This is a genomic window from Paenibacillus sp. FSL L8-0340 (genome assembly GCF_038593145.1).
Lineage (GTDB): Bacteria > Bacillota > Bacilli > Paenibacillales > Paenibacillaceae > Paenibacillus_AQ.
Genome location: NZ_CP151967.1, coordinates 4,893,180 through 5,008,522 on the forward strand (window position 1 = coordinate 4,893,180; position 115,343 = coordinate 5,008,522).

General features: G+C 50.3%; 117 protein-coding genes and 1 other annotated feature (1 of these 118 only partly in view). Of the genes, 16 read left to right on the forward strand and 101 right to left on the reverse strand.

Annotated elements, in window-relative coordinates; genetic code table 11:
- Positions 1–31 precede the first annotated feature (31 nt).
- Positions 32–634 (reverse strand): 3-isopropylmalate dehydratase small subunit, encoded by a 603-nt coding sequence (leuD, locus tag NST07_RS22295; protein WP_342480200.1) that lies wholly within the window; start codon positions 632–634, stop codon positions 32–34.
- Positions 635–664: 30 nt separating this feature from the next.
- Complete coding sequence (leuC, locus tag NST07_RS22300; RefSeq protein ID WP_341094431.1) at positions 665–2,089, reverse strand: 3-isopropylmalate dehydratase large subunit; 1,425 nt, start codon at positions 2,087–2,089, stop codon at positions 665–667.
- A 289-nt stretch (positions 2,090–2,378) separates the two neighbouring features.
- Here leuC and NST07_RS22305 point away from each other — a divergent pair, with 289 nt between their 5' ends.
- The 4 genes from NST07_RS22305 to proC all read left to right on the forward strand — a co-directional run bounded on the left by NST07_RS22305 (position 2,379) and on the right by proC (position 7,197).
- Positions 2,379–3,290 (forward strand): LysR family transcriptional regulator, encoded by a 912-nt coding sequence (locus NST07_RS22305; RefSeq protein ID WP_341094433.1) that lies wholly within the window; start codon positions 2,379–2,381, stop codon positions 3,288–3,290.
- Between the two features lie 555 nt (positions 3,291–3,845).
- On the forward strand, positions 3,846–4,949 hold the full coding sequence (gene proB, locus NST07_RS22310; protein WP_342480201.1) for a glutamate 5-kinase: 1,104 nt from the start codon (positions 3,846–3,848) through the stop codon (positions 4,947–4,949).
- A 106-nt stretch (positions 4,950–5,055) separates the two neighbouring features.
- Positions 5,056–6,303, forward strand: coding sequence for a glutamate-5-semialdehyde dehydrogenase (locus tag NST07_RS22315; RefSeq protein WP_341094436.1), 1,248 nt, complete (start codon positions 5,056–5,058; stop codon positions 6,301–6,303).
- 27 nt (positions 6,304–6,330) lie between these two features.
- Positions 6,331–7,197 (forward strand): pyrroline-5-carboxylate reductase, encoded by an 867-nt coding sequence (proC, locus tag NST07_RS22320; protein WP_342480202.1) that lies wholly within the window; start codon positions 6,331–6,333, stop codon positions 7,195–7,197.
- Positions 7,198–7,373: 176 nt separating this feature from the next.
- Here proC and NST07_RS22325 read toward each other — a convergent pair whose 3' ends face one another.
- From NST07_RS22325 to NST07_RS22435, 23 genes are all read right to left on the reverse strand, one after another.
- On the reverse strand, positions 7,374–8,138 hold the full coding sequence (locus tag NST07_RS22325) for a DnaD domain-containing protein (RefSeq protein ID WP_342480203.1): 765 nt from the start codon (positions 8,136–8,138) through the stop codon (positions 7,374–7,376).
- A gap of 21 nt (positions 8,139–8,159) precedes the next feature.
- Complete coding sequence (gene asnS, locus NST07_RS22330; protein ID WP_038594390.1) at positions 8,160–9,455, reverse strand: asparagine--tRNA ligase; 1,296 nt, start codon at positions 9,453–9,455, stop codon at positions 8,160–8,162.
- Between the two features lie 21 nt (positions 9,456–9,476).
- Positions 9,477–10,685: an acetate kinase gene (locus NST07_RS22335; RefSeq protein ID WP_341094441.1), complete on the reverse strand. Its 1,209-nt coding sequence runs from the start codon at positions 10,683–10,685 to the stop codon at positions 9,477–9,479.
- The gene (locus tag NST07_RS22340; RefSeq protein ID WP_341094443.1) at positions 10,682–11,554 is read right to left on the reverse strand and encodes a 3-hydroxyacyl-CoA dehydrogenase NAD-binding domain-containing protein; all 873 of its coding nucleotides are present in this window, start codon (positions 11,552–11,554) and stop codon (positions 10,682–10,684) included. The genes NST07_RS22335 and NST07_RS22340 overlap by 4 nt, the downstream gene beginning before the upstream one ends.
- A 132-nt stretch (positions 11,555–11,686) precedes the next feature.
- Positions 11,687–13,189: an AAA family ATPase gene (locus NST07_RS22345; RefSeq protein WP_341379129.1), complete on the reverse strand. Its 1,503-nt coding sequence runs from the start codon at positions 13,187–13,189 to the stop codon at positions 11,687–11,689.
- The gene (locus NST07_RS22350) at positions 13,182–13,724 is read right to left on the reverse strand and encodes a hypothetical protein (protein ID WP_341094447.1); all 543 of its coding nucleotides are present in this window, start codon (positions 13,722–13,724) and stop codon (positions 13,182–13,184) included. Before NST07_RS22350 ends, NST07_RS22345 begins: the two co-directional genes overlap by 8 nt.
- A gap of 333 nt (positions 13,725–14,057) precedes the next feature.
- The gene (locus NST07_RS22355) at positions 14,058–14,243 is read right to left on the reverse strand and encodes a hypothetical protein (protein ID WP_341094448.1); all 186 of its coding nucleotides are present in this window, start codon (positions 14,241–14,243) and stop codon (positions 14,058–14,060) included.
- 561 nt (positions 14,244–14,804) lie between these two features.
- Positions 14,805–15,323 (reverse strand): DUF5590 domain-containing protein, encoded by a 519-nt coding sequence (locus NST07_RS22360; RefSeq protein WP_341094451.1) that lies wholly within the window; start codon positions 15,321–15,323, stop codon positions 14,805–14,807.
- A 61-nt stretch (positions 15,324–15,384) separates the two neighbouring features.
- Positions 15,385–16,686 (reverse strand): amidohydrolase, encoded by a 1,302-nt coding sequence (locus NST07_RS22365; RefSeq protein WP_341094453.1) that lies wholly within the window; start codon positions 16,684–16,686, stop codon positions 15,385–15,387.
- Entirely contained in the window at positions 16,673–17,365 is a 693-nt protein-coding gene (locus tag NST07_RS22370) for a redox-sensing transcriptional repressor Rex (RefSeq protein ID WP_341097724.1), read from the reverse strand. Before NST07_RS22370 ends, NST07_RS22365 begins: the two co-directional genes overlap by 14 nt.
- An 89-nt stretch (positions 17,366–17,454) precedes the next feature.
- Entirely contained in the window at positions 17,455–20,316 is a 2,862-nt protein-coding gene (gene dinG / locus NST07_RS22375; RefSeq protein WP_342480204.1) for an ATP-dependent DNA helicase DinG, read from the reverse strand.
- Between the two features lie 116 nt (positions 20,317–20,432).
- The gene (locus NST07_RS22380) at positions 20,433–21,074 is read right to left on the reverse strand and encodes a hypothetical protein (RefSeq protein WP_341094456.1); all 642 of its coding nucleotides are present in this window, start codon (positions 21,072–21,074) and stop codon (positions 20,433–20,435) included.
- Between the two features lie 112 nt (positions 21,075–21,186).
- Entirely contained in the window at positions 21,187–21,570 is a 384-nt protein-coding gene (panD, locus tag NST07_RS22385) for an aspartate 1-decarboxylase (protein WP_038594422.1), read from the reverse strand.
- On the reverse strand, positions 21,563–22,453 hold the full coding sequence (panC, locus tag NST07_RS22390) for a pantoate--beta-alanine ligase (RefSeq protein ID WP_341094459.1): 891 nt from the start codon (positions 22,451–22,453) through the stop codon (positions 21,563–21,565). Before panC ends, panD begins: the two co-directional genes overlap by 8 nt.
- A gap of 1 nt (position 22,454) precedes the next feature.
- Positions 22,455–23,321: a 3-methyl-2-oxobutanoate hydroxymethyltransferase gene (panB, locus tag NST07_RS22395; RefSeq protein WP_341094461.1), complete on the reverse strand. Its 867-nt coding sequence runs from the start codon at positions 23,319–23,321 to the stop codon at positions 22,455–22,457.
- A 322-nt stretch (positions 23,322–23,643) separates the two neighbouring features.
- The gene (locus NST07_RS22400) at positions 23,644–24,447 is read right to left on the reverse strand and encodes a biotin--[acetyl-CoA-carboxylase] ligase (RefSeq protein ID WP_342480205.1); all 804 of its coding nucleotides are present in this window, start codon (positions 24,445–24,447) and stop codon (positions 23,644–23,646) included.
- Positions 24,440–25,873: a CCA tRNA nucleotidyltransferase gene (locus NST07_RS22405; protein WP_342480206.1), complete on the reverse strand. Its 1,434-nt coding sequence runs from the start codon at positions 25,871–25,873 to the stop codon at positions 24,440–24,442. Before NST07_RS22405 ends, NST07_RS22400 begins: the two co-directional genes overlap by 8 nt.
- A 10-nt stretch (positions 25,874–25,883) precedes the next feature.
- Entirely contained in the window at positions 25,884–27,041 is a 1,158-nt protein-coding gene (bshA, locus tag NST07_RS22410; protein WP_342480207.1) for an N-acetyl-alpha-D-glucosaminyl L-malate synthase BshA, read from the reverse strand.
- A 97-nt stretch (positions 27,042–27,138) separates the two neighbouring features.
- Complete coding sequence (gene bshB1 / locus NST07_RS22415; RefSeq protein ID WP_341094468.1) at positions 27,139–27,843, reverse strand: bacillithiol biosynthesis deacetylase BshB1; 705 nt, start codon at positions 27,841–27,843, stop codon at positions 27,139–27,141.
- The gene (gene mgsA / locus NST07_RS22420; protein ID WP_341094470.1) at positions 27,843–28,265 is read right to left on the reverse strand and encodes a methylglyoxal synthase; all 423 of its coding nucleotides are present in this window, start codon (positions 28,263–28,265) and stop codon (positions 27,843–27,845) included. Before mgsA ends, bshB1 begins: the two co-directional genes overlap by 1 nt.
- A 17-nt stretch (positions 28,266–28,282) precedes the next feature.
- A complete protein-coding gene (gene dapB / locus NST07_RS22425; RefSeq protein ID WP_341094472.1) occupies positions 28,283–29,086 on the reverse strand; it encodes a 4-hydroxy-tetrahydrodipicolinate reductase in 804 nt (267 codons plus the stop codon).
- A gap of 34 nt (positions 29,087–29,120) precedes the next feature.
- Positions 29,121–29,642 carry a tetratricopeptide repeat protein gene (locus NST07_RS22430; RefSeq protein WP_340897447.1) on the reverse strand — a complete coding sequence of 174 codons (522 nt, stop codon included), beginning with the start codon at positions 29,640–29,642 and terminating at the stop codon, positions 29,121–29,123.
- Between the two features lie 59 nt (positions 29,643–29,701).
- On the reverse strand, positions 29,702–30,031 hold the full coding sequence (locus tag NST07_RS22435; RefSeq protein WP_038594447.1) for a nucleotide pyrophosphohydrolase: 330 nt from the start codon (positions 30,029–30,031) through the stop codon (positions 29,702–29,704).
- Positions 30,032–30,190: 159 nt separating this feature from the next.
- Between NST07_RS22435 and NST07_RS22440 the strand changes: the two genes are divergently transcribed.
- Positions 30,191–31,060: a YitT family protein gene (locus NST07_RS22440; protein WP_341094473.1), complete on the forward strand. Its 870-nt coding sequence runs from the start codon at positions 30,191–30,193 to the stop codon at positions 31,058–31,060.
- 182 nt (positions 31,061–31,242) lie between these two features.
- On the opposite strand, the gene NST07_RS22445 is transcribed toward NST07_RS22440, so the two are convergent.
- The 53 genes from NST07_RS22445 to NST07_RS22705 all read right to left on the reverse strand — a co-directional run bounded on the left by NST07_RS22445 (position 31,243) and on the right by NST07_RS22705 (position 75,749).
- Positions 31,243–32,142 carry a sporulation protein YpjB gene (locus NST07_RS22445; protein ID WP_341094475.1) on the reverse strand — a complete coding sequence of 300 codons (900 nt, stop codon included), beginning with the start codon at positions 32,140–32,142 and terminating at the stop codon, positions 31,243–31,245.
- Between the two features lie 56 nt (positions 32,143–32,198).
- Complete coding sequence (locus NST07_RS22450; protein WP_341094477.1) at positions 32,199–32,837, reverse strand: DUF1405 domain-containing protein; 639 nt, start codon at positions 32,835–32,837, stop codon at positions 32,199–32,201.
- Positions 32,838–32,931: 94 nt separating this feature from the next.
- Complete coding sequence (locus NST07_RS22455) at positions 32,932–33,813, reverse strand: menaquinol-cytochrome c reductase cytochrome b/c subunit (protein ID WP_038594451.1); 882 nt, start codon at positions 33,811–33,813, stop codon at positions 32,932–32,934.
- Between the two features lie 28 nt (positions 33,814–33,841).
- Entirely contained in the window at positions 33,842–34,513 is a 672-nt protein-coding gene (locus NST07_RS22460; RefSeq protein ID WP_038594453.1) for a cytochrome b6, read from the reverse strand.
- Between the two features lie 5 nt (positions 34,514–34,518).
- On the reverse strand, positions 34,519–35,073 hold the full coding sequence (locus tag NST07_RS22465) for a ubiquinol-cytochrome c reductase iron-sulfur subunit (protein WP_076109842.1): 555 nt from the start codon (positions 35,071–35,073) through the stop codon (positions 34,519–34,521).
- A 221-nt stretch (positions 35,074–35,294) separates the two neighbouring features.
- Positions 35,295–35,720: a DUF2487 family protein gene (locus NST07_RS22470; protein WP_341094482.1), complete on the reverse strand. Its 426-nt coding sequence runs from the start codon at positions 35,718–35,720 to the stop codon at positions 35,295–35,297.
- 129 nt (positions 35,721–35,849) lie between these two features.
- Positions 35,850–36,029, reverse strand: coding sequence for an IDEAL domain-containing protein (locus NST07_RS22475; RefSeq protein ID WP_341094484.1), 180 nt, complete (start codon positions 36,027–36,029; stop codon positions 35,850–35,852).
- A gap of 18 nt (positions 36,030–36,047) precedes the next feature.
- Entirely contained in the window at positions 36,048–36,554 is a 507-nt protein-coding gene (locus NST07_RS22480; protein ID WP_341094486.1) for a gamma carbonic anhydrase family protein, read from the reverse strand.
- Positions 36,555–36,565: 11 nt separating this feature from the next.
- Positions 36,566–37,654, reverse strand: a complete 1,089-nt coding sequence (locus NST07_RS22485) for a hypothetical protein (RefSeq protein ID WP_341094489.1) — start codon at positions 37,652–37,654, stop codon at positions 36,566–36,568.
- A gap of 90 nt (positions 37,655–37,744) precedes the next feature.
- Positions 37,745–38,332: a histidine phosphatase family protein gene (locus NST07_RS22490; RefSeq protein ID WP_341097725.1), complete on the reverse strand. Its 588-nt coding sequence runs from the start codon at positions 38,330–38,332 to the stop codon at positions 37,745–37,747.
- A 157-nt stretch (positions 38,333–38,489) separates the two neighbouring features.
- Entirely contained in the window at positions 38,490–39,083 is a 594-nt protein-coding gene (locus tag NST07_RS22495) for a zf-HC2 domain-containing protein (protein ID WP_341094491.1), read from the reverse strand.
- A gap of 5 nt (positions 39,084–39,088) precedes the next feature.
- Positions 39,089–39,676, reverse strand: a complete 588-nt coding sequence (locus NST07_RS22500; protein WP_038594474.1) for a sigma-70 family RNA polymerase sigma factor — start codon at positions 39,674–39,676, stop codon at positions 39,089–39,091.
- Positions 39,677–40,433: 757 nt separating this feature from the next.
- Positions 40,434–41,528, reverse strand: a complete 1,095-nt coding sequence (locus tag NST07_RS22505; protein ID WP_341094493.1) for a prephenate dehydrogenase — start codon at positions 41,526–41,528, stop codon at positions 40,434–40,436.
- A gap of 49 nt (positions 41,529–41,577) precedes the next feature.
- The gene (gene hisC, locus NST07_RS22510; RefSeq protein ID WP_341379138.1) at positions 41,578–42,675 is read right to left on the reverse strand and encodes a histidinol-phosphate transaminase; all 1,098 of its coding nucleotides are present in this window, start codon (positions 42,673–42,675) and stop codon (positions 41,578–41,580) included.
- A gap of 57 nt (positions 42,676–42,732) precedes the next feature.
- Entirely contained in the window at positions 42,733–43,554 is an 822-nt protein-coding gene (gene trpA, locus NST07_RS22515; protein ID WP_341094498.1) for a tryptophan synthase subunit alpha, read from the reverse strand.
- Positions 43,551–44,750, reverse strand: coding sequence for a tryptophan synthase subunit beta (gene trpB / locus NST07_RS22520; protein ID WP_341094499.1), 1,200 nt, complete (start codon positions 44,748–44,750; stop codon positions 43,551–43,553). The genes trpA and trpB overlap by 4 nt, the downstream gene beginning before the upstream one ends.
- Positions 44,747–45,424: a phosphoribosylanthranilate isomerase gene (locus tag NST07_RS22525; protein WP_342480208.1), complete on the reverse strand. Its 678-nt coding sequence runs from the start codon at positions 45,422–45,424 to the stop codon at positions 44,747–44,749. Before NST07_RS22525 ends, trpB begins: the two co-directional genes overlap by 4 nt.
- The gene (trpC, locus tag NST07_RS22530; RefSeq protein WP_342480209.1) at positions 45,417–46,247 is read right to left on the reverse strand and encodes an indole-3-glycerol phosphate synthase TrpC; all 831 of its coding nucleotides are present in this window, start codon (positions 46,245–46,247) and stop codon (positions 45,417–45,419) included. The genes NST07_RS22525 and trpC overlap by 8 nt, the downstream gene beginning before the upstream one ends.
- Positions 46,237–47,277: an anthranilate phosphoribosyltransferase gene (gene trpD / locus NST07_RS22535; protein ID WP_341094505.1), complete on the reverse strand. Its 1,041-nt coding sequence runs from the start codon at positions 47,275–47,277 to the stop codon at positions 46,237–46,239. Before trpD ends, trpC begins: the two co-directional genes overlap by 11 nt.
- A 65-nt stretch (positions 47,278–47,342) precedes the next feature.
- On the reverse strand, positions 47,343–48,896 hold the full coding sequence (trpE, locus tag NST07_RS22540) for an anthranilate synthase component I (RefSeq protein ID WP_341094507.1): 1,554 nt from the start codon (positions 48,894–48,896) through the stop codon (positions 47,343–47,345).
- A 342-nt stretch (positions 48,897–49,238) separates the two neighbouring features.
- A complete protein-coding gene (gene aroH / locus NST07_RS22545) occupies positions 49,239–49,610 on the reverse strand; it encodes a chorismate mutase (protein ID WP_341094509.1) in 372 nt (123 codons plus the stop codon).
- Entirely contained in the window at positions 49,604–50,707 is a 1,104-nt protein-coding gene (aroB, locus tag NST07_RS22550) for a 3-dehydroquinate synthase (protein ID WP_341094511.1), read from the reverse strand. Before aroB ends, aroH begins: the two co-directional genes overlap by 7 nt.
- 2 nt (positions 50,708–50,709) lie before the next feature.
- Positions 50,710–51,879 carry a chorismate synthase gene (gene aroC / locus NST07_RS22555; RefSeq protein ID WP_038594501.1) on the reverse strand — a complete coding sequence of 390 codons (1,170 nt, stop codon included), beginning with the start codon at positions 51,877–51,879 and terminating at the stop codon, positions 50,710–50,712.
- Between the two features lie 198 nt (positions 51,880–52,077).
- The gene (locus NST07_RS22560) at positions 52,078–52,239 is read right to left on the reverse strand and encodes a hypothetical protein (protein WP_342480210.1); all 162 of its coding nucleotides are present in this window, start codon (positions 52,237–52,239) and stop codon (positions 52,078–52,080) included.
- 98 nt (positions 52,240–52,337) lie between these two features.
- A complete protein-coding gene (locus NST07_RS22565) occupies positions 52,338–53,138 on the reverse strand; it encodes a protein-glutamate O-methyltransferase CheR (RefSeq protein ID WP_341094513.1) in 801 nt (266 codons plus the stop codon).
- 27 nt (positions 53,139–53,165) lie between these two features.
- Positions 53,166–53,609, reverse strand: a complete 444-nt coding sequence (gene ndk, locus NST07_RS22570) for a nucleoside-diphosphate kinase (protein WP_076109858.1) — start codon at positions 53,607–53,609, stop codon at positions 53,166–53,168.
- A gap of 122 nt (positions 53,610–53,731) precedes the next feature.
- Positions 53,732–54,700 (reverse strand): polyprenyl synthetase family protein, encoded by a 969-nt coding sequence (locus NST07_RS22575; protein WP_341094515.1) that lies wholly within the window; start codon positions 54,698–54,700, stop codon positions 53,732–53,734.
- Positions 54,697–55,557: a menaquinone biosynthesis protein gene (locus tag NST07_RS22580; RefSeq protein WP_341094517.1), complete on the reverse strand. Its 861-nt coding sequence runs from the start codon at positions 55,555–55,557 to the stop codon at positions 54,697–54,699. Before NST07_RS22580 ends, NST07_RS22575 begins: the two co-directional genes overlap by 4 nt.
- 3 nt (positions 55,558–55,560) lie before the next feature.
- Positions 55,561–56,163, reverse strand: a complete 603-nt coding sequence (locus NST07_RS22585; RefSeq protein WP_341094518.1) for a flavin prenyltransferase UbiX — start codon at positions 56,161–56,163, stop codon at positions 55,561–55,563.
- Positions 56,160–57,035 (reverse strand): UbiA-like polyprenyltransferase, encoded by an 876-nt coding sequence (locus NST07_RS22590; protein ID WP_341094520.1) that lies wholly within the window; start codon positions 57,033–57,035, stop codon positions 56,160–56,162. Before NST07_RS22590 ends, NST07_RS22585 begins: the two co-directional genes overlap by 4 nt.
- Positions 57,028–57,780: a demethylmenaquinone methyltransferase gene (locus NST07_RS22595; RefSeq protein ID WP_341094522.1), complete on the reverse strand. Its 753-nt coding sequence runs from the start codon at positions 57,778–57,780 to the stop codon at positions 57,028–57,030. Before NST07_RS22595 ends, NST07_RS22590 begins: the two co-directional genes overlap by 8 nt.
- A gap of 3 nt (positions 57,781–57,783) precedes the next feature.
- Positions 57,784–58,758, reverse strand: a complete 975-nt coding sequence (locus NST07_RS22600; protein ID WP_341094525.1) for a heptaprenyl diphosphate synthase component 1 — start codon at positions 58,756–58,758, stop codon at positions 57,784–57,786.
- 9 nt (positions 58,759–58,767) lie between these two features.
- Positions 58,768–59,307, reverse strand: coding sequence for a hypothetical protein (locus NST07_RS22605; protein WP_341094527.1), 540 nt, complete (start codon positions 59,305–59,307; stop codon positions 58,768–58,770).
- A 107-nt stretch (positions 59,308–59,414) separates the two neighbouring features.
- Positions 59,415–59,663, reverse strand: a complete 249-nt coding sequence (gene mtrB / locus NST07_RS22610) for a trp RNA-binding attenuation protein MtrB (RefSeq protein ID WP_038594522.1) — start codon at positions 59,661–59,663, stop codon at positions 59,415–59,417.
- A gap of 270 nt (positions 59,664–59,933) precedes the next feature.
- On the reverse strand, positions 59,934–60,206 hold the full coding sequence (locus NST07_RS22615) for an HU family DNA-binding protein (protein WP_019909963.1): 273 nt from the start codon (positions 60,204–60,206) through the stop codon (positions 59,934–59,936).
- A gap of 377 nt (positions 60,207–60,583) precedes the next feature.
- Positions 60,584–62,062 carry a stage IV sporulation protein A gene (gene spoIVA, locus NST07_RS22620; RefSeq protein ID WP_038594524.1) on the reverse strand — a complete coding sequence of 493 codons (1,479 nt, stop codon included), beginning with the start codon at positions 62,060–62,062 and terminating at the stop codon, positions 60,584–60,586.
- Positions 62,063–62,506: 444 nt separating this feature from the next.
- On the reverse strand, positions 62,507–63,286 hold the full coding sequence (locus NST07_RS22625; RefSeq protein WP_341094530.1) for a hypothetical protein: 780 nt from the start codon (positions 63,284–63,286) through the stop codon (positions 62,507–62,509).
- 23 nt (positions 63,287–63,309) lie between these two features.
- Positions 63,310–63,678 (reverse strand): 2Fe-2S iron-sulfur cluster-binding protein, encoded by a 369-nt coding sequence (locus NST07_RS22630; RefSeq protein WP_341094531.1) that lies wholly within the window; start codon positions 63,676–63,678, stop codon positions 63,310–63,312.
- A gap of 27 nt (positions 63,679–63,705) precedes the next feature.
- Complete coding sequence (locus tag NST07_RS22635) at positions 63,706–64,326, reverse strand: hypothetical protein (RefSeq protein ID WP_341094533.1); 621 nt, start codon at positions 64,324–64,326, stop codon at positions 63,706–63,708.
- Between the two features lie 76 nt (positions 64,327–64,402).
- On the reverse strand, positions 64,403–64,582 hold the full coding sequence (locus NST07_RS22640; protein WP_341094534.1) for a DUF2768 family protein: 180 nt from the start codon (positions 64,580–64,582) through the stop codon (positions 64,403–64,405).
- A 161-nt stretch (positions 64,583–64,743) separates the two neighbouring features.
- Positions 64,744–65,019: a stage VI sporulation protein F gene (locus NST07_RS22645; protein ID WP_038594530.1), complete on the reverse strand. Its 276-nt coding sequence runs from the start codon at positions 65,017–65,019 to the stop codon at positions 64,744–64,746.
- 66 nt (positions 65,020–65,085) lie between these two features.
- Positions 65,086–66,126, reverse strand: a complete 1,041-nt coding sequence (locus NST07_RS22650; RefSeq protein WP_341094536.1) for an NAD(P)H-dependent glycerol-3-phosphate dehydrogenase — start codon at positions 66,124–66,126, stop codon at positions 65,086–65,088.
- Positions 66,119–66,736, reverse strand: coding sequence for a glycerol-3-phosphate 1-O-acyltransferase PlsY (gene plsY / locus NST07_RS22655; RefSeq protein WP_341094539.1), 618 nt, complete (start codon positions 66,734–66,736; stop codon positions 66,119–66,121). Before plsY ends, NST07_RS22650 begins: the two co-directional genes overlap by 8 nt.
- A 12-nt stretch (positions 66,737–66,748) precedes the next feature.
- On the reverse strand, positions 66,749–68,074 hold the full coding sequence (gene der, locus NST07_RS22660) for a ribosome biogenesis GTPase Der (RefSeq protein WP_341094541.1): 1,326 nt from the start codon (positions 68,072–68,074) through the stop codon (positions 66,749–66,751).
- 171 nt (positions 68,075–68,245) lie between these two features.
- A complete protein-coding gene (rpsA, locus tag NST07_RS22665) occupies positions 68,246–69,559 on the reverse strand; it encodes a 30S ribosomal protein S1 (protein WP_341094542.1) in 1,314 nt (437 codons plus the stop codon).
- A 169-nt stretch (positions 69,560–69,728) separates the two neighbouring features.
- A complete protein-coding gene (locus NST07_RS22670) occupies positions 69,729–70,316 on the reverse strand; it encodes a lysophospholipid acyltransferase family protein (protein ID WP_341094544.1) in 588 nt (195 codons plus the stop codon).
- Positions 70,313–71,023 carry a (d)CMP kinase gene (gene cmk, locus NST07_RS22675; protein ID WP_341094547.1) on the reverse strand — a complete coding sequence of 237 codons (711 nt, stop codon included), beginning with the start codon at positions 71,021–71,023 and terminating at the stop codon, positions 70,313–70,315. The genes NST07_RS22670 and cmk overlap by 4 nt, the downstream gene beginning before the upstream one ends.
- Before the next feature lie 212 nt (positions 71,024–71,235).
- Positions 71,236–71,889, reverse strand: coding sequence for a flagellar brake domain-containing protein (locus NST07_RS22680; protein WP_341094549.1), 654 nt, complete (start codon positions 71,887–71,889; stop codon positions 71,236–71,238).
- Between the two features lie 162 nt (positions 71,890–72,051).
- Positions 72,052–73,410 (reverse strand): germination protein YpeB, encoded by a 1,359-nt coding sequence (gene ypeB, locus NST07_RS22685; protein ID WP_341094551.1) that lies wholly within the window; start codon positions 73,408–73,410, stop codon positions 72,052–72,054.
- Positions 73,411–73,521: 111 nt separating this feature from the next.
- Positions 73,522–73,668, reverse strand: a complete 147-nt coding sequence (locus tag NST07_RS22690; RefSeq protein ID WP_341094552.1) for a hypothetical protein — start codon at positions 73,666–73,668, stop codon at positions 73,522–73,524.
- A gap of 77 nt (positions 73,669–73,745) precedes the next feature.
- Entirely contained in the window at positions 73,746–74,441 is a 696-nt protein-coding gene (prsW, locus tag NST07_RS22695) for a glutamic-type intramembrane protease PrsW (protein ID WP_038594548.1), read from the reverse strand.
- Between the two features lie 100 nt (positions 74,442–74,541).
- Positions 74,542–75,156, reverse strand: coding sequence for a genetic competence negative regulator (locus NST07_RS22700; RefSeq protein ID WP_038594550.1), 615 nt, complete (start codon positions 75,154–75,156; stop codon positions 74,542–74,544).
- Positions 75,157–75,377: 221 nt separating this feature from the next.
- Positions 75,378–75,749: a hypothetical protein gene (locus NST07_RS22705; RefSeq protein ID WP_341094554.1), complete on the reverse strand. Its 372-nt coding sequence runs from the start codon at positions 75,747–75,749 to the stop codon at positions 75,378–75,380.
- An 85-nt stretch (positions 75,750–75,834) separates the two neighbouring features.
- Between NST07_RS22705 and NST07_RS22710 the strand changes: the two genes are divergently transcribed.
- Positions 75,835–76,746: a polysaccharide deacetylase family protein gene (locus NST07_RS22710; protein WP_341094556.1), complete on the forward strand. Its 912-nt coding sequence runs from the start codon at positions 75,835–75,837 to the stop codon at positions 76,744–76,746.
- A gap of 121 nt (positions 76,747–76,867) precedes the next feature.
- Here NST07_RS22710 and NST07_RS22715 read toward each other — a convergent pair whose 3' ends face one another.
- From NST07_RS22715 to NST07_RS22725, 3 genes are read right to left on the reverse strand one after another with little or no spacing between them, the layout of a single operon-like run.
- Entirely contained in the window at positions 76,868–77,695 is an 828-nt protein-coding gene (locus NST07_RS22715; RefSeq protein ID WP_342480211.1) for a metallophosphoesterase, read from the reverse strand.
- A gap of 20 nt (positions 77,696–77,715) precedes the next feature.
- A complete protein-coding gene (locus tag NST07_RS22720; protein WP_341094559.1) occupies positions 77,716–78,090 on the reverse strand; it encodes a hypothetical protein in 375 nt (124 codons plus the stop codon).
- Positions 78,087–78,680, reverse strand: a complete 594-nt coding sequence (locus NST07_RS22725; RefSeq protein WP_341094561.1) for a type II CAAX endopeptidase family protein — start codon at positions 78,678–78,680, stop codon at positions 78,087–78,089. Before NST07_RS22725 ends, NST07_RS22720 begins: the two co-directional genes overlap by 4 nt.
- Positions 78,681–78,745: 65 nt before the next feature.
- Between NST07_RS22725 and NST07_RS22730 the strand changes: the two genes are divergently transcribed.
- Both NST07_RS22730 and serA read left to right on the forward strand, forming a co-directional pair.
- The gene (locus NST07_RS22730; RefSeq protein ID WP_341094563.1) at positions 78,746–79,654 is read left to right on the forward strand and encodes a hypothetical protein; all 909 of its coding nucleotides are present in this window, start codon (positions 78,746–78,748) and stop codon (positions 79,652–79,654) included.
- Positions 79,655–79,768: 114 nt separating this feature from the next.
- Positions 79,769–79,995: a binding site (T-box leader), on the forward strand.
- Between the two features lie 238 nt (positions 79,996–80,233).
- Positions 80,234–81,826, forward strand: a complete 1,593-nt coding sequence (serA, locus tag NST07_RS22735) for a phosphoglycerate dehydrogenase (RefSeq protein ID WP_341094566.1) — start codon at positions 80,234–80,236, stop codon at positions 81,824–81,826.
- 109 nt (positions 81,827–81,935) lie between these two features.
- On the opposite strand, the gene NST07_RS22740 is transcribed toward serA, so the two are convergent.
- Entirely contained in the window at positions 81,936–82,781 is an 846-nt protein-coding gene (locus NST07_RS22740; protein ID WP_341094567.1) for an SDR family NAD(P)-dependent oxidoreductase, read from the reverse strand.
- 155 nt (positions 82,782–82,936) lie between these two features.
- Between NST07_RS22740 and NST07_RS22745 the strand changes: the two genes are divergently transcribed.
- The gene (locus tag NST07_RS22745) at positions 82,937–83,941 is read left to right on the forward strand and encodes a WYL domain-containing protein (protein ID WP_342480212.1); all 1,005 of its coding nucleotides are present in this window, start codon (positions 82,937–82,939) and stop codon (positions 83,939–83,941) included.
- Here the strand turns inward: NST07_RS22745 and NST07_RS22750 are convergent.
- Positions 83,912–85,237 carry an extracellular solute-binding protein gene (locus NST07_RS22750; RefSeq protein ID WP_342480213.1) on the reverse strand — a complete coding sequence of 442 codons (1,326 nt, stop codon included), beginning with the start codon at positions 85,235–85,237 and terminating at the stop codon, positions 83,912–83,914. The two genes, NST07_RS22745 and NST07_RS22750, sit on opposite strands and share 30 nt — an antisense overlap.
- Positions 85,238–85,365: 128 nt before the next feature.
- Here NST07_RS22750 and NST07_RS22755 point away from each other — a divergent pair, with 128 nt between their 5' ends.
- Both NST07_RS22755 and NST07_RS22760 read left to right on the forward strand, forming a co-directional pair.
- Entirely contained in the window at positions 85,366–87,144 is a 1,779-nt protein-coding gene (locus NST07_RS22755) for a sensor histidine kinase (RefSeq protein ID WP_341094573.1), read from the forward strand.
- A gap of 3 nt (positions 87,145–87,147) precedes the next feature.
- Complete coding sequence (locus NST07_RS22760) at positions 87,148–88,788, forward strand: helix-turn-helix domain-containing protein (protein WP_341094575.1); 1,641 nt, start codon at positions 87,148–87,150, stop codon at positions 88,786–88,788.
- Positions 88,789–88,876: 88 nt separating this feature from the next.
- On the opposite strand, the gene NST07_RS22765 is transcribed toward NST07_RS22760, so the two are convergent.
- Positions 88,877–95,524, reverse strand: a complete 6,648-nt coding sequence (locus NST07_RS22765) for a glycoside hydrolase family 3 N-terminal domain-containing protein (RefSeq protein ID WP_342480214.1) — start codon at positions 95,522–95,524, stop codon at positions 88,877–88,879.
- Positions 95,525–95,811: 287 nt separating this feature from the next.
- On the opposite strand from NST07_RS22765, the gene NST07_RS22770 reads away from it, so the two are divergent.
- The 4 genes from NST07_RS22770 (at position 95,812) to NST07_RS22785 (ending at position 98,048) form a co-directional block, all read left to right on the forward strand.
- Positions 95,812–97,062: a methyl-accepting chemotaxis protein gene (locus tag NST07_RS22770; RefSeq protein WP_076108999.1), complete on the forward strand. Its 1,251-nt coding sequence runs from the start codon at positions 95,812–95,814 to the stop codon at positions 97,060–97,062.
- A gap of 232 nt (positions 97,063–97,294) precedes the next feature.
- Positions 97,295–97,645 carry a hypothetical protein gene (locus tag NST07_RS22775; RefSeq protein ID WP_342480215.1) on the forward strand — a complete coding sequence of 117 codons (351 nt, stop codon included), beginning with the start codon at positions 97,295–97,297 and terminating at the stop codon, positions 97,643–97,645.
- Between the two features lie 32 nt (positions 97,646–97,677).
- Complete coding sequence (locus NST07_RS22780) at positions 97,678–97,848, forward strand: hypothetical protein (RefSeq protein WP_342480216.1); 171 nt, start codon at positions 97,678–97,680, stop codon at positions 97,846–97,848.
- A complete protein-coding gene (locus tag NST07_RS22785) occupies positions 97,848–98,048 on the forward strand; it encodes a hypothetical protein (protein ID WP_342480217.1) in 201 nt (66 codons plus the stop codon). Before NST07_RS22780 ends, NST07_RS22785 begins: the two co-directional genes overlap by 1 nt.
- Here NST07_RS22785 and glpK read toward each other — a convergent pair.
- From glpK to NST07_RS22825, 8 genes are all read right to left on the reverse strand, one after another.
- Entirely contained in the window at positions 98,042–99,535 is a 1,494-nt protein-coding gene (glpK, locus tag NST07_RS22790; protein ID WP_341379148.1) for a glycerol kinase GlpK, read from the reverse strand. The genes NST07_RS22785 and glpK overlap by 7 nt on opposite strands.
- 114 nt (positions 99,536–99,649) lie before the next feature.
- The gene (locus tag NST07_RS22795; RefSeq protein WP_341094580.1) at positions 99,650–101,089 is read right to left on the reverse strand and encodes an ATP-binding protein; all 1,440 of its coding nucleotides are present in this window, start codon (positions 101,087–101,089) and stop codon (positions 99,650–99,652) included.
- Positions 101,090–101,806 carry a response regulator transcription factor gene (locus tag NST07_RS22800; protein ID WP_020427515.1) on the reverse strand — a complete coding sequence of 239 codons (717 nt, stop codon included), beginning with the start codon at positions 101,804–101,806 and terminating at the stop codon, positions 101,090–101,092. It abuts the gene before it with no gap.
- Positions 101,807–101,881: 75 nt separating this feature from the next.
- Positions 101,882–103,144, reverse strand: coding sequence for a cytochrome c biogenesis protein CcsA (gene ccsA, locus NST07_RS22805; protein ID WP_341094582.1), 1,263 nt, complete (start codon positions 103,142–103,144; stop codon positions 101,882–101,884).
- Entirely contained in the window at positions 103,141–104,829 is a 1,689-nt protein-coding gene (locus NST07_RS22810; RefSeq protein WP_341379150.1) for a cytochrome c biogenesis protein ResB, read from the reverse strand. Before NST07_RS22810 ends, ccsA begins: the two co-directional genes overlap by 4 nt.
- Positions 104,826–105,350: a thiol-disulfide oxidoreductase ResA gene (gene resA, locus NST07_RS22815; protein ID WP_038594589.1), complete on the reverse strand. Its 525-nt coding sequence runs from the start codon at positions 105,348–105,350 to the stop codon at positions 104,826–104,828. Before resA ends, NST07_RS22810 begins: the two co-directional genes overlap by 4 nt.
- Positions 105,351–105,460: 110 nt before the next feature.
- On the reverse strand, positions 105,461–106,219 hold the full coding sequence (locus tag NST07_RS22820) for a pseudouridine synthase (RefSeq protein WP_038594591.1): 759 nt from the start codon (positions 106,217–106,219) through the stop codon (positions 105,461–105,463).
- A 20-nt stretch (positions 106,220–106,239) separates the two neighbouring features.
- On the reverse strand, positions 106,240–106,584 hold the full coding sequence (locus NST07_RS22825; RefSeq protein ID WP_341094586.1) for an N-acetylmuramoyl-L-alanine amidase: 345 nt from the start codon (positions 106,582–106,584) through the stop codon (positions 106,240–106,242).
- Positions 106,585–106,825: 241 nt separating this feature from the next.
- Here NST07_RS22825 and NST07_RS22830 point away from each other — a divergent pair, with 241 nt between their 5' ends.
- Complete coding sequence (locus NST07_RS22830; protein WP_341094588.1) at positions 106,826–108,187, forward strand: erythromycin esterase family protein; 1,362 nt, start codon at positions 106,826–106,828, stop codon at positions 108,185–108,187.
- 28 nt (positions 108,188–108,215) lie between these two features.
- Here the strand turns inward: NST07_RS22830 and NST07_RS22835 are convergent, their stop codons facing one another.
- From NST07_RS22835 to NST07_RS22875, 9 genes are all read right to left on the reverse strand, one after another.
- A complete protein-coding gene (locus NST07_RS22835) occupies positions 108,216–108,749 on the reverse strand; it encodes a spore maturation protein (RefSeq protein ID WP_340897403.1) in 534 nt (177 codons plus the stop codon).
- A 6-nt stretch (positions 108,750–108,755) separates the two neighbouring features.
- Entirely contained in the window at positions 108,756–109,421 is a 666-nt protein-coding gene (locus NST07_RS22840) for a nucleoside recognition domain-containing protein (protein WP_341094589.1), read from the reverse strand.
- Between the two features lie 55 nt (positions 109,422–109,476).
- Complete coding sequence (locus tag NST07_RS22845) at positions 109,477–110,676, reverse strand: D-alanyl-D-alanine carboxypeptidase family protein (protein ID WP_341094590.1); 1,200 nt, start codon at positions 110,674–110,676, stop codon at positions 109,477–109,479.
- 196 nt (positions 110,677–110,872) lie between these two features.
- A complete protein-coding gene (gene ytfJ, locus NST07_RS22850; RefSeq protein ID WP_341094591.1) occupies positions 110,873–111,367 on the reverse strand; it encodes a GerW family sporulation protein in 495 nt (164 codons plus the stop codon).
- Between the two features lie 117 nt (positions 111,368–111,484).
- Positions 111,485–112,171 (reverse strand): DUF2953 domain-containing protein, encoded by a 687-nt coding sequence (locus NST07_RS22855; protein ID WP_341379152.1) that lies wholly within the window; start codon positions 112,169–112,171, stop codon positions 111,485–111,487.
- Positions 112,172–112,332: 161 nt separating this feature from the next.
- Entirely contained in the window at positions 112,333–112,950 is a 618-nt protein-coding gene (scpB, locus tag NST07_RS22860) for an SMC-Scp complex subunit ScpB (RefSeq protein ID WP_076108985.1), read from the reverse strand.
- Entirely contained in the window at positions 112,919–113,710 is a 792-nt protein-coding gene (locus NST07_RS22865; RefSeq protein WP_038594609.1) for a segregation/condensation protein A, read from the reverse strand. The genes scpB and NST07_RS22865 overlap by 32 nt, the downstream gene beginning before the upstream one ends.
- 141 nt (positions 113,711–113,851) lie before the next feature.
- Positions 113,852–114,319, reverse strand: a complete 468-nt coding sequence (gene ribE, locus NST07_RS22870; protein ID WP_054941407.1) for a 6,7-dimethyl-8-ribityllumazine synthase — start codon at positions 114,317–114,319, stop codon at positions 113,852–113,854.
- Between the two features lie 33 nt (positions 114,320–114,352).
- A protein-coding gene (locus tag NST07_RS22875; RefSeq protein WP_341094597.1) for a bifunctional 3,4-dihydroxy-2-butanone-4-phosphate synthase/GTP cyclohydrolase II crosses the window boundary here: on the reverse strand, positions 114,353–115,343 show its 3' portion. The gene runs 263 nt beyond the window's last position; the window shows 991 of its 1,254 coding nt (coding positions 264–1,254); the start codon falls outside the window, past its right edge; its stop codon occupies positions 114,353–114,355.

Below are 115,343 nucleotides of genomic sequence, written 5' to 3' on the forward strand. Positions count from 1 at the left end.
CCCCTGTGACTGGACGTGCTCTTTACATCGCTTACGAAAACAGCTTTGCCGCGTGGCGCTCCTCGTAGGCGGCGATTTCATCCGCATGCTGAAGTGTCAGCCCGATATCATCGAGCCCCTGCAGCAGGAACTGGCGGCGGTGCTCATCCAGCTCAAAGCTGATCACCAGTCCGTATTCATCGCTGAGCGTGTTGTTCTCAAGGTCAACCGTCAGGTTGTAGCCTTCATAGGCTGCCGTACGGCTGAACAGCTCATCGACCTGCGATTCCGACAGTTTGATCGGAAGAATCCCGTTCTTGAAGCAGTTGTTGTAAAAAATATCTGCATAAGATGGGGCAATTACTACTTTGAAGCCATAGTCCATAATCGCCCACGGCGCATGCTCCCGGGAGGAGCCGCAGCCGAAGTTGGCCCGCGAAATCAATACAGATGCGCCTTTATAGCGCTGTTTATTCATCTCAAAAGCGGCATTGTCATTGCCCGCTTCGTCAAAACGCCATTCATAAAAAAGAAATTGTCCAAATCCAGTCCGTTCAATCCGTTTCAAAAACTGCTTCGGAATAATAGCATCCGTATCTACATTTACCCGGTCAACCGGGGCAACGATTCCTGTTAATTTCTTAAAAGCTTCCATTGTTGTATCCTCCCGCTCTCTCTACGATTTCTATGAATTGACGGCTTCCGTCTTGTAGTTCCAGTCGCGGACGTCGGTGAAACGCCCCTTGATTGCAGCCGCTGCGGCCATTGCCGGGGATACGAGATGCGTGCGTCCACCGCGGCCCTGGCGTCCTTCAAAGTTGCGGTTCGAGGTCGATGCGCAGCGTTGTCCAGGCTGAAGTACATCCGGGTTCATCGCCAGGCACATGCTGCAGCCCGCTTCGCGCCATTCAAAACCTGCTTCCGTAAACACTACATCGAGACCTTCCTTCTCCGCCTGCAGCTTCACACGTCCGGAGCCCGGTACAACAATTGCCGTAACCTTGTCGGATACCTTGTGTCCTTTAGCTACTTCGGCTGCAGCACGCAAATCCTCAATCCGGCCATTCGTGCAGGAACCGATAAAGACATAATCAATCGGAATTTCCGAAATAGGTGTGCCTGGTGCCAGATCCATATATTCAAGCGCTTTTTCAGCGGCTTTACGTTCATTTTCAGTCGGGAAATCAGCAGGGTTCGGCACACTGGAATTGATGTCTGTGCCCATGCCCGGGCTAGTTCCCCAGGTCACTTGCGGAATCAAAGATTCCACATCAAACTCAACAATTGTGTCATATTCTGCACCTTCATCGCTTACAAGGCCTTTCCAAGTTTCAACGGCAGCATCATAAGCGGCACCCTGAGGGACATATTGGCGATCACGCAGGTAGTTGAAGGTAGTTTCATCTGGAGCGATCAGCCCCGCTCTTGCCCCGCCTTCGATTGACATATTGCAGACGGTCATGCGTTCCTCCATCGACAGCTCACGGATGGATTCGCCCGTGTATTCAATAACATAGCCTGTTGCAAAATCAGTGCCGTATTTGGCAATGACACCGAGAATCATATCCTTGGCAGTCACTCCAGGATTACGGTTGCCGATGAAGCGGACTTCCATCGTTTTGGCTTTGGATTGCTGCAAGCACTGGGTAGCCAGAACATGCTCAACTTCACTTGTGCCAATACCAAAGGCCAGTGCGCCGAATGCTCCGTGCGTGGAAGTATGGCTGTCGCCGCAGACAATGGTTTTGCCGGGATGTGTCAGGCCGATTTCCGGGCCCATAACATGCACGACACCTTGATCGATATCATTCAGGTCGAACAATCTGACTCCGAAATCACGGCAATTCTGCGACAGCGTGTCAATCTGCTGTTTGGAGATCGGATCTGTAATGTTGTAACGGTCTTTCGTAGGGACGTTATGATCCATGGTAGCAAAAGTAAGGCCGGGACGGCGGACTTGGCGTCCGCTGAGACGGAGACCTTCGAAGGCCTGTGGAGAGGTAACTTCATGAACCAGATGCAAATCAATATAAATAATGCTAGGCTTACCTTCCTCTTGATGGATTACGTGATTATCCCAAATCTTCTCAAACATTGTCTTCTTGCTCATGTCTTCACCTCATATAGTAGAATCGTTCAATGGAAGAGAGTGTGGAGTCCCTCTTGAATGATCTAAATATAACATCGCCCCGTTTATAATTCCAAGATATGATTTCTATAGAACTGATAGGGTAGGCCTATAAGCTAATGGTTTGACCGGACTAGGAAATAGCACATCATGTACTTTCGCGGAGTATTGTAGAATACACCATCTTCTGGCCAGGTCACCCAACCTATATTAAACTGACTTACTATAGGTTATACTTATAAGCAATGATGTTCATTCAAGGAGCTTACTAATGGAACTAAGACAATTACAGTATGCACTGCAAATCGCGGCGGAACGGAACTTCTCCCGTGCTGCGGATAAACTGCATATCGCCCAGCCCTCGCTCAGCCAGCAGCTGTCCAAGCTGGAGAAAGAGCTTGGGGTCATGCTGTTTCAGCGCAATACTAGCTCGGTAGAGCTTACCCATGCCGGGCACAAGTTTGTGGAACAGGCAGGAGCGATTATCGACGCTGTGGAGCTGCTGCGCCAGGAAATGTCTGATATTTCCCAGCTTCGTACGGGAAGTGTGGTGGTAGGCAGCATGCCGATCACCGGAGCACATCTGCTGCCCCATGTACTCCCAGTGTTCAAGCGGAAATATACCGATGTGGAAATTACACTGCTTGAGGATTCTTCAATGAATCTCGAGAAACTGACTGCAAGCGGCCAGACTGATCTCAGCCTGCTTTCGCTCCCGCTGGAAATCCCCACTCTTGCTTACGAGGTGCTTGGTGAAGAACGGATTGATCTGGCCGTGCCGCCGGAGCATCCTTTGGCTTCCCGGAGCACAAAGGGTACACGCACCTCTCTTGAAGAATTAAAGGATGAGCCGTTCATCGTGCTTAAAGAAGGCCAAGGGTTCCGCAAAATGACGGTGGAGCTATGCCGCGAAGCCGGATTTGAGCCGCGCATCGTGTTTGAAAGCAACAATATGGAGACGGTTCAATCCCTCGTAGCTACCGGAATGGGCGTTACACTCGTGCCACACTTTATCGCCCGTGCCCCGCGCAGCGAGTTTGTTCCCGTCTATCTGCCGCTGGCCGAACCAGTGCCAAGCCGAACCCTGGTGATTGCGTACCGCAGGGGCCGCTATTTGTCCAAAGCCGCAGAAGCCTTCATCGGCACTTTCAAAGCAACCGTTGCCGGTCTGGCAGATGAGTAGCACAGAACAAAATGATTATTGTGTCGCCTTAAAAATGCCCTTTCGGCTCCGGCAATGGAAACGAAAGGGCATTTTTTTGTATTCAAGCGGTCCCTTTGTTCCGGAATCACCGGCTTTCTCCTCTACAAACTCCCGAATGGCCTGATTCTAAAATTCTCCCGGAGAATAAACATAATATTGGAAACTCCCGCTATTCCCAAAAAATATTAGTTCGTTCTCCCTTTGCAAACCACACTTTACCGTGGTATTCTAAATGTCAAATAGTGAAACGTGCAGACGGGACCAGTAAGAAAATGTCTCTATCCGCGAGCAGAGAGTAAATTCCGGCAGGCTGAGAGGATTTACCGCGGTTATCATTTCTGAATCCTACCCCCGAGCGGCCTGCCCCTGCAGGACGGAAACTCCCGTTATGAGAATGAAGTCGGATGAACCCTCATCAATGAAGGTGGTACCGCGGAAGTAATCAATGCTTTCGTCCTTTGCTAAGTCTTAGGATGGGGGCTTTTTGTCGTTTTCTGGGTTATCTTTATTATTTTAAGAAGGAAGTGAAGAACAATGACGACACGAATCGTAGTCAAAATCGGCAGCAGCTCACTTACCGGTCCGGAGGGCGGGTTAAACCGTTCCGCCGTGGCCTTCTTCGCTGCCGAGATTGCCGTACTCCGCCAGGCTGGCTGCGAGGTCCTGCTAGTAACCTCCGGCGCTGTAGCGGCCGGATTCCGCGGCATCGGCTACCCGTCCCGTCCGAAGCTTCTGCATGAGAAGCAGGCAGCGGCGGCGGTTGGACAGGTCCTGCTGATGCAGGCGTACCAGGAAGCGTTCGCGCAGCATGGAATACCCACTGCACAGATCCTGCTGACCCGCACCGATTTCTGCAGCAGGCGGGCGATGAACAACGCCGTAATGACGGTGGAAGAACTGCTCCGCCAGGGTGCCGTACCGGTATTTAACGAGAACGACACCGTATCTGTCGACGAGCTGAAATTCGGCGACAACGACACTCTCTCCGCTCTGGTTGCCAACCTGCTGAAGGCAACGCGTCTGCTCGTCCTCACGGATATGGACGGATTATACAGTGGAGACCCGCGCAAGCATCCCGATGCCGTTCGTTACCGGCAAGTGGAGGAAATTACACCGGAGATTTATGCAATCGCCGGCGGTGCAGGCTCCAGCGTAGGGACAGGCGGCATGCGCTCCAAGATTGATGCCGCGAAGATTGCAACCCGTGGCGGAGTGCCGGTATTTATCGGCAGAGCCACCGAACCCGGCGATCTGGAGCTGGCGGCAACAGGCGACGGCAAAGGCACGTATTTTGCCACCACACTCTCTTCTCTCCCCGTCAAAAAACAGTGGCTCGGTTTCATGTCCACGCCGCTTGGTTCCCTCTATGTGGACGACGGAGCCGTTGAAGCACTGCTCCACGGGGGCCATAGTCTGCTCCCCGTAGGGGTCAAGCGGATCGAAGGAAGCTTCCACTCCGGCGACGTTGTAGAAGTACTCGGTCCAGACGCCAAGCTGCTGGGAAGGGGCATTGTGAATTATGATGACGCCCAGCTCCGCAGCATTCAGGGGCTTCCCAGCCGTGAGATTGTGCCGAAGCTGGGCGAAGTACACCGGCTTGAGGTCATCCACCGTGATGAATGGATTACTTTACGGTAACGTCCGGGTTGATGATTGACCCTAAGTAAGTCAACAATATGTTGATTCAGACATAATAAAAGACGTTTCTGAACGCTTGGCTAATAAAACTTTAGGAGGAACGGATATGAGTGAAGTCGTGAATAAAGCCACATTGGCCAAAGAAACAACCGGTGTACTGGCAAGCCTGACTACCGGTCAAAAAAATGAAGCGCTGCTAGTAATGGCGGAGGCCCTGCGCCGCGAAGCTCAAGCCATCATTGCCGCTAACGGCGAAGATCTGGAACGCGGCCGGCTGGCCGGCACTCCAGAGTCGATGCTAGACCGGCTCGCCCTTGATGTCGGACGGATCAACAGCATCGCAGAAGGTCTGCAGCAAATCGCCGTACTGCCCGACCCTATCGGCGACACGCTGGAAACCATCAACCGTCCGAACGGTCTCTCCATTGAGAAAATCCGCGTACCCCTTGGCGTGATCGGGATTATATACGAAGCCCGTCCCAATGTTACCGTGGATGCGGCCGGTCTCTGCCTTAAGACAGGCAATGCCGTAGTTCTGCGGGGAGGCTCTTCTGCCCTGTCCTCGAACCGCAAAATTGTTGAAGTGCTGCATGCCGCCTTGGCCCAAACCGCGGTGCCGCCTGGTGCACTGCAGCTGATTGAGGACCCAAACCGTTCCTCCGTCGATGAGATGCTCAAACTTAACGGGCTGCTGGATGTCATTATCCCGCGCGGCGGAAGTTCCTTGATCCAGAATGTTGTGCTCAACGCTACTGTTCCGGTAATTGAAACAGGTGCGGGTATATGCCATACTTATCTCGACGCAAGTGCCCGTCCTGATATGGCAGAGCAAATCAGCCTGAACGCCAAAGCCCAGCGCCCGTCCGTATGCAATTCCATGGAGACGCTACTCGTTCATCGCGACTTTGCCATACAATATTTACCTTCCCTTGCGGAATCCTTCCGCACAGCTTCTGTAGAATTACGCGGTTGTCCGGAAACGGTTGCCCTTGTACCTTGGGCACTGCCGGTTACTGCGGAGGATTATGCGACAGAATACAATGATTATATTCTTAACGTCCGGATAGTCAGCGGACTGGAAGAAGCGCTGCGGCATATTGCCGAGTCCAGTACCAAACATTCCGAGTGTATTGTAACCGAAGATACTGAACATGCAGCCCGTTTCCTGCAGGAAGTGGATGCAGCAGCTGTATACCATAATGCTTCGACCCGTTTCACAGACGGCTTTGAATTTGGATTCGGCGCCGAAATCGGAATTAGCACCCAGAAGCTGCACGCCCGCGGCCCGATGGGCCTGCCCGCGCTCACTTCATGCAAATATAAAATATATGGCTCCGGCCAAATCCGGAGTTAGTACAAAGAACAAGGGGGACTTTTAGCCATGTGTCAGCAACCCGCAATTCCACTGATCAATCATAAAATTGTTTTTTATGGCGCAGGCTCAATGTCAGAAGCAATTGTACGGGGCATGATTGCCCGAAATGTCATTGATTCCAACAATATCGTTATGCTGAACCGCAGCAGCAACGAGCGTTTGGCTGAGCTGCGCAGCCGTTATGGCGTGCTTGGCTGCAATGATCCGGAACAAAAAATTGAACATCTGCGGACGGCTCCAGTCATTGTCCTGGCGATGAAGCCCAAGGACGCTGCCGAAGCGCTGCGCGTATTAGGATCTGTGCTCTCACCGGATCAGCTGGTGATCTCCGTAATAGCCGGTCTGACCGTCCGCACGATTCATGGCCTGTTGGGCACCTCTCAGCCTGTTGTGCGTACGATGCCCAACACTTCCAGTTCCATCGGCCTTGGAGCTACAGGAATTGTGTATTCCAAAGAAGTTAATGAAGAAGGACGCCGTACGGCGCTCAACATCTTTGAATCCGTTGGTATTACAGCTGTGATTGAGGAAGAACGAATGGAGACCTTAACCGGAATTTCCGGCAGCGGTCCGGCTTATATCTACTACATGATGGAAGCGATGATCGCTGCCGGCATCCGCGGCGGACTTCCACCGCAGCAAAGCACCGAGCTGACCGTGCAGACTGTCCTCGGCGCTGCGCGTATGGTGCAGCAGACGGGTGAGGAACCGGCAGCACTGCGCAAGAAGGTCACTTCGCCAAACGGCTCAACGCAAGCAGCCATTGAGGTGCTTGAAAAGGCCGACTTCTTCGAATCGGTCATAGCCGCAGTTAACCGCTGTGCAGAACGCTCACGCGAGATGGGTGTTGCACTGGAGAAGGAACTGTCCTAAACTCCAGCCCATGCAACTCAGGATCGCACAGAAGCCCGCAGCCACTTTCCTCACGGAATGGCGCGGGCTTCTTATTATTCAGCTTTTTTAACCTCATCCTCACTTCGATTGTTGCAAACAACAAAAAAGAACCCTGTTGCTTTATTCCCAGCAACAGGGTTCTTCCGTTTGTGCCGCTATCTTCCACCACTGCGGAACTTCTGTGTGTAGTTCTTAACATCCTCGGCGTTTTTCACCCGGTTGCGGGCCCATTCCAGCAAGATGCGGTCAATATAGCGGAAATGAACCTTCCCGGCGAATACCGATTCTTTTAAGGCAAGCAGAATCAGCTCTTCCGGGTACCGGTCCTGATCCACCCAGCCGGAGATTGTTTCACATTCCATCGGAGACAGTGGACGGCCGAATTCCTTCTCGAAGATACTGAACAGACTGCGGCTCTCATCAGCGGCCTTGCCGGGTACAGCGACAGCCGTTCTGCCGTATCCCCCGTCCAGAACGGGAAAACCGGTAGTAAAGCGGGCTGCCTCGCGTGAAGGAGCCGTTCCAGCGTTCTTATCCTCTGAAGCCTCTTTCGCAGCTTCAGCCAGATAAGCACCTAGCTTTGTATACATTCCAGAGAAGTTGTAGCGCTCATAATGGATATCTCTCAGCTCATCATTATCTTCGTCGATGCTGATAAACCCTTCCTTCATGAGCTTCTGCAGTTCTCCCGCTATGACAGCGATACTTCGGCCTGTTACAGCCTGCAGTTCCTCCAGCGAAGGAAAGTCGATGCCCTCTACCTGCCGGAACGACAGAAGGTGAATCAGCAGCATCGCCTCACTGCCGCTGAGATTCAGCTTCCGGTAATGCTTCAAGAGTGCATAAGGAATGATGGCCATTCCGTTCTGAAGACCAGCAGCCATTCCTTCGCCCCATGTACTCCATCCTTTGCCGTCCATGCACCAGCCCCCTTTATGCCCTTACGGGTAGAGACGGTACAGCGTACGAGGGAACGGTATCGTTTCTCGCACATGATCCAGACCACAAATCCAGGCCACTGTGCGTTCGAGTCCAAGACCGAAGCCGGAGTGCGGCACTGAACCGTAGGTGCGCAGATCCATGTACCATTTATAGCTATCCATCGAAAGATTATGTTCTTTGAAACGTTCCTCCAGCAATGCCGGATCGTCGATCCGCTGCGATCCGCCGATAATCTCCCCGTAACCTTCCGGAGCAATCATATCCGCACAGAGTACAACTTCAGGACGCTCAGGATGCGGCTTCATGTAGAAAGCCTTGAACGAAGCCGGATAATGCGTAATAAAGACAGGTTTGTCATTGGCTTCAGCAATTGCGGTTTCATGCGGCGCACCAAAATCGTCGCCCCAGGCAATTTCATGACCATTATCGTTCAGGAACTTAATCGCATCATCATAAGTAATACGCGGGAACGGCGCTTTGATATTCTCCAGCTTGGAGACATCGCGGCCTACCGCTTCCAGCTCAGCACGACAGTTGGTCAGTACCGATTGTACGATAAAGCTGATGAATTCTTCCTGAACTTTCAGACTTTCTTCGTGATCCGTGAAAGCCATCTCCGGCTCGATCATCCAGAACTCGATCAAGTGGCGGCGGGTCTTTGATTTCTCAGCACGGAAAGTAGGACCGAAGGAATACACGCGGCCCAGCGCCATTGCTGCAGCTTCCATATAAAGCTGGCCACTCTGCGTCAAATAAGCATCCTCATCAAAATATTTCGTGTGGAAGAGGTTGGTAGTGCCCTCAGCCGATGTCGGTGTCAGGATCGGCGGATCCACCTTTGTGAACCCGTTCTGATTAAAGAACTGCTGAATAGCGCGGATAATCTCTGCACGGATCACCAGTACGGCCCGCTGCTTCGCGGAGCGGAGCCAGAGATGACGATGATCCATCAGGAAATCGATGCCATGCTCCTTCGGTGTGATCGGGTAGTTCTCGGTAAGATGCAGAACCTCGATGCCCGTCACGGTCATCTCATATCCCGATTGAGCACGCGGCTCTTCGCGGATAATGCCGGTCACATACAAGGAACTTTCCTGGGTAAGGCTTTTGGCATCATCCCAGACCTGCTCAGGCACTTCGGATTTTACAACAACCCCCTGGATATAGCCTGTACCATCCCGGAGCTGCAGGAATTGAATTTTACCGCTGGAGCGCTTGTTGTTTACCCAACAGCCGATAACAACACTCTCTCCGACATGTTCATTAACGCGTTTAATTACACTCTTGTTTGCCATGCCTACGATCTCTCCTCTAGTTTAGCCGTTAACCCCTTGCACAATACGATAGGTATCGCGTGCAATAACAAGCTCTTCGTTCGTCGGTACTATAAGCACCTGCACCTTGGAATCAACTGTAGAGATGCGGCGCGGATCACCGGAACGAACCTTATTGGCTTCTGTATCCAGTTCGATTCCGAGGAACGTAAGCTGATTCAACACTCTTTCGCGCAACAGGGATGCATTCTCACCCACGCCGGCAGTGAACACGATAACATCCACACCGTTCATAGCTGCTGCGTAAGAACCGATGTATTTGCGCAGACGGTATTCATACATTTCAAAAGCAAGCGTAGAGTTAGGCTCGCCTTTTTCTGCACCATCAATAATATCACGCATGTCACTGCTGATGCCAGAAATAGCCAGCAATCCACTATGTTTGTTGAGCATGGAATTCACTTCGCCTACGGACAGCTCTTCCTTGTTCATCACATAAGGAACGATTGCCGGGTCAAGATCACCGCTGCGTGTTCCCATCATCAGACCTTCCAGTGGTGTCATCCCCATGGAAGTATCAATAGATACTCCGCCTTTAACCGCAGTAACACTGGCACCATTACCGATGTGACAAGTAATAATCTTCAGATCCTCGAGCGGACGGTCAAGATATTCCGCTGCAGCTTTGCTGACAAAATCATGCGAGGTGCCGTGTGCTCCGTAGCGGCGGACTTTGTATTTGTTGTAGAGCACTCTTGGGATAGCGTACATATAAGCCTTCTCAGGCATCGTTTGGTGGAAGGCTGTATCAAACACAACAACCTGCGGAACGCCGGGCATATTCTTTTCTGTAGCCGTAATCCCCATCACAGCAGCCGGGTTATGCAGTGGAGCAAGGTCGAACAATTGACGGATCTTCGACTTGGCATCGCCATCAACCAATGAGGATTCCTTGAAGAATTCTCCCCCGTGAACTACACGGTGGCCTACGGCATTAATTTCTTCGATCGAACTGATTACGCCATGCTCGCTGTCTGTCAGGCAAGCCAGAACCTTGCGGATGGCGGTATTGTGTTCCAGAATTTCACTGACTTCAGTGACTTCCGGTTTGCCTGTTGGCTTATGGTTCAGAATGGAAGAATCCATCCCGATGCGTTCTACCAGCCCTTTGGCCAATACAGATTCATCTGTCATATTATACAACTGATATTTCAAAGAAGAACTTCCTGAGTTAATTACTAATACGTTCATACACGGTCACCATCCTTGTCATACTTGAAGAAGCCTTCGCCCGATTTCATGCCCAGTTGTCCCGCACGCACCATCTTCTTAAGAATAGTCGATGGACGGTATTTCAGTTCCCCATACTCACGGAACATGTTATCCAGTGCGGCAAGAATCGAATCCAGACCGAAACGGTCAGCCATTTCAAGCGGTCCATACTGGAACTGATAACCGATGCGCATTGCGTCGTCAATATCCTCTGGGGAAGCGACACCTTCCTGCAGAACATGCATAGCTTCGTTAATGAACAAGCAAATAAGGCGCGAACTAACAAATCCTGGGGATTCATAAATCATTACGCCTTTTTTCTCAACGACCTCGTCAACAAAAGCTTTGGTGTCTTCGAAGGTACTGTCAGATGTCTTCAGTCCACGTACAATCTCCACAAGATCCACCTTACCTACCGGATGTATGAAATGCATGCCGATTACGCGTTCCGGGTACATTGTAGAGCTGGCAAGCTCCGTCAAGCTGAGCGTTGACGTGTTGCTGGCAAGAATAATGTGGCTCGGGCACACTTGGTCGAGCTGATTAAATACTTTTTGCTTAGCTTCCAGGTCTTCCGTAATTGTTTCGATGACCATATCACACGAGCTGAGCTCGGCGAAATGTGTCACTTTTTGGATGCGGCTAAGAATCAGTTTCTTTTCTGCTTGGGTAATCGCCCATTTCTCCAATTGTTTATCAAGACTTGTCTCGATCATTTCGTAGGAGTATTCCAGTCTTTCCGTGTTTTTCTCCACCAGCATAACATCAAGACCCTTGGCTGCCAGCATTTCAGCAATCCCTTGTCCCATTGTGCCACCGCCGATGACACCTATTTTTTTAAAATTCATAAAAAAGTCTCCATCCTTTCAGGTATCTATACTTTTGTATTGTACCTTTTCTGTCGTAAAAAATATGTAGCCCGACATATAATAATATCTTAGCATGTCTGAAAAGTAAAAAAAAATAACCGGCATAAAGAATTATGCCGGTAAAAGGACACTGTCACGAAATTGACAACGAAATTGCTCTCCGGAGAGGACTTCTTCCTTCATTAAAATGTCAAGAGAGTAATCAAATACATTTCTTTGCTTCTCCAGCAGGTCCCGGGTACGAACCATGAGCTCATCCAGAATCTTGCTATTTTCCTTCATCAGCTCTTCTGTAGTTACCATTTCCAGGTTGGCGATCCCAAGTGACGTGAGTCCCGACTTCATCATGGTCTCGACAATATTCAGCGCCTGATCGAAATCGCCGCGTGAACCTGTGCTGCGGCCCCCATAATACATCTCCTCGGAAGCTGCTCCGCCAAGCGCGATCATAATCTGATTCTCCAGATAATCCTTGGTATACAAATACTGCTCGGTTTGCGGGTTATGACGAACATAACCAAGTGCTTGTCCACGCGGAGTCAAGGTAACCTGGCTGACGCTGCCCGGACGCAGCAGCTCCGCCATAATAGCATGTCCAAGCTCATGGATGGCCACCCGCTGTTTCTCTTCATGATTGGTTTCGCGGTCAGTCTTCTCGCCCATCATCACCTTGTCAATCGCCATCGCCAGATGGCGCTGCTCGACTTCGGTCAGATTCTCGCGCATCATATAAATCGCCGCTTCGTTCATGACGCTCTCCAGCTGTGCACCGGAGAATCCGTAGGCTTCCTCGGCGATCTTGTCTAAATTCACCTCAGCATGCAGCGGCTTATTCTTGGCATGCAGATCGAGGATTGATTTGCGGCCCTTCTTGTCAGGCATATCCACCTGGATATGACGGTCAAAGCGGCCGGGACGCAGCAGCGCTGAATCCAGCATTTCCTTGCGGTTTGTTGCCGCAACAAGCAGAATGCGCGGTGTATCATTGTTATAGATCCCGTCCATCTCGGTCAGCAGCTGATTAAGCGTCTGATCGTATTCACGCTGCTGGCCACCTTCACGTTTGCCGCCGATAACATCAATTTCATCAATAAAGATAATGGCGCTTTGCTTATTCTCTTTCACTGCACGGGTCCGGGCATCCTTGAACAAGTCACGGACACGTCCGGCACCGACACCGACGTACATTTCCACGAATTCACTGCCTGAAGCGGCAACGAACACGGAATTGGTATAATGAGCCGCAGCCTTGGCCATCAGCGTTTTACCAGTTCCCGGAGGGCCTGTAAGCAAGATCCCTTTAAGCGGACGAATCCCGAACTTGCTGATTTCTTCGTGCCGGATCAGGAAATCAAGCGCTTCCCGCAACTCCTGCTTCGCGTTATCCTGACCGCCGATTTCTTCAAACGTAAGCTTGGAAGGGCCATTCTTCTTGCGTTTCTTGTCCCCGCCCGCATTCACCGTCAACCCGCCGCGCAAATGGGCGATCACCAGGAGTGCACAAACCATACCGGCTGCTATGATGACAGGAATAATGTTAATGCCCACAAAAGCCATAAATATCAGCAGGACCGGAACAAATCCGGCTATAATCTCTTTCCACCACTTAGGCATTGTTCCACACTCCCATCGTTGCCGCTGCACGCGGTAAAATGATGAACTTGCTCTCTTCACCGTTGCTCAGGCTCACATAGACGTTGTTGTCATCAATTTCAGTTGTTGCAGTTACATTCTTGTATTCCTGAAATTGCTCTTTCAATCCATCTAGTTTAGCAGGTATAAGTGTATACTTTTTGCTTTCCATCGCTTCTGCTACTGAGAACATCGCTTTATCCCAATATTCGTCCAGCAGTTTACTGGAATGCTGATCAACGTCCAGCTTGAGCGACCGTCCATTAATGGCTGACTTGCCTTCAGTGTTCACGTATTGCACCAGCTCGCGCAATTTCGTGCCAGGTTTCAAATCCAGTTTCAAGGTTACCTCATTGCGGTTAATAGTAATATGTGAATGATTAACACCTTCATAAGCCGATACTATCTTATCAAGCGGCTCATGGACCGCAAATTGACGATAAGCATAAAAGCTGCCAAAGAGCAGTGCAGCAGACAACAGAGACGTTAGCAGTACAGGCACAAGACGCAGTTTCAAGAAACGTCCTCCTCTCAAGTTGACCAAACTTAAATATATGATTTGCAATAAATAGCGTGTCTAGCGCCCATCCGAGACTGACATGCTCTTAAGCATGTCTTAATACAAGTAGAAGTATATCACAGGTGTATATACGATTTCGCACGAAAGTGTGAATATATTTAAAATTTTTGATACTAATTTCTGGGCATTCCCTTCAATCCTTGCTCCTTTATCGGCAAAAAGGACCTGAATGATTAATCCATTCAGGCCCTTTTCTATTCTGCTAATATATTAATTTCTCCTGACTTCGATATTGCTATTTGTATATACTTCGTTATGTACTCAGTATCATCAATATATACCCACAGCATCCATAAACCCGGCGGCAAATGAAAGGACTGGCAAGGCTATTTCAAAGGAAAGGATAATAAAGCCAAGAGCCACCAGCTTCCTCCTTTTGTTCATTCTCCCATATTTCACTGCTCCCAATCCAACTGCAAGAGAAACTACGTACACCGCTAACGTTAAATAATCCACGACCTTCCCCCATCATCAACTAATTTTATCTACTGCTTGTTACAATTTTCTCACCTTTCAAGAGTTCAGACAGTTTGTAATATCTTGCACCCATGGAATTCTTCTCCATAGCCCCCCCCTGAATTCTCTGCGTTATGTAATTCTTGATTCTGGCAGCCAGCTCATGCTGAACCCAGGCGTTTTTTGCGGTTTCTCTGGAACAGGACAACGTAATATCGCGCCTTATTTTATGTACTCCTGCCTCAAGCATTTCTGAGTTCACCTGAACAAAATCATAATCTTCTTTGAAAGCCGGTGGGTCTACGGGGTTCCGGCGGTTTAACTCTTTAGCAGCAACCGGATCAAATTGGGATACCTTGAAAAAAGATAGGATATAAATTTCACAAAATGTCAGAGTAAAAAAATGCCTATCGCTCCTACAGTTCCAAAATTCCCCTCTGCTGCTTTTGCCTCGGTTGCGCTTTAGTTCAACTTATTAGCAATATTATGCAAAAAAGCGGACAAGCACTGGTCCGCTTTGTCCGCTTTGTCCGCTTTTCATTTGTTATTGCAAGCCTGCCTCTACTTGCTCGGCAAAGTATATCCATCCCCGATTGCTGTACCATCCGCAAAACGAAAGAACTTGTAATAATAACGTCCCTCCTGCTTGTAAAAAAGCTGCCAGGCGTACTCTCCATTATATACTCCCGGAAGCAGCCGTTTAATATCGACGCCGGGTAGCTGGGAGGCTATAATGGAGCGGATTTGCTTCTCCGAGGTTCCTTTGGCCAGCTCTTCCGCATAAACTCCGTTATCACCGCCGGCCGGCTTACCGTCTACGGTGAAACGTACCCACACCATCAGATCCGTACCGGCTTTATTTTTCCCTGTCAGCACCCAGTACACTGAATTTTCGTCCCATACCGATTTTTGCGCCTTGGATATCTCAGTAAGTCCCGCCCGGGTCTTGGCAACTTCTTTGGCCGCGCTGCGTTCATTCCATTGGTCCTTCATGATATAGGCATAAAATTGGCTTAGACCGAACAAAATGAGCAGAAACAGAGCGATCCCCAGCAGAAGCCATTTTTTCCTTTTCCTCAAAATGCAGCTTCCTTTCCTTAATATATGAAACGTCATAATGTCAACTACGGCGGCAGTCGAATTAACGCTTCAGCAGCCCTTCAAAAGTTTCTTGCGCCTTCCGGCGGATTTCTTCCTCGTCCAGTGTTAGGCACTGACCATGCTTCACAATCTGCTTGCCGTTCACCCAGACATGCTCGACATCCTTGGCGCTGGCCGAATACACGGCGTGGGAGAGCAAGTCGCTATGCGGCAGTAAATGGGGCTGGTCGATATCAATCGCAATAAAATCAGCCTTCATCCCTGCTGCAAGGCGGCCCACCTGGTTCAGGAAGATTGATTCCGCCCCGTACTGCGTGGCCATCAGCAGCGCTTCCGGTGCGGGAACTGCGGTAGGATCCCCGCTGACGCCCTTATGGATCAGTGCTGCAAGCCGCATTTCCTCGAACATATCGAGATTATTGTTGCTTGCCGCCCCGTCCGTACCCAGCGAAACTTTGACTCCGGCTCTCAGCAGCTCAGGCACCCGCGCAACCCCGCTGGCCAGCTTCAGGTTGCTGCCCGGGTTATGGGACACCCCCACCTTGTGGCGGGCGAGGATTTCGATCTCCTCATCGTTCAGATGGACACCATGGGCGATTAAGGACGGGCGGGTGAACATTCCCAGCTTCTCCAGGTGCGCTACAGGACGCAGGCCGTAATCAGCGGCATTCTGCTCCACTTCACGCAGCGTTTCCGACATATGCGTATGCATCGGCAGGTCCAGATCATGTGCTGCCTGCACAAACCGCATGAAAAAGTCCGGAGGACAAGTATACGGGGCATGCGGTGAAATCATGGTTGTAATTTTGCCGTCAGCCTTGCCGTGCCAGTTGCGGGCGAACGCAACAGCTTCCGCAAGCTTCTGGTTCTGCACCTCTTCAGGACATAGACCAATAACACCGCGCATCAGCACCGCACGGATGCCGGAATGTTCGACCACCTCGGCCACCCGGTCCATATGATCATACATATCCAAAAAGGTGGTTGTGCCGCCTTTCAGCATCTCCAGAACGGATAAGGAAGTGCCCCAGTAGACATCATCTCCCGTAAACTTCTCCTCCATCGGCCACATTTTCTCCTGCAGCCAGGCTTGAAGGACCATATCATCCCCGTAGCCGCGCAGCAGCGACATCGCAGCATGGCCATGGGTATTGACCAGACCCGGCATGAACAGCAGGCGGCTGCCGTCGAGCGTCACTGTGCCTTGTTCAAAAACGGGTTTCTCTTCCCCTATGTATGTGATCAAATCATTTTCTATAGTCATATAACCGCTCAGGACCGGCTTCTCGCTTCCGGGAACCAGAAAACGTCCGTTTGCAATTATCATCTTATTGCTGCTCATCTGTAATTCCTTCCTTTCCATCATGTAAATAATACGCCAGACTTTGCAGATCAGTCGTAAAGTCGGCAGCATGAATCCGGATGGTTGCAGGTGTCTTCAGAATGACCGGTGCAAAATTCAGGATCGCCTCGATGCCCGATTCTACCAGAATATCAGCCACATTCTGTGCCTCGCTGTCCGGTACAGTGATGATCCCGATCCGGATTCCCTGATCACGGATGGTCTGACTCAGCTCCTCCATTGGCTGAACCGTAAGAGAGTTGATCTTTTGTCCAATCTTGGGAGCGTAAGAATCAAATACAGCGGTGATTTTCATAGTATCCTTCAGATAAGCATTGTAATTGGACAAGGCATGACCGAGGTTACCGGCACCTACCAGGGCCACATTGATTTGTTGATCCAGCTTCAGAATATGACGGATCTTTTCGATGAGATAAGACACGTCATATCCAATGCCTTTTCTGCCGAAATCACCAAAATAGGCCAGATCCTTACGAATCTGCGCCGGATTAAGGTCCAGCTTCTGCCCGAGTTCCTGAGAAGAAACGGTTGAGATTTCACGCTTTTGGAGATCGTTCAGGAAACGCAGGTACACTGGGAGTCTGCGAACGACGGCCTCCGATATTTTATCCGATTTCATGTTTTCTCCTCCTAATTTAGAATTGCACTGACGCGATATCGTATGATAACCACGTGCAGTGCCCGCTCCACGAACGGGACACAGCCTATGGCACAAAGAGATAAAAAAAATTTATATACAATGACAGATTAGGAAACGCCGCCCTCGTCAAGCCATTCCGCAATCCGCGGAACCATCTGATCGGTAAGCATGTGCTCCATCTTCGGACCAGGGAGTGAATACAGGAAGTACTTCCCGTAATAAGCTTCGATGACCCTGGTATCATATACAATAACAATTCCCCGGTCTTGCGCTGTACGAACCAATCGTCCAAAACCCTGCTTGAACCGGATAACTGCTTGTGGAACAGACATTTTCATAAAAGGATTCTTCTTCTGGGCCTGCAGAAGCTCTGCCTTTGCCTCAGCAAGCGGATGATTCGGCGGCTGAAACGGCAGCCTTACAATCGCAAGACAGGTCAGCGCCTCGCCAGGGATGTCGACTCCTTCCCAGAAACTGCTTGTTCCAAGCAATACCGATGCAGAGCTGTCCTGAAAACGCCGGATCAGCTTGCTGCGGCTGCCTCCCTCCACACCCTGGCCCAAAACCGTAATGTCCTGGGAAGCCAAGGCCTCTTTCAGCGGATCATAAACCTGGCGCAGCATTTTGTAGGAGGTGAACAGCACCAGCATCCGCCCCTTGGTCGCCGCCGCCGCTTCAGCCAGCGAATGCACCAGCTTGTCTACAAAACGCGCATCGCCTACGCTGCCCTTAACACTGGGGAAATCGCGCGGGATGACAAGCAGCGCCTGTTCACGGTACTTGAACGGTGAAGGCAGCAGCGCTGTCATGAGACGCCCTTGCTCTGAGGCTTCAGAAAGACCAAGGTTGTCAATCATGAACTGAAAGGACTTGTCGACCGATAACGTGGCCGAGGTCAGCACTATGCTCTTCTTCTTGTCGAAGAACAGATCCTTGAGCTGGCTGCTTACATCGACAGGCACGGCGTAGAGCTGAAGCGACTTGCCCCGGTAGTTGCCGCTCCCTTCCATCCAGTACACGATATTATCGTCACTGAGACCCATAAAGAAGCGGATTTGTTCCCGGATGGATGCCAAATCCTTGAATAAGCCTCCGATATCAGTCACCAGGCTGTCCGAAGACGATTGACTCTCCGTATCGCGCATCTCGCTGAGCATTTTGTCACCCCTGCGGATGATGTCGCTCAGGGCTAAGTGCAGCGTATTCTCCAGCGCCGCCAGCTCTTCCCAATCTTTGGGCTTGCTGCCGGGAAGCAGGCGTGTGACCAGCTGGCCGGCTTCACCTGCCGCTGCATCGCTGCGTTCGGGCAATAGGCCGAACAGCTTGTCGCTCAGTGTATCCCAAGTTTCCTTCACGGTAAGCAGGTCGGGATAGATTTTATCAATTACGCCGCTCCACTCCGAAGCCTGCTCACTGCCCGAGGACTGCAGAGTCTGACGCAGTGCCGGCAGCTGGCCGCTGCGGCTGTCTTTATACAGCCTTGTAAGCGTGTGAGCTACCGTGAAATACTTCATTTGCATGCCCAGATGCTTGCCCGCCACATCCTCCAAATGATGGGCCTCGTCAATGACAAGATGCTCATAAGCCGGAAGCAGCTGGTGCCCGGCTTTGACGTCTGCGAACAGCTTGGAGTGATTGGTAATGACCACATCGGCAATCCCTGCTTCATGTTTGGCCCGGTGGTAGTAGCATTTGCGGAACCACGGACAGGAACGGCCCAGACAGGAATCGGTATCACTGGCTACCGTCTCCCAGAAATCCCCGCCGCGACCGCTCAAATTCAGCTCCTCATCGTCACCCGATTCCGTCTGGGTCAGCCATACGATCATTTGCGCTGCCGTAAGCGCTTCTTCCCGGGGACTTACGAAGTCTTTTTTATTTATTTTATGTTCAAACTTGCGCAGACACAAATAGTGCCCTCTCCCCTTGAATATCGCAGCCTTAAACGGGAAAGGCACAACACTGGTCAGAAGCGGGATATCGCGTTCGCGCAGCTGATCCTGAAGGTTAATGGTATGGGTGCTGACCATAACCTTCTGCCCGGTACGTACGCTCTGATAAATGGCCGGCAGCAGATAACCGAGCGATTTGCCGGTTCCGGTGCCTGCCTCGATCAGCAGATGTTTGTCCTCCTGAAGGGCCGTATTCACTTCGCCAATCATGATCTCCTGGGCTTCCCGGCTTTCATATTGCGGAAGCGTATCCTTAAGCCGTTTGGTCACCTCGGCCATATAATCCCCAAAGGATACATTCTCCACAGGATTGCCAACACCTTCTTCTCTTGGAGGCGCCAGCTCAGTCCAGTCGCCTACAGCCAGTGCAAGCTGACGGTAAAAATTCAGCTCTCCTTCCGGCTGGAAGGTCTCCATCTCGTGCTCCCGCAGCAGGCCGTCAAAATACCAGGCCAAGTCACTGTCTTCATCGGCAAACAGCTCGTTAAGACGCTGAATGGTCAGCAGAGGCAAACTATACAGCTCTTCGAGACATTTAAGCAACACAATCGCTGTAGCTTCTGCGTCACTGTCCGCCTGGTGCGGACGGTCATGAGTGATGCCAAAATGGTTACTTACCGCACCCAGCTGATAGGTCGTTAGTGACGGAAAGCATATTTTAAGGAAATCGATCGTATCCAGAATCCGTCCCTGAAACGGCAAATAGCCGCAGCGGTCTAAAGCATTCTGCAAAAAATGGAAATCAAAAGCAACATTATGTCCAACAAGCACTACATCGTCAAGCAGCGGGACGAGCTCCATCATCATCTCATCCAGCTCTGGCGCATCCTTCACATCTTCATCGGTGATACCGGTCAAGCCCGTAATAAAAGGAGGAATCGGTGTTCCGGGCTTGACGTAAGAACCATACACCCGGGAGATGGACCGGTCTTCTTCTATAATGGCAAGGCCAACCTGGATGATCTCACCCACAGATTGGGTTCCCGTAGTTTCAAAATCAAGCACGGCAAATTTCATTATAAGTTCTATTCCCTTTCACTTGAGACTCTTTATCAGCATAACAGAAGTTACGAAAAAAGGCGATGCACACCGCTTGTTGAAGTGGATGCATCGCTTAAATGAGTGGGCTATGATTACAAAAGCGAAACAAGCTGTTTTCCGAATTGCAGCTTCCCTCCCCGCCTGCGGCAAACCTCCAGATTGACATTCGGTTCCGGGAGTGACGGGTCATGAAGCAAAGAAAGGCTGAACAGCTCCTTTGCCTCATTGAAGCGTTCCTGAGAAGCCCTGATGCACCCCAGCGCATTGTAGATCATCGCCTTCAGCTTGCTTTCGCGAATCAGCGCAAGCATATGATCCAGATGCCCCCATGCGGTCTCCCCGTCGCCCTCCTGCAGATAGGCCATGGCCAAATACAGGCGTGCCGCCAGACTGTCGGGGTGCTGCGCAATAACTTCCTTAAATTGATCAATACACTTCCGGTACATCAACAGCTTGTAGTAGCCCTGCCCTCTGACAAAAGAATCCATGAAAAGCTCAGGTGCTTCCTGCTGTGGCATCTCTTCGTCCGGCTGTGGCGGAAATTCCGCATGTTCCCGGAACTGACTCAACTTCTCGGCAAAGGCGAGCCACTCGTCCATAACCTCATCGCTAAGCCGGTGAAGCATGTTGTACTTGCATAAAAGGTCATCCCGGCGGGCACCCTCCGAAGTAGGGTAATCCGTGGCGATCTCCTGAAGCATCTTATTCATCTCAGCAAATAATTGTTGAAACATGGGACATCCCCCCTTACTGAAAATGAAATCAGCCTAAGCTTGCCTGCCTTCATTTTTCGCAAGTGGGGGGCTCTTCATCCCTGCCATTGATTACATGGCTTAGGTCTGGTGATTAAGCAATAGTAGCATGAATCTCATGATCGGCCAGCTTCACCGGCTTGTTCTCGCCATCCACAAAAACTACAGTTGGTTTATGCCCTGCCAATTCTTCGGCGGAAAGCATCGCGTAGGAGATGATGATGACAGTATCCCCAGGCTGAACAAGCCGGGCCGCTGCTCCGTTCAAACAAATGACACCGCTGCCGCGTGGTCCCGGAATGACATAGGTTTCCAGCCGGGAGCCGTTATTGTTGTCGACAATCTGTACCTTTTCGTTCTCAAGCAAATCAGCTGCTTCCATCAGGTTCTCGTCGATGGTGATACTGCCCACATAATTCAAATTGGCTTCGGTAACCGTTGCCCGGTGTATTTTGGATTTCATCATATGTCTAAACAAGGGTCGCAACCTCCTTGGGATTAAATACATTATTGTCAATCAGACGGGTTCTGCCAAACTTCACGGCAAGTGCAATAATGATTTCGCCGTCAGCATCACTCAGCAATGAAGCACCATCCAGCGTTTCCAGGCCCGGGAAGGTCAATATTTCCGCATAATCAATGACGGCAAGCGGAGAAGCAGAAATGACCGACACCAGCAGTTTCCGGGCATCGTCAACCGTCCGGACCTTGCCTTCTTCCATGGATTGGCGAACCTCACGCAGCGAACGGGACAATACCAGAGCCTGGCTGCGTTCCTCTGCACTTAAATACACATTGCGTGAGCTAAGCGCGAGTCCGTCGCCTTCACGGATGATCGGGCAGGCCACGATTTCAACATTCATATTCAGGTCAGCTACCATCCGGCGCAAAACCGCCACTTGCTGGGCATCCTTGAGTCCGAAAAAGGCGTAATCGGGTTGTACCATATTGAACAGCTTGCTTACGACTGTGGTGACTCCATCAAAATGCCCGGGGCGGGATGCCCCGCACAGCTGTGTGGTCAGCGAAGAGACCGATACCTGGGTGCGGATCGGCTGAGGGTACATCTCTTCCACACTGGGAATAAATACGATGTCGGCTCCTTCACGCTCTGCAAGCTCCAAATCACGCTGCTCGTCACGCGGATAAGAGGAAAAGTCCTCATTTGGCCCAAATTGCAGCGGATTAACAAAAATGCTCATCACTACCGTACTGCTCGTTTCCCCTGCGCGGCGCAGCAGGCTTGCATGCCCCTCATGCAGGTATCCCATGGTCGGCACAAAGCCGATGGGAGTATGCCCGCCCTTACGCATATATTCAAGCGCTTCACGCAGCTGTTCAATCGTTCTAACGACTCTCATCTTATTTCGCTCCTTTTCCGGCAGCGCCGTATAAAGATTCCAATACAGTTTCATCCGCATTAAATACATGATTCTCCGCCGGGAAGGAACGGTTCTTCACTTCCTGTATGTAGCTGCCGATTCCCTCACGGATCAGGCTGCCTACATCAGCGTAGGTCTTAACGAAACGCTTCTCCCGGTAAGGTGAAGCATATTGCAGCAGATCGTGGAAGACCAAGACTTGTCCGTCGCAGTACCGGCCTGCGCCGATCCCGATGGTTGGAATGCTGACCGCTTTGGAAATCGCCTCAGCCACTTCTTCCGTAACCAGCTCCAGCACAATGCCGAAAGCCCCGGCAGCTTCAAGTCCTTTGGCCTCATCCATCAGCCGTTGCGCATCCTTCGCGTCCTTGCCTTGGATCCGGTAGCCGCCAATCATGTTGACCGACTGCGGTGTCAGACCGATATGGCCCAGCACCGGAACACCGGCCGCAACAACGGCAGATACAGCCCCGCAAATTTCCAGCCCGCCTTCCATTTTAACGGCTTGCGCTCGGCCTTCCTGCATCAGTCTGCGCACACCGCGCAGCGTCTCGTCAATGCTGCCGTGATACGTCATAAACGGCATATCCGCCACAATGAACGTATTCTGCGCACCACGCGCCACGGAACGTGTGTGATAGACCATATCGTCAATCGTTACCGGAAGGGTTGTATCATAACCCAGTACAACATTCCCGAGCGAATCACCGACCAGAATCAGATCGATCCCCGCTTCTTCGGCCAGCAGGGCTGAAGGATAATCATAAGCGGTCAGCATGCTCAGCGGCACACCGTCCGTTTTCATTTTTTTCATTTTCACAATATTCAGTGCATGTTTGTCTGCCATTTGCTCCCATTCCCCTTTTCGTAGTTAAAATACGCGTAAACGCGCAAACAAAAAAACCTTTTAGCATGGTCCGCTAAAAAGGTCCGAAGGGCAAAAAAGAGTCACTCGCGATCGTCCCTTCTGTCTCGGTCCTTACGGCTCAGAGCAGAATCCAACGTAACCGTGGAAATACAGTTATGAAGGTGAATCCGAAAAGCAAATTGCTGTTGTACAGCTTGCTTGAATGAGTACAGCTCGACCCTGCGATACCGTCTCTGAACATATTATAACAAAAACCGCTGCTAATTACACCAAAAAAATGTGACAAGGCATGGAACCCTTGTCACTGGATCATTTCAATTTCACCTGATAATATGCAGGTGATATTCCCGGCAGTATCCCTTAGCAGCAGCCCGCCGCCGTCATCCAAACCGACCGCAGTACCTTCGCTGCGTCCCTCGGGTGTATTAAAGTACACCTGGCGCCCCAAGGTGACCGACATGGATTCCCAAAGCTCACGAACAGGCTTAAAGCCCCGTTCTATGTAAAGGGTGTACAAAAACTCCAGCTCGGCCAGCACCGCTTCCGTGAGTTGCTTGCGGTCAACGGGAATGCCTCCCCCTTCGATCAGCAGCGAAGTGCCGACTCCTCGCAGATCATCCGGATAGTCGTCCTCCGTCAAATTCACCGCAATGCCGATTCCGGCGATACAATAATGAAGGCCGCCTTCCCTGAGCGATGATTCCAGCAGAATTCCGCAAATTTTGCGTCCGCCTGCCAGCAGATCATTCGGCCATTTGATGCCGGCCTGCACGCCGCTGATCTCGCGAATGGCGCGGCAGACGGCTACGCCAGCCAGCAGCGTCAGCTGCGGCGTCAGTGACAGCGGAAGATTGGGGCGCAGCACCACACTCATCCAAATGCCTTTGCCGCGCGGTGAATGCCACCTTCTGCCCATCCGCCCGCGGCCGCCGGTCTGTTCCTCGGCGATGATCGCCGTTCCTTCCGGAGCGCCATTTTCGGCGAGCCTTTTGGCTTCCTCCTGCGTAGACACCACCGATTCCAGTCGCTGTACACTTCGGTTCCAGCCCGAAACAAAAGTATCTCTGTTCAGCCCGGAAAGCCCCGGCGTTTCATCGCTATTCATCGTTATCCATCCTTTTTGCTTCCTGAAGCAATGATTGTTTATTGTTGGCAATATCTCCAGCCGCTACGGCCTGCAGCAGCGCATGCAGCAGCTCTCCCAGCCACGGGCCGGGACGTTTCTGCATAGCTACGGCCAGCTCATTGCCTGTCACCGCAAGCTCTGCCAAGGTCTGCAGCGGCATTGATGCGCTCCAGGACCGCAGGAGACCCGTAGAGAGCGCCGGCGCTCCAGATGGCTGCACGGCGGCTTTACCCGTCTTTGGCTCTGATGGATCAACCTGCTCGGCCAAGGCACTGCCTAACCCTTGCATGGCCAAATGCAGCTGCACAGACGCTCCGGGCCCGGATTGGGCCAGGCCAAGACGCTGCTGACTGGAGGCGGCCTCCGGCACCGCCTCCAGCAACGTCAGCCACCCTTCGGCGGCTGACGTGCCCAAGGCCAGCACGGTGGCGATCCAGCGCCGCCGAAGCGCCTCGGTGCCGCCCGGAGATTCCGGCGGCACCTCTGCAAGCGCTGCGGTCCAGGCTTCGCGGACACGCAGCACCGAGGTGACGGCGCTGCGCGTCGCCCCCGGGAACGTCCATGCCCGCATCAGGGCGTCGGCCTCAGCGGCCGGCGTCTTCAGGGCATGGAGCAGGAGCGCCCACCGCAGGAGGGCGCCGGGCAGTTCCCCGATCCCGGCTAGCAGGGCGGCGGCTGCCGCCATGTCACTGCCGGTCCAAGGGAACGGGGCTTTGCCGCGCGGCAGCAAGCCGCTGCGCGCGAGAAGACCGAGGCCGCGCGCAGGATGCGGCCCCTCTATCATGCGCTCCAGCTCCGCGCGGAGACGCTCCACAGCAATATGCGCCAGCTTGTCACGCTGGCGCAGCAGCCCCCGCCACGTATTCTTAGCGATGGCGAAGTCCAGCACAGACGCGAACCGCACGCAGCGCAGCATGCGCAGCGCGTCCTCGTCAAAGCGTTCCTCCGCCGTACCCACACAGCGGATCAGGCGATGCTTCAGGTCAGCAGCTCCGCCAAAAGGATCAACCAGCTGCCCATCCAGACCGCAGCAGATGGCATTGATCGTAAAATCACGCCGCCGCAGGTCCTCCTGCACATCGCTTACAAAAAAGACGTGCTCCGGGCGGCGGTGATCAGCATAGCCGCTCTCCGTCCGGTACGTCGTTACTTCAAAGCTATATCCATCCTGCAATACGGTAACCGTGCCGTGTGCAAGCCCGGTCGGGACACAACGTGTGAACATGGCCATTACTTCTTCCGGCAGTGCCGAAGTCGTAAGATCCATATCATGCACCGGTCTGCCCAGCAGCTCATCACGGATGCAGCCGCCGACAAAATAAGCCTCACGGCCGGCTGCATGCAGGGTGGCAATCACTTTGCCTGCCGCCTCTGCCATGCCGGATGGTGCCATTTTCCATTCCATGAAGCACCCCTTACCCCCGGACTTTATCCATTCCGAGCACCTTTCGCCCAAGCACACGGTAATAAATATCCTCATATTGATTCGTAATCATGTCTCTGCTGAAATCGTTACAGGACCGCTCCAGACAAGCTCTTCTGAACTGCTCTATCATGTCCTCATTCGAGAGCAGCTGAACGGCATATTTAGCCATGGCGGCTGTATCGCCAATGGGAGCCAGGAACCCGGTTTTGGCATGCTGGATCAATTCGGGAATGCCGCCAGCCTGCGAGCCGATTGTCGGCACTCCGCAAGCCATCGCTTCCAGGGCTACAAGGCCAAAGCTTTCCTTCTCGGAAGGCAGCAGCAGGAGGTCGGCCAGGGAAATGACCTGGGCAATATCATCCTGCTTACCGAGAAAGCGAACCTGGTCTTCCAGACCCATCTCATTGATCTTCGCCTGAATCTTCGGCAGATCGGGCCCTTCACCCACCAGCAGCAGCTTGGCAGGCAACTCATGGCTCACCTTTGCAAAGATGTCAACCACATCACCGACACGTTTGACTGGACGGAAATTGCTGATATGCATCAGGATTTTCTCATCCGGTGAAGCAAAATCCCCCCGCAGATCGGACACGTCACGCGGATAATACACGCGTTTATCGACAAAGTTATAAGTTAGGTCAATATCGCGGGTAATATCCAGCACACGCCGTGTCTCGTTAATCAGATCCAGCGACACCGCCGTCACCGCATCACTCTCATTGATGGCAAGTCGGATCAAATCCTTAAGCGATTCATCCTGGCCAAGCACGGTAATATCGGTACCATGCAGTGTCGTTACCACTTTGATATCATTCCCTAACATCTGCTTGGCAAGGAACGCGCAGACCGCGTGCGGGACCGCATAATGGACATGTAATAAATCCAGCCCCTGCATCTTTGCGACCTGGGCCATCTTAGTAGCCAGCGCCAGATCGTAGGGGGGGTAACGGAAGACATAATAATCGTTAACCTCTACCTCGTGGTAAAATATATTTTTCTGAAACGTACCAAGCCGGAACGGGATACTGTGTGTAATAAAATGGACTTCATGGCCTTTCTCAGCCAACAGCTTGCCCAGTTCAGTCGCCACTACACCCGAGCCGCCAAGAGACGGATAACAAGTGATGCCTATTTTTAGCCGGTCCATAGCTCCGCCCCTTCGATAAACTTATGTTATGTTAGTACTATTAGTAATGACATGAGTTAATTATAGTTGTTCATCGGGCTGAAATAAAGCTTTGTGTTTAACGGTCTCCGGTGGTGAACAATTCAACTGCATGCGGCACTTTACTGGCGAAGCCCTCCGCATAAGGAATAAGCCTCCGCTGTCCGAGCAGCATATCCCGCGAACGGACGCGTTCGATATAGCCTTCATTAAGCGGGGTCGAAACTATATCCTCACCCGGTGCTTTCTCGAATTGCGAACGGTAGCAGGATAGCGCCTGCTCTTTAATGCTGTATTGTGCAGTCACATCCACGATAAGATCACACCGTCCGAGATCGTTAATGAAGTAAAAATAAAGCAGCGGTGCCGCTACCGCAGGCTTGTCCGGCATATATTTGCGCAGCTTGGCATTAAACACAGCCTCTTCCACCAGCTTGCTGCAAGCAATATGGTCAGGATGGCGGTCTTCCCAATAAGGTGCAAATACGATGTCCGGTGCGAATTTGCGAATTTCCGAGGTCACCGCTGAGAGATGCTCCTCTGTTAAACAGAGTCCCCGGTCAGGGAGCCCCAGATTCGTGCGGAGTGAGGCACCGAGCAGATCAGCGGCCTGCTGAGCTTCCAGCTTGCGCCGTTCTACGGTTCCGTTCGAGGACATTTCCGCAGCGGTCAAATCGCATAAGCCCACTTTTAGGCCGGCAGCAGTATGTTTGGCGATGGTTCCGGCCATGCCGATCTCGGCATCATCGGCATGAGCGCCGAATACTAGGATATCCAGCTTCATTATTCGTCCACACCAGGCTTGTACTTATGTACCAGCTCCCGCCAGCCGAAATCGCCCCGGTCAATCGCCTTGACCAGAATTTCTGCAGTAGCAATATTTGTCGCTACCGGAATGCCATACACATCACATAAACGCAGAAGGGCAGTAATGTCGGGCTCATGAGGTTGTGCCATCAAAGGATCACGCAGGAAAATAATCAGATCCAGCTCATCCTGCGCCACCAGCGAACCGATCTGCTGGTCACCGCCCAGCGGACCGGACATGTAGCGGTGGATATGAAGGTTGGTTTCGTCCATAATCCGCTGGCCGGTCGTTCCTGTAGAGTACATCTCAAGTCCAGTAAATACATGCTCATAAGCGGTTACAAAATTCACCATCTCATCTTTTTTCCGGTCATGTGCGATAAATGCAATCTTCAACATGTGTTCTTCTCTCCTGTCTATTCTATAAAGTGCTCAAAACCATAGATCATTCCTGTGTACTCCATCACTTTCTGGATACCCAGCTTGACTCCAGGCATATATCCAGCCCGTTCGTAAGAATCATGGCGTATTTTAAGCGATTGCCCAAAACCGCCGAAGACTACTTCCTCCTGGGCAAACACACCGGGGAGGCGGACGCTATGAATGCGGAAGCCGTTGTAGTAGCCGCCCCGCGAGCCCTCAATAATTTCTTCTTCTTGAGGATTGCCTTGACGCAGCTCCTCACGCGCTTCAGAAATCATTTCCGCTGTCTTGATTGCCGTGCCCGATGGAGCATCCAGCTTCTGATCTCCATGATACTCGATAATTTCTAGATGTGGGAAATACTTGGCAGCTTGGGCGGCAAACTTCATAAGCAGGATAGCCCCGATGGAGAAGTTAGGTGCGATCAGCCCGCCGATTCCCTGTTCCTGGCATTGCTTGTCCAGTTCCTTAATTTGTTCGGGAGTAAATCCGGTAGTACCAATCACCGGACGTACCCCGTATTTAATTGCGAGTGTCGTATTAGCAAAGGCTGATTGAGGAGTCGTAAAATCAACTAACACATCCCCGTTGCTATGTGCAAGGGCGGCCTCAAAGTCCGATGTAACATTAACTCCGCATTCTTCCAGTCCCGCGAGACGACCGGCATCGATACTGCCTGCCGATCGATCTACAGCCGCAGCCAGTTCCAGTTCATCATCCTGCAGCACCAGCTTTATAACCTCTTTGCCCATTCTGCCTCCTGCTCCGGAGACAATTACTCTGATCTTGTCGCTCACCCTTATTTCCTCCTCGCTTTCACTGGTTCCATGTTTATTGGATATATTTTTGCAATGATTTCTGAAGGTCCTTCATGAGCTGCCGCAGACCGGAATCATCCGGATGCAGGGAAATGACCTCTTTCATCGCGGCGATGGCCTGCAAGTGCTCGTTCATCCGGCTGTGCGCAATGGCGAGCCATACATATGCATCCCCGTATAGTGGATCCAGCGTAATCGCTTCTTTCAGCAGCGTGATCGGATGATACGGATTATTCGTCCCTGCCGTTTCATCTTCAAGCAGCCTTTTGGCCTCCTGGACAAGCTGCAGCGCCTGCAGATGCTGAAGATGCAGCCGGTATTCAGGCTTGCCATTATCAAGCTTGAGCGCTGCCAGTGCATGCTCCAGCGCCTTCTCCAGCATCCCGCTGCGGGCATAGGTAATGGAACAGCGGTATCTCACCTCGGCATCATCCGGACTGGCCGCTATAGCTGCCTCAAAGAAGTGTATCGCTTCGGCGAAATCGCTGCGCAGAATAGAGCGGTAGGCCGCTTTTACAAAATCGTTATGATTCATATCCTCACCATCCTAACGGCTAAATCCCGTTCGTTTGGTACAGCATATGTTATAGAAGCCTAATCGGTGTTTTTCAGTGTCCATCGCCCGGCATCGCGGGTATTGAACTTATGCATGACTTTATTGTGGGCTTCAGTCAGATCGATGCCCAGCGAATTGGCAAAGCAGATCGTAATGAACAGAATATCGCCCAGCTCCAATTCAATGGAATTCTCCGCTTCGTCGGATTTTTTCGGCTTCTCACCGAACTGATGGTTTACTTCACGGGCCAATTCACCCACTTCCTCGGACATTCGGGCCAGCATAGACAGCGGGCTGAAGTAACCTTCTTTAAATTGTGAGATGTACGCGTCGACTTCACGCTGCAAATCACCAAGACTTTTATCCATAATTTGTTTCTTCGCCCCCCTGAGAGTTCTTGCCTTCTGTTTGCCCCTATGTTATCGTAAAGACGTTTTGAAGACAAATCTTTTTTAAATTTACAGCTTTACCCCATGAAAGCAATGTTAGTACAAACTGCCCATTAAGAGGCTTAGGCGAGGGATTATATGAAATCATCCAAATTGTTCGCGATCGGCAAAACAGTAGCTCCCATTATGCTCGGTGCCGCAATCTATGCATTTGGGCTCCTCTATTTTATAGTGCCCAACCAGCTGATGGAAGGCGGGGTAACCGGGATTACCATCCTGCTGAATTACGCCTTTGACCTTCCTATATTCCTGACTACCTTACTGCTTAACCTTCCGCTGTTCCTGCTCGGCTGGAAAGTGCTCGGCTCAAACCAGATTTTTTATACAGGTATAGGAATCGGTTTGTTGACCTTTTTCCTCTGGGTATTTGAACGGCTGATTGCTGGCGGCTGGCTTGTCCCGTTCAGCACCGAGCATGATTTCATTCTTGCTTCATTATATGCAGGGGTGACGCTTGGCGCAGGACTTGGGATCGTCTTCCGTTACGGCGGGACCACCGGCGGTGTCGATATCGTAGCCAGAATTCTTGCCCGCAAGTTCGGCTGGAGCATGGGACAGATTATTCTGGCTGTCGACATTCTCATCATCGGCGCCTCCCTGCTCTACATTCCCCGGGAAAAAATATTGTATACCCTGGTGGCCGTCTTTATTTCCTCGCGGGTCATTGATTTTATTCAGGAAGGTGCATATGCCGCCAAAGCCTTCACCATTATCAGCGATGACGCCCCGCAAATTGCCGATCTTATCACGGCAGAGATGGACAGGGGCGTAACGCTTATCCCTGCAATCGGCGCTTACTCCAAGCAGGCGAAACACATGGTGTACTGTGTCGTCTCCCGCCAGGAGATCCGCCGCCTCAGCCAGCTGGTGAAATCCATCGACCCCACGGCTTTTGTGATCATCAGCGATGTGCATGATGTACAGGGGGAGGGGTTTCGGCAAACCTAAATCCATGAATCAATGTGATTCATCATTAATAAAGAGTGGACAAAAAAAGGCTTTCCCTGCCATCATCACGATGGATGATGGGGGAGCCTTTTATTTAGCAACAACTTATAATCCGCAGAAAATATATCGTCGCAGAACTATTAACCATACGGGATCTGCCGCCGCCTGCCTCATGGCCGGATCTATACCGGCTTCCACTCCTCATTTTCGCCGCGGTATTTGCGGTATCCGGTATAGGCCAGCGCTGCCAGAATGAACGCCCCGGCAAGCAGCCCCCACCCTCCATACTCCGGCGGAGACAGCGGCAGAGATAAAGCCGGCTCATCCCTCTCTTTGCCAAACATCACCCGGACAGCGTCCTGTCCGTAAGAAACGATCTCCAGCAGGCGTGTGCGTTCGATCGGCTGAGATGAGGATGGAATACCCGCCGCGTAAGATAACCAGGAATCAAAGGCATTCACCACCTCCGGCTGGCGGGAGATGACCACTGCAGGACGGATATTGTCATATCTGCTTTGCAGTCTAGTTACTGCCGTTTTCCAATCCTTAAGATTATTAGCAACAGCACTTTGCTCCATATCGTTCAGATCCTCGCGGATCAGCTTGTAGTACTGCAGCCACATCGGTTGCTTTGGATGATTCAGGCTATTGGCAGCGAGCCTGAGCTTGGCAGCGGCAGCTTCCCACTTCTGGGGATTGATTTGCTCAGCCGCCATTGTAGTCTTAAGATCCATAACCAATGTCGTCAGTGCATTTATCCCCTCCACCGAGGTCAGGCCTTCAAAGGATGAGGATACAACAATCTGTGAAATCTCCTCGCTCTCCTGCCTTGCCTTGGCGACATTCCCTTCCAGAACATAGCTGTATAAAGCCTCTGCCGCCTGCTCCAGCCGCTGTGCTCCAGTCCTGCCGGTAAGCGCCGGAGATTCTCCGCTTACGGAACTCCCGGTACTAAGCAAATTTGCAAAGCCGGAACCTGCAGCGTCAGCACTAGAATCTGCCATAACCTTTCCACTATTCCCTCCGGCAAGCAGCCAGCATAACACTAACCCTGTCAGCACATAATATCCCCTGCGCGGCATGAGACATCCCTCCTACCCTAAATGTATGGCAGGAGGACAAGAGATAGAACAGCCTGTCAGCGCCTGTTGCTGAAGCTCTCCATGGGCCTGGTTCTTCTGCTGAAAATCCAGGCCGCGGCGGCGCTGAGCAAGGTTAAACCAATAGTGAAGTACTGCACCCCTATTACATCATCCTCCAGCACAGAAGGCAGCCACGGATAAATCCCAATCGAATAATCCACCATGTCATTGGCAAGGGTCCAGAGCAGCGCCAATGGCAGCATTCTGCGGAAAGCGAAGAAGCGGGCATAGATCAGTGCTTCAACCGCCATCCCGGTATGCGATGCGACCAGCATCCAGTCCTTCCAGCTCACAGTGTCCCCCTGATATCCCCCGGCAAAAATAATGCTTACCGCCCAGATTCCGTACTTCACGGAGGTGAGAACCGCCAGTGCTTCGATCAGTTCACGCAGCAGTGTCCCTTTCAGGCGCTTCGGCGGATACAGCAGGAGCAATAAAGCGGCCGTAAAGAACAGGCTCGCAGTCGGACTATCCGGAACGAACGGAAGCAGCCAGGCAGGATAATTAGCTGCTGTATATTCCAATTGATTGCCGTACCACATGTAACCGTAAATCGTACCGAAGAAATTCACAATAAAGAGCAGCCATATGACTCCCCGGTGTTTAAACAACCTCTCGAACCAATGAACCGGCATATCGACACATTACCTCCTAGATCATGGCAGCCTCTGCATTTACACAACCAAAAACCTGACCGCATGCACGATCAGGTTTGCGCTTATCATTATTTTACTGTTCGCTTTTTTGTTTGGCAAGCCAACCGGCAAGAGTGTCAATATCCTGCTCTGTCAGACCTGCCGCCACCGCCGTTTCATACATCGGAGGCATTTGCCCCTGTCCCTCTTTAATGATCGCAAGAATCGCATCTTTGTCATGGGTATCGCCGACACCACGAAGCGCAGGCACACTACCTCCACCCTTCATATCGACAGCATGACAAGAGACACAGGTAGCTTGCTTATAAAGTGCCATCGCCGGATCACTCTTGTCCACGATGGCTACTTCCTCCGTTTCAACAACACTTGTGGTCGGCAAACCTTTGGCTCTATTCTCTGCCGCCTTTTCCTCGCGCTGCACATCCTCAGGAATTTGATCTGTTAACGCCATTTCATGCTTATATTCCGTCCAGGCTGTATTCGTCAAATAAATGATCGCTGCGAGCGAGAGGAACATTAAAGAGGAAGCGATCGGCCGGCGGTAGAACCGCCGTTCCCGGCCAGTATCCAAAAAGGGGGCCAGCAGAAGCGCTCCAAAGGCTACACCTGTAACGCCGAGTGTGCCCAGCACAATATAGTCACCAGAGGCATAGGGCAGCTTCAAATATTGATACAGGAACAGGAAATACCAGTCTGGTATCGGAATTACAGTTGCACTGGCATTCGCAGGGAAGCCTAGCGGCGCCGGCTCTGAAATGGTCAGCACCAGGATGCCCACCAGCACGACAACACCGACCATCCATTCTTTCAATAGGAAGTTGGGAATAAACGCTTCCGATTTGCCCGGATATGCCGTATAGTCCGGCGGTGTAATGAAACCGTTACCCTTGCGGACACGGGAATCACCGACAAATACGACTTTTTCTTTGGTGTTGTCCTTGTCTTTGTGTGCCATCTGCAGTTCCCCCTTTCTGTCAATTGACTTACAGCGGACCGGAGATACCCTGTCTGCGGATCATAATAAAGTGTCCGACGAGCAGAATAAGCAGGACCGCCGGGAGGAAAAATACATGCAGTGCAAAAAAGCGGGTTAAAGTTTCTGCGCCGACAATAGTGCCGCCCTGCATCAGTTCCTTCAGCACAGGCCCCATAACGGGTACAGAATTAGCAATTTCCAGTGTAACCTTGGTTGCAAAATAAGCTTTGTTGTCCCAAGGCAGCAAATAGCCGGTCAGTCCAAGCCCTAGCATCACGAAAAAGATAAGCATACCGACGATCCAGTTCATTTCGCGCGGTGCCTTGTAGGAACCGGTGAAAAATACACGCATTGTATGAAGGAACATCATCACGATGACGAGACTTGCGCCCCAGTGATGCATACCTCGGACGATCTGCCCGAAGGCCACCTTAGTCTGCAAATATTCCACACTGGCATAGGCATTTATAATATCTGGAACATAATACATGGTCAGAAACATACCCGATAAGATCTGAATGACTGTAATAAAGAACGTAAGTCCGCCAAAGCAATAAACAAATGCCGAAAAGTGATGTGCCGGATTGACATGCTCAGGTACCTCATGATCGGCTACATCTCTCCAAATCGGCGTAATATCCAGACGTTCATCAATCCAGTTGTAGACATTTTTAAACATCAGATTTACGCCTCCTTCTTAGCTTCGGTGTTGGGGACGATATCGCCAAGATAGACCCAGCCTCCATCAATCTTGGTCTTGTACTGGTCAAGCGGCTTCGGGGCTACCTCTAGATTCTTGCCTACTTTGGTATACCTCGCTCCATGACATGGGCAATGGTATTCATCCGGATAGGACTTGTTATTGTTCCATCTGACCGTACATCCCAGATGCTTGCAGATCGGTGAAAGCGCATAAATTTCTCCGCTCTCATTTTTACGGATCCAGGCTGTCAGCGTAGCTGTACTGGCATACCATCCGTCCTGCTGTTTCAGCTCAAACGTAAACTCCTGCGGTTCATCGGTAATTTTAGAGGTCTCCGCAATTTTGATGAATTCACCCTCGCCTTTTTTATGTAATATCGGGTCTACGGCAAAACGGATCATCGGCAGGACTGCCCCGGCCCCCATAAAAGCGGTAGCTCCGCCAAGGGTATAGGTTAGAAACTGTCTGCGTGACATCTCTTTTAGGCTGGGCGGTCCTTGCGGATGCGGCTCCTGCTCTTCTTCATGGCTGCTCATACTGTGTGTAACCCCCTATTCAGAAATTGGAGAAGGCACCTGCAGTGTTATCCAGAGGTTTTTCCTGTAAATAATCCGTTTACAATGATATAAGTCACACGACATATAAGTTCAACCTAATCATAGCGTAGGGTCCAAAACCCGTCAAGAATATTGTCTAAATTGTGACAGGCATATTGGGGTGCTTTTCTATAAATTGTTGATTTTTTGTCACATTTAACTCATTTATCTTCTTGCCACATCTGCTCAATTTTTCTCCCTATCTGACTCTTAAAGGACATTATCCGGGACGCGTCAAATCCAGTCAGGGAAAGGAATAAATCGCTTTCAACAATTTCGTTGGACAACAGTTCCAAATCGGATGAAGCCACAATGACATATTGGAAGTGACTGGATTTGACTTTTCGGCAAATCTCATTTACGTATTGAGAACTGTCACCTGAGCTGTACTGAATTGCCGGGTAGGTTACAATGCGCCCTTGAAAGGGTTGTTCAATACAGTCCAGCAAATCACGCAACCGTTCAAGTGCCTCTGCCGCCTCCGGCGGACTCTCCGTACCCTTCAGGCCAGTAAACGGAATCAGGCAGGTATCGAAGTATTTGCAGTTTGCCTCCCAGCTGCTTTTGTCAAAATCACTAAATTTCATTACTGTTCATTCCCCTCAACCTGAAATGTTCAAACATTTTTGACAACCATTTCTCCTTGCTTTCTCGAAGACACTGCTAAATCCCTCTTTTACAGGAAAACAAAAAAAGAAATGCGCCAAGCGCATCTCTTATGCCAAACTTTTCAGTTCTTCAGTCAGATACCGGAAAGCCGTTTTATCTCCGGCCGCCAGCGCTGTGTCAATCTCCCGGTACAAGATGTCGGTACGACGCTTTCGCAGCGCTTCATCCCACACCATTTCTGCCGCAAGCCCTAGCATCACTTCATAGGTAGCCTTCATTTTGTCCATTCGATACACCTCCGCTGTTTAGAAGTTTCCATATTCCTTCGCCTTGTTCACATAACTCTCGCTGGTTCGTGACATTCTCAGTAAGTCCTGCTCGGTCAATTCACGGACCACTTTGGCGGGGGTACCCAAGGAAAGGGTGTACGGCGGGATCACTTTGTTTTCGGTTACAAGAGATCCGGCTCCTATTAAAGCATATTCACCAATCTCTGCTCCGTTCAACACAATCGCACCCATTCCGACTAATGTGCCTCTGCCTATCCTGCAACCATGAATGATTGCGGAGTGCCCTACCGATATGTCATCCCCCAGTATCAGCGGCAAATTCTCCGCCACATGGCCTACAACCCCATCTTGAATGTTGCAGCCTTTTCCAATAATGACTGGAGCAAGATCGCCCCGAAGCACCGCATTGAACCAAATACTTGAATACTGTCCTACACTCACATTCCCTACCAGCTTAGCCCCTTCTGCCACGTAAACAGATTCATCGAGCTGCGGTATGTAATTCCCATAAGCAATCCGCATTTTCCTCCCCCTTACTTCGGCAGTCGCTTCGGAGTAGCAGCTTCTGTCCCCCATGGCGTCATTTGGACTACCGGACCTTCAGGTGTCTCCCCAAGCCGGATCATTCCAAGATGCAGCATCATCCGCAAAATACGCTGTTCCAGGATCGATGCGGCATCATCATAATAAAACGGTTTGATCAGCCAGCCCAATCCCTCCACTAAGGAAGAAACGCTCACCCACTCTTCCGCACTTACGCTAATCCAGTATACGAGCGATGGAAGATTAGGAACAGCACCTTTATAGAGTTTTAACCAAAAGGTGAATAACTGCATCAGTCTTTCTGATTTTCCTTCCGCAAGCAGCGTCTCACCTGCCGAGGTCAACTTCAAACGGTAACCTTCTTCCGAAATATAGCGGCGGTGCCTCGCATAATCATACAGAAGCGCCATTCTTGGCGGATAATGCTCGCATGCTCTGCCGTAACCGAATCTCCAGCCCCCCTTGCCCAGCAGCGGCTCAGGAACTTGGATCGCGTTCATTACGCCCTGCTGATAACGTTTATAGAGGGCACCCTCCTGGTTCAGCTCCAGCTCATTGTCCATCACATAACGCAGGAACATCAGCAGATCGCCCGCCAGCAGGTCACCTTCCCCGCGGTATACCGCTGGCTCGCTGCTCCGGACCACATGTTCCTTGATATGCTGGCCCATCCTCTCGCGGAAACGGTTCTTCAGATCCTCCGGCACCTGAAAGAGGTATCTGCTCTGCTGTGAGGCGCCGCTGAAGAGCCATCCGCCGCTTTTGAACCGGCTGACCATCTCACGGTAACCGCCGGTTTTGCCGGCAGGTGCATCAAAGCAGGCCTGCCTCGCGGCAGCCAGCAAATCTTCAAGACTGAATTTGCTGCGTTCGTCGAACAACAGTGTGTTGAGAAACCGCAGTTCCTCCGGGGTGCAATCCCGGATATGAGTCTCCATGAAATCGCGGCTTCCTAGCGTGATCAGTATACTCTGAATCAAATCATGTTTAGAATTTCGTTTGCAATCGCACTGGTAGCGCCCCGCAATGGCGGTAAGCTGACCAATGTCTGCGTAAGTGAGCATATCCGCCAGATTCATCTTTTATCGCCTCACCGTTTTACTACCATTATGGGAAATACAGCCCTTTTTATTCCTTATTACGCAAAAAAAATAACCCGAGGCTTCGGGTTAACGCTGATTTTGCAAGATATGACGTGTACAATTGTATAACAGCGGACTCCATTCCAGTTCCTTCTTCTCCAGAATGGTCAGCGACAGATTGCCAAGACGTTCTGTGTACTTGTCCTTATAAAGCGCGGTGTACAGCTGAGCCAGAAAGCCGCCGTGGGAAATTACCAGCACATTGCTCTCCGGGTAACGGGCCGATAGATCCTCCAGAAAAGCCAGACCGCGTACCTGCAGCTGTTCATCCGTTTCTTGACCCAGCGACAGCAGGTTCCACTCTTTGCCCCACTTCTCCTCCCGCTGCATGGCAGTCATGCCTTCCACCTGCCCATAGGCACGCTCACGGATCCGGTGATCGGGTTCAAGCAGTGGAATGTCCAGCTTGGCAGCTACGATCTTCCCTGTCTCCGCTGCACGGGAAAGACTACTGGTAATGCAGTAGTCCCAGCGGTAAGGTTCCTGCAGAAGCCTGTCTCCCAGCATCTCAGCCTGCCTCCGGCCCTCATCGTTAAGCGGAATATCACTTTGCCCCTGTATCTTTCCTTCCGCATTCCAATCGGTCAGCCCATGGCGTACTAAGCCGATAAGCATTGCCATCACCCTTCCCCTCCTTTATGTTTGCTTAATAATGTATCATGAATGAAAACAAATGTCTTCTTTTCGAAAGATTATTATGCCTTTTCGCTCTTCCTGCACGGAAACAAGACAACAAAAAAAGCCCGCTTTACTTGGTAGTAAAGGGAGCCCCTCATTGTCTGCGGTAACGGTTCAACCGGATGAGCAAAAATATCGATAAGCCTACCCCTAGCATGGACAGCATCATCCAATATTGTGGATGGGTTGGCCCCATACTTACTACAAGCGGCTCGATAATGCCGCCTTCTGATTCGAGAACAGGATAAGCCGGTGACCATCCTAGTGAAAGGCCGGCCACACCCGTATCCACAATTCCGCTTTGCGCCGTGGTTGTGTTATGGGATGTCTTAAACATAGTGAAATATAGGAAGCTCGATAGAAACACTGCCAGAAAGCAGGCAATCCAAAGGCTTATCCGGCGGCGGAAAACTGTAGAATTACCGGCAGATTTCCCGTCCCCGGGCATCAGCCAGGGACTCTCGAGATAAATCCGCTCCATAACCCTGAGGTTTATAGCTTCCGCACGTTCTTCGCTGACTTCTACCTTCGCCTCAAGCATAAGCTCACTGCTCTCCTGCCACAATGCCCACTCGGAGGCGCAGTACGGGCAACTTGCAATATGCCTCTCAAGTTCAATCCGCTTGGGGTCGGTGGGGGGAGCGTCCCACAATAGCGGAATGAAATCTTGCGCTTCCCTGCAGTTCATTGGCCTTACACCCTCTCAGCCTGCTCTTCAAGTTCAGGCTCATAGAAATAGGACTCGAGCTGGAGCTTCACACTGCTCCTGGCACGGAACAATAATGATTTCACGGAGCTGACACTCTGATCCAAAATAATGGCGATTTCCTGATAATCCATTTGATCATATTCACGCAGAATGAGTGCAGAACGCTGCTTCTCCGGTAGATTATTGATCGCTTCACGGACCAGCATCATCCGTTCCTTACGAAGTGCCGCTTGCTCCGGCGCTACCTCCGGCGGAGCTACAGGAGTATAGCCGCTTTCCTCAAGAGATACATTGCCTGCACGATTCTTGCGAAGCTCACTCAGCACCGTATTACGGGCGATTGTATACAGCCATGTTGAGAATGAAGCATCCACTTCACGGAAGGAATGCAAGCTGCGGAACGCCTTATAAAAGGTCTCCGAGCAGAGATCTTCAGCAATCAGCTCCATATGGGAATTCTTAAGCATATGATAGACAAAAGCCAATATTTTTCGTTGGTATCTTCGCATCAGTTCCGAGTATAATTCTGTGTTTCCTTGCTTAATAAGCTGGATCAACTGGGAATCCGTCATGGTGAGTTCGGCCCTCCTCGCCCTTGCACGTTTAATCCCGGCCGGTCTGTAACTACTTATACCGGTCGGGGCTTAAAAAGTTGCGCTATTACGCTAAATTTGTACCGTTTTATGAAATACTTCCTATGTATATTCAAATACCCGGTAAAAAAGGCATGCCACATGTAAATACAGAAATAAATACGCATCTTTACAGGTTTCCTTACATCCCGCACGGCTCTTTTTTGATGATTATGGAAAGGAATCTATTAACATACTTAACCCAGTATAGCATAGATTCTAACAGGATGACATTAATAGACTCGAGGCAACAATACACTATTTTACATTTAGGATATTAAGTCGAATCCTGCTTCATTCCAAAGCCTGCCATCTGTGCACATAAAAAGTCAGTCGAAACGCTCTTTCTTATCAATTCCGAATGGCCTGACCTGCGATTTGGAAAATAAAGTTTAAATAAAGTGTTGACAAAATGTAAACGGATACATATAATAAAAGTACAGTATGGTTTCTCTCCACTCCTATCCAAACACTGCACAATTCCAATTCATTGTGAATTGTAGCCGCTTACTTTGTAAGCGGTCTTTTTTTGTCCATTTTCAGGCAGAGGTGCGCTGTAACCCAAAACAAACAGGGTTTTGACTTCGAAGTTTACTCAGTTAATTTGCGTGGAGTCCGATAACTTACTACAATTTATATAGCGTGAAGCATATAAATTCCTATATTTTTAAAAAAGCCGGGGCATTCGCCCCGGCTTCTACACATATACCGTATAATCGTTGTGCTGCAGCAGAATCTTAGCCCGCTCCATGTCATTCTCTTGACGGAAAGACAGCCGCATAATGCCGGGAACGTCTTCACGGCTTTCAATAATCTGCACATTGCTAAGGTTGATACCCTGATCCCCCAGCTCCGTAGCGATTCGCCCGATAATACCCGGATGATCGGGAACATCAATATGGAGATCGAACAATGGCGTAATCATTCCTTTGCGGCGCTCCGGCAGCTGGCTGCGGAAGCCGTTAGCTTCGCTGAAAGCCTCCTCAATGCCTTCTCCGTCCGCCGTCTCCAGCAATTGGATAAATGAAGATACCTCCTGATTCCAATCCTTCAGCAAGCGCAGCATCACCGTACGGTTGTTAAGCAGAATATCGCGCCAGATGATCGGATCGCTGGAAGCAATCCGTGTGATATCGCGGAAACCGCCTGCAGCCAAAGTACTGTACAGGGAATCCGTATTATCATAGGCGTGAATCTGATTCACAAGCGCGACGGCAATAATATGCGGAAGATGGCTGATCGCACCGACGATTTCATCGTGGCGTTCAGGATCGAGCCGGACAATCTGCGCTCTTGTATGTAATAGCAAGGATTCAAGTGCATGATATGCTTCTTCCGGCACTCCCGGCGGAGGCGTCAGCACATAATAGGCATTCTCAAACAGCAGTGAGGAGGCTGCTTCCACACCGGAGCGTTCGGAACCGGCCATGGGATGCCCGCCTATGAAATGCACATCAGGAAAGTCCAGTGAAACCGCGCAGGCGGCAATGCTGGCCTTGGTGCTGCCGACATCCGTAATGATGCAGCCGGGTTTCAGCGGAAGCTTGCTTAACTGCTGCAAATAATCCTCCAGCATGCCTACAGGTACGCATAGAAAAATAAAATCGGCGTCCAGCGCCGCTTCTTCAACAGAAAGTGTTGCCTGATCGACAACACCTCTGCTGACATATTTAATTGCGGATTCAGGACGATGGGCATGGCCTACGACGGTCAGGCCCTTCTTGCCTTTGAAGCAAAGGGCCAGTGAGCCTCCGATCAGACCGACACCGAAAATGGCTATTTTTGTCGTCATGTTCTTTGTACTACCTGCCTTCTATAGGTATCGTCTTGTCTGTTACAGGTTACACCTGTACCTTCTGATCTTTAAGGACCCGCTCCAAAGCGGCGATAAAAGCCTTGTTCTGCTCTGTCGACCCGACAGTAACACGGATATAAGTCGGGTAAAGCCTGTGGCCTGCTCTTACAATGATGCCTTGGCGCAGCAAGGCGTCGAATACTTCGGTTGCAGGCTTGCGTACATCTACCATAATGAAATTACCGTGTGCCGGGAAAAAGTCCAGGCTCAGGCGTTTGAATTCTCCCTGAAGCTGAATGATGCCCGCGCTGTTGAGACGGCGGCATTCCTGCACATAATCCTGGTCAGCCAGTGCAGCCAAGGCGCCAGCCTGGGCTAGACGGGAGGTGTTGAAAGGTTCCCGAACCTGATTAATCAGCTTGATAATCTGCGGACTTGCAACACCATAGCCGATGCGGAGTGCAGCCAACCCATAAATCTTGGAAAAGGTGCGCAGCACAACCAGATTCGGATACTTAGCGAGCAGCTTAATTCCGTCGGAATAGGAAAGGTCTGTTACGTATTCGGAGTAGGCTTCATCGAGCACCACCATTACATTCGCAGGAACCGCGTTCAGGAAAGTGACCAGCGCCTCTTCAGGCACAATCGTACCGGTTGGATTATTGGGATTACAGATCCAGATCACCTTTGTCCGTTCCGTCACTGCAGCCAGCATCGCGTCAAGATCATGTGTACCGTTTGCCAGAGGCACTTCTATCGAAACAGCACCTTCGATATCGGCATTGCTCTTGTATACGGAGAAGGTCTGATCTGCCATAATTGTCTCGTCACCCGGCAGGAAAAAGGCACGTGTAATCAAGGCGATGATTTCATCGGAGCCGCAGCCGAATATGATATTGTCGTTCTCCACGCCAAGGTGGCTTGCCAGTGCGCTTGTCAAATCAGCGGCCGCGCCATCAGGATACAGAAAAAGATTGTCCAGATCGGCAATAATAGCAGCTTTTGCGCTCGGCGAAGGTCCATAGGGGTTCTCATTGGACGCCAGTTTAATGACCTCGCTTAAGCCCAGTTCTTTCTTAACCTCATCAATAGGTTTGCCTGGCTTGTAGACAGGGAGGTTGATAATATTTGGTTTCGGATTCATTTATGTTCCTCACTCTCCATGGGTAAGATAGCTGCTCTCAGATCTGTTAGCAGACCGTTATGGTCTTAATTGTGCCACAAATTCACGAATTTGCAACAGTCCTTGGCTGCGGGTATCCGGATTGTCCAGCAGCGGAATCACATCCTCCACCTTGCGGACAATGGCACTGCCTACGACCACACCGTCGCAAATGCGGGCAAACCGTGCCACCTGCTCGCCCGTCGAGATGCCAAATCCAACAGCTACCGGCAAGTCTGTTGCCCGGCGTACGGATTCAATAAAGTCATCCACTCCGGTATGAAACGACGATCTTTCGCCTGTCACACCAAGGGAGGAGACACAATAGACAAAACCGCTGGCACCGGAGACAATTTTGGCAATCCGCTCACTGGAGGTCGGCGCGACAAGCGGTATCAGATTCACACCAGCCTCACGGCTACGCAGGCGCATCTCCCCGGACTCCTCCACAGGCAGATCGGGAATGATCAGGCCGCTGATTTCGTGGGTCTCAAGCTCTGCAAAAAAGGTGTCCAAGCCCATCTGCATAACCGGATTATAATAGGTGAACAAAATGAACGGAAGCTCGCTTCCCGCCTGTCGGGCCTTCAGTGCCGTTTCCATACAGGTTCGAAGGTTAATGCTGCCTCGCAGCGCTCTAGCCGATGCCCGCTGGATCACCGGACCATCCGCGAGCGGGTCGGAGTAAGGAACGCCCAGCTCCAGAATATCTGCACCCGCTGCCTCCAGTTCGGCAATGATATCAAGCGTGGTCTTCAGATCCGGATCGCCTACCGTTAGAAAAGGAATCAAGGCCGTCCGTCCGGCCTCTTTAAGCTGCCGGAAGGTCAAATCCATCCGGTTTGTCGTGTCCGTTGTCATTGCTTACCCGCTCCTTCCGTATAGGCCATTATAGATTCCACGTCTTTGTCGCCGCGCCCGGACAGACAGATGACTACAATATCATCCTTGGTGAGCGTGGGTCCGATCTTAGCAACATGCGCCAAAGCGTGGGCCGACTCCAGAGCCGGAATAATGCCTTCAGTCATACACAGCAGCTTCAAAGCTTCAAGCGCTTCCTCATCCGTAACCGGCACGTATCGGGCACGCTCTATGTCTTTGAGGTAGGAATGCTCAGGGCCAACTCCCGGATAATCCAATCCGGCAGAGATGGAATGCGCCTCTGTAACCTGTCCATGTTCATCCTGCAGCAGATAGCTCAGGGAGCCTTGAAATACTCCATGGGTTCCCTTGCTCATTGTCGCAGCATGAAAAGGGGTATCGATCCCCTTGCCTGCAGCCTCTACTCCGATCATGCCGACATTCTCATCCTCCATGAACGGATAGAACATACCGATTGCATTGCTTCCTCCGCCTACGGCAGCAACCAGCAGATCCGGCAGCCTGCCTTCGGCCTCCAGAATCTGGCGGCGGGTCTCATCGCCGATAATCCGCTGGAAGTTGCGGACCATCATCGGATAAGGATGCGGCCCAACTGCAGAGCCTAAGATATAAAAGGTATCTTCAACATTGCTGACCCAGTAGCGCAGCGCTTCATTCCCTGCATCCTTGAGCGTCCGTGATCCGGAAGTCACCGGTATAACCTCTGCCCCCAGCAGCTTCATACGGAAAACGTTAAGCGCTTGGCGGCGAGTATCCTCCTCCCCCATAAACACCTTGCACTCCATCCCAAGGAGCGCTGCCACCGTAGCCGTAGCTACGCCATGCTGGCCTGCACCTGTCTCGGCAATAACCTTCGTTTTGCCCATCATCTTGGCCAATATTCCCTGACCGATCGCATTGTTGATCTTATGTGCTCCGGTGTGATTCAGGTCTTCACGCTTTAGATAGATCTTAGCCTCACCGATATGTTTGCTGAAACGTTCCGCATAATACAGCGGAGTCTCCCGTCCGGAATACTGCTTCAGCAAATAATCTATTTCTTCCTGAAAAGCCGGTTCCCCCGAATACTTGCGGTAGGCTTCCTCCAGCTCAATCAGTGCATTCATTAAAGTTTCAGGAACGAAGCGGCCTCCAAAAGAACCAAAACGCCCATTGATGTCCGGTACTTGTATCATGATTGCTTCACCCTCTCCACAAAAGCTGTCATTTTAACAATATCCTTAATTCCGCCGCTCTCCACTCCGCTGGAAACATCCACGCCATCCGGGGCGTAGCCCGTAAGCAATTCACTGACATTCCCCGGCTCCAGACCCCCGGCGATAAATAAAGGCAGCCCATACGCCGCTGCCGCCTGCTGGAAGTGAGGAATACGTGCCCAATCAAATGTCCGGCCTGAACCGCCGCCCTGCGGATCATAAGTATCCAGCAGCAATGCATCCACCACACCGGCATAGCTTTCCAGACTACTATGGTTATCCGAAGCTTGTTCCGTATCACGGCTGACCACAGAAAGAGCCTTCCAGACCTGTACTTGCGGAAACGCCAGCTTAACCTCACGGCAGAATTCCGCACTTTCCTGCCCATGCAGCTGTATCACACCCAGTGGAACTGCCTTCATGATTTCCCGAAGCTCTGCCAGTTCCGGGTTCACAAACACACCTGCGGCTTCCGGAGCCTTGTCTGCCTGCCAGTCCGCAAGCTGCGCGGCAAGCACTGCTGCCTGCTCCGAGGTTATTCTGCGGCGGCTGGGAGCAAAGACAAAACCGACATAATCCAGTGGTAATCGCTTCATAGATTTTAGCACTTCAACGTCCTGAAGTCCACAGATTTTTACCATTGTCTCACTCATGCACGGCACGGCCTTTCCCTGCCTGCACCGGACCCAGCAGCTCATTCACCGCCTGCTCCACGTTCTGCTTACGCATTAAATATTCTCCAACCAACACGCCAAGGGCGCCGGTTGTGCTCAGATAATCTATATCGCCGGGCCCGGCAATTCCACTCTCACTAATCACTGGCACTCCCTTAGGTGCAAGCGTGGCCAGCTCTGCTGTAGTCGCAAGCGAGGTCTCAAAGGTATGCAGGTTGCGGTTATTGATTCCCAGCAGCACATTCGGATGTGCCGCTTTGCCGGTCTCCAGTAGCATTTCCAGTTCATTGCGGTCATGAATCTCAATAAGTACGTCCATTCCCAGTGAGGAAGCCAACTCTGTGAAGTTAGCAAGCCGGTTCGGGTCCAGAATAGCCGCGATCAGCAGGATGGCATCCGCTCCCAGCAGACGCGCCTCATAAATCTGTTTCTCGTCGATAATAAAATCCTTGCGCAGCAGTGGAAGACTTACCGCCTTTCTAACCTGCTGCAGGTATAAACCGCTGCCCTGAAAATACTCGCTGTCCGTAAGAACGGATAAGCAGTCAGCACCTCCCGCCTCATAGCCTTGCGCTATGGAAACCGGGTCAAAATCCGCCCGGATCAGACCTTTGGACGGGGAAGCCTTCTTTACTTCCGCAATCAGCCCCATCTCTCTGTTCCGCCGCTTCGTGAGCGCATCACGGAATCCTTTTGTGGACGGCAGCCCGGAAATTTCAAGTTCAGCCTGAGCCAGCGAAAAAGTCGCGGCCAGCACCTCTACCTCTTTGATTTTGGTGGCAACAATCCGTTCAAGATACATAATCAAGCTCCTTCGTCATGACTTTCAGCTGCTCCAGCTTGAGCAGTGCCGCGCCTGAATCTACTACTTCTCTTGCTTTCTCTACGCCATCTCTCAATGTATCCGCCAATCCGGCGACATAGATACAAGCACCTGCATTGACCAATACAATATCACGGTAAGGATTAACTTCTCCGGCCAACACGGCGGTGATAATCGCTGCATTTTCAGCTGCATCTCCGCCAAGCACATCTTCCAGCGGATGTCTGCTGAGGCCCATTTCCTCTGGAGTCACTTCATAGGTAAACACAGCCCCGTCTTTCAGCTCGGATACCTGTGTAGGTGCCGAAATACTGATTTCATCGAGACCATCCAGACTGCTTACAATCATCGCCCGCTTGGAGCCGAGCTCCTTCAGCACATTCGCAACTGTTTCCGTCTTGCTGCGGTCATAAATGCCCATCAGCTGCCGGTCGGCTCCCGCTGGATTGGTCAGCGGTCCAAGCATGTTGAATACGGTCCGGACGCCGAGCTCACGGCGGGGTGCAGCGGCATGCTTCATGGATGGATGATAGATTTGTGCGAACAGGAAGCAGATACCGATGCTGTCCAGGCACTGCCGGGCCTGCTCCGCATTCAGATGAATGTTGACGCCCAGCGCTTCCAGCACATCAGCGCTGCCCGCTCTGCCGGAAGCAGAACGGTTGCCGTGCTTGGCGACCCGGACCGAAGCGGCTGCGGATATGATCGCCGAGGCCGTAGAAATGTTGAATTTATGGATTCCGGAACCGCCGGTTCCGCAGGTATCCAGCAGCCGGGTGCGCTCCGTAAGCACTGGAGTGCCGAAACCGCGCATGGCTTCAGCGAAACCGGTAATCTCCTCCACCGTTTCCCCCTTGATCCGCAATGCGGTCAGCAAGGCGCCTATTTGCGCCGGCGATGCCGATCCCTCCATTATTGTTCCCATAAGCTCACGAGCCTCTGTGCGGGTTAGATCCCTGCCCTCGATCAGTCCGGCAATTCCTGATTGCATCAATTGACTTGCTTCCATAGTTCTTTTCCTCCTAAAAGTTTTATGGAGCATTCTCTGCTCTGCTCATCTCTGCTATTCCCTGGTTAAGGGGTATATTCGTACATGTAATCCTGGTTGATTACCTGTTTTTCTTTCACCTCAGCCGGGAACATCGCTTCCGCCATGCGGATCGCCTTCAGCATCCCTTTTGCCTTGTTGAGGGTCTCCTCATATTCCTTCTCCGGAACAGAATCCCAGACAATGCCCGCCCCGGCCTGCACATAAGCCCGGCCCTTGCGGAAGATAATGGTGCGGATCGTAATGCAGGAATCCATATTTCCGGAAAATCCGAGATAACCGATGGCTCCGGCATACGCGCCTCTTGCTTCGCGTTCCAGCTCCGAGATAATCTCCATAGCCCGCAGCTTCGGTGCTCCGGAAACGGTGCCGGCAGGAAGGCAGGACAGGAAGGCGTCGAAGAAATCCTTGTTCTCGTCAAGCGTTCCGGATACGTTCGAAACTATGTGCATCACATGGGAGTATTTTTCAATTTCCATGAAGGAATCGCATTTGACGGTGCCGAACTTGGAGACCCTGCCCAAATCATTGCGCCCCAGATCGACCAGCATCAGATGTTCTGCCCGTTCCTTCTCATCATGCAGCAGTTCCTCAGCCAGCTCCCGGTCCTCTGCTTCATTCGCGCCTCTAGGACGGGTTCCGGCAATCGGGCGGGTTTTGACCCGGTCACCGTCCACCTTCACCAGCGCTTCGGGAGAAGTGCCGACAATGATCTCTTCATCCATCTTCAGATAATACATGTACGGCGAAGGGTTCAATGTGCGCAGCATCCGGTACACATGGAGTGGCGATACTTCCGTTTCTATGTGCAGCCGCTGTGACAGCACCACCTGAAAAATATCCCCGGCCCGGATGTACTCCTTGGCCTGCTCCACATTGCCGATATATTGCTCCTTCGTCAGGTTGGAGTGGATTTGGCCCAGCTCGATATCCTGCGGTATGCTGCGCCGGTTGACGTTTTCCTTCGGTCCTTCCTTCTGCAGCTCTTCAGCCATAACCTCCAGCTTGCGGCTAAGCTCTTCATAGCCTGCGCGGATGTCCGAGTCCGTATCTCCGTCCTTGATGTGCAGATTGCCGACAAGCAGGATTTGCTGCTTCACATGATCAAAGACAATGATCCGGTCGCAGAACATAAAGCGGATGTCGTCCATATTAAGATCATCTACGGCATGTGCCGACAGCTTCTCGTAATACTGCAGCAGATCATAGCCGAAGAATCCGATGGCTCCGCCTGTAAAGGGAGGCATTTCTTCCAGCTTCGGGCTGCGGTAAGAGCGGAGCAGCGCTTTAAGCTCCTCGACCGGCTTGCCCAAGAGCCGTTTTTTCTCTCCGCCGACTTCAACGTGAATGATGCCTTTTTTGCCGGAGATCATGAGGAACGGATCACTGCCGATAAAGGAATAACGGGCCCATTGAATGCCGCCCTCTACACTTTCCAGCAAAAATGCACGATCCTGTTCGGCAAAACGCTGGAACAGCCGGATCGGCGTCTCCATGTCGGCAAGCAGCCGCTTTACGACCGGAATTAAGTTATACTCCCGGGACAACGCCACTACTTCTTCGACTCTTGGGTTCGTCATTTGAAAACCCTCCTTGGGATCTGATATTATGTCCGAAATACAGAAAAACCTCTACCGAAGTAGAGGTTTGTATAAGTGTAAGTATGTGAAAAAGCGCTCAGGACCGGCATTATGAGCCATATATGCGGATATCTCCTATGTGGGAATAGACGGGTAGCGCTGTGAAACTCTACACCAAAATAATCCCAGAAGGGAATCACAAATAAATGGATTGCCTATACGAACTAAATCCTGCACTCAACTCAGCTATACTCATCTCATCTAAACTAAACTCTGCTTCACTCGGCTAACTCCACTATACATGATGATGGAGGTCATTGACAACCCCGCATCTGCAAATTATTACTTGCTCTGTGATAGATCCGGGCGAAGCTTCTGGGCTTCGTTCAGATACACATGGCGGATATCCCGCTGCGATTTATCGGTGTTGACCTGCACCATGAGGCGGATGCACTGTGGCAGGCTCCCCTTGACCGGGATTTCGACGGAACACATGAGCGGCACCATCTCCCAGCCTTCAATCTCACGGATCGCCCTTGCCGGGAAGGTAGCATCCAGATCAGCAGTCATCGTAATCCATACGCTGCAAATATCCTCTGCAATCACGTCATTGCGTTCGACGATTTCCCGCAACAGTACAACCGTTTCACGCAGGATCTCGTTTTCCTCGTTTTTCGCTACGGTTGTTGCACCGCGTATCCCCCGGTTTACCATGGGCTTTCCTCCTTCTTAAGCTGCGCTATAACCTCACGAACAGATGATTGCTGCACATCATTGACAATACTGACCGAACCTATGGAATCTGGCACGATAAAGGTCATTTTGCCTTCTTTGAATTTCTTATCATGCATCATCGCCGCCATCAGTTCATCCTCACCATATTGCGCCGGCAGTCTTACCGGCAAGGCGAGCGCCGACAGCATAGATACCGTGTCTTCATAAATGGACTTATCTTTGCCCAGTTTGGCCGCTAAAAGAGCCGATCCGGCCATTCCGATGGCAATCGCTTCCCCGTGCAGGAATACACCGTAACCCCCCACTGCCTCGATCGCATGCCCAATGGTATGACCAAGGTTCAGTATGGCCCGTTGTCCATGCTCACGCTCATCATTGCCGATTACGGCGGCTTTGATCGCACAGCCCCGCTCGAGCGCATAACCAAGCGCTTCTACGTTCAACTCAAGCAGTTCTGCCGCATGATCACGGCACCAGTAGGCAAAATCCCTGTCCAGAATCAGGCCGTGTTTTACAACCTCGGCCAGCCCTGAAGAAATCTGGCGCAGCGGAAGGGTACGGAGCGTGTCCAGATCATACAGCACCATAGACGGCTGATAGAAGGCGCCGATCATATTTTTGGCTAGCGGATGATTAACAGCCACCTTCCCGCCGACACTGCTGTCATGGGCAAGGATGGTTGTCGGAATCTGCAGGAAGCCGATACCGCGCATGTAAGAAGCGGCCACAAAACCCGCCAGGTCACCGACCACACCGCCACCGAGTGCCAATACCGCCGAGCTGCGGTCCAAACCAGCCTGAATGGCTGTTGTGATAACCTCTTCATATACGGCCAGAGATTTGGAAGCCTCCCCGGCAGGGATAATATGGCTTACGACCGTATATCCCTGAGTCTGCAAGGAGCTTTCCACCGTGGCCAGAAAATGTGGGGCAACTTCACTGTCACTGACAACCAGCAGCGGACTGCGCAGTGGAAATCCGGCTTCCTGGCAGCGTTCACCGATACCCTGAAGCAAACCGCTGCCGATATGGATCGGATAAGAACGTTCTCCCAATTCTACAGTAATACTGCGCATAATCAGTAGCTCTCCAGTTGGGACAAGTAATTATTATAGTTGGCTCTGATTTCTTCCAGGGAATCGCCGCCGAATTTATCCAGGAATGCCTTCGCGATCTCCCAAGCCACGACATTCTCCAGCACAACACAAGCTGCCGGAACAGCGCAGGCATCCGAACGCTCCACCTGCGCGGTGAAAGGCTCTTTGGTATCAATATCAACGCTTTGCAGCGGTTTGTAAAGTGTAGGTATCGGCTTCATCACTCCGCGGACAACAACCGGCATTCCGTTCGTCATGCCACCCTCAAAGCCGCCCAGCCGGTTGCTTGCCCGGTAGTAACCTCGTGAGGCTTCATACATAATTTCATCATGGACCTGTGAGCCGCGCAGTTCACCTGCCTCGAAACCAATACCGATTTCAACACCCTTGAAGGCATTGATCGACATTACCGCTCCAGCGATAGCTGCATCCAGCTTACGGTCATATTGCACATAGCTTCCAAGACCGGTAGGCAATCCTTCAACGACGCATTCCACGATTCCACCGATGGAGTCGCCTTCCTCCTTGATCTTGTCTATGTAAGCCTCCATCTTCTGTTCGGTCTCTTTATCAACAACTCTCACAGAAGAGGCTTCGGTCAGCTCGATCAGTTCATCAATCGGAAGATTGTTGGCCGGCGCTTCAATCTCGCCGATCCGGATAACCTGTCCGGCAATCTTCACTCCGAAAGCGGCCAGCAGCTGCCGGGCCACAGCGCCTACGGCTACTCTTGCTGCCGTTTCACGGGCGCTGGAGCGTTCCAGCACATTCCGCAGGTCGGTAAGATTATATTTCAGTCCGCCGTTCAAATCCGCATGCCCTGGACGCGGCCGGTTTACCCGCCGCTTCTCTTCGTCGCTGCCGGGAATCGGTTCGATATTCATAATGTTCTTCCAGTGTGTCCAGTCCTTGTTCTCTACTACCAGCGCTACAGGAGCTCCTGTCGTAGAGCCATGGCGTACACCGCCGACAATCTGTGCGGTATCTTTCTCGATTTGCATCCGGCGGCCACGGCCGTAGCCCTTCTGGCGCCGCTGCAATTGAAAATTGAGCTCTTCGAAATTAAGTGTCAAATTGCTGGGCAGTCCTTCAATAATTGCTGTAAGCTGGGGGCCGTGCGTTTCCCCCGCTGTTAAATAGCGTAAACTCATGCTGCGTTCCCCCTTCACACTTTTAAACTGTAAACCGCTAAAATCTTAAATGTCTTTGCTCATTATAGTATAGGGAATCCGCTTTGACAAGAAAGGGATGGCCTCTAATCAGGTGCCCCGCATCCATAAAAGAACAGCGCCGCCATACTCTTCCGAGTAAAGCGGCGCTGCAGAGCGTCCGGGGTCAAGAGCCTCTAATCAGCCCCCGATCCTCCGGTTTGACGGAGGTAATGTCATCTTGCTCTCCTCAAGCTGCAGCAGGCTTTGCAGCTGCAGCTCCTCAATGCCTAGAAGCTGCCCGCATTCGCGGACGGTAAGGAAGCCGCGTCTGTACGCGGCAATGACCTTGCTTTTGTCCATCTGGATTTACGACCTTTCGCATAGCGTACGGGTATCTACTACTCAGTATCACTGAAAAGAAGCGAAAGTATACGTTTACCAGATCGGGCGGTACAGCACTATTTCTTCCGGTAGAAGAACGTTTCCGTCGATTCAAAGCCATACTGCGCAGGTGTAAAGATTTGCTCCGTACTGCCCACGAACAAATATCCGCCCGGGCGCAGACTGTCCGAGAACTTATGATAGAGCTTATTCTTAGCCTCTTCTGTGAAATAGATCATCACATTCCGGCAAATGATCAGGTCAAACCCTTCGTCAAACTTATCAAGCAGCAGGTTCTGCTTGCGGAAATCAATACTTTTTTTGAGTGACTCGCTGACCTTGAACACCGGTCCCTCCGGCGCGAAATAACGGGCGGCTACATCTTTTGGCACGTCCTTTAAGGATCGTTCCAAGTAGAGGCCCTGCTTTGCTTTGGCCAGAGCGCCATCATCGATGTCAGTAGCCAGAATACCGGTCTGGGAAAGAAGATTTTTGTCGGATAAAATCATCGCCAGCGTATAGGGCTCTTCCCCGGTAGAGCAGGCGGCACTCCATAGCTTTAACCGGCGCCCCGAGCGCTGCAAATCAGGCAGAATGACATCCCGCAGGACTTCCCAGCGGTTCGGATTGCGCCAGAACTCCGAGACATTAATCGTCATCCGGTCCAGAAATTCATAAAATAAAGCCTTGTCCTTCATCATTGCGGCATAAAAATCCTGAAATGAATGATAGCCGTTCTTCATCCGCAGCGTAGTTAAACGCCGTTTCATCTGTGCTTCCTTGTACTGGGCGAGATCGATTCCCGTACTTTGCTTGACGTTATGGATAAACCCGGTGTAATCCGGATCTGCTGCTTCAATCTCTTCACGTTCTGCCATATGACTTCTCCTGCCTCCCGCCTGATGTTACATCCATGCCTGGATGTCTTTGTTGTAGTGAGCCAGTTCATTCGGAGCAAAGAAATTGGCAATTTCACGTTCAGCACTTTCCGGTGAATCCGATCCATGAATAAGGTTAAGCGGTGTATGGCTGGCAAAATCGCCGCGGATTGTACCCGGCAACGCTTCGCCTACCTTGGTCTTCCCTATCAGCAGACGGGACAGCGCCACTACATCATCGCCTTCCCACACCATGGCAAACACAGGACCGGAGGTGATAAAGCCCACAAGTTCAGGAAAGAAATCTTTACCTTCGTGTTCTGCGTAGTGCTTCTTGGCTTGTGCTTCTGTGACAGTAATCAGCTTCGCGGCAATCAGCTTAAATCCTTTGTCCTCCAGGCGGGCGACAATACGCCCGATCAATCCGCGTTGTACTCCGTCCGGCTTGATCATCAGATACGTTTTTTCCATAGAGTCACTCTCCATTTTTATGAATAGGTTAGTACATCGCTGCGAATTCAAGTGGTTTATTTTCTGATATTATCAGAAACCCGGTCATCTGTGAACGCTTATATTTCAAAGAGGAGCGAAGTCTAATAGGCTCTGCCTGTTACAAAAAATGCAATATCCCGCAGATTGCGCTTTGTTTTGTTGTTCGGAAGCTCATCCAGCGCCGCCAGTGCTTTGGCTATATAGCGTGAAGCCAGCTCTTCTGCGCGGGCAATACCTTCTCCTGACAGGATCAGATCAATGGCCCGGCCCACACTCCGCTGCCCTTCACGGATAAGCTCCAGCTCCTCCAGCAGCGAATCGCGAAGCCGGTCGTCCTCAAGGCTGTAGATCACGGGAAGTGTAATGTTACCCTGGCGCATATCGCTGCCCGGAGGTTTGCCGATTTGCTTCTCCGTTCCGGAAAGATCGAGCAGATCATCACGGATCTGAAACGCCATACCGACGTTGTATCCGTAATTATAGAGCAGCCGGGCTGTCTCCGGCTCCGCGTCAGCTGCCAGCGCGCCCAGCTGGCAGCTGATCGCGATGAGCAAGGCCGTCTTGCGGCGGATCCGCCGCAAATAGTGGCGCACACTCTGCTCGCTGTTGAAGAAATCACGGATCTGCTCCATTTCTCCGATGGACATTTCAACCATCGCCTTGGAAAGGATTTGGTGGATGCGGGGATTTTTCAGCTCCGAAGTCATAACGAGCGCTTTCGCATAAATATAGTCCCCGGTGTACATGGCGATCTTGTCGCCCCACTTCGCTTTGACAGTAAGCTCTCCACGCCGCAGCTCTGCATCGTCGATCACATCATCGTGAACGAGCGAAGCACTATGTATGAGCTCAAGCGGGATAGCTACACGCTTCAGCTTCTCCAGATTATATTGGCCAAATTTGCCGCCCATCAGCACAAATACTGGACGCAGACGTTTGCCGCCCGCCTTCAGCAGATGCAGGGAAGTCTCTGTCAGCAGACCATCATCGCCTTGAACGCTGCGGTACAGCTCTTTTTCGATCAGATCCATATCCTTGTTCAGCAAACCGAATATTTGCATTCGTTTCATTCTTTCACCCGTGTCAGCAGATTGTGGCTCCAAAGCTCCATCTTCACTTCCTGCGGCAGCAGGCCCATTTCATAGGCGTAGCGGAAATAGAGGTTCAGACCTTCCTGCTGCCTTTCCCCAAAGTCATAACATAAATTACGGAAATATCCTTCCCAGTAGGCAGCCGTTCCGCCGATAGCCATGCACGCCTCCCGAATAACTGGCGCGAGTTCGCGGATTCCGCGTCTTTTACTTTCCGCAAAGGCCTCGGCAATTTCGGCAATCGCTTTAGGCTTACTGTTCGCTGCCTCCCGGTTTACCGCCCAGACGGCAAAGGTCATGCTGAGTCCAGTCCACTCATTCCACAGTTCACCCAAATCAGTAACGATGTAGCCCTGATTCTGCCACGAGGCTTTGATCGCATTGTCGCCGATTAAGAGGCAGGCGTCCGACTGATCCATCATGTGATCCAGATCAGGCTCTGCACTGATATATTCCGGTTTGCCATGAACGGCTTTCTCCATCAGAATCTTCAGCAGATTCACCGATGTTGCGGAGGTATTAGTTACGGCAATCCTCGCGTTTCCAAGCTGCTGAACAGGCATCCGGGAGAACAGCAGAATTGATTTGACCGGTCCCTCCGCACTGACGGATAGATCCGGAAGCAGCAGCAGACGGTCACTGGCTGCTGCATAGGCAAAGGAAGATAATGCACCCACATGGATAGTGCCCTCAGCCATGCCCTGATTAAGAATGGCAGGCACTTCACTCACCATCTCTGCAGGATAACTTAACGAAGAGGGGTGAAAATTGTGAAATACCGGCCATGAGTTGGTATAGCTGATTTTACCGATAACGGTATGCTGCGAATTGACCATCCCTCATTCCCCCCATCTGCGAAATAAAGTGTGCTCAATGTTAAAGCTGTCCAGCACCTTGCCCACCATAAAGTTAATCAAATCATCCATGCTGCCCGGGCCAAAATAAAAGGCAGGCATTGCCGGGATCAGCTTGACGCCCAGCCGGGACAGCTTCAGCATATTCTCCAGGTGAATGGCATGCAGCGGTGTCTCCCGGGGGACGAGGACCAAGGGGCGCCCTTCCTTCAGCATGACATCGGCAGCCCTTGTCATCAAATTATCGGAGCTGCCATGCGCCACAGCAGAAAGTGTACCCATGGAGCAAGGCATAATAATCATCCCTTCCGTGCGGAAGGAGCCGCTGGCGATCGATGCCCCGATGTCCTGTACTTTATGATAAAGCAGAGAACCGGGATAGCCGCTGAACTTTTCGTTCAGAAAGCCTTCCCGGTCAGAGGCGGCAAAGCCAAGCTCCTCTTTAAAAACACGCCAGCCCGCATTGCTCACAACGAGATGGACCGTATACCCCAATGAAAGCAGGGTTTCCGTCAGACGAACGCCGTAAATGCCTCCGCTCGCTCCGGTAATTCCTACAACGAAATTTTTAGGCTTCTGCTCTGTCATTTGTAAAACTGCACCACCAGGTCAATCAAAGTAAATGAGAACACCACGATGCTCAGCACCCCGTTCATGGTAAAGAACGCAGTCTGCAAGCGGCTTAAGTCACTTGGAGACACAATGTGATGCTCATAAAAAAGAATGATGTAAGCAATCAGCATCCCTGCTACATACCACCAGCTTAAATCAGTGATAAAAAGGAGCGAAACGAATCCGATGCCTGTAAGAAAGTGAAATACCTTCGCAATGTCCAGCGCCCGCGGAACACCAAAGCGAACCGGAATGGAGTAAAGGCCTTCCTTCGTATCAAATTCAACATCCTGGCAGGAATAGATAATATCAAAACCCGCAGTCCAAAACACAATCGTGAAATAAAAGATCATGGCTGTCCAGTCCACAGTGCCCGTAACGGCAACCCAGCCCCCAAGCGGAGCCAAGGCGATGGTTAGCCCGAGTATCAGATGGCAGGCCCAGGTAAATCGCTTCGTGAAGGAATAAAAAACAAGGAGAAAAACAGCGATCGGCAGCAATTTGGCCGACAAGGGATTAAGCTTGAAAGCAGCCCAGAATAGTAAAAAGAATGAGATCCCAATAAAGATAATTACTTCTCCAACCTTCAGCAGCCCTGCGGGAATCGCTCTTCCAGCGGTCCGCGGATTCTTGGCGTCGCTGATCCGGTCAATCAGCCGGTTCAGCCCCATGGCCGCGCTGCGGGCGCCAAACATGGCGATAACAACCCAGCCGATCTGGGCCCAGGAAGGGAGTGTGCCGAACATGACAACTGAACCGAGCAATGCGCCCATAAATGCGAAGGGTAATGCAAAAACAGTATGTTCAAACTTGATCATTTGCAGAAAAACGCCGACTTTTTTAAACATTACAGTTCTCCTTGAGCCCAATATGTAATGCTGCGATGCCGCCGGTCAAGGGATAGGATTCCACTTGCTCAAGACCGGTTTCACGGAAAATCACCGCAAGCTGCTCTCTGTCCGGAAATAGGGCCAATGATTCGGGAAGCCATTTATATTGCTCGTATCTTTTGGCAAACAGTTTCCCAAGGAGCGGAAGTACACGCTGAAAATAAAAATAATAAATGCCTTTGAACGGCTGTTTCATCGGCTTGGAAAGCTCGAGGCAGACAACCATTCCTCCCGGCTTCACTACACGCTTCATTTCGTTCAACACTTGAACGAGATCAGGCACATTGCGAAGTCCGAAGCCTATCGTCGCATAATCAAAGCTGTTGTCACCGAAAGGCAGGTCCATCGCATTGCCCTGGACCAGTGAAATGCGGTCCTGCAGTTTGCGCTCTTCCACCTTGCGGCGGCCTACCTCCAGCATGCCTGCACTGAAGTCAAGCCCGATAACACTTCCGGTCTGGCTGGCATCAGCCAAGGCAATACTCCAGTCACAGGTACCGCAGCACAAGTCTACAGCGGAATCGCCGCGCTTCATGCCCATCTTGCGCATCGTGAACTTTCGCCACGCTTTATGGCGGCGGAAGCTTAGAATATCATTCATCAGGTCATATTTGCCGGCGATGCTCTCAAATACGGAGTGTACAAATTGTTCCTTCGGTTTGATGCCCTGGTCACCCAAAGGTGACGTTTTCTCTATAGTCATTCTCTACCCCTCCACGGCCGCTTGTCCGGAAATTTTCGTCTGCAGGAGAAAGTGGTCAAGCGCGGAGCTAAGCTCGCTGATCAGGTACTCGTCCTTAATGTCTTTCAGCAGTCCCTGTATGGACTGGAGCGACCCATGCAGCTTGTCGGTCAGCAGGGAATCGCATTTATATTTCAGCTTCAGCTTCTTCCAATCCTTCAGATCTAGATTCTGCTCGCCCAGCAGCTGCCGCTCTTCTTCGGTGGCTAATTCCATCACCTTCCAGTAACAATAGCCTTCCCGGGCACTTGCCGGATTACCAGACCGCCGCAGTTCCAGACATAAGGTCTCGCAGTGGCTGAATTCAGCCAGCAGCTTCTCCCACAGCTGGGTGAGCGACTCCTCAATCATCGGTGTAAAAGAAAGGAACAGCCGCATATTGAGCTGTACCGTGTGCCGCAGGTATTGTTCAGCGGAGAGCAGCATCCCCTTCATTTTGCCGTAAAGATGGGCTTTCATCACGTTAAAGTCGGCAATGGCCGTACTTAAGATGCCCACCATCTCAATCTGTTCACGTTTCGCAAGCAAATGGTAAAACCAGCTGCTGAAGTAATCGCCGGCCAGCACCTTGAGCTGACGGGAACGCATCTGGTCTCCCCCCGGTTCTTCAAGGGATATATCGATGCTCTCATGTGTATCAAGACCTAGCTGCACAAGTGCTGTTACCAGAGTATACAACTCACCGTTTTGTGCACCGTCCGGGGTGCCGTGATTCAGAAAAATATATAACAAATGACCACGCCCATCGGAAAACGGCGGTAATTCCGTATGCCGCTGAATCATATCGTAGTCGGTGTAAGGTTTAGCAAGTTGTGGTATGCGGTACGGTTTCATTTCAGCCTCCGAAGCCATTGACGTTATGACAATATCTTTGTTCACAATCTTGTCTATTATATCACATGTTTTTTTGTCACGCACTCTAGGGCGTTCTAGTTTCATTTACCCACATCAGGGATAAATGAACTGCCTTTTCCACAGCTCGCTTTCACGAATACGGAAGCCTTTCTTGAGCGCATCTGGCAGCGGATCATTCCCGGACGCCTCCAGCTTCTGCTGCAGTTGAAGCGACCACTCCATGCGTCTGATATCCCCGGCAAGCAATAGACGGCGGGTGTCCAGCCATTTGTCCTCGGCAACGATGCGCAGGAGCAGCTGATCGACATTCCCCGTGTCTTGGAAAGCAAAGGAGATCGCCTGAGCCATATTCTGATACAGTTCCCTAGGCTCGTGGTTATTGCCTGTTACCTTCAGATCCAGTGACAAGACGCTCTGATCAAAGTCTACGCTATCAATGGACAGGGTAAATGGGATCCCGTTCAGTATATCTACAAGATTATCATTATCGAGAATCGTATTTGCACCGCTGAAGGTTTCCACTACTCCCCGCTGATTCTGCAAGGAAGGTTCGAGCTCCGCCAGCAGCGGCAGAATTACGGCAGAAGCCGTGGTCACGAGCAATACAGTTCCGATTAGCCAGCCCCGGTTCATGACCTGCCCCCTTATCCATAATTTCCGCCTTGCCGTGCGTTTATACGATCCTGCGGACTTGCCTATACTTAGTTATATTTTGAAAAAAAGCAGGCTATGCCTGCTTTTCAGCTTTCGCTCTCCAGTTGTCCGTGTTTGCTCCATATTTCCGCCTTGCCGCGGATTTTCATAGCTGAGGTATGATCGGTGAATTGAGCGATCAGCACCTCGCCTTTGTCCAGCTTCTCTGTGTGGTGGAAGCGCGTATCCAGTCCTCTGGTAAGCCCGATTACCTGAACGCCGTTCTCTTTGGCCTTCACCACGATGTACTCGCTGCCTGACGGTGCAGGGCTAACGCCATTATTCTTCTCGGTCATCTTTGATCCTCCTAAAAGTTTTGTGAGCATCTACTTCCTTGAAATTTCTTCGTACAAAACTGGCTTCGGAAGCATTCACTTAAGTTTTGTGAGCATCTACTTCCTTGAAATTTCTTCGTACAAAACTAGCTTCGGAAGCATTCACTTAAGTTTTGTGTGAGTATACGCTTTCTCTAAGCAATTGCGGATAAAGATTGCAAAAACAAATGCCGCCTTGGAGGGCGGCATAGTTGTTACTCGGAAGACTATAGGATCGATATGTAGAAATCTCTATTTGATTCCGTCTTTAAGCGCCTTACCGGGTTTGAATGCCGGTACTTTGCTTGAAGGAATTTCGATTTCTTCACCAGTTTGCGGGTTGCGGCCTTTACGTGCGGAACGTTCGCGCACTTCAAAGTTTCCGAATCCAACCAGTTGTACTTTATCGCCGCTTTGCAGAGCACCTGTGATCGCTTCGAAAACGGCATCTACCGCTTTAGTAGCATCTTTCTTGGGAAGTTCAGTTGCTTCTGTTACTACGTTGATCAAATCTGATTTATTCATGTTTTCTCACCTCCCTGGGTAAATTTCCGGTATCATACACTGTTTCCGTTTCAACGCAAAATATACGTGATAATCCCGTTTATTGCTAGATACTGGCGCCCTTCTTCCTAGAAGCGCAACAAACTTATAGTAATACAGCCCACCCATAATTTCAAGGCGTTCCTCAAAAAAGGAGCAGAAAGTATCTACTAAACCCTCAATAAGGCCGAAAATGAGAGACTATTAATGGAAGAAATTCCTATTAACCATAAAGTAGAGAAGCATTTCCGTGTGAAAAGAGCGCGGAGGGGAAGCCATCGGATGTCATATGCCCCCACTCCGGACATAACAAAAAGAGAGCCGGAAATCCCTGCTCTCTTTTTGTTATGAGATATGCCTTACAAAATGATGGCGATCAGGCCGCCAGAACCCTCGTTGATGATCCGTCCAAGTGTTTCCTGCAGCTTGTAGCGGGCATTATCCGGCATCATGGCAATTTTGCCCTGAATACCCTCACGCACAATCGAATGCAGCGAGCGGCCAAAAATATCCGACTCCCAAATCTTGATCGGGTCATTCTCAAAGTCCTGCATCAAATAGCGCACCAGCTCTTCGCTCTGTTTCTCTGTGCCGATGATCGGCGAGAACTCCGATTCCACATCCACGCGGATCATATGAATCGAAGGTGCTGTCGCCTTCAGGCGAACCCCGAAACGCGAGCCCTGGCGGATCAGCTCCGGCTCATCGAGAGCCATTTCCGCGAGTGAAGGAGCGGCTATCCCGTAGCCGGTTGTTTTGACCATTTCCAGCGCTTCGGAGAAGCGGTCATACTCGCGTTTGGCATGGGAGAAGTCCTGCATCAGCTGCAGCAGATGATCTTTTCCGCGGATTTCAACCCCTACCACTTCCATCAGAACCTGATCATACAGTTCTTCCGGCGCATACAGGTCAATCTCGGCTACACCTTGGCCCATGTTCATTCCGCTAAGCCCTGCTTTATCGATGAAATCATATTCCGTAAACTGGGAGACCAGCCGGTCAACATCACGCAGGCGGCGGATGTCTTTCACAGTATCGCGGACGGAATTCTCATAGCTGCTGCGCAGCCAGTGATTTTCGCCCAGCACCATCACCCAGCTAGGCAGGTTCACATTGACCTCATGGACCGGGAATTCGTACAGCACTTCGCGCAGCACACCGGTCACATCGTCTTCCGTCATATTCGCGGCACTAAGCGTCATAACGGGAATATCATATTTAAGGGCCAGCTCACTGCGCAGCTGCTGTGCCTCTTCACTGCGCGGCCGGGTGGAGTTGATCACAAGCACAAACGGCTTGCCTACTTCCTTCAGCTCCGCAATGACCCGCTCTTCGGAATCAATATAAGAGTTCCGCGGGATTTCAGCAATCGTGCCGTCTGTAGTCACAACTACACCCAGCGTGGAATGCTCCTGAATCACCTTACGCGTGCCAATTTCCGCCGCTTCCTGGAAAGGAATCGGTTCCTCAAACCAAGGAGTGGAGATCATGCGAGGGCCGTTCTCATCCTCATACCCTTTTGCACCCTCCACAGCATATCCTACACAGTCGACCAGCCGGACATTCACTTCCAGCCCTTCCGCAACCTTGATCTGCACCGCGTTGTTCGGTACAAATTTCGGCTCAGTTGTCATAATAGTTTTACCCGCTGCACTTTGCGGAAGTTCATCCACTGCCCTTACCCGGTCTGCCTCGCTGGTGATGTTCGGCAAGACAATCGTCTCCATGAACCGTTTGATGAACGTCGATTTCCCCGTGCGAACCGCGCCGACGACGCCAAGATAAATGTCTCCGCCGGTACGCTCGGCAATGTCCTTGAAAATATCCACTTTTTCCAAAAGAGATCCCCTCCTCATATTACTCCGAAGAAAAAATGCCTGAAGAGCATCGACTTCGCGTTCCGCCGGCAATCTGACCCTTGCAGGACATCCACCGGACTTTCGTATGTCCGCCCGAAGCCTAGCTGCTGCTTAAGGGCGGAACACTTTTGCCCCGCGCTAAACTCCGAATGCTCGGACATGCATTTGGACTAGTATCATCATATGTATCCGGAACGGATTTATGACCCGCAGCTGCGCAATTTGTATAGTAATTTGCGAAATGAGGTTCTGCACCCCCGCAGGCGTCATGACGCCCGGAAGTCTTCTCATCAATCATATGAGCGCGGAGTAGCAAGTAGAACTACCTCTCTCCTTGCATGTGGCCGCTTCCTCAGAAGCACTGGATAATACAAAAAAACAGTCCCAGAATAACTTCTGGAACTGCTGCCGGCTGGAAACGGTCTATGGACTGTCCGGAGGCTGAGGAACTGGCTGACCATTAATCCACAAATACGGCAACGACTTCACCGGTACATAATAAGAAGCCTGCTCCAGCTCAATCCGCAGATCCTGATTGGCCGCAGGTGTTGCGCCTTCCTTGTCGATGGCAGACATAATATCAAAGCTGTAGTCGACATACACTTCACCGTTCTTGTCCATGATAAACTCCAGCGGCTGTCCGGAATAGACGCTCTTCAGCGTTATAGCAGCCGTTCCCGCCATTTTGGAATCAATGGTGAAGAAGCCCGGATACCGTTCCTCCCCTGCCGGGAGTGCGCCTCCATGCGCTGATTTGTAGCGGTTAACCTGGCGGGAGACATCATTTACCTTCTGCACGGTAACGAGATCCATCAGCTTCACGGTAGGATCACTTTCCTCGTCCAAGATAAGAAAATAGGCCCTGCCGCCCTTCTCAAAGGCCGCAGCCGGAATTTCATCCAAATAGCCTTTTTGGCGCAGCTTCTCCAAATCAATTACGAATTTCTCATAGCGTGGAGTAGATTCCTCGCTATTCAGAATCGGCAGCAGACCTTCCTCCTGCTGATAATCATCCACTGCCGCCTGAACCCGCTTGACACTCTCGCGGAAATTGCCGGCAGGCTGGTTCTGTTCTCCGCGGTACATACAGCCCGTGAGAACTAAGAGCAGTAAGCTTATCCCCAGCAGCAAGCCCATTCTGATTCCGGATGTCTTCTGTCCATCTGTGAAAAGCACTCCGTCCGCCCCTTTCTGCTCCAGCATTCTCCAAAAGTTACTTCACAAGCTTACCACAGCCCGTCCTCTTCCCCACGACGCGCTGCTTCCAGCCTGCGCCGTACTGCGGCTTTGAGCGGGTCCTCGGGGACAATGACGCTCAAATCGTTCCAGACGGCTGCCTGGCACGCCAGACGGACGCCTGAATCCAGCAAGCCGCCAAGCTTCCGCTGCTCGGCATCCCCCGGCGGCCGAAGGGCAGCCGCCTCTTCCTGTGGGACCGTCACCTTGCACATCAGGCAACCGGCTTTGCCGCCGCAGCGGGTAGGCAGGACCACTCCCGCCTTGCGCGCAGCTTCCAGCAGGGTTACCCCGTGCTGCACTACTGTTTTTCGTCCTTCAGGCTGGAAGGTGACAGTCCATCCTTTTTGCGGCTTCATGACATAGCTTCCTTCCTTTGCTTCTTGTTAAATCTGTATCGATGTCGACACTCCGAGCAGTTTCTCCAATTGCAGTCCAAAGGCTTCATCCAGTCCATTCTCCAGAACTAGCTGCTGCAGCAGTGGTAAATGAACAGCCAGATTGACCTTCATAAAATTGGCAATAGCACTGCACCGCTCCACCCTGCACCGCAGCAGGTTGAACACCAGCTCGTGAGCCGCAGGCATGAGGCGCATGAAGCCGATACCGTTAAAATCCTCGATGAGTGCATGCGGCAGAAGCTGCTGAACATCCACGGCATACCGGCGCGTGCCCGAGCTGATCTGAAAACCACATACCAGTTCTACCCTCGCATCTCCGATACGGTAACGGCTGCGCAGCGAATAGCAGCCTCCACTATAATCTTCTTCCGGACCTCCGTCCACCGAATAACAGCTCAGAGCCGAATGAAGTACTTCAGCATCCTCCAGATCGGCGTAGAGGTCGATGTCGCGCGGAGGTGCACTCAGCTGCACTCCGTGCAGCAGAAGCCCGCAGCTTCCTCCCAGTAGCCATACAGGCGGCTTCTCCAGCCAGCTCAGGTCTAACACCTCGGATATAGAGGCTAGCGCTGCTTCCAATATGTAGGGAATTCCCGAATCTGCCATCTACTCACTTCCTATTCCTGCAAAAAAAGTCCAGTGATTCTTCCAAGAACCTTCTGCCTGAATTCAATGTAAATGCTTACATAATTGAAGCGGCTCCACCCAACAGCCCGATCAGCATAATGACAAAGGCAATTAATGATAATATAGCTCTCAGCAGGCCTTTTGTCTTGCTGCGCGCAAAGGTTATCAGAAATACGGACAATCCCATTACCAGAATCGCTATTAGCGACAACCACATTTTCGTCATCGGATCCATGGACAAACCGCCTCCATCCGGCAATATTTGATTGCGACTATTATATCATGAAGACTACGGCATGAAACCTACTAAGTCTAAGGGTTCAAAAAAAAGAGCAAAAGATCACAGAATCAGGACTGATTCCGGATCATCTGCTCTTTGCTCCGCGAAGAGTAATGCTATTTTTTCAGCATCATTTTCATTAAAGACTCCATGGTGCCCGAATTCGCGCCGCCTTTTTTGACAGCGTTGATGATATCCTGCACCGTAGCCTCGCTGACCGGTACCTTCGCCATTGATGACACCTGCTTAATTAACTGGCGGAGCTGGGCTTCATTCTGCATTGTTCCCGGTTTGACCGTACTGGCCAGCTTTTGGACGGCACCTGGTGTGATGTTTTTGCCCGCTTTTTTATTGATGGCGTTCAATGCATCCTTGGAAAAATCTTTGCTCACTTTTCATCCCTCCTCCGTCAATCCCCATTACAACATATGAGGATCCCCGTCAAAAGGTGAACGTGATCAGGAATGCCACTGCTCCCAAGTTTCCTGCGAGATCGTTTCCATCTCCGTCTTGCGGTCGCGTCCCATCAGGGCCTCGACGGCGCTGCGCGGCGTTTTGCCTTTAAACAGCACATGATAGATCTGATCAGTGATCGGCATCTGCACGCCCAGCTTAAGCGAAATAGCGTATGCGGCTTCCGTGGTGCGTATCCCTTCAACTACCATGCCCATGGACTCCAGCACTTCAGAGAGCGGTTTCCCTTGGCCAAGCAACGAACCGGCCCGCCAGTTGCGGCTATGCTGGCTAGTTGCTGTTACCACAAGGTCACCGAGTCCAGCCAAACCCGCAAAGGTTAGCGGATTAGCACCCAGCTCGACACCGACGCGGGAAATCTCGGCAAGACCGCGGGTGAGCAATGCCGCCTTGGCATTATCGCCAAAGCCCAGACCGTCAGACAGACCTGCCCCAAGCGCTATGATATTCTTCAGTGCTCCGGCCAGTTCAACGCCTACCTGATCTCGATTGGTGTACACACGGAAATCATTGTTGATAAATAAACTTTGTGCTTCTGTAGCGCATCTGTCGTCCGGTGAAGCTACCACAACCGTTGTAGGACACAGGCGCACCACCTCTTCGGCGTGGCTAGGTCCGGATAGAACAACCACCTGGCCTTCAGCACAGCCCAGCTCCTCGGAAATGACGGTGGACATCCGTTTCATGGATTCCGTCTCGAAGCCCTTTGTAGCATGTACACAGAGCATATCTTCTTTCCAGAAAGGTTTGAGGCTGCGGGCGACCTGGCGCATTCCAGAGGACGGGGCAACAATAACCACCGCCTTGGAACCGGTGACCGCTGTCTCCATATCCGTAGTTGCGATGATATTAGCGGGCAAAGAAATCCCGGGCAAGAAGTGCTCATTCGTGTGAGCCTCATTAATCTCGGCAGCCTGTTCGGACCTGCGTGTCCATAGATAAACCTCCGAGTGGTTAGCCGCCAGCACAGTAGCCAGCGCAGTTCCCCAACTGCCCGCGACCAGCACGGTTACTTTATCAGACAACGCGATTCCCCTCCTTGACTTTAGCGCCGATTTTATTCTCTCTTCCCTGGGAGATCTTCACAATATTGCTGCGGTGCCGCCAGAAAGCGAAAACTGCAATGATAATGCTTCCCCACAATTCAGGTGTTGTAAATTCGGTAAACAGCAGGAATACCGGGGTAAGCGCAACAAAAATCAGGGAGCCCAGCGACACAAAGCGGGTAATAACGATGGCCAGGATGGCAATGATCCCTGCGATCAGCGCAGGCCAAAAACAAAGCGTAGCCATTACGCCAATTGTAGTTGCAATGCCCTTCCCGCCGCGAAAGTGAAAGTAGAGCGGCCAATTATGCCCGATGATGGCTGCGACCCCGCAAGCCACCGCGATCCAGGTTCCCCAGCCGCCAGCCCAGGTTCCGAGCCAAACTGCGGCAATTCCCTTCAGTACGTCCAGAACCAGCACCAGTATTGCCGGCCCTTTCCCCATCACACGCAGCGTATTGGTCGCTCCGGCATTGCCGCTTCCGTATTGACGGATATCAATACCTTTGAGCAGCCGGGCGAGCAATACACTGAAGCTGACAGAGCCAAGCAAATAGCTTACAACGATCACCAGAAGTTCAAACGCCACTACTCTTCTCCCCTAACCTTCGTTTTCGGATTTGCGCCGTGTAAACAGACGGATTGGTGTTCCTTCAAAATTGAACGCCGCGCGGATTTTGTTCTCCAGGTATCGTTCATAGGAGAAGTGCATCAGCGACGGGTCATTGACAAATACCACAATCGTCGGCGGCTTGACAGCAACCTGAGTGACATAATTGATGCGCAGGCGCCGTCCTTTATCCGTTGGCGGAGGATTAATGGCCACAGCATCGGATACCACATCGTTGACCAAATGCGTCGTAATCCGCAGAGCATGCTGCTGGGCGACATGCTGCACCACCGGCAGCAGTTTCTGCAGACGCTGTTTCGTTAATGCGGACAAGAACACTACAGGTGCGTAGCTCATGAACAGGAAGTGATCACGGATTTTGGTCTCAAAGTTCTGCATCGTCTTGTCATCCTTCTCGACAGCATCCCATTTGTTGACCACAAAGATCGAAGCTTTCCCGGCATCATGAGCATAACCGGCAATATGCTTATCCTGATCGATAATGCCTTCTTCGCCGTTGATTACCACCAGAACAACATCAGCCCGCTCAATGGCCCGCATTGCGCGCATCACGCTGTATTTTTCCGTGGTTTCATATACTTTGCCGCGTTTGCGCATACCCGCAGTATCGATCAGAACATAGCGCTGCCCGTCCCGTTCAAAAGGAGTATCAATGGCATCGCGTGTAGTCCCTGCGACATCGCTGACAATTACGCGTTCTTCACCCAAAATGGCGTTGACCAAAGAAGATTTACCTACATTCGGCCGGCCGATCAGGGCCACACGAATCACATCTTCGTCGTATTCCTCTTCAGTTGGCTCTGGAAGCTTCTCGGTTACCGCATCCAGCAAATCGCCGATTCCGGTACCATGGCTGCCGGAGATGCCGATAGGATCGCCGATTCCCAGGGTGTAAAATTCATAAATATCATCTGTGCGCTTCATATTGTCCACTTTATTGATTGCAAGCACGACCGGTTTGCCGGAACGGAAAAGAATTTGTGCCACTTCTTCATCCGCATTGGTCAGTCCGCTTTTCGCCTCGCACATAAAGACGATGACATCCGCTTCCTCAATCGCCAGCTCCGCCTGAACACGAATTGATTTCAGAATCGCGTCTTCACCGTCAATTTCAATCCCACCGGTATCAATTACACTGAAGGCTTTGCCGTTCCAATCTGAAACGCCATAAATCCGGTCGCGTGTAATCCCCGGTTTATCTTCTACAATGGCCAGTCTATCGCCAATCAGCCTGTTAAATATCGTCGACTTTCCGACGTTAGGCCTTCCTACGATGGCCACAACGGGTCTTGCCATATTCATTCCTCCTGTCATCCTTACGTAACTCATCATAGCAAAAAACAATAAAATTGGCTAACCAGCTTGTACCTTGTACCTTTTGGACTTACATGCCTGTAAAAACACAATCGGCGAACCCTCTTATCGAGGGCTCGCCGATTACTTTACCCGGTATGACAATCTAAAGGATTAGTTGTTACCCTTGAATTTGTCCAGCTTGTCGCCGAAGCGTTCAGCAAGCGTGAAGCTGAGTCCTTCGTTGCTGAGCGATACGTTAGGATTGTTCAGCACTTCTTTAGGAGCTCTGTCTCTGCTGTTGCTGCGTTCCGGTCTTGCTGTAGGAGCCGGAGCTTCTTCGGTTTCTTTGATGCTCAGGCTGACGCGTTTCTCGGATGGATTGAAGTCAAGCACTTTCACTTGTACTTCTTGTCCTTCTTTGAGCACTTCATGCGGAGTACCGATGTGCTTGTGGGAGATTTGCGAGATATGCACAAGGCCTTCCACGCCTGGAAGCAGTTCAACAAACGCGCCGAAGTTTACAAGGCGTTTTACTTCGCCTGTAACTACATCGCCAATGTTGATTTTACCAGCTGCAGAATCCCAAGGACCTGGAGCAGCAGCTTTGATGCTGAGGCTGATTTTGCCCTTTTCAGGATCAACCTTAAGCACTTTTACACGAACCTTGTCGCCTTCGGAAACAACATCGGAAGGTTTTTCGACATGGTTCCAAGCGATTTCGGATACGTGAACCAATCCGTCAACACCGCCCACATCAACAAATGCGCCGAATTGTGTCAGACGTTGCACAGTACCTTCGATGATTTGTCCTTCGGACAGCTCAGCCATAATCTTCAATTTGTTGGCTTCGAATTCTTCTTCCAGCACTTCTTTGGCGGAAAGAATAACCTTGCTGTTCTCACGGTCCAGTTCTTTCACTTTCACGCGTAGAGTGCGGCCTTTGTAGTCGCTGAAATCTTCTACAAAGTGACGTTCAACCATGGAAGCCGGAATAAATCCGCGCGCGCCGACATCAGCTACGAGGCCGCCTTTGACAACGTCAGCCACAGTAACATCGAACGCTTCCTGGGAAGCAAAATATTTCTCCAGATCTTCCCATGATTTCTCGCTGTCAATTGCACGTTTGGAGAGAACCAGGCTTTCCTTGTTGTCATTGATGCTGACAACTTTGCATTCAACTTCTTGTCCAACTTCTACTGCTGCTGCAGCATTGTCCAGTTGGACGGAAGACAATTCGCGAATAGGAATAACGCCGTCGTATTTATATCCAATGCTTACATAAGCTTGGTTATCTTCGATTTTGACGATTGTTCCTTTCACGGTATCGCCTTTTTTCAACGAAATGATTTCCAAACCTTCTTGGCTTGTCACTTCTTCTTCGTTACCTGCAGCGGGTACAGCGGATTCCACTGTTTCTGTTGCTTCTACGGCTTCGTTGTTCTCAACATTAGCCGCAGCTTCCTGATTTCTAGTTTCTTCAGACATGTGATTACCCTCCTCGATTCAAAACCCCATTTATTTAAACCCGCGTAGAGCAGAGTTCAAAACAAGCATTACCTAAATATCACTTACATTTTTAAGTTAGTATGTTCCAAAAAATAGCGGTTATGCCGTTATTCCTCAGTATCCGTAAAAAAGCGACATGATTCAACGTTTATCTTGCACTGGGCCTGCCGGTCTTGGCCATCTCATGGATACGCCCCATAATTACATCAGTGACTTCTTCAAGAGACTCGCTTCCCTTTCCATCGAACGAACTAAGGTCAATGGGAGCTCCATAAATGACAGTCATTCGGCGAAAGGGCTTGTAGGATCCGACGATAGCGGCTGGAACAACTGCTGCACCGCTGCGAAGCGCAAAACTCGCTGCGCCCTTCTTAGCCACACCGGAATCAGAGTTTCGCGTCCCTTCCGGAAAGATACCCATAACATGTCCGCCGCGAAGCGTATTAAGGGCCGTTTTGATGGATTCTTTGCTTACGCCGCCGCGTTTCACCGGAAAAGCGCCCAACTTATTAATGAGCCAGCCTAGCACAGGAACCTTGAACAGCTCTGCTTTGGCCATATACTTTACCTGGCGGTCCAGCTTAATGCCGATCGTCATTGGATCTAGCAGGCTGATGTGGTTGGCGCAGAGCAGCACCCCGCCCTCCTTTGGCACATTCTCTTTCCCGACAATCTTCAGCGGGAACAGGATGGCATAAATCAAGCGAAGCAACCCACAGCAAATGGCATAAATCATGAATGATTTCTCTCCCCGTCAACATGAGATCTGCAGTGGGAGACAATGGCTTCCACGGCTTGCCTGATATCCATAAAGGTCGTGTCAAGAAGAATGGCATCTTCTGCACGGCGCAGCGGTGAAATCTCCCGTCCTTCATCAAGACGGTCACGGGCTGCAATATCGCGTTCAAGCTGCTGGAGAGTTATTGTTTCCGTGTCCTTCAGCTCTTTGTAACGGCGGAGAGCCCGTTCCTCCACACTTGCCGTCATGAAAATCTTCACTTCGGCATCCGGCAGCACGGTCGTACCGATATCGCGGCCATCCATTACGACCCCCTTGCGAAGCGCCATCTGACGCTGCAAATGACTGAGTCTGGATCTAACACCCTCGATCTTCGAATACTGCGACACCTGGCCGCTAACCTGAAGACTGCGGATATGCGGGGTTACGTCCTCCCCATTGATCAGCACCTTCTGGATGTCCTGCTCCGGGATAAGCTCAATCACCATATCGCGGACCCTTTGATCCACTGATTCATGATCTTCCGGCTGAATGCCTCTGCGGAGCATATCCCAGGTAATGGCCCGGTACATTGCACCCGTATCAACATAAATGTAAGACAACTTCTGGGCTACCAATCGGGCTACAGTGCTCTTGCCTGCCCCGGCAGGTCCGTCGATGGCGACGTTGATTCTGTCGTAAGTATGTGTCCCCTGCCTAACCAACGGGGCATTCCTCCTCAAACACGCTTTCATTAAGAAATACGTCCACCGACGTATCTCTAGGGACTTGATGATCTTATCAAGAAAAAAGCAGGCATTGCCTGCGACTTATAAAATTATACCACAGTTTATACCTCAGTGCAAAATGGCATAGCATTAATTCAGCATAAAAAAGGCTATTTTGATGCCTTTTCCGGGCGTTTAGACGGCTATCATTAACGGTCGCGGAAATCAAACTGGCGTTCGAAGCAGTAACGGATTATTTTTTGACGCTCGGAATCCGTGATGGCGGCAAACTTTAACATGACTAGATTACGCCCGCTTTCCAGCTGCTTTATCCGCACAATCTCACCTTCAAAGTTCACATGCTCGGTGCTGCCATTTCGGTAAGGGACCAGCAGCCAACAGAACAGTTTGTCCCCCACCTCCACCTTTACTTTGGGATCACTGAGAAAAGAAGCTCCGCCTCCTCCGATATCATCGGTCCGCACCAGAAAACGGCTGCCCAGCGAATCCTTCACTGCCAGTTCAAGCTCGGCATTTACACGGAAGAAGCTGCGGCGCTGTATTTTGAAGATGGCATCCGTTTCCGGTTTGCGCACCCGGACCATCCGGATAACATCCTCTTTAAAGCCGAGTACATGCGTGTTGAAATAATTTTTGATTCCGCCTTCGGTAAGAAAATATACAGAGAGCTCGTCCCCTATAAACAGCTTTTTCAGCCGCCCGTTGCTGGCCTGCATTGGAATTTCAATCAGCAGGGCCTCATCTTCCATATCTGCAATTCTGGATCTATATTCTAGTTCTGCTTCAGCCGCATCGCTGGAAGCAATCTGTATGTATAGATATTCGTTAATTTTGGGATACAATCATGTCACCGCCACAGAGTTAGTAATTAATTCTTCATGATTATAGCATGGCCGTTTGTCCTCCGGTTAGAAATATTATTGCACAACAGAAAGAAAAAAAAGAGGCGGCATCCCCCAAAGGAACCGCCTCTCCCTCCACTATCCTGTGCAGTCAGGCTTCATTTATTTATCCTGAGCTCCCGAAGAGGTGCGAATCTCTTCGACCGCTTCTTCATTTCCATCCGCCGCATTGAGGTATATCCGATACTGTGAACCGTTGATTTTGCCGCCAAATTCATAGGTCAGCAGTTCGACGGCATCCTCATTCTCGATCCAGGCCATCCGGTTGTACAGCTCCTTGAATTCCGGATTCAGCTTCTCTCTGGCCTTGGCGAGGGACAGCTCAGGTTTTGGAATTTCACGTTTCTCCTGATGCTCACGGACATAATCGCTGGCTTGAAAACCAACGGTTTCTCCGGTATCCAGCCCGACGCGCAGCGTCATTTTCTCTGGATAGATCAATACACCGTCTTTGCTGCTTACAAAAGTTAAATTCCCCAAATTATCATATCTGTCAGCGCTGACTGCCGTCATGCCGGCATAGCCCTTCTGCTTCAGAAACTCCCCGGCCTTGGCAACAGCCTGCTTCATGGAAACCTTGGCTGGTCCAACCTCGCGATTGTCATTGTACGAAATCAGCATTCCGCCCTCCACCGTGAAATCCATACTGATGGGAGCTTTGTGATTCGGAGATGTCAAGGTAGCTGTATAGGAAGCCCATTCGGTTCCTTTACCATTTTCCCTAACATCCACCTTGGTATTAGCACCACTATCGGCAAACTTTACAGCCTTGGCTTTGATATCCTCTGCTGTGACAGGTTTACCCCCGAGCTTCTTGACAGAACGCTTGTCATAAATACTGGCAACAGAGGGGCCCCAGTCCAGCTCAGGGTAGGCCGCCACACGCTTGTCTACCGTTTTGAAGCCATCAATAATTGTATTGTCTTCCGCCTTTTCTTCTGTAGCAAGAGCTGACTCGACATCCATCCAACGCAGTTTATTGCTGATGACCTTGTTCTGTACCTCCTGCAGATCCTTGGAGATTTCACCCGAATTCTTATAGAGCGCCTTTAAATTCCCCATCTCAGCCTCAGTCAGCGGCTTCTTGGTGAAATCGCGGACAGCCGCTTTGTAAGAGAAATTAGAGATCTTGGAGAGGAACTCCTCCGTTTGGCTAAACGGCAGCAGCGTAAGCGGCAGCTGGTTGATCTCATTCTGCGCCTCGCTGGTAAGCCGCCATACATTGACAAGTCCTTTGCGGTGCACACCGTTAGAGGCTGAATTGACGGCAAGTGTATTTCCCAGCTCTCCATGAAGCCGCTCCACATGATAGGAGAGATCATGAAAAGCCCGTTGATACTGGTTCTCCGCTTTAATCAGAATCGAATTTTTCTCCTGGTTCTCCTGATACCCCCACACCAGTGCGCCAATCAGCAAAAGCGCGGTAAGCGGGAACATTATGGCACTTAATCTTTTGTACATAGGGCTGCAAGACTCCTTTCGGTAGCTTATTGCCGTTAGTTTGACAATAACTGAGAAGTCTTATGCACCGGGCAGGCTGATAATATCAAGAGAATACTTCCAAGCAGCATTTTAGCCACATTCCTCGATCTGAAATCCGCTGCTGCTGTTGCACAGACATTGCTTGAAGCCGGTCTGGATGATTCCCTCTTCCTTGTTTCCTCTTAATATGTAGCTCTCGCCGCACTGCTTACAGACAATCCGAACTTTTACGCGCAAAAAAAAGACACCTCGCTCCTCTCTGGAATTCCTTGCATACGGGAACTACCCTTCAAGTTTAAGTGTGTCCATCTCTATTACAGGTTAACCTCTTCCTCCCGCTTCAGAAAACGAAACGGCGAACGGTTGTTGGCCCGCGCCACCTTGCCCATTCCTCCATACCACAGTACGGCCATCAAAGGTACGATATACCAAATCCAGTAATTGGGCGACGTGCTCAGGATAAAATCATAGATTCCATGCCACAGCCAAGGCAGCAGCAGAGAGACCAGCAATATTCCTCTGCCTTTGCCCGGTTTCGAGAACTTGGCCCTGCCCATGTGGTAGCCCATAATGACCCCGAACATTGCATGTCCCGACACCGGAAGCAGCGCACGCATAATCATTGAACCTATTGAAGCTTGACTGTACCAGGCGTACATTACATTTTCTATTGTTGCAAAACCGAGCGAAATCGCCACGGCGTATAGTATTCCATCATATGGCTCGTCAAATTCGGTATGGTTGTAAATCATATGGTACAGCACAAACCACTTCAACCCTTCCTCCACCCCGGAGGAAATCAGAAAAGAATCGACATAAGGTCCACTGTCCAGCCCAAGCGTAAGACCTCTCTGAATGATCATTACCGGAAAAACAATCAGCAGTCCAAGCAAAAACACCTTGACCACCATATGCAGCGGTTCCTGATCGTACTTGTCTTTCAGATAGAAAAAAGTCAGCAGGGCAAGTCCCGGTGCCACTGCCGACGAAATCACCGATAACCAAAGCACCGAATAACCTCCCCTGAAACTATACCCATTTCTCCTGCATTATCTTCCAATGGTCGAAGGAAGGCAGAAAGCATCCGCTGTCCTGCCGTTCCTCAATTTGTTATTCCTGGCGCTTAAAGTGAGTGCACAACAATTGGATCGCATTTTCGGCCATAACCGTCTTTCCGTATTCATCCAGTACGGCCTCGGTAACCGGCGAAGAATCGCCGAACTCTGCCAATACGGCAACAAGTCCAGACAATGCCGGCTCCTCAAATTCCTTCGGATCGAAGTAAAGATACCATTTATTGTTATAAGAATACAGTTTCCCCTGGGAAGTAATATTGCCGATGAGTACATGTGCCGCTTCAACCAGAACCTCAAAATCGCGGAATGCATACACAATGGAGTCGCTTTGTTCAAGAGTAACTTCCATTTCATAGATCTCTTCAGGCAATTCTTCTTCACCGGGCGCACCGTACTGATGGTGATCATATTTCCCCCGGGTCACAATAACGACCATACCTTGCGCGGGCATTGCGAACACTTCTACGGCAAGCGGACCGGTAGCGTCAAAACCAAGTTCACTATACGCTTGATCCATCATTTCCGTAAAAAGGTCATGCACCTTGGGAACTTCCTGCCACATATCTTCCTTCTGGATGCCCCGCTCGCTCAGGTCGTCAAAAGTGAGGAAAATCCGTATCTTATCTTGACTTAATCGCTCTATTCTCATGACAGGATCCTCCTTTTGCAAGCTCATTTGATATTAATGTATGATGAGTCCCGAGTAATGAGCCAAAAATGGTTACTATGTATGTATGTTATCATTTTGCTGCCATAAATGCACGTAAATAAATATATTTAATCACCCAATTGTTGCGGTTTATTGATAAAAAAAGAATCATTTTGCGGATGGAATCCTCCCCAAAATGATTCTAACGCTTTGCTTTGCGGTTACAAACCCGGTATCGCTGTATGTGTTTCTTTGAGAATCTGCTCTACTTCATGCTTAACATCAGGGTTGCTGCGGATGAAATCCTTCAGCATATTGAGGTTGGCTTCCTTGGATTTAACCGTGGACTCCCCCTTGTGATCGGCACTGCTCTTCGGCTCATGCGAGCCTTTGTCCTGGGAGCTGGCGCCGGCTGCGGTGTTTCCGAATCCGGTCATGGCCATGCCCAGAATTTTGTCCTTCGCTTTTTCACCGGCTCCTTGCATCGAACCGCTTGATCCGAGCGAGGACATCATGGCGCTGCGTTTTTTGGACATAATCATACTGGCGGCTGCACCCATCACCACTCCGCATAAAAATGACGAAGTATTCATATCTCTAACCTCCTTGTATGGTAAAATCATGCTTAGTGTTCGCGAAAAGATTCCGACTCATACAGCAAAGTTACAAGAAAGCGAGATGAAAAAAGTGGTTAAAGCGACATCAGCACTGCTGCTGGCCGCCATTTTGCTGGCATCCTGCAGCAACGGCGACAACAACGGCAAGACAGTGAACAACAATGCTCAGCCGACAGCGGCGGCAACTGAAACAGCATCGCCATCAGCTACGGCGCAAGCCTCTCAGGGGAATGATGCTGCGGAGGCAAGCGCCTCACCTCAGGCGACACCAGCCGGCTCTTCAAACACTGGATGGACTGCGAGCGGAGAGACAAATCCTGCTGAAATCCCGCTTCTGTACCATATGAACAAAAATTACGACATTGTTCCGAATGAAGAAGGCACCAACAAGAAAGTCATCCTGCTGACCTTCGATGATGGCCCGAAGGAAGCGGAAATGATCAATCCGCTGATGGATACCTTGGATAAACACAAGGCTAAAGCGGTCTTCTTCGTGAACGGCTACCGCGTCAAAGAACATCCCGAGCTGCTTGAGCTTATCCATAGCCGGGGCGGAATTATAGGCAATCACAGCTGGGATCATATCAAGCTGAAGGACGAACCCTATACAGAGGTGAAGAAACAGATCGAGGATGTGCAGAAGATAGTCAAAGAAGTTGTAGGCGAAACCCCGCATTTCTTCCGTCCCCCGCATGGAGCAGGCGGCGATGTCGGCAAGAAGGTGGCGGAAGAGAACGGACTTCTCTATATGACCTGGTCCGTAGGATCACTTGACTGGGAAATGAAAGAAAAGGATGCCAATAAAACGGAGAAGCTGATTACGAATGTAACCGACCAGCTTCATTCCGGAAGCAACATCCTGATGCATGAGCTTCCCTGGACCGTGGAAGCATTGGATACGCTGCTTACGAAGCTGGAAGCCAAGGGTTACAGCTTCGTAGATCCGCGCAGCATTGAGCTGAAGATGCGCTGAGCATTGCTGCAGCTCAGTTCTAATAGAACACAATAAACAAGAGGTATCCAGCGCATGTTGCGGAGGATACCTCTTGTTTATCTGTATACATAACCCGATCCAGCGCCGCTAATCCGCTCTCTTAGCCAAATTGCTCAAGCGGTTCCTGCACTTTGCGCAGGGTCAGTACATGCATTTCTGCCGGACTGCTCCAGCGCAGCGGGAGATGAGCGGTGCCGAAGCCGCGGCTGATTAGCATTTGGACGATTGCTCCCGAGCTGTCCTGCCGCTCAAGCCGGTACATTCCGGCATTATATTGTTGATAGAACAAATCTGTATGCCTCTGCCTGATCAATGGCAGAACCACCTGACCACCATGCGTATGACCGGCCAGAATGAGATCTGCGGGCAAGCTGGGCTGCTGGGACACCCAAAGCGGATCATGAACTAGAATAATCCGGCAGCATGAAGAGAGTGATTCAGGGACCGGAGCCAGAGGGGCATACGCTTTTTTGCCGCCTTTCTTCGGGAAATCCACACCGGTCAGCAGCAGACATTCATTTCCCCGTTCAAGGGTTATATTCTCATCAATCAGCAGGCTGGCCCCGCTGCCGCGGATAATATTGTCTACCAGCGAAATATTTGCCCGGTAATCATGGTTACCGTGAACGGCATACACAGGTGCAAGTGAAGCCACAAGCGCCATATTATCAACGAGACGGTTTATGGGACTCCCCTTCTCCGTCAGGTCACCTCCCAGAAAAACAGCATCCACTTTTCCATGTAAGGGGTCGAGCAGCTTTTTGGGTAACCGGCGGCGATGAATATCTGTGATAAACAGAATCCGGTAACCGTCAAATGCCGCTGGAAGTGAACCGAGAGATATTTCCTCGGCAATAATGTTCTTTTTAAATGCCGAAACTACCATAATTGCAGCTACTACGCCCAGCAACAGGAGCAGGGCCGCCATAATAATTATTACCCAGCCGGTTACCATAGAGTCCTCAATTCAGGAGCTCCTTCAAATCCCCACCAAAAGAGCGAAGCGAGCAGCATGACAAACATTACAATCAACGAGTTGACGAAGATTTTACTCAGGCGGATACGTTCCGAAGGGTAAGACTGCGCACGGGAAGGCGTATCCTCCCCCTCCTGGTCTGCTCTATCATGCTTCACAGAGGTTCTAGCTGCGGTGCTGGAATGCCGGGCCTTCCTTGACAGCGTACCAGGCACAAGAGCAGGCGCTTCCGACTCATGGGGGGGAGATACCGCAGCTTGCTTTCTATTTTTACCTTTGACCGGAGCCTGGCCTTCGCCTTTATATTTTTTCTGGCGGGATTTCACCCGGCTTAAGTCGTCACTCATGATACCCTCCTGTAGCGAATCACCAGACCTGAGAACAGGTCGATGAAGAAATGACATAAAATCGGTGCCCAAATCGTTCCGGAATGGATGTATATATAACCAAGGCCGTAGCTGCTGAGGAATACCCACCCGGTCGGAATCCAGTGCCGCAGATAACGCACATGAATAACTGCAAAAAGAATGCTCGTCCAGTAGGGACCCAGTCCATGCTGAATGGCACCGCGGAACAGAAGTTCCTCGCAAACTGAAACAACCGCTGCAATAACAACAATATGCCACAAAGGGCGGTTGCCGAACAACAACTGGTTAATTCCTCCGTCATCCATGCTTTCTTCTGGTACAATATAAGTCAGAATAAAATCCACAATCAGCATAATTCCTGCCAAACCAAGGCCCCAGTACACAAAATTTACACCGTTAGGAAAATTTAATATGTCAAACGGATTTCTTTTCTGCAATAATATCCATATCAAACCGATAAATAAGGTAAGGCCCTGTGTAATGTAGAGATTGATCAGCAGCAGCTTGTCGGTTAACGCTTGAGGATCGGCTTTTTTAATCTTTATGTCACCTAATTTGAATTTTTTCATTGTAACCTGCCTGTTCTATATTGTTTTTACATAAGATAATTTCCATAGAAGAAGGAGCACTAATTATGAACAGTCGTACCTCCCGCACTCAAATGTTATACACGCTAGGTTTTGTATTTTTCCTGATATGCGCTTTCGCCGCTTTCTTTACGGGAGTGAAAGTAGGTGCAGACAAGACAGAAGCTAAATATTCCCACCTGATTGAAGCTGACGGCGCATCGGAGGAATTCTCCGGATCTTACCAGCAGCAGGATCTTGTTACCTTCTATCATAACGTATTTTTGCCGTATCGTGAATTCAAGCGGAATTGGAACAACGAGGTAGACAGTTTATCACGCAGCACGGATGCCCGTGAGAACGCGGCTACACTGAAAAATCTCAGTATTCTGGCGGACAAGCAATATGAGAAGGTTAACCAGGATTCCATCTTCAATGGTTCGCCACTCCTGTATCAATCCCAGCTTAACATACTTAAGAGCCTGACGCTCTTCTCCCAGGCCTCCAACAAGGTGTCTGCTGGATCATCAGGTACAGAAACAGCCAAAGCGCTGAAGAACGATAACTTCACGGCAAATGCCATGCAATTCGGGCTGCTTGCCCAGAAGGATTTCTATGATTCCATGCTGAAGTGGGGTTCCAAAACCAACAGCAAAATCCCGGCGGTACCCAGTGAACTGAAGACGCTGTCCTTCATCCAATGGAAGAAGATGCCGCTCCTGCTTAAAAATGCTTCTATCGCCGAAATGATGCTGAACCGGGGAATTTACGCCGGCTATGATCCACAGGATATTACGGCCAAAATAGACGACATGATCTACTCCGGCATGGCCAGCTCCCTGAAGCTACAGGATGTCCAATCCTCAGTTACACTGCTTATTTCTACCGGAGCCATACAGGAGCAGGACTTCATGAAGTGGCGGGAACAATATTATGGCAAAGAAACGATGCCGCAGCTTCCGTTTTTCTATGAATAAGTCTAGTATATTGCATCATAACGAAAAATGAAGCCTACTTCAAGGCAGGCAGGTTGTAATAAGCCTATTGACACTTTTGGTGCCACCATGTTACATTATGAAAAAATTAATCAAGTAAAACCGATGATGGAACAAGGATGCTGGAAGCCTTCAGAGAGCCGGTGGGTGGTGCAAACCGGTGGCATACAGATATCTTTAGCGCTCCTGAGATATTGTATCGAACTATAAGTAGATGCAATCGGATCATCTCCGTTACCAGTGTGGCCTTTGCAGGCCAATGAGGCTGCTTCTTCAATGTTGCAGTGAATTAGGGTGGTACCACGACAACTCTCGTCCCTTACTACGGCAGTAGTATGGGGTTGGGAGTTTTTTTGTTACCCGGAATCCGTCTTTTGGCCTAAAAGGCCCAAAATTGGCAGGAGACTGTCCTCCTACACTCTCTTTCTTTTATGCGACAGCGCGTTACTTTGTTATTCTGACATGCTTTTCACCCGTTTTGATGCTTCAGGTACTGTGGATTGCCTTATCAGGGCATCCTTGGCATATTAAGCTTTATCACTTTAAGGGGGACAAGAAACCATGTTTAAAGTATTAGTATCGGATCCAATCAGTGATTTGGGCATTCAGCAATTGATGGACGCAAACGACGTGACTGTAGACAAGAAGACTGGACTTAGTGAAGAAGAGCTTATTGCAATCATCGGCGAATATGACGGCCTGCTCGTACGCAGCCAAACCACTGTTACCGAGAAAATTATTGCCGCAGGCACAAACCTGAAGGTCATTGGCCGCGCAGGTGTAGGTGTTGACAATATTAAACTGGAGGCGGCAACGCAGCATGGCGTTGTGGTCATCAATGCGCCGGACGGAAACACGATTACGACCTGTGAGCATGCTTTTGCCATGATGATGGCACTCGCCCGGCATATTCCCCAAGCCTATGCCAAAACGATTTCCGGCGTATGGGATAGAAAGACATTCCTTGGCGTAGAACTACGCGGCAAAACACTGGGTGTTCTCGGCATGGGACGGATCGGCAGCGAGGTGGCCAAACGGGCCAAAGCCTTCGGCATGAACATTCTCGCCTTTGATCCGTTCCTGACTCCGGACCGTGCGGAGAAGCTCGAAGTGAAACTGGCCTCCGTTGATGAGATTGTCCGCGGCGCTGATTTCATGACCGTGCACACACCACTGACACCCGAAACCCGCCATATGATTTCCCGCCCGCAGTTCGAAGTGATGAAAAAAGGCATGCGCATCATCAACTGTGCCCGCGGCGGCGTAATCGACGAAATGGCATTGGTTGAAGCCATCGACAGCGGCATCGTCGCCGGAGCAGCATTTGACGTATTCGAACAAGAGCCGCCACAAGCGGATCACCCGTTCCTTTCCCATCCAAAAATCATCGTGACTCCGCATCTGGGTGCTTCGACCGTAGAAGCCCAGGAGAATGTAGCCATCGATGTATCGGAGCAGGTGCTGCATATTCTGCGCAACGAGCCGTTCATTAACGCTGTAAACATTCCTCCGGTTGCGCCAAGCGTAATGAATAAGCTTCAGCCTTACTTCACACTGGGTGAGAAGCTTGGCAGCTTTGCAACACAGCTGACGGACGGCGCTATTCGTGAAATTCATGTTGAATATGCCGGGGATCTCTCGGATGTGGATACACAGCCGCTTACCCGATATATTGTAAAAGGCGTGTTCACCCGCCACTTCGGCAGTGATGTCAACATCGTCAACTCCATGCATCTGGCCAAAACGCGTGATGTGAATGTTGTCGTGACAAAGGCTTCCAAGACTAAGGGCTTCACTAATCTTATCACCGTTACGCTGAAGGCCGAACCGGATGAAGAACGCCTGGTAGCCGGAACATTGCTCCAGGGCTACGGCGAACGCATTGTCCAGGTCAATAAATTCCCGGTTGATATCGCTCCGGAAGGCCATCAAATTGTAATCTCCCACAACGACAAGCCGGGGATTATCGGTCTCGTCGGCACTCTGCTCGGACAAAACGATGTCAACATCGCTTCGATGCAGGTGGGACGTAAAATTGTCGGTGGTGCAGCTATCATGCTTCTGACAGTGGATAAAGAGGTGCCGCAGCATGTGCTTGTGAAGCTGGCTGGCTTGCCGGAAATCAACACTGCCGAAGAAGTCGTTCTGCTATAGAAGCCATTTCGTATCATTAAAGTTCTGAGTATTAGCAAAAAAAATCGCTCTTTCGAAAATGGAGGCATCCTGCAGCCATTTCAAAAGAGCGATTTTTGTTTATTCCGGTTTATTCCGGAACTTTGAATACCGGGACGACCCGCCCGTCAGCATCAGTGAATCCGTATTGTACCGCAAGGCTGCCTACCTGCTGCGGGATTCCCGTTATGGTCATTACCTCTGGATCTGCAGCCAGCTGAACCACGGCCCGCCCGATATAGGCTGTGGACTCACTGGTTTGCAGTTCAGGCACCTCCTGCCAATGCTCTTCATCTGTATTGAGGCTCTCCAGCACCAGTTCAGTCCGCATCCAGCCGGGCGACAACGGGATCACGGCTATACCGTCTGCCGCAAGTTCTACCGACAATCCATAGGCCATGCGCACCAGCGCATTTTTAGCCAGATCATAATAGAAGTTGTCAATGTATTTGTAGTGGTCCCAATACGTTGTATGAATAATAATACCACCGCTCTGCCGGTTGCTGCGCATTAGCGGAATCGCGTAATAGTTGGTCATCAGCTGCGCTCTGACTCCCGCATCGAACATATGGCTCCAATGTTCCAGAGGCAGCTCCCAGAAGGGTTTGCTCTCGATGGACAGCTCATTACCGCCCCATACATTGTTGACCAGGATATCCAGCCTGCCCTGCTCCGACGCTATCCGCCGGATGGCTTCTTCCGTTTCGCTATCCCGGGTATGGTCACAGCGGATCGCTTCACCCTGCCCTCCAACCGCCTTGATTTCATCGAGAACACTGTCGATCGTCCCTTTACGCCTTTCTTCGTGCGAAAGCCCTGTGCTTCTGCCTGTGATATACACATACGCACCTGCTTTTGCCAGTTCCAAAGCTATTCCCCTGCCGGCCCCCCTGCTTCCTCCGGTAACCAGTGCCACTTTCCCTTGCAAATTTGTCATACTACCGCTCCTCTCTTCATTGTTGATCTTAGTATCATTGGTTCTTCTGCTTGCTATACTCATCATAAACTCTATATATGACATCAACTGACATATATATATGATAAAATGAAAAAAGAGTTAAATTAGGGGGATACCCCCTATGAGGAGGACGTATGAGAGCAGACCGTTTATTATCTATATTGCTTCTGCTGCAGAACCGCGGCAAAGTCACCTCCCGTGAGCTGGCCAGCACCTTGGAGGTGTCCGAGCGGACAATATTTCGTGATATGGAGGCGCTCAGTGCCTCTGGAATACCTGTGCTGGCTGAACGAGGCCGGGAAGGCGGCTGGATGCTCACCGAAGGCTACCGCACTTCCTTAACTGGAATGAAGCCCAACGAAATAGGCGCTCTCCTGCTCTCTGCCGATTCGGCAATCTTGAAGGATCTTGGTATTCATGAAGATTTCACGATTGCATCGCGCAAGCTGGAGGCTGCTGCCTCAGGGAATAAATCCCCTTCCGCCAACTATTTTAACCAGCGTATTCATATAGACAGTGAAGGATGGCTTTCATCCGAGGAAAGCTTCCCTTTTCTTTCAACCTTACAGGCAGCTCTTTGGGAAGACCGGAAGGTAAGTATTTCTTATCTGCGAAATGGGGAAATAAAGAACAGAATCATTGGACTGCTGGGCTTGGTGGCGAAACGGGGGGTATGGTATGTTATCGGGCAGCATGAGGAGCAGTTCAGAACCTACCGGGTTTCGAGAATCGTTGCTGCCCAAATATTAGAGGAAGCTTATTCACGACCTGACGATTTTGAGCTGACGAGTTACTGGGAGTTGTCTAAAGTATCGTTCAAATCCGCCCTTCCCAGTTATCAAGCCAAATTCACGCTAAAGTCTTCCTCCCTTCAAGCGTTAAGGCAGGAACGCTTTGTTACATTGCTGTCCATAGATGAATCTCCTGATTCTGCATGGCTGGAGGTCGAAGCTGAGTTCAACGTCATAGAAGCAGCTTGCCGAATCATGTTGTCCTTGGGTCCCCATGTGATCGTCAGGTCACCAGAGGAGCTGCGTATAAAAGTATATAAGGCTGCACTGGAAACCGTGCTATTGGGTCGTCGGGTGAGTCGTCTCCCAGCTACTGATTCATTTAGCGGCTTCATCAAGTTTCTTTAAAAACTCTGCCGGAGTGCATCTTCCATCCATTAAAGATTGATGGGCCTCCATTACTTTATTTTTAAATTCATTACTTCCTTGATCCTGGAGCGGGGTCCCGCTGGAAGTTGAAATGGAGCTAAAGATGTCTACCAGTCCTTTTTGCAGCTTATTTTCTGCCCCAGTCAGGTATTGATCGAATTTTTGAGCGGGTATCCCTGCTCCACTTTGCCAAATAAGCTTCGCCCAATTCTCTGGATCGTAGAAGTATTTCAAAAATTGTACAGCCTCCCCTTTATTCTTAGAATGTGCGGAGATTGAATATCCACCGCCGAACCAGGCTGCGACATCCGTCAGCTTGCCTCTATCAGAAGCGGGATACGGTGCAGCTGCAACATTACTCCGGAATTCATCCGAGAAATTCTCATCCGTAGCAAGACTGGATTCCCAGCTCCCCATCAAAAAGAAAGCCGCTTTACCTTGTCCAAACAAGTTGCGGGCTGCGCCGTAATCGGCAGTCAGGAAGCCGTCCGCAAGTGTCTTCTCTTTCTGGAACCTCTGTAATTCTTTAGCTGCTGCAAGAAATTGTTCATTGCCTGTAAAGGTAGCTTTGCCCGCGAGAACCTCGTCCATTTTGCTAAAATCGCCCGTATGCCGCTGAGCGATGTACTCGAACCAGATCGGTAGTGACCAGCCTTCAACGGCATTGGTTGTGATAGGATTAATGCCTTTCTCTTTTAGCATCTTGCTTGCCTTAAACCATTCTTGTGTTGTTCCAGGAACCGGGATACCGGTGTCGGCCAATATTTTTTGATTGTAGTACATCACAAAGAAGTCGGTATTTCTAGGTAACCCGTATAATTCACCATGCTGCTTGAATCCATCGAGTGAGCCGGATACGAAATGGTAGGAGATATAATCTGACTCGTTCAGCTCAGCCAACAAACCTGCATCAATTAAGGGTTTGATAAACGAGGTCTGTCCCCAGGATTGAATAATATCCGGAAGAGCATTCGATGTAGCGTATATTTTAACTTTGGATTTATAAGGCTCATCCTGCAATGCCTCGACTTCTATTTTTACATTTCTATGTTCTTTCATATAAGCGTCTATGATTTGCTGTTCGATTTTCCCCTGTCCGTTCTTGCGGTCAGCAAGGGCTGTGAACAATTTCAACGTGACAATTCCCGGTGTCTCTGTATTATTCGGATCTTTTATTGCAGGTGTCTTGGAATTCATATTCGTAATACTAAATATTGCGCAAGCTGTCAAACCGGTTATGATCAGTATGGATAGTGCGCGGTATTTCTTTTTCATCCTCTTCCCCACCTCTTGAGAAGTTATTATTACTAAAATTCAGGGGACAGCACATATATTATTACCTTAATTATAGTTATACTGATGATATTCTATGTAAAGCAGGGTGAGACAATATTAAACCTATCGTGACGCGGTATCGAGACATTTCACTGCAGTATAAACTACTGATCTGGGTTATCCCTCTACTGATCTTTACTGTAGGTTTAACTGGCCTTTATTCCTATTATATTGCCGCCAATGAGATCGTCGATAAAATCCGTCAAGCGCAAAGTCACATGGCAGCCAAAACGACGAACCAGCTTGATTTTATCACCAGCGGTACTATTAGCACAGGTAACTTCCTGTTTCTCAATCCATCCTTACAACATTTGGTGACCACCAGTGATACACTCGAGGTAAGAGAGCAAATCTACAAATCCCTCCTCCCATTGATGGTCTCGAGCGAATCCTTTCAATCCTTGCTTATTTATCGCTTGTCTGCGGGTCAAGAAGATAATGGGCCATTCGCCATTACACAAACCGGCATTGCCAGTGCTGCCTCCTTCGCCGAGTTTCAAGAAACCCGGTTTTTCAAGAACATTATGAAATCTGCCGGTGAGCCAATATGGGATATGTTGTCCCCTGAGGATCACCTGCTGCATGGAGACAGACATTATAAGCTCGTGATGATCAAGCCCTTTAAGGATTTCAATACCTATAAACGAATCGGTGTGCTAATGATTGGGATCGATGCCGATCAACTCAGCAATAATCTTTTCCGCAAAGAAAATAATGCTTATCAACTGGTTATCAATGACGATGGTGTGATTCTGGCCTCTACGGAGTTGGATAATTTGGGTGAACATATTGGTGATCTGCCTTATTTCCAATCTGCTGAACCTGCACTCTCAAAAGATGATGCGCTCAGCTACCTGCTGGATAGAGATGATTTGGTTGTCTCTCAGACCACTTCCCCGCTGACAGGCTGGCACTCTTTGGTGATACAGAATAAAAAGGATTTATTGAAAGAGCTCGATTATATCAAATCCATAACTGTTCTTATTATGGCAGTGTTTACGCTGGTAATGATACTGTGCACTTGGTTAATCGCCAAAATCATTACGAACCCTGTCAAAACATTAATTCTCTCGATGAAGCAGCTGCAGCTTGGAGACTTCAGTCAGCAGGTTAATTTTTCGGGGAATGATGAGATCGGCCAACTGGGTTACTGGTATGATACGATGGTCAAGCGTGTCAAAACCCTAATCGATGATGTATATACTTCACACCTAAAGCAGAAAGAAGCAGAGCTTAAAACGCTGCAATCGCAAATCAATCCTCACTTCCTGTACAACACTTTAAATATGATAAGCTGGACGGCGATGCAGAAGAATGAGCGGGATATCGCAGAAATGGTTCAATCTTTGTCCCAGGTGTTTAGGTTAAGTCTAAATAACGGCCAAGACAATGCTACTCTTCATCAGGAGGTTGAATTCATCGAGAATTATTTATTTTTGCAAAAGAAACGCTTTACTACCAGATTTCATTTCTCCGTCACCCTGGATGAAGAGATCAGTCATTTCCAAGTCCCCAAATTATTATTGCAGCCCCTTGTTGAAAACGCCATCATTCATGCCATAGAACCTTTAGAGGGAAACGGAATGATTGCGGTAGCCTGTTATGCTGAGGAATCGTGGATCGTACTGGAGGTTGTTGATAATGGGAAGGGTATGACTCCAGAACGGGTAAAGCAAATTTCATGTCATCCTAAACCGGTTGCTCCTTCCATTGGACACTCAGGCCTCGCCTTAAGTAATATTCGCGAAAGGTTGAATCTGTACTTTGAGCTTACGGAATTTCACATTGAAAGCACCTTAGGTCTAGGTACGCGTATCCAAATCCGAATCCATAGAGGGGGTAACTAAACGATGCTCAGGTTGCTGATTGCCGAAGATGAATTATCATTCCGGCAAGGAATTATTCAGATGATCGATTGGTCCTTTTACGATATTGAGATTGTGGGCGCAGCGGGGGATGGACGAGAAGCTATAACATTAATGAGAGAAAGGAAGCCGGATGTATTATTAACAGATATTCGCATGCCTTATATAAATGGACTGGAACTGATCCAGACTGCGCAGGAGGAGGGGCTGTCCTTCTATTCCATCCTGCTTACAGGGTACAGTGATTTTAATTACGCGAGGGATGCAGTCCGTTATGGGGCAAGCGAGTATTTGTTAAAGCCCTGCTTACCTGAAGATATTCTCCAAGCCATACTTACGGTGAAGGAAAAGATCGATAAGGAACAAAGGGAAGGCTCCACGCTGCAGCAGCTCAATCAGAATTGGACAAAAAATATTCCGCTGCTTAAAAATCAAATTTTAAATCAGTGGCTTGCGAATCCCCCGCTCCTTCTCGAAGACAGGCAGAAAATCATAGAAGAGATGGGAATCTCACTTAAGCCTTTAAAGATTCATATTGGATTGCTGCGGATTGACACCCCGGACCACCGGAATGACTCCAAACTATATAAACGGGATATGGCATTGATCCGATACGCAGCCAGTAATATTCTGACCGAGACATTGCTGCCTCTATTCCATGGGTTTATAGAACCGATTAGCTACGGAGAGGAAATATTATGGCTGGCCAACATCCCTGATCATGAGACCGGTACCTCTTTGAAGAAAAAGATGGAAGAACTCCAGAAGAATATGGAGACCTTCTTGAAAATTTCCATCAGTATAGCCATCTCTTCCGTAAAACCATCTCTGGATGAAGTACATAGCGCGTACACGGAAGCCTTGGAAGCCATGGCAGGCCGGTTTTACAAAGGAAAAGGCGGGGTATTTCTTTTTTCCGAATATAATCAGCGCGGTCTGGTTCAAACCTCCATCTTGGAGAATGAAGAACTACAGCAACTGGAGAAAGAAATAAAGCTCAACTTGGAAAATCATAATTATGAACAAGCATTAGATCATCTGGACCATTGGCTGAATTATATCCGCAACACCTCTCAATATGATAAAACGGAAGTCAATCTGCGGGCCACGATCTTCATTCTAGAGCTGCAAAAATTCTCACAGGAACGTAATCATACCGCCTTCGAATGGAAGGATGATCTCATTAATTGGGTGGAGAAAGTTCCCTTGATCGAGACATTAGAAGAGCTGGCTACCATTATGCAAAAAATCATTCAAAGCATCGTTGAAATTGACTCCCGGCAGAAGCCTCTTCACCGAACCGTTCAAGCTGCACTTGATTGGATTATTCAGAAGTACAACACCAGTATCTCGCTGGAATCTGTCGCAAAGGAAACTTATGTATCCAATACCTACTTAAGCTCTTTATTCAAACAAGAACTAGGGATTAACTTTTTGGATTATTTGCATCAATTCCGTGTGGAAAAAGCGAAGGAACTATTGAAGCAAAACTACAAAATATATACAATTGCCAAGCAAGTGGGGTATCAGGAGGAGCGGCATTTTAGAACTACTTTCAAAAAATGGACGGGTCTGACCCCAACACAGTACCAGAAAATGATCGGTTACCTTGAACCTACAAACTGAAAGTTTAAAAGGGTATTTAAAAACCAGAAAAGGGCCAACCGGAACCTTCCGATTGGCCTTATCTTCATTCAACTACAACAGCACTTAGTTATTGCAAATTATACATCTTATAAATCATAACCGAAGCTTCAGCACGGGTTGCAGTCCCAAGCGGATTCACAAGGGTCCCGTTACCAGACACGATTCCATTCTTGACCAGCGTTGCTATGTCTTCAACCGCGAAGGGTCCGATCTTCTTAATATCATCAAACCCTGCCAAGTCCGCTGCAGATCCCTGTTCCAAATGAATCTGCGCAGCACTCAATGCCCGGTTGGCCAAAGCCATCATTTCTTGTCTCGTGATGTTTGCTTCCGGTTCGAAGACATTGCCGCCTTTTCCTTGGACAATCCCGAGCTTCTTAGTTATGCCAATAGCCTCTGCATAATAAGCCGTGGATTTGACATCGGCAAAGTTATCACCTGCTACTTCTGTAAGTCCAAGTGCTTTGACTAATAATACGATAAAGTCCGCTCTTTTAATCTTTGCATTAGGGGCAAATGTCGTATCTGATGTGCCCTGTATCACTCCCTTGGACGCCAGAACCTCGATTGCCTGCCTTGCCCACCCGTGCTTACTGATATCTGTAAAAGATTTATTAACATACGCTACAGCAAATGTGCCGAAATGTGTCGTGGTGAAACTAACCATTCCGGTTTTTTCATCGTAACGGCCGCTTGGAACCGATATTAGATTTCCTTGTCCATCGATATACCAGATAGTGATTTGCTCCTTATGGGCCAATTCCGTTGCCGAAGGCGTGTAAGGAATAGACACCGTTACCGGTGCTTTCGGATTATTCCATTCAATGACCTGATTACCGGCTCGTAAGGTCAGCCCGATGACGGGATGTTGCCCAATCTTTGCTTTCACCCCATCCTCAGTAATATCCGCTACTGCAATCGTTAATCCAATGTTGTCTACACCACTCGCAACAGTTCTGCTTAGCATGTTACTTGGCACGATTATCTTCCCAATGGCCGTAACAATTTCCAGCTTCGAGGTTAAAGTCCCCGTCGTCAGATTCTCAACAGGAAGAAGTATTTCGTATCCCTTTTGTCCTGCTAATTCCTCAACTTCTATAAAGACCGTTGGGACTCCTTTGACTGGTTTCGCAGCTTGTAGCGCTGCTTTCAAATCTGCACTTGCTATCGTTGTTGTTGCGCGTCCTGTGTTAGGATTTACTACAGGCTTCGGAGCTTTGATCATCGCCTTTTGCCCATTATCAACCGGGGTAGTCCCTGGGGTTGTTACGGGATTTGTTACTGGGTTCGTACTGGGATTCGGATTTGGATTATTAGTAATATTGAAAGTGAATTCACCGACAGCACTATGATTCAAGCTGTCTTTAATAGAAACTGCTTTGATCGTCGTATCAGAAGTAACCGTAAGCGGTCCCTGATATAAGAGGCTTGTCGTCGTCGGTACGGTACCATCGGTAGTATAATAAATAGTTGCTCCTTTGGTTCTACTTGTTAGATTCACATTGACCAGGCTGTTATAACTTCCCGCACCTGGACTTGCTTGCGGTGATGCCGCTGCTGCTGCATAGAAGGAGACATAACTGTCATCCATCCCCGCTTTTACGACAATAGCCCGAAGGACTTTCGCAGGTGACACTGAGACAGGACCCGTATATAATGTGCTGTTCTTTGTTGGAAGTGTACCGTCTGTTGTGTAGTAGATTTTCCCGTCAACGATATTCGTATTGAGCTTTACGATTTGCTCGTCATCCCTTTGACTATCTTCATACAAGACATGAGGTGCTGCAGCCATTTCAAAAACCGGCGCCGGAGCGGAATCCGTTGGCTCAAGCTGAAACCGGTCCAAGTTTACTCCGTCGCCATTAATGACAAGCCGAATGGTCTGCGTGCCAGCTGTTAAAGGAAGGATCGAAGCCGCTTCAGAATAGACAACCCAGCCACCAGTACTTGGCAAGCTTGTGGTACCGGTTGTTTGACCCTTCGTCTGCAGCGATACGGAAACTCCGCCTTGTGGAGTCGCATAATTATATTTAACTTTGTAGTTGCTGGACTTCGGTACTGTAACTAAGTAATCCATATAGGTTCCCGCAGCTGTATAACCTAGGTTTGTAATTGGATCTCCTACTTGGATCACGTTCTGACCAGCTTTTACGAAACTCTCCGCTTCCACTTTCAAGATGCCGTCCCCGTCCACGGAATGAGGGCTCACTTCTTCGACTATAATATGCTGCATTTCAAAGGTGCCCACACTGCCGAGAATTCTAATGATCTGCTCCCCTGCTTCCAAATCCGCCGAAGTACGTATGAGATTCCAAGTATTAGGTCCGGAAGGAATGTTAAATGTGGCGAGCGTTGTATGATCAGATTTCATCTGGAAAGCACTGCCTCCACCACTTGGAACTACAGCATTTAACGTAAATGCATATTTGCCGGCTCTCGGAACATTAATCTTAAAGTCTACCCAGTCCCCTGCTCCTATGTCTGTAAATTTCCATCCCTCCGTAAAATCCACTCCTGAGAACTGATAGTAAACATCCGCGCTGACGGTACCTGGTATAGGTGTAGCCGGTGTCTGCCTTGCAGTCCCTTTCAGCTTCATAAGCGCTGAAAGCGGCTTACCATCAGTAGAATCAGAATAGGCGGTAGCCGGTACATTTAGGGTCAGGTTCACATCATTATAATAAGGCGTTCCATCCCATGCGAGTTTTACTTTAACCTTATCCGGGTTGTAAGTAGCGTAGGTAACAGAGGTTACTGTCACACCCTTATCCGTTGCCTCACCAGATAATGAAATGTCATTTACATTTAAACTATTAAAGGTGCCTCCGCTAAGATTCAACGTTACTTCTTTGCCGTTTACATCATAATCCAAAACATCCGGAGTAAGACTTAGCACTTTCTCCTCCCCAGGTACCGTTTGAACGTCACGGTTCCAACGGTAAGTGGCTACTGACTTGGGTGCTAATGTTGCCGCAATTTGTGTTCCGTCACTCACCAGCTTAAACGTTTGTGTTGATGCCGTCTGGTTAATAACGACCGTAACGATCGTTTTCTTATCCGGACTCATGAAGGATACATTCGTTACACTATCCTTATTACCGTAATTGCTGTCGATTCGAGTGTAGCCTGGTTTCACGAACTTTGTGAAGTGGCCCACGAAGTAATACTCCGGCGTCAGCCAATAATTATCGGTGTTCGACGAATCCTGAATTAACATCGTCGGGTCCGGTGTTCCAACCCACTGGTGGGTGTTGATATCGCTATCCAGCATAAGGACCCATGAATTATAGCTTCTTGCCCAATTTCTGAAATACTGTGCAATCCGATCCGTACCTAATGTTCCCCATACTGCACGTTCCGTTAAGTAAACGTTCTTCTCGGGGTACATATCATGCAGCTGAGACATAAGCCCAAGATCGCCGCCGTAATCATGGAAAGCCGTTCCGTCAATCGCTGCGTAGTTCTCAGAATCAGCCAGCATTGGAGCCGGATAAGACATCGTGTCGCCCGGGTTGTGGTCGAATATCCATAACTTGACGTCCAGTCCTGCTGCTGTAAGCTTCTGCTTCAGCAGCTTGGCAAGCTCCGCTTCTTGTTGCCAAGGCATTTTCGTACTGGGATATTCGATTTCAAGAAGAGGCTCGTTCTGTAAGGTCATCGCTTCGATAACAATCCCTTGCTTCTTATACTCTTGAATGAATTTGACATAATAGTCCGCGAGTACAGGCAGGTATTCATCCTTGACCTGCCCTTTAACCATGCTGTCAGTGGTCTTCATCCAGCCTGGAGGACTCCATGGTGAAGCGAAAAATTTGAGTTCCGGATTGATCGCCACCATTTTCTGCAATGCCGGAATAATACCGAAGTCGATATCCTTCTGAATTGAGAAATGACTTAAGCTTGTGTCCGTTTCCCCCTTTGGCATATCATCATAGGAATAAAACTTCTGTGCTGTAAAGTCAGCCGAACCAATCGTCACGCGCATCATACTCATGCCAATGCCTTCAGTCTTGCTCACTAGCTTCTTCAGTAATTCGTCCTGTTTCGCTGGTGACATCTTGAGCAGATTGTAAACAGTCGATTCTTCCATCGATGTTCCAATCCCCATCATCGACTGATATTCTTTGTTAGGATCAATAGTAATCGTTGTAACTTTAGGGTCAATGGCCGTTCCAACCTCAGTCAAGTCGATATTAGCTTGCTGTTCAAGCTTCTTGTCACCATCCTGCCAACGAGGATCGTAATACCATCCCATATCCCCGGAATCCCGTTCAGTGGTTACCCAGTTCTCTACTGCGTTCGCCTGTATGACCGGTGCCGGGGTTACAATTCCCCCACTATCAATTTCTGGCGCTGCGGGTGAGAAGCCTTTGGAACCAAACCAGTTTAAGTTTAGTCCGCCCGCCTTAAGCACTAACTTAATTTTCTGAACACCTGCTGTAAGGGCAATGTCATGAACTGTAGTCGTCTTCCAGTTCTGCCAGGCTCCTGTGCGGTTTACGGATAACTCTCCGAGTTTCACACCTGACTCATTTAGAATGTTAAATCCGGTAGTATCACCTTCACCGGCATGGCGGAAATCTATATCAAACACTCCATCTGCTGGAACGTCGATCAGATATTCCATCCAGTCCCCTGCATCTGCATAGCTAATATTTTGGCCTCCACCCACATCAGCAGTGCCCTCTAACTGTATCCCTTGCTGTTGTATGAAGCTCTCCGCCTCTACTTTCGCGTAGAGAGCGTTGCCCGGCTTTTGCGGAAGAGCGGGTAAAACAGGTGTGGATTCGTTTTTAGTCAATCCATACCCATAATCAAACAGAATATATTGCTGTTCTAAATTCGAGGTGCCTGCCTTCAAAGCTGAGTATGCCTCTGTGTAGAAAGGCCAACGAATCGGTAATTTACCTGTGAATTCGTAATCACCGAAAAGGACATCAGCTACTCCCTGCCCCTCCGTTCCCGGCAGCCAAGCTTCAACCAGCCCTGCAATATCCTCCAATTGATCATTTATGATCAAAGGTCTTCCGGATACGAGGACAACAATCGTCGGAACCCCAGATTTGCGGATATTATTTAACGTAGCAATATCTTCCTTATCCAACTTGAGACTGTTCAGGCCATCACCGTTTGATTCGGCGTACGGCTTTTCACCGATAACAGCAATCGCGACATCGTTGCCTGCTGCGCCACGGCCATGTTTGTTGTAGGTTACCTTCTTTGATTCACCAGCTGTGTTCTTAATCCCCTGAAGGATCGTGGTTCCTTCCGTAATTTTCCCGGATAGACCCTGCCAGCTGATGGACCAGCCACCCGACTGTATGCCGATATCATCTGCACTTTTGCCTGCGACAAAAATCTTGTTCATATTCTTAAGCCGGGAAAGGATCGGCTGACCATTTACCTTATCGTTTTTCAGGAGAACGAGGGATTCACGTACTGCCTTCTGGGCAAGCGCACGGTGTGATTTAGAGCCGAAGGTAGTCACAAGACTCTGATCCGTCATCGGATGCTCAAATGCACCTGACTCAAACTTAACGCGCAAAATACGCGTTACTGCGTCATCTATACGGCTTTGACTAATTGATCCATCCTCTACAAGTGCCTTCAGGTGAGTGATGGTTACTTTCCAATCGGCTGGCATCATCAACATGTCAACGCCGGCATTCACAGCTACTTTAATCTGGTTCTTCAATCCACTGACTGCATTACCCTCCCAATCCTTGTTGATTTGCTGCACGGCATTATAGTCCGTAATAACAAAGCCCGTGAAGCCAAGCTGGCCCTCGCCTGTACCCTTCAGCGCATCGGTGAGAATACGTTTGTTCGCGTGCATCTTCAATCCTTGGATACTGTTATAGGAAGCCATTACCGTCCTTGCCCCAGCTTCTATAGCCTTTTTGTACATAGGCAGATTCAGGTCGAGCACTTCCTGCTCAGTCATCCCGGTGATATCGCCCTGATTCACTCCATTATCCGTTAACCCTTCTCCAAGAAAGTGTTTTGCGGAGGCGATCACCCGATCACTATTCTTCAACTCGCCAATGTTTTTTCCCTGCAGTCCCTTTATGTACGCAGAGGCCATTTCAGCTACAAGGGACTGGTTGTCACTGAAGCCTTCATACGTCCGGCCCCAATTTATATGTTGCGGATCAGCAATGGTAGGACCAAAGATCCAATTCGTTCCAGATGCTTTAGCCTCCTGTGCGGTTGCGATCCCAATTTGTTCGACAAGTTCTGTATTTCGTGTGGCTCCTAAACCTATATTATGTGGGAATAAGGTCGCACCCATGATATTGTTCTGACCATGTACCGCATCAACCCCATAGAGAAGCGGAATACCCAGTGGTGTTGATAAAGCACCTGCTTGATAGGAATCCACCAGTGCCTCCCACTTCTCACGAGTACTGTCTAATTGCTTCCCGTTCGGGAAAGAACCTCCGCCACTGAGAACCGAACCTAAGTGATACTTCTTGACATCTTCCGGTGTGACGGATGCACGCTCCGCCTGCACCATTTGCCCGATTTTCTCATCCAGAGACATCCGTCCCAGCAAGTCCGCCACTCGGGTATCCACAGGCAGTGAGGCTTTATAATAGGGAACCAGGGCTTCCGTAGTTGACGCTGCTGCATAGGAAGTTGCAGGTGCTGCTCCTGCAAGTGTTGACCACAAAAGGAGTAAAGCGGTGGCCGAGGAAATTGCGCGTTTCAACATTTCATATTGCCTCCTTCAAAAGTAGTGAGCATTGAAATTCGATTACAAATTCCCCTTTCTAACAGAACCTCCTTAGGCAATTGTTATATAACGATTGAAAGCGTAATCATATATAATCATAATTTCAGCATTCACAAAAATATAGGAGTCATTTTTTAGATAACCTGCAGCATTTTTTAGATTATTCCTATCTTAAATTTATGTCAGTTCTTACAATAGACCAAACCTCCTAAAATCGCCTATAATATTACAATACACAACACTTTTATTAGGGGGAAATAGTTATTATGGACTGGATGAACAAGCTTCCGTTAAAACAGAGAATAGTTGCCGGTTGTTATCTGATTGCCGCATTATTCGCAGTTCCTGTTCTGATTACTTTATTGATCATGGGCAAGATCCTGATCGGAATTATTCTTGTTGTGGTGCTTTCAGCGCTGACTTATCCTCTTTCACGATTTATTGAGAGAACGCTTACATCTTCGTTTGACGACATTTCCAATGTGACGCACACGATTGCCAAAGGAGATTTCACAAGCCGTGCGGACGAAAGCGGGGCCATGGGCGACATCAGCCGCTCGTTCAACACGATGATCGAGAAGCTGAAGAAGATTCTGACGGAAGCTTCGGGAATTACCCGCCAGGTAATGGACGCGAGCCGGGGTATTGAAGACAAGAACCAGAATCTCAAGATTGTCATGGCACAGGTTGCCTCTTCTTCCAACGAGCTGGCCCTGGGCGCCAATGAGATATCCGTGGATATTGCAGATATGACGGAATCCATCAAAGACATAGAAACCAAAGTTTCTAACTACACAAGCTCAACTAAAGAAATGAATAAACGTTCTATACATACGCTGGAGCTGGTCGAAAAAGGACGTGTGTCCGTTGACACTCAGGCAGAAGGCATGCGTAAAAATATTCAGGCTACGCAAAAGGTGGCCGATACGATTGATGCCCTTTCACAAAATGCCCGGGGAATTACCATGATTACGAAGACCATCACCGAAATTGCCGAGCAGACCAACCTGCTGTCGCTGAACGCATCCATTGAAGCCGCACGCGCAGGCGAGCATGGCCGGGGGTTCGCCGTGGTAGCCCAGGAGGTCCGCAAGCTTGCCGAGGAGTCCACCGCTTCTACTAAGGAAGTATTCGGGCTGGTACGCAGTATCGAAGCCGACATCAAGCAGGCAATCGACAATATTGCCATCAACGAAGAGGTCGTGCAGGTTCAGAACGAGATGATCACTGAGACCGCTCATATTTTCGCGCAAATTGTGCAAAGTGTTCAGTACATAACCGAGCAAATCGCCTCCTTCTCTGCTGAAAGTGATCTCATGCTGGAAAGTGCACTCAAAATCTCCAGCGCCATTGAGAATATTTCCGCGATTACCCAGCAGACGGCAGCCGGAACCGAAGAGGTATCTGCAGCCATGAATGAGCAAATCAATGCCCTGCAATCCGTAGCCGAAGAGACAGATAAAATGACGCAAGCTGTATTCCAGCTGCAAAAGACCATTCACATCTTCAAGTTCTAGATTAAGCGTATCCTGCTCAGAGACCTCTTTATGGATTATGGCTGATTATCAGCTGTATCCTGAAGAGGTTTTTTTTTGATATTTTGTGACAAATTAATACAAGTTTCGACTTTATTATTGCATATACATGAAATTCATGGTTATCTATATGAACAGATATACATGAGGACCGCAAAGGCAAGTTTAGCTGCCCCCTCATGTTCAGCAATCCACTAACGGGAGTGATGTACAGATGGGGAAATTTATTTTAAAGAAAGATGTGGAACAGAAAGTCATCGAAATCGAATTGGAAGGCACCTTCTCTGAAGAGGACGGTCTCCGGTCTATCCAAACTTATCAGCAAACGATCAATCCTATTAACCCAGCCGACTATGAACTAAAAATTGATTGTATAAGGTTAAATGTAACCGCTCCAGATGTGGTGCCTCTGCTGGAAAGCTGCTTCGTGATGTTCAAGAGCGACGGATTTGTGAAGGTTAAGCTGACGCTGGAAAACAATCCGATCCTTAAAATGCAGCTGGCGCGGCTGGGCCGCAAGGCTGGTCTTGAGAATTTAGAGATCATTTCCGCGGTTGAAGTGTAGCAGCCGTTATGGGAGAATATGTAATTAACAAAATGACTGATTTCTCGGAAGAATCTACTGCGGCTGTGAAGTCGCTGGAGCTGCTCTGTAAAAATTCCGATGGGAGCAATCTGAGAGTTGGCGTTGAGAGTCTGGGACCGGAGAACGGTGATGCTGCTTTCCTCTGCCATGCCGGGGAACAGTTAACCGGTTTTCTGAGCTGATGCTGGTTGGACTGATAAGAGTTAATAAAGTTGACTCCCGGACAGCGGTTATCCACGATTTCTGCGTCCTTCCGGCTAAAGCCCGCCAGAACAAATACGGCGCTCAAGAAGAACCTACTCTTCTTGAGCGCCGCTTGCGTGATGGGGTGTTGGTAAAACTCGTTTCCAAATCGGTACATGAATACATTCCTGCTTACTGACGCCCCTCATGCTTCTCCCAGCCCATGGTACGCGCTACAGCATCCTTCCAGGCGCCATAGCGGCGTTCCCGTTCCTCCTGCTCCATCAGCGGCGAGAACACCTTCTCGGCCTTGTTGAAGCTCTCAAGCTCTTCTCTTGACCAAATCCCTGAGGTGAGTCCGGCCAGCAGCGCTGCCCCCAGAGCCGTCGTCTCCGCATAGGTGGTGCGGGTCACCTCACTGCCTAGAATATCTGATTGAAACTGCATCAGCAGATCATTGCGGACAGCGCCGCCATCCACGCGCAGTCCGGTCAGCGGCATCCCGGCGTCTTTTTCCATCGCCCCAATCACATCCCGGGACTGAAAAGCCAGCGACTCCAGCGTGGCCCGCACCAGGTGACCTGCCGTAGTCCCCCGGGTCAGTCCGAACACCGCGCCGCGGGCGTACATATCCCAATAAGGCGCCCCTAGGCCGGTGAAGGCCGGTACGACCACGACACCTTCGCTGTCCTCCACTTCCCTTGCTTTGTCCTCCGAGTCCGAGGGGCCGGTAATCAGCCCCAGTCCTTCCTCCAGCCACTGGACGGCTGCACCAGCCACAAAGACACTGCCTTCGAGCGCATAATACAATTCATCGCCCATGCCCCAGGCTACGGTGGTCAGCAGCCCATGAGTGGAGACGACTGCTTCTGTACCTGTATTCATCAGAATAAAGCAGCCTGTGCCGTATGTATTTTTGGCGCTGCCGGCATCCAGACAGGTATGGCCGAACAATGCGGCCTGCTGATCGCCAAGGACGGAGCGGATAGGAATTTCCGCACCGAACCACTGTGCCTGGGCTACGCCGAATTCTCCACCGGACATCCGCACCTCCGGGAGAATGGCGCGGGGGATGCGCAGAACTTTGATAAGCCGCTCATCCCATTTGCGCTCATGCAGATTAAACAGCATCGTACGTGAAGCATTGGTCACGTCCGTGGCGTGCACAGCGCCTCCGGTGAGCTTCCAGATCAGCCAGCTGTCAATGGTTCCGGCAAGCAGCTCTCCCCGCTCGGCACGTTCCCTTGAGCCCGGCACATGGTCCAGAATCCAGGCCAGCTTTGTTGCCGAGAAATAGGCATCGACGACAAGTCCAGTCTTCTCGGCAATTTCAGCGGCAAGACCTTGCCGCTTAATGTCCTCACACTGCTCCGCCGTGCGCCGGTCCTGCCAGACAATGGCCGGATAAATCGGCACACCTGTAACCCTGTCCCAAATGAGCGCAGTTTCCCGCTGATTGGTGATGCCGATGGCCAAAATCTCCGCAGCCGGGACCCGACTTCCGCTGATAGCATCTCTGGCTGCGGCAAGCTGGCTTTCCCAGATTTGCTCCGGGTCATGCTCAACCCAGCCTGGACGGGGGAAAGATTGTTTAATATCATACTGACCCTGGGAGAGCATGCCCGCTTCCAGATCAAACATAATCGCCCGTGAGCTGGTCGTGCCTTGGTCCAACGATAAAATCATGATAGATGCCTCCTTGATTTGCTGCAAGATGTTCCACGGTGAACAAGATTAAAGTGCTAGTTTCAACAAAAAGCACCTCTGCTGTCAGAGGCGCTGTCATGCTGAGTCAAGCGTTTACTGTTTTTCGACAGGAAGCCGCAGCGTAAAGGTTGTCCCCTCGCCAAGCTTGCTGTACGCGGTAATTTGCCCTTGATGCGACTCGACGATATTTTTAACGATCGCCAGTCCCAATCCCGTTCCCCCGGATTCCCCACGGACACGAGCTTTATCTGCCTTGTAGAAACGTTCGAAAATATAAGGAAGATCCTCCGGTGCAATGCCGACTCCTTCATCCCGGACTTCAATCCCCAGGTAACGCCGGCCTTCCAGAATCACCGTGCTGGTGACAATGGTAATGTGCTTGCCTGCGGGTGTATGGCGGAATGCATTATCCAGCAGATTTGTCAGAACCTGCTCCAGCTTATCTTCGTCAGCAGCCTTAAGGAGCGGTATATCGCCAGACTTGGTCAGCTCCAAATGAATCTCCCGTTCCTTGGCCCGTACGGAAAACTTTCGGTATATGCGTTCCAGCAGCTCATCCATATCCACCTGCGACTTGGCCATATCCGTATGTCCTGCCTCCATGCGGGCAAGATCCAGCAAATCCTTAACCAGCCGTCCCATACGCAGCGATTCATCATGGATAACCTGCACCAGCTCGCTGCTCTCCTCCGGCGAGGAGGCCATTCCATCCAGCAGCGCCTCGCTGTAGCCCTGCATCATCGAGAGTGGTGTGCGGATTTCATGCGATACGTTGGCCACAAAGTCCGTGCGCATTTTCTCCAGGCGCACCTCTTCAGTCACATCACGCAGAACCGCTACAGCGCCGCGGATATTCCCTTCCGAATAAAGCGGAGCCATATGAACCGACCAGACTCCCTGGCGGACATGCACATTAGAACGCTCGTCGCTTCCCTGTCTCAGCGTGCTGAAGAACAGCGGCCGTAGCGGCGGCGGCACATCGCCTGAAGCAACCGCATCAGGATCAAGCTCAGAATCGCTTTCCTGCTCGTGGTCTAAATCCTTCCAGGCTTGAAGCAGTTTTTGGCCGTGCGGGTTGGTCAATATAATCCGGCCTTCGATGTCAAACGTGATGACGGCATCGCTCATGCTGCGCAGAACACTCGACAGATGACCCTTCTCGTGGTTCAAACTACGGATATTCTCCTCCAGCTCTTCAGCCATATGGTTGAATGAAGTGGCCAATTGACCAATTTCGTCGCTCGTCACAAGTGTCAGCCTTGTCCCGTATTCACCCTTGCGGATATTGTTGGCCGCTTCAATGACCTGCTGCATCGGCTGGGTAATCTTAGTAAATAAAAACAAGGCAAAAAATGTCGTCAACGAGAACCCGATCATACAGGCATACATGAACAAACGTTTAATCGCCCCGGAATTGGCGAAGTTGCTGTCGATATAAGGCAGCAGAGACAGCCCCACCGTAATGAGCACGACAGCAACCAGACAGATGATCGTGATCCACAGCTTGCCGACAAGACTTCTCCAGAAATTCACTTATTTAGGTACCTCGAGCTTGTAGCCTACGCCCCATACTGTGGTGATCATCGCTGCTGATTCCGGTGAAACTTTATTCAGTTTCTCGCGAAGCCGTTTGACATGGGTATCCACTGTACGTAAATCTCCGAAAAACTCGTAATTCCACACATCCTTAAGCAGCTCTTCGCGCGAGAATACCTTGTCCGGCGAGATAGCCAAATAATGCAGCAGCTCGTATTCCTTCGGGGTCAGGCTTACTTCCTGGCCGCCTGCAGTTACACGGTGTGCATCATGCTCAATAATAAGATGCGGGAAAACGATATTGTTGCTGGAATTGCTCTCTTTGGATAAAAAGGCCGTTGCCGAAGAACGGCGCATAATGGCCTTGACCCGATAGATCACTTCCCGCGGGCTGAACGGTTTAACCACATAGTCGTCTGCACCCATTTCAAAGCCCTGGACCCGGTTGATTTCCTCGCCCTTGGCGGTCAGCATCAGAACAGGAGTAGATTTGACCCCTCGGAGTCTCGTCAGCACTTCAATCCCATCGATGCCCGGCAGCATGACATCCAGCAAAATAAGGCCATAATCATTGGCCGTTGCTTTGCGCAGAGCAATTTCGCCGTCTTCCGCTTCGTCGATTTCGTAGCCTTCTTTTTCAAGGTACATCTTTAGCAGGCGGCGAATGCGCTCTTCATCATCCACCACCAGAATTCTATTCAAATGCTCTGCCATTTCACAACAACCCCTTCATCAAATACAGTAGAACGTTATCTTAAAACCAAGTGCTGCGATAGTAAACAAAGTTGCTCAGTCCGTCCCCGCATAAGAATGAAGCCCGGCGATGACCAGATTAACGCCCACCAAGGTGAACATTACGACCAGAAAGCCGAGTACGGCAAGCCACGCGGATTTGCGCCCTTGCCATCCGCGGGCCAGCCGCAAATGGAGATAGGCGCTGTAGAACAGCCAGGTGACGAGAGCCCACACTTCTTTGGGATCCCAGCCCCAGAATCTGCCCCAGGCTACTTGAGCCCAGATCATGGCAAATATCAGTGCACCCAGTGTAAAGATCGGGAATCCAATGGCTATAGCCCTGTACGTAATTTCGTCGAGGTCATTCTCATCGATTCCGTCCAGTACCGGGTGTATGGCCTTGCCTAACGGCTTGCGGGCAATGAGGCGCAGGAGTCCATAGATAAGCGTGCCGGAGATCAGCGACCAGATAACCGTGTTGAATTTCCGTCCCGCATTGACACCATTCATCCATGAAGGCGCTTCGAAGAGAGGCTCCTTCATGCCGAGAAACGACTGGAATTGCTCAATTTCGCTATGATACGGCGCCACAATCGGCGGCATTTTATAGCTCACTCTTTCTATTGTACTATCTTCCTGCCCGGGGCTGTCAATCGTAACGTTAGAACGAACGAAAACAGTTTCGTATCCGGCGCCGCGAAAAGCAAAGACGCTCCCAAGAAACCCTATTATAACAATGATCGAAAAGAGAGTAAATTCGACCAGCCGCTGCTGCTTGCGGTCGCTCCGCTCCGCGCTGTCGAAATTCACTGTGCGCAGCAGATACATCAGACCGGCTGCGAAGCCGACTGCGAAGAAAGATTCGCCCAAGGCGGCCAGGGTAACATGAATGTTCAGGTAGATGGATTTCAAAGAAGGTATCAGCGGCTGAACCTCCTGCGGAAATACTGCCGCATAAGCCATAACGATGATGGAAATCGGTACCGCAAAGACGCCGAGAATGATCTTGCGGTAGATGGCGAAGATTACTGTGAAGGCAACCATCACCATCATGGATAAAAAGGTCATGAACTCATACATATTGCTGACCGGAATATGACCCGATCCCATCCAGCGGGTGATGAAATAAGCCATGTGGCAAATGAGGCCCAAAGAGGAAACTATAAACGCGATTCTGCCCCAGCGCGCGGTATGCTCTTCCGGTTTTCTGCCAGACCACCTGCGCCCCATAATAGCGATTGTGAACAACATAAACGCACCGCTGTATAAGAAAAATGCGATGATAAAGACATCACTGCTGAAATCGAGCAAGCTCATGCCATGCCTCCTCCGTTGTCCAATGATTTTTCATCGACTGTCATGTCTATCTTCTTCAGAATAGAAACGATCTCACGGCGGAAGCCGAACCAATTCTTGTTCGTATGGCCACCCAGTACAAGTTCTCCGTTCTCCAGCGTCAGCCAGATGCGTCTATGCTGCCAGTAGAAGCCGAGCACGAGCCCAAGCATTACGATCCCGGCACCAATCCAGACAAAGGGCATTGCACGGTCCACACGTACATTGAGGAAGGAGGTGGACTCTGCAAAATCAACATCGCTCATGCTCTTCACTTCAAGCTCCAGAAACCGGCTGCCGCCTCCCAGCTTATCGTTGATCGTCTGCTGCTGGAACTGATCCTTGTCAATCGCCTTCGGAAAATAGAAATATTGCTGCCCTTCCCCCGGCAGGTCCGGCCCCGTAATCAGAAAAAGGAATGCAGGCGCATTCGGATAAGGTGACTTGGATACCGGCTGCCCCTCCTCGTTCAGACCGAAATCCATATATTTCTCTTTCAGCTCCAGGGTGTAGGGACCGACCTGAAAGATGCGCTGAGAGTTCTTCATCTCCAGCTTGAACTTGCCGAATGCCTCACCCGTAGCTGAATTCACCAGCTCAGGCTGTACTGAGCGCAGTACAGGGGTCAGATCATAATCAAACTGATACGCTTTCAAACCTTTGTAGCTGAGCGGTGAATTCACACGAATATCATGGGAGATCACCTCTGCGAGCTGCGGCTCCTTCGAAGGATCGGCACAATCGGCGGTGCATTCATAAAGCTTGGCCTTTGTCTCATACAGCTTCGGCAGCACTTTCCTGCCGCGGAATTCCTCAGGCATCTCTGCTTCCGAGTAAAATTCCACTGTAAACTTCTCATTGAGTAAATAATAAGTGGTATCCGGAATCCTAGTCATTTCCCCTTGCGGAAAAGCGAGATGCTGATCCATATTCAGTCCCGGAAGTCCTCTCGCCAGTACGGCGAGCAAAAAAATAATCAGGCCGATATGTATGACATAGGGTCCCCAGCGGCTGAAACGGTGCTTCTCAGCCAGCAGAGCGCCCCCCTCTGTCCTTACACGGTAGCCTTTTTTCTTAAGCGGCTCTACAATTCCGGCCACCCAAGTCTCCGGATCTTCCTGTACACCAGTGACCAGAACAGCCTTTTGGCGGGTCAGAAACTGCCGGTGCTTGCGGATCTTCTGTCGGGTGAGCGCCTTGTACAGCGGAAGTACGCGGTCCAGGCTGCAGATCACCAGTGAAGCTCCGATCATTACCAGCAGGGTTACAAACCACCAGGATTCATAGGTGTGCGAAAGTCCAAGTCTATAATAGATATTCCCGGCTGTTCCGTACGTTTCTTTGTAATACGTTGAGGCATCAATGTTCAGAAAAGTACTCTCCTGCGGGAAAATCGTACCCAGCATGGAGCCCAGCAGCGTCAGCACAATCAGGTAAATCGCTATTTTGACAGAGGAAAAAAAGTTCCACACGCGGTCGATCACTCCGGGATTCACACGCTGTGAACGGCGGGCAACTCCATCGTAGCGCATTTCAAGATTCTCTCCCGAGGAACTTTCCTTCTCCTCCAGCGGTTTGCCGCAGGCTTCGCACAGAACGGTACCTACCGGATTCTGATGCCCGCATTCGCATTTGGTATTGCTGATCAGCGGCGTCCGATTCTTCATTCGTTCACCAGCTTTCCGATCTGGGACTCCAGTGAGTTCAGATCCAGCTGGCCTATATGAATGCTGTCCACTTTGCCCTTCTTATCAATAAAGAAGGTGGTGGGCAATGGGGATACGCCATAGCTGCGGACGGCATCCCGTCCGGTGTCCATGACAATCGGGAAATCAATTTCGACAAGCTTAACAAAATTCTCCACTGTCATCTGATCCTCGCCGACGTTAACCCCCACGACCACTACACCTTGATCTTTCCATTTCTCCCACTGCGCCTGCAGAGCAGGCATTTCCTTCACACAAGGGCCGCACCATGAGCCCCAAAAATTAAGCACAACCGATTTGCCCTTGTACTCTTCGAGCGTATGGGTCAAACCGTCTAGTCCCAACAGTTCAAAGGACGGCGCCCTTCCGCCCTCCCGGGGTTTTCCGTCTCCTCCGAATACGGAGGAACCGATTGCATAACCTCCAAGCAAAAGTATCAAAAACAGAATTACGATTTGAATCGGCTTTCTCGCTTTGCCCACACGCGAAGCCCCCTTCTGTGACGCAACTCATACTTTGTTTGTTAGGTGTGAACATCCTATGAACATTATACCGAATATTGTCACAGTTTTAGGAGGGGGAAATGTGAACTTTATGTGTCCTTGCGTGTCGTATTTGCTTTAAGCGCTCCAGCCTTGGCCATTTGCTGCAAATGATTGATTTCATCTTTGGTCAGGTGGCGGTAAGAGCCGCGTTTGAGATTTTGCAGCAAAATATCTCCGAAGGAAATTCGCTTCAGACGGATTACAGGATGGGAAATCGCTTCAAACATCCGCCGGACCTGACGGTTGCGCCCTTCATGAATCGTAATGCTGATTACAGTTTCTTTGTTGACTTCATCCACATCTTTGTATTCGACTTCCGCCGGAGCGGTCATACCGTCCTCCAGCTTAATGCCTGCCTTCAGCTTGTCCAGTGCAGTGCCATGCGGCACACCCTTGACCGTGGCCAAATACGTCTTCGGTACATGGTGCTTCGGATGCGTGAGCAAGTTGGCAAACTCACCGTCATTCGTCAGCAGCAGTAATCCTTCCGTATCATAGTCCAAGCGGCCTACAGGGTATACGCGCTCGTTAATGCCCTTCAGGTAATCCGTAACCACCTTGCGGCCCTTGGGATCAGATGCGCTTGTAATGACACCCTTGGGCTTGTTAAACATAATGTAAATCTTGTTCTCTCCCCGGATCAAACGCCCGGAAACTTTAATAATATCTTGTTCGGGGTCCACCTTCGTGCCAAGCGTAGTTACGAGTTCCCCGTTGACTTCCACTTTACCGGCCAAAATCATTTCTTCACACTTGCGTCTGGACGCAACACCTGCTTGCGCCAATATTTTCTGTAATCTTTCCATTTTCGACTACTCACCTCAGGTTAATGATAACCATCAGAGGCATAAATCACAAGTTCATTCCATGGAAAAAATGCTCCGGGACAAGAATTGCTGTGTGGTTCCACCAGCAAAGGGGAAATGTGGTAACGGGCAGCCAGCTCCAGAATCAATTTACCTGCCGTAAACAACTGCTCTTTGCGCCCCGCAAGTGGAGGGACATTGTCTTCCGCTCCGAAATCCCCTTCCAGACAAACGTGGATATAATCCGGATCTGTCAGCAGCGGGGCGGCATAAATCCCGCCGTCTGCCCCGACCCAAAAGTCAAAGCCCTTGCCGTTAATAGACGGACAGCGGGAATGATGCAGAATAAAACCTTTATATTCCATCCCATGTCGGCCTCCCTCCGTATTGCTGCAATAGCATATGAAGGGGAGGCGAGCAGGGTGAGGAATTGGTGCTAATTTTCGCGCCGCATAGAAACCGTCCCCTCATAGCGAACAGCACATGCGAACATAACATGATTTGCATGTAAGGAATTAGTCATGTAAATCGATTGTTACGAAGGCTTGGGCACCTTAGGCTTAAAGAGACTGCAATTACACTATATCTAGCAATGGAGGAATACGTATGTTGTTTAAAGGATCATGGAAAACTCGAACGCTCACAGTTGCATCTGTACTTGGGCTGCTGCTTGGAGGGTCCCTAGTGTCTGCCGCACAGCCGGCTCCGAATCCGCTGCCATACGCGCATGAGATTAAATCGCTGACAAGCGAGGATTACAGTGATCTTTCTTTCCTGAAGCCGCTGCTGAAGGACAAAACGGTCGTTAGCCTTGGCGAGAACTTTCACCGGGTAGGAGAATACGCCAGCATGAAGACGAGGCTGGTAAAATATTTGCATGAGGAATTGGGATTTGAGGTCATCGCTTTTGAATCAGGTCTGGCTGAAGCTTCCGTCGTCAACGATGTTGCTGATGAATTAACCGCCGCAGAGATGATGGACAATTCAATATTTGACGTCTGGAAATCCGCAGAAACCCTGGAGCTGTTCAACTACATCAAACAATCGCGCCAGACGGACAAGCCTTTACAGCTGGCCGGATATGATATGCAGTATACCTCCCCATTGTTTGCAGTAGCTACGCGCAGTTTCATTTCTAAGGTGAATAAGGACTATGGCAAAGCCTTTATGGACTTTGATAATGAAGCCATTAAAACCTATTATGGGCTGATCGAACAATACGCTCTGGAGAACAAGAGCAATCCAATTTACCAGCAGCAAATAGCAAAAGTCATTCAAAAGTATGTTCCTAAATATAAAGAATTCATCAGGTACATCCAGGAACGCCGGCAACAGTTCGACGCTATTTATCCCAGTGCCCCCCACACAGCAGATACAATTCTGAAAGGACTGGAAGACAGGGTGCATTTTTTAACGCAAGGGCAGGTAGCCAATGTGCGGGAAGTTTACGAGGCACGGGACAGAATAATGGCTGAGCATGTGGAATGGCTGATGAAGGTCAGATACCCCGGAAAAAAGATCATACTGTGGGCCCACAACGACCATTTGGCTAAAAACACTTCGGACATGCGCATCTTCGAGCAAGGAAAATGGCAGAATAGCTTTACCAGCATGGGCGAGCTGCTGCATCAGAAGCTGAAGGATAAGATGTATGTGGTCGGCTTTTATATGAATAAGGGCAAAGCAGCAAACCTTACAACATTGAAGGAATTCTCTATCGGGCCGATGCCAAAGGGAACCTTAGAAGGAAGAATCATGCAAAGCGGATACTCCAGTACCTTCGTTGACCTCAGCAAGCACAGCAAAGCAAACACAAGCAACAAATGGATATTTCAGCCTCAATATGCTGCTGAGGACGGGCTCACCAGGGTGGTCATTGCTCCGATGGTGATGAAATTCGTTCCGAAGGAGCAGTTCGACGGCCTGATTCTCATTGATAAAGTATCCCCGCCAACACGTGACTATTAAGCAGACTCCGGCGGCACCCGGTTGCCCGCTACCCAAACACCAGCAGGCATACGGCGATGGCAGCGATAAAACCAATGACGTCTGAGAACAAACCGACTTTAAGGGCATAGCGGCCGTTGCGGACACCCACAGCACCGAAGTAGACGGTCAGAACATACAGTGTCGTATCTGTACTGCCCTGGATCGTGGAAGCGATCATCCCGATCAAGGAGTCCGGGCCATGGACACGGATCAGGTCAGTGGTGTAAGCGAGGGAGCCTGTCCCTGTCAGCGGACGCAGCAGGCCGAGCGGCAGCACTTCCGGCGGCACACCCAAGCCTTTGAGGGCCGGGGCGATGAAACCCATGAAGAAATCCAGCGCACCGGAGGCGCGGAACACGCTGATGGCGACAAGCATGCCGACGAGATGCGGGATAATGGCAATCGCCGTGCCGAAGCCGTCTTTGGCCCCTTCCACAAAGGACTCATAGACTGGAATCTTGCGCGAATAGGCGTATAGCGGAATAAAGGTGATCAGGACCGGAATCGCCCAGGCCGAGATAAGGCTGATTAGCTGGAACACGGAAGCTCACCCTTTCATTGAAGAATGCGGAAGCGCTGTGCTTCCTCCGGCTGAATCGCCGGACTTTACCGCCGGCGGTTTCGGCGGCCTGCGCATAAGAGTAAGCCTGCGGAACAGCCTGTCGGCGGCGATGGCTGCAATCGTCGCGACTGCAGTCGCCGCCAGGGTTGTACCGACGATGCCGGCAGGATCGGCTGAGCCGTAGTTGAGCCGGATCGCTATCAGCGTAGCCGGGATCAGCGTAATACTTGCCGTATTTAGCGCCAGCAGGGTGCACATCGCCGGGGTGGCGGTCTCCTTGTCCGGATTCAGCGTTTGCAGCTCTTGCATCGCCTTGATGCCCATAGGCGTTGCGGCATTGCCAAGGCCGAGCAGATTGGCGCTCATATTGGAAAGGATATAGCCGATCGCAGGATGGCCTTTCGGAACATCGGGAAATAGAAAGGAGACTACGGGTCCGAGTACCTTGGCGATTTTACTGAGCAATCCGGCATCCTCGGCCACCCGCATAATTCCGAGCCAGAAAACCAGCACGCTGATTAGGCCGAAGCTTACCGTAACCCCGCTTTTGGCGCCGTCAAACACGGCTGCTGTAAACTCGTCCATCCGCCCGTTCACAGCGGCAAATACGAAGCCGATCAGGATCATTCCGAGCCAGATTCCATTAATCATGTGTATCCCTCCTCCCCCATCCCGGTTCTATCTACATGTTAGGAACGACATATGTTCAGCTGTCCCCCCGCTGAAAAAGTGCCCGGAGCGCGCTGCCAAGCGCCTGCAGCCAGTTCCCCGCCGGATAAGCAGGGGCTAGGGCCGCGCTGTACTTCTTGGTATAAGCCGACTGTTCCGGAGGGAGCTGCTCCGGCTCATAAACGGGTATCCGGCCGATTTCCCGGCCGCCCAGCTGCAGGACTAGCACGCCTTTTAAGCCAAAATCGCTGCTGCGCGCCTGCTTCGGCGCAGCTGCTTCCCGTTTCAGCTCAAGCTTGGTAAACAGCCTCGCCTCTTCTCCCTGTCCAAGCGGGTAGGCAAAGGCTTTGCTGGTCACGTAGCTGTATCCGCTGATCCCTTCACCGCGTTCGATTAATGTTTTGAGGGGATAATGATTGAAACCGAAATTCAGCAGGGATGCATGGTCATTCCAGTCGTTTCCGTCATTGATTGTGACCGCAACCAGCTGCTGTCCGTTTCTTGTGGCAGAGCTGACAAGGCAGCGCAGCGCTTTTTTGGTGTAGCCTGTCTTTACGCCGTCTGCCCCTTCATAGAGCCGCAGCATTTTATTTTTATTGCTCCATTTGTAGTCCCATTTCTCATAAGGATTGTCCGCCGTCTTCTCCTGCGTCTTCACGATTTCCTTGAATACAGGATTGTGGAGCGCATAGGCGGTCAACACCGCCAGATCATTGGCACTGGAATAATGGCCTTCGGCATCCAGGCCATGCGGATTGGCAAAATGACTGTGGGTTAAACCGAGCTCCTCCGCCTTCTGATTCATCAGATAGACAAAACCCTGCTCAGAACCGCCGACATGTTCGGCTATTGCTGTTGCTGCATCATTTCCCGAACGCAGCATCATCCCGTACAGCATATCCTCCAATTTCATTTCTTCCCCTTGCTTCAAAAACAGTGAAGATCCTTCCTTCGCAAAAGCGGTTTTGCTTACTTTGACCTTGGAGGTCAAATCCCCATTTTCTATTGCCACTATGGCGGTCATAATTTTGGTCAGACTGGCGATCAGCATAGGTTCATCTCCCCTGCTGCTGTAGAGAAGCCTTCCGGATTCCACGTCAATCAGCGCCGCCGCCCTGGCATGAGTGGAGATAGAACTATTTTCGGCCCGGAGTACAGGCAGTGGAAGCAAGCCAACTAGCAGCAGGCACAATATCAGGATCAAAGACGATTTAAAAGTTAATCTCTTCATGTTCATCCTCCGGCTTCTTTCTTCTCAGTTCTTAAGACAGGTTATGGCTCGGATCATACTTGTTGTACAAGTGTATGCAGCAAGGCTGACAGGTATGTCCTTCTCTTAAGTCCTCTCTATGTATGAGGAGCGGACACCGACTAGGTAAATTTCAAAAAAAAAGGGATACCGCCCGGTTAAGGCGATATCCCTGATTTCTCCGCTAGTGTGTCGATGAATTACTGGCTGCAGGATCTGTTTTAACTGCTGGCTTTGCAACAGGGACACCCACTACTTCCGCCCCGACAGGAGCACCATTTCCATTTTGGAACATATTCTGGATTTTGTCGATCAGCCCTGGAGTTGCATCAATGATTTTCTCGAACAGATGGGTTTGATTATCAAGCGGTACAATATGCACACCTTCCCTGCCCACTACGAGAAAAGCGATCGGGCGAATGGATACGCCACCCCCGCTACCGCCTCCGAATGGAAGCATTTTAACGTTGGATCCGCTGCCGTTCACACCGGGTGCATCATCCTCCACCCGGAAGTCGCTGCCCCCTGCGGCAAAACCAAATGCCACTTTGCTGATCGGCAGAATGACGCTGCCATCCGGTGTCTCCACAGGATCTCCGACAATTGTATTAACATCCACCATGCCTTTGATATTTTCCATCGCTGTCTGCATCAGACCTTGAATCGGATGGTCACTCATATTATTATCCTCCTTTAACTTCTAGGGAAATACTCTTTCTTCCACAGCGTATATCATTCCCATATCACTACATTTGTATGTAAGTCATTTCTTTCTTCCGGACAGTTGGAGCTTCCCTTAATGTTTGTGGCTCAATAGCTGTTTCCACCGGGCCAGTCCCCCCTCCACTTTGGTGATTCGGCGCAGCAGCAGAATTCCCGCGTAAAGGGTGTAGGCCAAGGACAGTTTCCCCGCACAAACTGCCTCTGTGGAGAAGCACAGCTCATCGCGGAACACCGGTGCCACAAACAGACGCGGAGCGTGCTGCAGCCGGACGAATTGCGAAACCCAGCCAATAAGACTCCATTTCATTCCCCATAGTGCCCCCGCTGCTGTTGCTGTATAGGCTGCATCGCCAAGCGAGAAATCTGTCGACCAGTCGAGCTTTGATATTTTGACATGGGCCATCAGCCCTTTCAGCCATGTATTCAGCCCCCGTGTTGCCCGCAGCGCTGCCTTAATATTATCGATCCAGCCTGACACTGCCTCCTTGTCAATTTGCTCCTCTTTATCGGAATCCTTCTTCACGGGTGCGATCCCGCTTTCTTCCAGCTTCACCCTCACTCCCCGCTCCACACCCTCATATACGAGTGCTGGCAGCTCATAATGAAACTTAATTAACCCAAATACAGCCTTAATATCAAATTCCACCCGGTCATCCTTGCCAAGTCTACACAATCGGAAGTGAAAATGAATGGAAGAAGACAGGACCAACACAATGACAACCAGCAGAAGAGCCAAAGGTATTACAAGCCATAACGTCACGGATTACCCTCCAAGCATCCTTATAATAGGAACCTTTGGTTTAGTATGGCATACTTGGCTGGAAAAAATTCGGATGGACGCAAAAAAACCGTTACTCTCCTAGGAGACAACGGCATTTCAACATAAATTTACAGCTCTCAGTTAATCCGTATGAGGATACTTTACTCCTCCATACCCTGCGGCTGCTCAACATCATCGAACGTCATTTGGCTATCCAGCTTGCTGAAAAGGAGCTGTGTCTCCTCTTCCAGCCCGTCGGAGTTATCGAAGTTAGACGGCTCCGGCAGCTCCTTCAGGCTGGCCAGTCCAAAGCTGTCAAGGAACGATTTCGTCGTTCCGTAAAGGATTGGACGGCCTACAGCCTCGGCACGCCCGACCTCATGAATGAGATCCTTATTGTTCAGCGTATGAATCGCCCGTTCAGACTTTACTCCGCGGATCTCCTCAATCTCCACCCGGGTAATCGGCTGGCGGTAGGCCACAATGGCCAACGTCTCCAGCGCCGCCTGGGATAAAGAAGATCTTGAAGGCGAATAGGCCAGCCGTTCAAAATATGCTGCATGCTCAGGCAGTGTAGCCAGCCGGTAATTCCCGGCGATCTGCACGACCTGCAGGCCGCGGCCCTGGTTGATGTAGTCGTCTTTCAGCTCCTCCAGCGCACTTGTCGCCAGATCCGGACGCTGCTCGGTGATCTCGGCAATTTGACGCGCCGACAACCCTTCGTCGCCAGACAGAAACAGCAATCCTTCAATAATCGATTTCAGCGTTTTGTAATCCACTGAATTCCTCTCCTCCTCTCCACTCCATCACAATATCCTCAAACAATTTCTCCTGATAACAGTAAATGGCCTTCATCTTCATCAGCTCCAGGATCGCCAGAAAGGTAGTCACGATCTCATGTCTGGCCATCTCATCATGCAGCAGCGCCGAGAAGCGCAACCTGCCGCCCACCCCTTTACGCTGCAGCGCCTCTGAGACATCACGAATCCGGTCCTTGACTGAAATTTCATCTCGGGTAATCCGCTGATAAGAGGATCTTCGAGCCGCCTTGCTCAGCGCCTTGCGGAATGCAGCGATGAGGTCAGACGTATGTAGCCCTTTCAGTGTGTTATCAATCTGCGTCGGCACGAAAGGACCCAGATCCTCCGGCTCCTTCGTAAAGATCAGACTGCGTTCGCTCTCCATATCCAGCAGCTGCACAGCAATGTTCTTGAATTTACGGTATTCAATCAGCCGCTGAACCAGTTCTGCACGCGGATCATATCCATCATCCTCGTAATAGTCGAAATCCTCGATCTCAATAACCGGCGGCTTCGGCAGCAGCAGCTTGCTCTTGATGGACAACAGGGTTGCAGCCATAACGAGAAATTCGCTGGTGATATCCAGTTCAAGCTCCTGCATCGTTTGCAGGTAATCCATGTACTGTTCGGTGATCACGCTGACCGGAATGTCCTGGATGTCGATTTCCGCTTTGTCAATTAGATGCAAGAGCAGATCGAGCGGACCTTCGAACGTCTCCAGCTTGTACAATACAGTCACGCGGTTTCCTCCCGCCAAAAAAAAGTAAAGTGCAGCGCCGCTATAGGGACGCTACACAAGTAGAAAGGGTTTTTATAGTCCATGCTTTCTTCTTATACTTATAAATAAGCACGATTATAGCCAATTCGTCAAGAGGCTGTCTTACTTAAAGAGCTTGTTAAGGTTTGCCATTTCGATTGCTGACGTCGCAGCATCCCAGCCTTTGTTGCCTGCTTTGGTTCCGGAACGCTCGATGGCCTGCTCAATATTCTCGGTCGTGACAACACCGAAAATAGTAGGAACACCCGTCTTGAGATTAATGGCTGCCACCCCTTTAGCCACTTCATTGCAAACATAATCATAATGCGTAGTGGAACCGCGGATGACGGTGCCCAGCGCGATGACGGCATCATATTTGCCGCTTTCGGCCATCTTTTGGCAAATCAGCGGAATTTCGAAAACGCCCGGAACCCATGCCACATCCACCTCATCATCGGCAACACCGTGGCGTTTGAACGCATCCAGTGCGCCGGACAGCAGCTTGCTTGTAATGAATTCATTGAAACGTCCTACGACTACCCCGTATTTTAAACCCTCGGATACTAAATGTCCTTCAAAATAATTCGGCATTGTGCTCATCAACCCTTCAAGTTAGTTTTATGGTTAAATTTTGGAATCCTCATTTTGTTCAATATTGTCAAACGTCAGCAAATGTCCCAGCTTAGCCTGCTTCGTATGAAGATAATTCGTGTTGTCCTTGTTCTCCGGCATTTGAATCGGCACACGCTCCACAACCTCAAGGCCGTAGCCTTCCAGTCCCTTGATCTTACGCGGGTTGTTGGTCAGCAGTTTGATCTGGCGTACGCCAAGATCCTTAAGAATCTGTGCCCCGATACCGTAGTCTCGCAGGTCTGCCGGGAAGCCGAGCTTCAGGTTGGCATCCACTGTATCCAAGCCTTCCTCCTGCAGCTTGTAGGCACGCAGTTTATTAATGAGGCCGATGCCTCTGCCTTCCTGGCGCATGTAGAGCAGTACTCCTCTGCCAGCACCTTCGATCTGGCGCAGCGCTGCTTCAAATTGCGGCCCGCAGTCGCAGCGGTGCGAGTGGAACACGTCACCGGTCAGACATTCGGAATGCACACGGACCAGCACCGGCTCCTCGCCGGAAATGTCGCCTTTGACCAGCGCGACATGCTCTTTGTCATCCACTTCGTTCGTGTAGGCAATCGTCTGGAAAAGACCGAAATCCGTAGGCAGATTCACTGAAACTTCACGGGTGACTAAATGCTCCTTCTCGTTGCGGTAATGGATCAGGTCCTTGATGCTGATCAGCTTCAGATCATGTTTCTTGGCGATCTCGATCAGATCCGGCAGCCGGGCCATCTCTCCGTCTTCTTTGACCACTTCACAGATGACGCTTGCCGGATATGCGCCGCACATGCGGGCTAGGTCAACAGCAGCCTCAGTGTGGCCGGAACGGCGCAGTACGCCGCCTTTTTTGGCAATCAGCGGGAACATATGCCCCGGTCTGCGGAAATCGGACGGTTTGGCGTCGGGGTCCATAATCGCTTTGATGGTCATGGATCTTTCACCTGCGGAAATACCGGTTGTGGTATCTTTATGGTCGATGGACACGGTAAAAGCAGTGCCATGA

Bases quoted from the DNA above. Each gene is read 5' to 3' on its own strand.
- NST07_RS22830 (WP_341094588.1), top strand. From the start codon at position 106,826: ATGTTGTTTAAAGGATCATGGAAAACTCGAACGCTCACAGTTGCATCT.
- NST07_RS22765 (WP_342480214.1), bottom strand. From the start codon at position 95,524: ATGTTGAAACGCGCAATTTCCTCGGCCACCGCTTTACTCCTTTTGTGG.
- bshA (WP_342480207.1), bottom strand. From the start codon at position 27,041: ATGGACCGGCTAAAAATAGGCATCACTTGTTATCCGTCTCTTGGCGGC.
- trpA (WP_341094498.1), bottom strand. From the start codon at position 43,554: ATGACAACGGACACGACAAACCGGATGGATTTGACCTTCCGGCAGCTT.
- NST07_RS22345 (WP_341379129.1), bottom strand. From the start codon at position 13,189: ATGCCTAAGTGGTGGAAAGAGATTATAGCCGGATTTGTTCCGGTCCTG.
- leuD (WP_342480200.1), bottom strand. From the start codon at position 634: ATGGAAGCTTTTAAGAAATTAACAGGAATCGTTGCCCCGGTTGACCGG.
- asnS (WP_038594390.1), bottom strand. From the start codon at position 9,455: ATGGCAAACAAGAGTGTAATTAAACGCGTTAATGAACATGTCGGAGAG.
- proB (WP_342480201.1), top strand. From the start codon at position 3,846: ATGACGACACGAATCGTAGTCAAAATCGGCAGCAGCTCACTTACCGGT.
- NST07_RS22775 (WP_342480215.1), top strand. From the start codon at position 97,295: ATGGGGAAATTTATTTTAAAGAAAGATGTGGAACAGAAAGTCATCGAA.
- aroC (WP_038594501.1), bottom strand. From the start codon at position 51,879: ATGAGTTTACGCTATTTAACAGCGGGGGAAACGCACGGCCCCCAGCTT.
- NST07_RS22580 (WP_341094517.1), bottom strand. From the start codon at position 55,557: ATGGTCAATTCGCAGCATACCGTTATCGGTAAAATCAGCTATACCAAC.
- NST07_RS22590 (WP_341094520.1), bottom strand. From the start codon at position 57,035: ATGTTTAAAAAAGTCGGCGTTTTTCTGCAAATGATCAAGTTTGAACAT.
- NST07_RS22495 (WP_341094491.1), bottom strand. From the start codon at position 39,083: ATGAACTGCAGGGAAGCGCAAGATTTCATTCCGCTATTGTGGGACGCT.
- NST07_RS22585 (WP_341094518.1), bottom strand. From the start codon at position 56,163: ATGACAGAGCAGAAGCCTAAAAATTTCGTTGTAGGAATTACCGGAGCG.
- ypeB (WP_341094551.1), bottom strand. From the start codon at position 73,410: ATGTACAAAAGATTAAGTGCCATAATGTTCCCGCTTACCGCGCTTTTG.
- NST07_RS22760 (WP_341094575.1), top strand. From the start codon at position 87,148: ATGCTCAGGTTGCTGATTGCCGAAGATGAATTATCATTCCGGCAAGGA.
- NST07_RS22315 (WP_341094436.1), top strand. From the start codon at position 5,056: ATGAGTGAAGTCGTGAATAAAGCCACATTGGCCAAAGAAACAACCGGT.
- NST07_RS22800 (WP_020427515.1), bottom strand. From the start codon at position 101,806: ATGGCAGAGCATTTGAATAGAATTCTGGTGGTGGATGATGAAGAGCGC.
- NST07_RS22730 (WP_341094563.1), top strand. From the start codon at position 78,746: ATGAACAGTCGTACCTCCCGCACTCAAATGTTATACACGCTAGGTTTT.
- panC (WP_341094459.1), bottom strand. From the start codon at position 22,453: ATGAGAGTCGTTAGAACGATTGAACAGCTGCGTGAAGCGCTTGAATAT.
- NST07_RS22470 (WP_341094482.1), bottom strand. From the start codon at position 35,720: ATGAAATTTAGTGATTTTGACAAAAGCAGCTGGGAGGCAAACTGCAAA.
- trpD (WP_341094505.1), bottom strand. From the start codon at position 47,277: ATGGAAGCAAGTCAATTGATGCAATCAGGAATTGCCGGACTGATCGAG.
- NST07_RS22845 (WP_341094590.1), bottom strand. From the start codon at position 110,676: ATGAACATGAAGAGATTAACTTTTAAATCGTCTTTGATCCTGATATTG.
- leuC (WP_341094431.1), bottom strand. From the start codon at position 2,089: ATGAGCAAGAAGACAATGTTTGAGAAGATTTGGGATAATCACGTAATC.
- NST07_RS22565 (WP_341094513.1), bottom strand. From the start codon at position 53,138: ATGGCAGAACGTGAAGAGATTGAAGCAGCAGATCCGGATTACACCGGG.
- NST07_RS22720 (WP_341094559.1), bottom strand. From the start codon at position 78,090: ATGAGTGACGACTTAAGCCGGGTGAAATCCCGCCAGAAAAAATATAAA.
- ccsA (WP_341094582.1), bottom strand. From the start codon at position 103,144: ATGAGCTTGCTCGATTTCAGCAGTGATGTCTTTATCATCGCATTTTTC.
- rpsA (WP_341094542.1), bottom strand. From the start codon at position 69,559: ATGTCTGAAGAAACTAGAAATCAGGAAGCTGCGGCTAATGTTGAGAAC.
- ribE (WP_054941407.1), bottom strand. From the start codon at position 114,319: ATGCCGAATTATTTTGAAGGACATTTAGTATCCGAGGGTTTAAAATAC.
- NST07_RS22705 (WP_341094554.1), bottom strand. From the start codon at position 75,749: ATGAATACTTCGTCATTTTTATGCGGAGTGGTGATGGGTGCAGCCGCC.
- NST07_RS22460 (WP_038594453.1), bottom strand. From the start codon at position 34,513: ATGTTTAAAAATGTCTACAACTGGATTGATGAACGTCTGGATATTACG.
- trpC (WP_342480209.1), bottom strand. From the start codon at position 46,247: ATGTATCTTGAACGGATTGTTGCCACCAAAATCAAAGAGGTAGAGGTG.
- NST07_RS22505 (WP_341094493.1), bottom strand. From the start codon at position 41,528: ATGACGACAAAAATAGCCATTTTCGGTGTCGGTCTGATCGGAGGCTCA.
- NST07_RS22450 (WP_341094477.1), bottom strand. From the start codon at position 32,837: ATGCCGGTTCATTGGTTCGAGAGGTTGTTTAAACACCGGGGAGTCATA.
- NST07_RS22445 (WP_341094475.1), bottom strand. From the start codon at position 32,142: ATGCCGCGCAGGGGATATTATGTGCTGACAGGGTTAGTGTTATGCTGG.
- NST07_RS22335 (WP_341094441.1), bottom strand. From the start codon at position 10,685: ATGAACGTATTAGTAATTAACTCAGGAAGTTCTTCTTTGAAATATCAG.
- NST07_RS22500 (WP_038594474.1), bottom strand. From the start codon at position 39,676: ATGACGGATTCCCAGTTGATCCAGCTTATTAAGCAAGGAAACACAGAA.
- trpB (WP_341094499.1), bottom strand. From the start codon at position 44,750: ATGATACAAGTACCGGACATCAATGGGCGTTTTGGTTCTTTTGGAGGC.
- mtrB (WP_038594522.1), bottom strand. From the start codon at position 59,663: ATGACCGAGAAGAATAATGGCGTTAGCCCTGCACCGTCAGGCAGCGAG.
- ytfJ (WP_341094591.1), bottom strand. From the start codon at position 111,367: ATGAGTGACCATCCGATTCAAGGTCTGATGCAGACAGCGATGGAAAAT.
- bshB1 (WP_341094468.1), bottom strand. From the start codon at position 27,843: ATGAAGCTGGATATCCTAGTATTCGGCGCTCATGCCGATGATGCCGAG.
- NST07_RS22465 (WP_076109842.1), bottom strand. From the start codon at position 35,073: ATGAGCAGCCATGAAGAAGAGCAGGAGCCGCATCCGCAAGGACCGCCC.
- NST07_RS22780 (WP_342480216.1), top strand. From the start codon at position 97,678: ATGACTGATTTCTCGGAAGAATCTACTGCGGCTGTGAAGTCGCTGGAG.
- NST07_RS22710 (WP_341094556.1), top strand. From the start codon at position 75,835: ATGAAAAAAGTGGTTAAAGCGACATCAGCACTGCTGCTGGCCGCCATT.
- ndk (WP_076109858.1), bottom strand. From the start codon at position 53,609: ATGGAAAAAACGTATCTGATGATCAAGCCGGACGGAGTACAACGCGGA.
- dinG (WP_342480204.1), bottom strand. From the start codon at position 20,316: ATGAAATTTGCCGTGCTTGATTTTGAAACTACGGGAACCCAATCTGTG.
- NST07_RS22400 (WP_342480205.1), bottom strand. From the start codon at position 24,447: ATGAATAGCGATGAAACGCCGGGGCTTTCCGGGCTGAACAGAGATACT.
- NST07_RS22600 (WP_341094525.1), bottom strand. From the start codon at position 58,758: ATGAAACTAGAACGCCCTAGAGTGCGTGACAAAAAAACATGTGATATA.
- NST07_RS22405 (WP_342480206.1), bottom strand. From the start codon at position 25,873: ATGGAATGGAAAATGGCACCATCCGGCATGGCAGAGGCGGCAGGCAAA.
- NST07_RS22820 (WP_038594591.1), bottom strand. From the start codon at position 106,219: ATGGAAAGATTACAGAAAATATTGGCGCAAGCAGGTGTTGCGTCCAGA.
- NST07_RS22595 (WP_341094522.1), bottom strand. From the start codon at position 57,780: ATGACTATAGAGAAAACGTCACCTTTGGGTGACCAGGGCATCAAACCG.
- NST07_RS22785 (WP_342480217.1), top strand. From the start codon at position 97,848: ATGCTGGTTGGACTGATAAGAGTTAATAAAGTTGACTCCCGGACAGCG.
- NST07_RS22455 (WP_038594451.1), bottom strand. From the start codon at position 33,813: ATGGCACACAAAGACAAGGACAACACCAAAGAAAAAGTCGTATTTGTC.
- NST07_RS22435 (WP_038594447.1), bottom strand. From the start codon at position 30,031: ATGGATAAAAGTCTTGGTGATTTGCAGCGTGAAGTCGACGCGTACATC.
- NST07_RS22750 (WP_342480213.1), bottom strand. From the start codon at position 85,237: ATGAAAAAGAAATACCGCGCACTATCCATACTGATCATAACCGGTTTG.
- NST07_RS22615 (WP_019909963.1), bottom strand. From the start codon at position 60,206: ATGAATAAATCAGATTTGATCAACGTAGTAACAGAAGCAACTGAACTT.
- hisC (WP_341379138.1), bottom strand. From the start codon at position 42,675: ATGAATCCGAAACCAAATATTATCAACCTCCCTGTCTACAAGCCAGGC.
- NST07_RS22625 (WP_341094530.1), bottom strand. From the start codon at position 63,286: ATGCTGGAGCAGAAAGGGGCGGACGGAGTGCTTTTCACAGATGGACAG.
- aroH (WP_341094509.1), bottom strand. From the start codon at position 49,610: ATGGTAAACCGGGGGATACGCGGTGCAACAACCGTAGCGAAAAACGAG.
- NST07_RS22380 (WP_341094456.1), bottom strand. From the start codon at position 21,074: ATGTTTCAACAATTATTTGCTGAGATGAATAAGATGCTTCAGGAGATC.
- NST07_RS22490 (WP_341097725.1), bottom strand. From the start codon at position 38,332: ATGCTTATCGGCTTAGTACGCCATGGGCTGACCGATTGGAATGCGGAA.
- trpE (WP_341094507.1), bottom strand. From the start codon at position 48,896: ATGACGAACCCAAGAGTCGAAGAAGTAGTGGCGTTGTCCCGGGAGTAT.
- NST07_RS22725 (WP_341094561.1), bottom strand. From the start codon at position 78,680: ATGAAAAAATTCAAATTAGGTGACATAAAGATTAAAAAAGCCGATCCT.
- NST07_RS22810 (WP_341379150.1), bottom strand. From the start codon at position 104,829: ATGAAGAATCGGACGCCGCTGATCAGCAATACCAAATGCGAATGCGGG.
- NST07_RS22840 (WP_341094589.1), bottom strand. From the start codon at position 109,421: ATGATTAATGGAATCTGGCTCGGAATGATCCTGATCGGCTTCGTATTT.
- NST07_RS22325 (WP_342480203.1), bottom strand. From the start codon at position 8,138: ATGGACGGCAAAGGATGGAGTACATGGGGCGAAGGAATGGCTGCTGGT.
- NST07_RS22560 (WP_342480210.1), bottom strand. From the start codon at position 52,239: ATGGACAAAAGCAAGGTCATTGCCGCGTACAGACGCGGCTTCCTTACC.
- NST07_RS22340 (WP_341094443.1), bottom strand. From the start codon at position 11,554: ATGAATTTTAAAAAAATAGGTGTCATCGGCGGTGGCACAATGGGACAA.
- NST07_RS22770 (WP_076108999.1), top strand. From the start codon at position 95,812: ATGGACTGGATGAACAAGCTTCCGTTAAAACAGAGAATAGTTGCCGGT.
- NST07_RS22305 (WP_341094433.1), top strand. From the start codon at position 2,379: ATGGAACTAAGACAATTACAGTATGCACTGCAAATCGCGGCGGAACGG.
- NST07_RS22825 (WP_341094586.1), bottom strand. From the start codon at position 106,584: ATGGAATATAAAGGTTTTATTCTGCATCATTCCCGCTGTCCGTCTATT.
- NST07_RS22630 (WP_341094531.1), bottom strand. From the start codon at position 63,678: ATGAAGCCGCAAAAAGGATGGACTGTCACCTTCCAGCCTGAAGGACGA.
- NST07_RS22640 (WP_341094534.1), bottom strand. From the start codon at position 64,582: ATGGATCCGATGACGAAAATGTGGTTGTCGCTAATAGCGATTCTGGTA.
- panB (WP_341094461.1), bottom strand. From the start codon at position 23,321: ATGGCAGACAAACATGCACTGAATATTGTGAAAATGAAAAAAATGAAA.
- glpK (WP_341379148.1), bottom strand. From the start codon at position 99,535: ATGATTTTATCGTTGGACCAAGGCACGACCAGCTCACGGGCGATTATG.
- NST07_RS22745 (WP_342480212.1), top strand. From the start codon at position 82,937: ATGAGAGCAGACCGTTTATTATCTATATTGCTTCTGCTGCAGAACCGC.
- NST07_RS22605 (WP_341094527.1), bottom strand. From the start codon at position 59,307: ATGAACCGGGGCTGGCTAATCGGAACTGTATTGCTCGTGACCACGGCT.
- der (WP_341094541.1), bottom strand. From the start codon at position 68,074: ATGGCAAGACCCGTTGTGGCCATCGTAGGAAGGCCTAACGTCGGAAAG.
- NST07_RS22700 (WP_038594550.1), bottom strand. From the start codon at position 75,156: ATGAGAATAGAGCGATTAAGTCAAGATAAGATACGGATTTTCCTCACT.
- NST07_RS22635 (WP_341094533.1), bottom strand. From the start codon at position 64,326: ATGGCAGATTCGGGAATTCCCTACATATTGGAAGCAGCGCTAGCCTCT.
- NST07_RS22575 (WP_341094515.1), bottom strand. From the start codon at position 54,700: ATGAAACGAATGCAAATATTCGGTTTGCTGAACAAGGATATGGATCTG.
- NST07_RS22475 (WP_341094484.1), bottom strand. From the start codon at position 36,029: ATGGACAAAATGAAGGCTACCTATGAAGTGATGCTAGGGCTTGCGGCA.
- NST07_RS22440 (WP_341094473.1), top strand. From the start codon at position 30,191: ATGAAATCATCCAAATTGTTCGCGATCGGCAAAACAGTAGCTCCCATT.
- NST07_RS22430 (WP_340897447.1), bottom strand. From the start codon at position 29,642: ATGAATCATAACGATTTTGTAAAAGCGGCCTACCGCTCTATTCTGCGC.
- mgsA (WP_341094470.1), bottom strand. From the start codon at position 28,265: ATGTTGAAGATTGCATTTATCGCACATGACCGGAAAAAAGATGAGATG.
- proC (WP_342480202.1), top strand. From the start codon at position 6,331: ATGTGTCAGCAACCCGCAATTCCACTGATCAATCATAAAATTGTTTTT.
- NST07_RS22485 (WP_341094489.1), bottom strand. From the start codon at position 37,654: ATGAATCTGGCGGATATGCTCACTTACGCAGACATTGGTCAGCTTACC.
- aroB (WP_341094511.1), bottom strand. From the start codon at position 50,707: ATGCGCAGTATTACTGTAGAATTGGGAGAACGTTCTTATCCGATCCAT.
- serA (WP_341094566.1), top strand. From the start codon at position 80,234: ATGTTTAAAGTATTAGTATCGGATCCAATCAGTGATTTGGGCATTCAG.
- NST07_RS22740 (WP_341094567.1), bottom strand. From the start codon at position 82,781: ATGACAAATTTGCAAGGGAAAGTGGCACTGGTTACCGGAGGAAGCAGG.
- NST07_RS22715 (WP_342480211.1), bottom strand. From the start codon at position 77,695: ATGGCGGCCCTGCTCCTGTTGCTGGGCGTAGTAGCTGCAATTATGGTA.
- NST07_RS22480 (WP_341094486.1), bottom strand. From the start codon at position 36,554: ATGCGGATTGCTTATGGGAATTACATACCGCAGCTCGATGAATCTGTT.
- NST07_RS22365 (WP_341094453.1), bottom strand. From the start codon at position 16,686: ATGAGCAGCAATAAGATGATAATTGCAAACGGACGTTTTCTGGTTCCC.
- NST07_RS22525 (WP_342480208.1), bottom strand. From the start codon at position 45,424: ATGAGTGAGACAATGGTAAAAATCTGTGGACTTCAGGACGTTGAAGTG.
- NST07_RS22670 (WP_341094544.1), bottom strand. From the start codon at position 70,316: ATGATTTATGCCATTTGCTGTGGGTTGCTTCGCTTGATTTATGCCATC.